Genomic DNA, 115,343 nt, shown 5'->3' on the forward strand with positions numbered 1-115,343 from the left:
CGGCTGGGAGAGCCCCGCGAGCAGGTCGAGCAGTGTGGTCTTGCCTGAGCCGCTCGGCCCGACCAGGGCGAGGAAGTCTCCCGCAGAGACGTCCACGCTGATGGCCTCGAGCGCGGTTATGCTGGTGTTGCGGGGCGCGTCCGGAGTGCCGCGTACCGAGAACCGTTTGGTGACCTGCTGCAGGCTGATCTTCGCCGGCTCGCGGATGCCGGCCATGTCGTGGGTCGTCTCGTCGAGGCCGGCCATGTCATTCCCCTTTCGTAGCGGTCGCGGCGGTCGACGGATGGTCGGTCGTCGCGTACGGGTTGTAGGCATCCGTGTACAGGGACGGGGCGTCCACGGCCCCAGAGACGATGCCCGTCGAGTGCAGCCAACTGGTCCAGCGGGTGAAGTCGGTGCTCGCGATGACCCCGTATCCCGGGAGGCCCGAGCTCTTCCAGTACTGAAGGGTCGCGGTGCTCTCATTGCGTCCGCGGCTCTGGATGATCTTGGCGAACTCAGCGATCACCCGTTCGCGGGGCGTCGTATTCTCCCAATGGATCGCCTTGGCGATGCCGGTAACGAAGGTGCGCACCGTGCCGGGGTTCGCGCTGATGAAGTCATTGCGGAAGACGTACTGGCCGCCGGCGAACGCGCCGAACAGCGTGTAGTCGTCGAAGAGCGGCCGCAACCCACCACCGGCCACGGCGTTGTCCTGGAGCACGCCGCTGAGGGCGCCGACATCGACCTGCCCCTTCCGGACCGCCTCCTCGATGTTGTTCGGCGGCGTCACGACGAGCTGAACCTGCTTGATCTGGGCGGGAGTAAGGCCGCCCTTTGTCAGGTAGGTATCGATCTCCGCCTCGGCCTGGGCGCCAAGGGTATTCACCGCGACCTTCTTGCCGATGAGGTCGCGAGCATTCTTGATCGGGCTGTCGGAAGGCACGTAGTAGCCGGTGAACGTCTTGGAGTCCTCCCCGTACGCGCTGACCACCGCCGTGATCGGAGCACCCGCCGTCTCGAGTTTGGTGACGGCACCGGCGAATGCCTCGCCGACATCCGTCTGGTTCGTCGCGACGGACTGGATGTCTTGCGGGCCACTGATCGTGTTGCCGACCCAGTCGAGCTTGACCTTGCCCAGGTAGCCGAGGGCTTCCGCCAGCTCGGGGAGCACCACCTGGTTGGCACTACCCTGGTAGCGCAGCACGGTGACCTCGCCGGATTTCGAACCCGCGGCGCCTGAACCTGCGTCGACCGTCGCACCGGCGGCTGCCGAGCAGCCGGTGAGTCCGACCATGACTGCAGCCATCCCCGCGGCCAGGACGAAGGCGTGGGATGGACGGCGGGCGCGCCCGGCCGGCGCGGGGATGCTCGGTTCGGTTCGTGTCGTCATGTCGCCACCGTAGGTATTCCTGAGCAAATCGATCAAGAATGTGACGTCGTGCAACGTACTGTTGCGTCCCGTGCCCTCCCGGAGCCGAGTACAGCCGGGCTCGCGCACCTGGGCCCGAGTGGGCTCCTATTAAGGGTCTCGACCGATCACGCTGTCGTCGCTACTCGGTCGCCGCCGTCACGAGAGGTGACCAGAGACGGTTGACCGGCCGTTCGGGCGCGTCTTCCATGCGGAATCGTCCGCGATCAACGCCCGTACCCCCTCCGGCAATGATCGCCGCTGCACGTCGGCGAGCGTGACGTGTTCGAGCACCGAGCGCATCGACGCTCGCAACGCGACCCAGACGTCGCGGACCGATCCAGCCGCTCCGCCGTATTCCACGTCTTCAACGTATCGGCCGGCAACGTTGGCCAACGGGCCGTCGACCACGCGGATGACGGCGGCGATCGGGATGTCCGTGGGTGGCGCCGCGAGGCGATAGCCGCCCTCCGCACCCCGCCGGCTCTCCACGAGTCCCGCCTGCTTGAGTTGGTTCAGGATGCCGAGCACGAAGGCGATTGGGACGCCTTGCGCCAGCGACACCTCGTCGGCCTTTACCCACCGGACGGTTCCCCCGGCATCCGTCTCGTACCGGGCGGCCAGTTCGACGCACGCACGAACCGCGTAGTCCACCTTGGCAGTGATGCGCACCACCCGATTATCTCGCCTGGTCGGCCGACGCGGCCGAGCTCATCGCTGTCACCGGCCGCGCTTAAGGTGCGTGGTGTGGCGGAACCGGTGGATCAGTGGTGGGCGAGGCGGCAGTTCTCGCGCGGCACGGACGTGCCGTATCCCGTCGGGACATATCGGGAGGCGTGGGCATCCTTTCCTGCGTTGATCCGCCAGTACCACCCGGATCTGAACGGCGGATTCACCTTGTCGCAGATCCCTCCCGCGGCGGAGGTGCTGCTGCAATGGCAGTGCGAGGCCGGCCACATCTTCGTGGCGACACCCAGCGAGCAGCGCGACCGGCCCGGGCAGCGGCGGCGGCGTTCCGCGTGGTGCCCCGAGTGCACGCGGCTGGCGGTCTCGCGTGCGAATCCACGGCTGAGTGTCGTTCGGGATGCGCCGATCGGGAGTCCGACCCCGTCGCCACGGTCTGCGCGAACGCGTCGGCCAGCCCGTCGAATCTGTGACAAGACGCCGGCGCTCCCTGCAGGAACACCGTTTGCCAGCGACTGTGCCCCGAAACCGGCGTCGGCGGTCGAAACCGAGTTGCGTGCGGGTCTCGAGGCGCGACTTGCGTTGACGACCGGCCTGAACGCCATCCGCATCGCCCGACCGTTCTTCGACCATGTGGAGGTGTGGCCCGACATCCTGTTACCCGAACTGCGCGTGGCGCTCGAGTACGACAGCACCGGCCGGCACGGGCTCGAGCACGTCGGCAAGCGGCAGCAGGTCGACGAACGCAAGGATCGCGCTGTGCGCTCGTCGGGATGGGAGGTGGTGCGCGTCCGGACCGGTCGCCTTCCCGCGCTCGGAGCGCACGACATCCTCGCATCGGGTCTGACTAAGAACACCTACGTGCGGATCATCGATGAACTCCGCGCGATCCGCGGTTCGCTGTTCGTCGACGCCTACCTGCGTTGACGTGACCGAACCCCGCCGCCGGACGCAGTGAGGTCGCCCCGCCGAAGGCGAGGTCCCGGGTCGTGGGGGCTACTCGTGTTCGGGCAGCAGCGGAGCGGACAGGCCAGGATCGCGCCCGAGGTGCGCGGCCCTGGACACCGAGGTTGCTCCGAAGCGGTCCCGCACCGCGTCGACCACCGTGTCGAGACGGGATCCGTCGCCCCAGTCGATCGGCAGCTCCGGTTGGATGCTGTCGGCGTAGCCGAGGTGCGACAACGAGATGCCGATGAGGGTGATGCCGCGTTGCTCGACCACCGGCCGGGCCGCGGCGAGCAGGCCTTGCGCGACCGTGAGCAGCACCGCGGTGCGATCCGTGGGCGAGCGGAGCGTACGCGACCTGGTGGCTTTCGCGTAGTCGCCGTAAGGCAAACGCAGCACGACGGTACGGCACATCCGGTCTTTGTCGCGCAGCCGGCGAGCGAGCCGATCGACGATCTGCGTGAGGATGAGCCCGAGTTCCTCGGCGGTGCGAGGACGCGTGCCGAGCGCCCGTTGCGATCCGATGGACCCACGGTGCCGCGTCGTGTCGACCGGACGCGGATCCCTCAACCGGGCCAGCGCGTGCACGTGCGCGCCGACCACCTTGCCCAGCGCCCTTCGAGCGGTGTCCTCTTCCAGCTCGGCCAGCTGACCGACGGTGCGAACGCCGAGCCGGTGCAACTTCTCTGCCGTGACGGCGCCGACTCCCCACAACCGCTCGACCGGCAACGGAAGCAGGAATTCCTCCTCACGATCGGGTTGGACAACGAGGAGCCCGTCGGGCTTGCTCACCGCGCTGGCGACCTTCGCAAGGAACTTCGTACGCGCCACCCCGACCGAGATCGCGAGCCCCACCTCGGAGCGAACCCGTTCCCGCAGACGCACCGCGATCTGCTCCGGTGTGCCGGCTAAGCGTCGAAGACCGCCCACCTCCAGGAACGCCTCATCGATGGAGAGACCCTCGACAAGGGGCGTCGTGTCACGGAAGATCGCGAACACGTCCTTGCTCGCTGCGGAATAAGCATCCATACGCGGCGGCACGACGACGGCATCCGGGCACAGGTCGCGCGCCTGACGCCCGCCCATCGCGGTGCGCACGCCGCGCGCCTTCGCCTCGTAGCTGGCCGCCAGCACGACTCCGCCACCGACGATGACCGGCCGTCCGCGCAGCTGCGGGGCATCGCGCTGCTCGACGGAGGCGTAGAACGCGTCCAGGTCGGCGTGCAGCACGGTCGCTTCGCCACGCATGCCAGCCTCCTCGCGCTCGTACCTTTATTCGAATCATCGCACGCGCGGCTGACATCTCCCAGGGCTAGCTCATCGTGGAGCGGATCGCTCCCCTTCGGCATACGGGGCCAGTACGCCGGCGAGCGCTGCTGTGTACGGCGTCTCCACACCTGATTCAGCTCCCATTCGGATGACCGAGCCGGCAAGCCAGGGAAGCTCGAGCCGATGGCCATGCTGCAGATCGTGGAGCATCGACGAACTCATCTGCGGCGGCAAGGTGTCGCAGAACTCGAGCTGCTGCTCGGCGAAGTCGCCTGGAAGCTTCGCTCCGGCGGCGCCTCCCACCGCCGTCGCCTCCGCAAGCACCTCGTACAGCACCTGACGAGCATCCGGGTTCTCGCGAAGCACGCCGATCGGCTGACGTGCGGCGCTTGTCACCGTGGAGAGACCGGCGAGGAAGACGAACTTGCGCCACAGCACGCTTGTGATGTCGTGGCTCAGCTCGGTCTCGATTCCGGCACCGCGGAAGGCGTCGAGGATCTGTTCGGATCGAGGACTCTGCCGCCCGTCGTATTCGCCGAACACGATCCGCGCGAGCGCTCCGGTGTGACGGATCACGCCGGGCGCCTCGATCGACGCCGAGATGTAACAGGCGCCGCCGAGGATGCTCTCTCCCGGCAGATACCGGCCGAGCGTCTCATCCTTCTGCACGCCGTTCTGGAGAGAGATCACGGCGGCACCGCTCGCCGCAAGAGGCACGAGGCGCTGAGCGATGTCGTCGGTGTCCCAGAGCTTGACCGCGATGAGCACCAGGTCGGCATCGTGCACCTGGCCGAGATCGTCGGTCGCGCGAACGTCGGTGAGAACTCTCGGGGCGAGCTCGCTTTCGACTCGGAGCCCATGGGCGCGCATGGCCGCCAGGTGGCCGCCCCGGGCGATGAACACGACATCCTGCCCGCCGGCCGCGAGCTGAGCCCCGAAATAGCCGCCCACTCCCCCGGCTCCCACGACGACGATCTTCACGTGATTGCTCCTCTCGCCTCAGCGCGGTTGGTCGTCGGCAGAAGCAGGTCGAGCTGGAACCCGGCATCGGTGCGCTGAGCCTGGACCGTGCCGCCGTGCGCCTCGACGATTCCGCGCACGATGGCCAGCCCGAGGCCCGCTCCGGCCGGTGTGCGACCTTCCGAGTCGTGGGTGCGCGCCGCATCCGCCCGCCAACCGACATCGAACATACGACCGAGGTTCTCCGCCGCAACCCCGGGGCCCTGGTCGATGACGCTCAAGATGAGCTGGTCGTCATCGAGTGCGTCGGCACGGATGAGCACGGTGCTGTCGTCCGGACTGTGCCGCAGGCTGTTGGCCAGGAGGTTCCCGATCGCGCGCGTCAGTTCCCTCGGGTCGGCCCAGAGAACTCGCCCGCCGACGCCGTCCTGCGCGACAGTGATGCCACGCGCCACGGCGATCGGCTGCACGTCGGCGACGGCATCGCTGACGAGGTCGAGGAGGACGACGGGCTCAGGGTGCAGCTCCAAGGTGCCGGTCTGAAGCCTGGAGAGCTCGAAGAGATCCCCGACCATCTGGTTGAGAGTGTCGACCTTGGCACGGATCACCTTCACGTACGCCGCAGTGTCTGGTGCCGTTCCCTCCTCGAGCGCTTCTGCCATCGCTCCCATACCGGCGAGGGGCGTGCGCAGGTCATGGGAGATCCAGGCGAAGAACTGCCTGCGCGCGGCATCCAGTTCGGCGATCTGAGCACGCGCCTCGGCGAGCCGGGTCGAGGTCTCGGCGAGTTCGGCCGAGACGTCGTCGAGCTCACGCCATCCCGTGGCCACCGGCTCCACCACGTCGCCGGCGCCGATGCGTCGCGTATCGTCGATCAGCGCCGCGGCCGAGATCCGTGCGCTTCGGCCCGTGATGACCCAGGTCGCGGCCATGCTGAGCGCGGCCGAGATCGCGATCACCCAGCTCAAGACGACGACATCGTGACCGGCGAGATACATCTCGGCGGCCACGGCAAGCGTGGAGACGATCACCGACAGCAGCGCTCCGGCGAGAATCACCGCGGAACGGAGACCGACGCTCCGACGTCGGCTGAGCCGGAGCGCGAGCAGCGTCGCACCGGTCACGAACGCGGTAGCAGCCAGCGTGGTGCCGGCGATGAGCGCGAGTTGCGGCATGCCTAGCACGGCGCCCCCTCCTCCACGGTGAAGCGGTAACCGGCGCCCCACTCGGTGTGCAGGAAGCTCGGGATGCGGGCATCCGGTTCGATCTTCTCCCGCAGCCGTCGCACGTGCACGGTGACGTTCGACGCGTCACCGAAATCCCATTGCCAGACTTCGCGCAAGATCTCCTCACGGCTGATCACGCGACCCGGGTTGCGAACCATATAGAGGAACAGCTCGTACTCGCGGGTCGTCAGAGCGATCTCCTGCTCGCCGGCCCAGACACGCCGGTGCGCGGCGTCGACCCGGAAACGGCCGGCCGTGAACGTCAACGGTGCCGCGGTGCTGCTTCGCCGCAGCTGTGCGTTCACCCGCAGTTGCAGCTCCCGCAACGAGAAAGGCTTGCCGAGGTAGTCGTCGGCGCCGCGCTCGAGACCATCGATCCGTTGCTCCACGCCGTCGAGCGCGGTGAGCATGATGATCGGAACGTCGGAGATCCGGCGGATGCGCCTGCACAGCTCATCGCCGTCGAGACCCGGCAGCATCCGGTCCAGGATCAGCAGGTCGGGCATCCGCTTCTCGATCTGGTGCCAGGCCTCCCGGCCGTCGGCGAACGGCTGAACCTCGCAGCCGGCGGCGCGCAGATGATCGGCGACCACGGTGCGCACCGCTGGGTCGTCTTCCACGACCGTCACGCGTGCGCCTGTCTGCATGACTTCGAGCGTAAGCGGGGCGACGGTGCTCTGCGCCCGCCAATTCTTACAGCTCCGAAATGTTCGCTTACAGATCCGAAATCTTTGCCGGATGCGGGCGCCGCCGTTGGTTCACTTGCCCCGAACGCCATCCATCTCTCAGGAGCAAACACATGAAAGCCCTCTCTCGACTCGGTCTCGCCACCATCGCCACGGCCGCCTTCGTCGGCATCGGTGTCACGGCAGCGAACGCCACCCCCGCACAGCATCCAGCGCCTCCCGGCGGCACCGTCTTCGTGCAGACCGATGGACTCTCCGGCAACCAGATCGTCAGCTACGATCGCCTGGCCGACGGGACCCTGCGGCAGGCCGGGATCTACGACACCGGCGGCAACGGCGTGGCGCTGAACGGGTCGGTCGTCGATCACCTCGCCTCGCAGAGCTCCCTGGTACGAAGCGGACAGAGCCTGTTCGCGGTCAACGGCGGCAGCAACTCCATCACCTCCTTCACCGTCGCCGGCGACAAGCTGATCCGCCGTCAGGTGGTCGACTCCGGCGGCCAGGCACCCGTCTCGATCGCGGCATACGGCCATCTGGTCTATGTGCTGAACGCGCGCGGCGGCGGCTCCATCCAGGGCTACCTCAACCTCGGTGGCAACCTCATCGCCGTGCCTGGATGGCACCGCGATCTCGGCCTGGACCCGGACGCCACACCCGAGTTCACCAGCACGCCTGCCCAGATCGCCTTCACTCCGGATGGATCGAAGCTCGTGATCTCCACGAAGGGCGGCACCAGCGCCTTCGACGTCTTCTCGCTCGGCCTCCTCGGCCCCTCGCTCCAACCCGTCGTCAGCACCTTCGCAGGCGACGTTCCGTTCGGCTTCCAGTTCGACGCGAACGGTCGCCTGATCGCCAGCGAGGCCGGCCCGAGCGCCGTCGCGAGCTTCACCGTCAACCCCGATGGCACCGTGACGAAGGATGCCGAGCTCGCCACCGGGCAGAAGGCCACCTGCTGGATCGTCGTCGACGGAGATCACGTCTACGCGTCCAACGCGGGCAGCGGCACTCTGAGCGGCTACCAGATCGGCCAAGACGGGTCGCTCAGCTCGATCGGCGTTACCGGTACGGATGCGGGGACCGTCGACGCCGCCGTCAGCGCTGATGGCCACTATCTGTATGTCCAGACGGGTGCTGCCGGAATCGTCGACGAATTCGAGGTCGGAAGCACCGGCATCCTGCAGGAGATCGGATCGGTGACCGTGCCGAACGGCATCGGCGGTGAAGGAATCGTCGCCGGCTGAGTTCTGCAACGACGGCCGGGGCTGACGCGTCTGTCAGCCCCGGCCGTTCTCTTGTCGGCGATCGGATTGTTCCGGCGCCGAGCCTGCCGACTGCATCGGGTTTCGCGTGAGAATGTCAGCCATGGCATTGAGGCGATGGGCTCAGACCTTCGCGGGCGGACGGTTCGCGTCGGGCATGGCGCGACTGAATGCACGGCATCCGTGGAGTCACAACGACCACTTCCACGCCTGGATCCTGGCGAATCTCCCGCCCCGGCGGCGTGCAGCGCTCGATGTCGGCTGCGGTCGCGGCGAGCTTCTGGCGGCCTTGTCTCCCTACTTCGTGACTGTGCAGGGGAACGACATCGACCCCGGGATGCGAGAGCAGGCGACGGCCCGCTGCACCGGGCTGTCCAACGTGACGGTCCGCGACGGGGAATGGACCGACGTTCCGGGGCCGGTCGACGCGGTGACCATGATCGCGGTCCTTCATCACCTCGACACCGCCGCAGCACTGCACCACGTTCGTCGCATTCTGGCTCCCGGTGGGCGATTCCTCGCCGTCGGTCTTGCCCGGCCGGTGAGCGCTGTAGACCATCTGTGGGGCCTCGCGTCCATGGTGACCAATCCCATGATCGGCTATGTCAAGCACCCGTGGCCGGCCGTCGGGAGCCCGAAGCCCGCGCCTTTTCCCGTTCGAGACCCGACGATGTCATTCGACGAGCTGAAGAAGACGGTCGTGAAGATCATGCCGGGAGCCGTGATGCGCCATCACCTCGCGTTCCGGCACACGATCCTCTGGACGAAGCCCGCGTAACCACGGCGGCGGGCTCCGGCTGTCCGCTGGGCGCACCAGCTCGCATCCGTGCGGGACGACGCGAGCCGGTCAGGGCCCGGTCGCCACAGGGCACGAGTTGGTGCCGAGATAGGGCAGCGCCTTCGAGCCGACGACGATGCCGAAAGGCACGCTCGTGCAACTGGAGCCGTCCACCTTTCCGGTTGCGGTGTCGGTGAAGATCATGGCTCCACGGGTCGCGCCGGAAATCGTCGCACCCTCGATATCCGGGGTCGCCGAGCCCGCGACCTGGATCGCGAACTCGCCCCCTGTGAACACGTCACTCGTGACGGCCGGCGCTGCCGTATCGAGCGCGGCGACGCCGACCGTGTTGTCGCTGAAGTGACTGTCACGAACGGCGCCGGTGCTGCTGCCCGAGAAGCAGACCCCGCATCCTCCGTTCGAGGTGATGGTGAGGCGGCGCAAGCTCGCCGCCTGTCCGACCGAGAGGATGATGCCTCCCCCCTCGTTGCCGTCCACTGTCGAGTCCGTCATCTCGAGGGTCGTGCCATGAGTTCCGGCGCCCTTGCTCGAGGACATCAAAACACCGATGCCGTCGGAGCTGCCGGCGGGCGGTGCGGGGGCCGGCGATCCGGCGCTCGCGGCGGCGCCGCCCTTTGCAGCGGCCCCGCTCACCCGCACCTGGGTGAGCTCGAGCGACGATGTCGGACCGCCGATGATCACGTCCCCTGAGGATGCTCCGCTGTGCACGACGGCGAGGCTTCGGAACTCGACACGGCCGTCGGTGAGGTCGACGACACCGGCGCCGCCGGCGGTGGTGTCGATCGTGGTCGCCCCGATGCCCGCACCGACGATGCTGACCGCGTCGAGCAGGACGAGCGTGTCACTGAGTCGGTATCTTCCCGCGGCCAGCTGCATCGTCGAGCCGGGGGCGAGCCCGGCGACCACCGTGCGCAAGTCCGCTCCGGCGGGCACGTCGACCGTCTGGGCCTGGGTGCGAGCGGTTCCGTCGAGCGAGGCCGTGAGTTTGAGGAGCACCGCCTGCGCGATGGGCCCGTTCGCGGTGACTCCGCGGAGCCCCTTGTCGAGCCGGGCCCGGAAGTCCGCAAGGCTGCACTTGCCCGCCGTGACGCTTATCTGCGCTGCAGCGACGGCCGCCTGCAGGCGGGCGCCGTTCGTCGACGATGCGGCACCCGGCCCGCTGGCGGGAGGCGACGAGGGTGACGAGGACGACGGGTTCGGCGAGGCGAGCGCGGAGCCGTAGGCGGTGACGTATTGCTGAACGGATGCCACGAGCTCGGTGCTCGCTGCAGTGCAGCCGAGAGCGGCCGGCGCGGACCCGCTCGGGGCGTCCGTTCTCGACGGTGCACCGGCACTGCACCCGGACAGCACGATCGCGGCGCACAACGCCGCGATCAGCCGTACGGGGTGCCAGTGCGTCATGTGTTCAATCTAAGGCGTGCCTGCCTGCGCCGACGCCTCGAGAAACGGGCCGTGGATGCGGCGACGAGGAGCAGCAGCGGGAGAAGTAGTAGCAGCAGCAGCGACGAGGCATCCTGCCGCTGCGCGCTTGTGGCGTAGCCCCGTACGCTCGCCAGCAGAGTGGAGATGGTGACCGCACCCGACTTCTTCCCGTTGCCGTTGCGACTGCTGCCGGCCTCGGCGATCGCGTTGGCCGTGGCGCTGGTGGTCGACGTGGCGCCGGCACCGCCACCCTTTCCCTTGCCGTTGTTCCCGGTCATCCCGCTACCCGACGTCGTGGCGACCGTGCCCGCGGTGGGCGTGACGGGGGTCGTGCTGCCCGAGACGGTCTCGGTCGGCGCGCTCGGGTCGTAGGTGGCGGGCAGCGGAGCCTGGTCGATCGGCCCGCCTTCGATGTGCCCGACGGGCTGTGGGTCGGTCGGGCCGCCGGTCTGGTCGGAGGTGACGAGCCCGAGCTCACCCGCCGAAACGGTCAGCAGCGGATCGGCGCCCTCGACGACGCCGAGCAGCGTCAGGAGCGACTGCAGTGAGGGCGAATGGTTGCGGCTGATCGTCGGCTGCCCGTTCGGCGAGAACGGGACGAGGAAGGTGTTCAGCTCGCCGCTCCAGTCGATCAGGCTGTCGCCGCTCGTGTTGGCGATCAGCACGTCGTATCCGGCGCCGCCGAAGGCGATGTCCTCGTAGGTCGAATCGGTGTCCGGCTTGTCGTTGGCGAAGCCGTCGGTGGCGAGGTTGTCGTCGGCGTTGAGCAGGTCGTCGCCCGTACCGCCGAACAGCATGTCGTTGCCCGTGCCGCCGACGATCCAGTCGTTGCCGAGGTCGCCGAAGATCACGTCGTTGCCGTCGCTGGCGGTCTCGGAGGTCTGCGTGCAGTTGCCCTTCTTGTCCGCTGCGGTGCACGAGGGAACGAGCGGACCTTGGCTCGCATCGTTGTCGAGGAAGAAGAGGTAGGTCTCATCGCCCGTGCGGTTCAGGGTGCCGTCGGCGTTCAGGGTGATCCTCGTCCGCGGGTCGTTCGGGTCGTAGAGCGTGAACTCATCCGTCGTGGAGTTGAAGCCCAGCAGGGTTCCGTCGTTGAACGGGTGGTTCCAATCCACCTCGACGAGCGTGCCGTCGAGCCCGGGCGCCCACGAGGTGGGCAGGGCCTCGGCGCCGCTGATCGCGTCGCTGCCGGCGCCGCCGTGCAGGAAGTCATTGCCGTCGCCGCCGAAGATCACGTCGTTCTCGACCTTCGGGGCGGGCATCGTCACGGTCGGGTCGGTGGGATCCGCGGTGGTCAGGTTCAGTTCGTCGGCCGGCTCCAGAAGGGTCTTGAACAGCTGCCCGGTCGTCAGGACAGTGGTCTCGATCTTGTCGCCCGAATCGCTGATGTTGCCCTCTGTGTTCGCGGAGGTGACGCCCATGAGCGGCTCGGTCATGCCGTTGCGGCTGGTGAGGATGGTGCCGTCGTCGCCGAGGATGCCGTCCGTGCCGGTGCCGCCGTCGAGGAAGTCGTCGCCCCAGCCACCGATGATGTCGTCATCGCCCGCGTCGCCGTACACCACGTCGTTGCCACCGCCGGCGTAGATGGTGTCGTCTCCCGCCCCGCCGTGGATCTCGTCTGCGCCCCAGACGTCGACCGTCCCGGTGCCGGCTGTCGCGGCATCCGCCGGGGTGAAGCCCGGGAAGTCCGCCGGCACGAGGTCGGGGCCGCCCGGCGTGTAGTCGAGCAGCACGACGGCGCGTGGCACGAGCCCGCTGTCGTAGGTGAAGTGCAGCAGGGCGTCATTCGCATCCACCAGGCGCACGATGTCGCCGTTATCGCCGACGATGACGTCGGAGTCGCTGGCGGTGCCCGGCGTGTTGTCGCTGTAACCCGTGTCGGCGCCCGTGCTGCCGAAGATCAGGTCGTTGCCGTCGGGGCGCTCTTCCATGGTGGTGCGGCCGAAGAAGTCGCTCGAGCCACCGATGATGTCGTCGTCGCCGCCGTCGCCGAAGATCGTGTCGTTGCCCCCGCCGCCCTCGATGTAGTCGTTGCCGTCGTCGGCGGTGACGACCGAGGGGATGACGCACAGGCCGGCCGCGGAACGGGAGGCGATGACATCCGTGCTCGCCTTCTGCGCCGCCGTGCAGGGCCCGACCGCGTCGGTCCCGTCGGCTGTGTCGATGCTTCCGTCGCCCTGGATCGTGTCATCGCCGAGCTCGCCGAAGATCATGTCGTCGCCGCCGCCGCCGGCGATGTAGTCGCTGCCGTACGCGGCCTGGTCGGTCTGCTGTGCGAGGAGGTCGTCGTCTTGGAAGGCGATGACGAAGTCGGCCCACCACGCGCTGCCGCCCGGCTGGTTCTCCGGGGTCGCTCCTGCCGTCGGTGGAAGGTCGACGGCGCCGGTCGTCGGGTCGTAGATGGTGGTGCCGTCGAGCGTCTGGAAACGCAGGCTTGCGAAGTCGCCGAAGTTCGTCGTGCGATCGATGGTGACGTTGTCGCCGAAGACGAGGTCGCTGCCGTCGCCTCCGTCGAGCCGGTCGTCACCGGTGCCGCCGATGACGATGTCGTCGCCCGCGCCGGCGTGCACGGTGTCGGCTCCGCCGATGGTGTCGTCGATGACGGCGACCTTGAGCAGCGCGAGTGCGCCTGATTCGGCGCCGAAGGTGAGGCTCGCGTGGTCGCCGACGACGACGTCGTCGCCCGCGCCGCTCGCGATGGTGTCATCGCCGGCACCGCCGAGGATCACGTCGGTGCCGGAGCCCGACGTGATGGTGTCGTTCCCGCCGTCTGCAGGGTCGGTCGTGGTGAGGATGCCGGCCGAGATGGGCAGGGTGCCCCAGGTGGCCGTCGAGCTGTTGTTCGCGGAGTATCGGCCGTTGTCGCCGAGCACGATGTTCTGTCCGTCGCCGGCATTCACGGTGTCGGCGCCGTCGCCGCCGAACACCAGGTCGTCGCCGGCTCCCGTGGAGACGGTGTCGTTCCCGCCGACCGTGGGTGCTGTCGTGACGGCGACGCCGACCAGGTGGTCCTGAGCATCCGTGAAGTCGCCAGTGCCGCCGTTTCCGCTGACCGCGACCGCGGCCGCTTCGAGTGCGATGAGCTGGGCAGGGGTCAGGGCCGTGTCGCCGAGCGGGAGCTGCGGTACGGCGCCCTGCTCGAACCAGAGCACCAGGCCCCGGTCGCCGAACACCAGGTCGTCGCCCTGGCCCGCCGTTATGCGGTCGTCGCCCTGGCCGCCGAAGATCACGAGCGGCAAGGTCGAGGCACTCGCGTCGACGGTGTCGTCATCGCTCAGCGCCGGGTCGGCGATGGGGCCGGATGCCGGGACCGTGAACTCGGGCACCGCGGTCGTGCGGGTGACATCGACGACGACGTAGGAGGGGCCGTCGTCGGCCGTGAGGTCTGCAGGCTCGCCGGTTGCGGGGTCGGCGCGTCCCAGGTCGTGAGCCGACCCCGGGTCGAAGCTCAGGACTCCGCCCACGACCGAGCAGGCCTGCGTCTCTGGCCCGCACAGTTCGACGCCGTTCACGAACACGCGCGCCGAGTCGCCCGGCTGAAGGCTCACCTGCTGCATGCCGGACTCGAAGCCCTGCGTCACGAGCTCCGTCGTGAGGGTGACGTCGACGGTGTCGCCCGGCAGCAGCGAGTCGAACAGGCCGACGGTGTCGAGCTCGCCGTGCACGACGAAGCGGCTGAGGTCGAGTGGCTTCCCGTCGACGGTGACCGAGACGGTGGATGCCGGGATCAGCGCCCCGTCGCCCGTCGCGAGCGAAGTGGGCAGCGGCAGTTCGTTGTTGTCCGGCCCCTGGGTGTCGAGAACGAAGAATCCGTCCTGTCCGTCTGTCAGCCCGGTCGTCACGTTGTCGTCACCGAGGCCGGTGTTCAGCCACGTGGTCTGACGGGTGCCCGCGCGGTAGAAGGTGCCGTCGACGGCGAAGGAGTCCGCACCGGATCCGGACCAGATGCGGATGCCCGGGTCGAGCCGCCCGTCGGCCGCCGCGCGCCACGTGATCGAGCCCGTCGCGAGGCCGACGAGGGAGATCTCCGGCGCTCCGCCGAGGAAGCCCTCGCCCGCGGTCACCGCGGCGTCACGCGCGGACGCTTCTGCGACGGAATCCGTCATCAGCACATTCTCGTCGCCCGCGACGCTCGCCTCATCGCTGATCAGCAGGCTGTTCGCGTCGCCTGTGCCGAAGTCGAGGTTGACGGTGCCGAGGATGCCGTCGAGCTCGCCGGCCAGGAACTGGGGGTGCGCACCGAGGGGCTCGTTCGCGAGCGAGGAGACGAACACGCTGTCGTCGCCTGCGCCGAGCGAGACGTTGGTCTGCGCAGACGTGCCCTGTACGTTCAGCACGTCGTCGCCGCTGCCGAGCGAGACATCCATGGTCTCCAGGCCTGCGAATTCGACACCGTGCTGCCGCGCTGTCGAGAGCGCGGCCGTGGTTCCGGTGAGGGTGGCGGTGCTGCCGATCGCGGAGAGGCCGATGGTGACGGGGTTCGCGGGGTCCGCGTTCACCTCGCCGCGGAATCCGATCAGGAACTCGCCGCCGAGCTGCCACACGTACACGCTCGGTGCACACGCGGTCGTGGGCGGCGTGCCGCTGCCGCACAGCTCGGACACGCCGGGGTCGTCTCCGGCGGTCTGCGGGAAGAGCAGGAGCTGCAGGGCGAGCTGCAGGGCAGCCGCCGACTCGCCCGCGACGACGGTGACCGCGCCGATGCCGGTGGTGATGCCGCCGATGGTGGCGTTGAGCATGAGCGTGTACGCCGAGCCGTCGGCGGGCGGCGTGACCGAGTAGATCCGGTCGAGCGGGCGGCCGAGCTCATCCGGCGATGTGCGAGCAGTCACGTCGGAGGTGGTGAGCGAGGTCTGCGTCAGCGTGGCATCCACTGCGCTCGTCTCTGCGCTGTCGTCGAGCACCGCGGTGTCGTTCCCGGAACCGCCGTCGAGTGCGAGCAGCGCGGAGAGCATCGTGAGGAGGTGGCTCGCCGTGTCGACGTCGAACGTGTCGTCGCCTGCGCCGCCGTCGATGAGGGTGTGGCCGGAGAGCGAGACGACGTTGAAGCTGTCGTCGCCTGCGCCGCCGTCGATCTCGGTGGTGCCGTCGTGCGTCGTATCGATGGTGAATCTGTCGGCGCCGGAGCCGAGGTCGATCCGCAGGTCTTCGAGGCCGGTGTAGTCGATGCCGCCGAAGAAGCGCATGCCGTCGATCGTGACGCCGGCGTCCATGCCGAGGCCGGAGAGGTTGTCGAGACCGGTGAGCGGGTCGATGCCCAGCACGTCGGCCGGGTCGTTCGCCGGGCTGTCGGCGTCGTCGACCGTGAGCGTGTCGACCTGAGCGGACTCGATCTCGTCAGTGCTCGGGGCCGTGGCCGGCAGCGGGTGGCCGGAGGACTCGCCGGGCAGCAGCACGGGAAGGTAGGAGTCCAGGTCGGGCACATCGAACGGATCGGGGTCGTCGCCGCCGTTCACGCTGAGCGGTCCCTGCACGCCCATCGCCCGCTCCGGCAGGTGCGGGAACTCCTGCAGATCGCCGCCGTTGACGACGCCGTCGTCGAGTGCACGCACCGTGATGTTCTGCACCACGTTCCAGTTCGCGGCGGTGAACGTGAGCGAGATCGAGAACCCGTCCGCGCTGACCGTCTCGAAGGCCGCGTTGGCGGGGTCGGCGATGAACTGCAGCTGGATGCCGTCGCAGATGCTCTGGCCGAGACCGCACTGGGTCGAGCCCGGCGTGAGGTCGAGGCTCCGTGTCGCCGTCGCGGTCAGCGTCACGGTCACCGTGCCACCGTCGGCCGGGGCCTGTGTCAGACGCACCCCGATCGAGTCGGTCGCGCCGCATTCGTCGCCTGTGGCGCCTTCGACCAGGCGGGTCGAGCCGTTCGTCTGGGTCACGACCACGTCGGGTGTGTCGGTGTCGTACACGAGGACCGGGACGGAGGCGACCGTGACGCCAGGGACGTCGGTGACGACGACCTGGGTCGAGCCGAGCGTGAACAGCGCGGCACCCCACGCGTCGGTGAGAGTGATCTCGTTCGCGGTGTTCGAGGCGATCGTGCGCACGAACGTCGAGCCGGTCCTGCCGACGATGCGCAGGGTGGCGCCGACCAGCGCGCCGGGCGTGAGCGTCGCGCCGGTCACCGTGAGGGTGTCGATCTCACCGAAGCCGTCACCCGGGTCGGACTGCGTCACTGCGGTGACGGTGAGGGCGCCGGCCGGCGCGGTGGCCGGTGCCTGGTAGCCGAAGATCTGGAAGGCGTCACCTGCGACCGGCAGGGTGTCGAACGGGGTGTCGACCGTGATCACGTTGATGGTCGCGCCGTCGACGGTCTCGACCGCGACGGCGAGCACGGAGCGCACCTGTCCAGCACCGGCGCCGGAGGTCATGACGACCGTGTACCCGACGAGCCCGCCGTCGACCGGAGTGCCCGCGAAGGTGAACTCGTCATCGCGGCCCGTCGTGCCGGCCACCGTGCCGGCGATGGCGTCGGCGCCGTCCGCGGAGACCACCACCGTCGCCGTGATGTCGAGGATGTGCTGGCCCTCGACGACGCCGTCGGCGGGCGCCAGCACCTCGAGCTCGATCGGCGCGGTCGCGTCTGAACCGGTGAAGGTGAGCGTGACGGTGGATGCCCAGGCGCCGGAGTTCCCCACCCGGAGCTGCAGCCCTTCAGGTGCCGTCACGACGACGGTCACCGCGCCGCTGATCACGGCACCACGAGGCAGCTGCACCGTGAAGGTCGAGATCTCGTCGTTCGCGGTCGTGGCCGCGCCGGGGTCGGTCGTCTCGACGACCGTGTTGCCGTTGGGGTCCGGTGTGACGACGACCGCTGGCTCCTGGGCGTCGATCACTCTGACCGCAACGTCGTTGACTTCGATGCCGTTGTAGGAGCCCGGGGTGCCGTCGGCCCTCGTCGAGTTCACCGCGACCTGCAGTGCCGCCGTCTGCGTGCCCTCGGGGAGCAGGTCGAACGCGGCTCGGACGAACAGCGTCTGCCCGGCCGTCGAGCCCGCCGCGAAGAAGAGCGTCGCACTCGTGCCCCAGTGGATGCCGTCGGCCGACAGCTCGACCGTGGTCGAGACGCTGGGATCGTCGCTTTCGATCGGGGCGGAGATGGTCACAGAGACCTCGGCGTCCGGCGCTAGCGTCGGCCGTACGGTGAGCTGCTCCGTCACCCCCGGCGTGGCCTCGTTCACGGTGAGTTCCGGAGATCCGTCGGAGGGTGCGATCACGATCGCGGGCGAGTCGGCGTCGACGATCTCGGCGGCGACCCCGTCGACCGAGACGTTCTTCCAGGCATCCGTCAGCCCGGATGTCGTCTCGACGGCCGACGAGTCGATCAGCCCGGTGTGGCCGAGGCCGTCGTTGGATTCGACCGGCTGGGCGTCGCCGTCGACCTGGACGGTGTCGCTGCCGTCTCCGCCGAAGATCTGGGTGTCGACGCCGGGGTTCGTGGAGAGCACGTAGAAGGTGTCGTTGCCCTGCAGGCCCTCGATCTTCAGGTCCTCGACGTTCGTGTAGGTGATGTACCGCCCGGCGCCGTACACCGCGTTGTTCGTGATGACGTACTGGTCGCCGAACTCGGTGCCGATCACGATCACGGTGTCGAATCCGTCGCCGCCGTCGACAGCGACGGGTGCGTTCATCGCGTAGGCGATCAGATCGCTGCCGGCGCCCGCGTTGACCTCGCTCGTCTGCGACTGAAGGGCGAAGCTCTCGATGATGAAGGTGTCGTCGCCGTCGTCGCCGTTGAGGGCGAGCACGGCGAGGTTGTGGAAGACGTTGAAGGTGTCGTCACCGGCGTCGCCGTTGATCGTGGCGGCGAAGGAGATGCCGTTGCTGAGGTCGCCGCGCGTCGTCGCCGCGAAGTCGGCCGGCGGGATGCCGAACATGGCGGTCGGAACGTAGTTCGTGTACAGCTGGCCGACGTCGAACGTGTCATCGCCGGCGCCGCCGTTGATCGTCACCGCCGCGGAGGTGTCGTCGAGAGCGAAGAAGTCGTTGCCGCTGCCGCCGTTGACGACGACGCTGCCGCCGAGTGCGCCGGGGTACTCGACCTCTTCGGCCGCGGTGAAGGCGCCGGTGCCGGCCTGCGGGGCGGAGAGCAACGCGACGAGGTTCCGGCGCAGCAGGAACGTGTCGCCGAGGTCGGAGCCGTTCACGATGAGGTTGTTCACGCCGCCGTCGCTGTTGCTGTCGACCACGTCGATCAACGAGTCGCCGTTGCCGAACAGGTTGACGAGGAAGTTGTCGGAGCCGCTGTCGCCGTTCAGGGTCAGCGTGTTGCCGGCGAAGGGGTTGGGTGTGCCGTCGGGGTCGGCGATGCCGTTTGTGACCAGCCAGTCGTCGCCGGTCCCGCCGCTCACGCTCGTGGTGCCTCCGATGGCCTCCACATCGACGCGGTCATCGCCGGCGCCGGTGTCGATCGTGGTGGTGCCGGCAATGGTGTCCTCGACGTCGAGGGCGTCGTCTCCCGAGCCGAGGGAGAGTGCGAAGCTCTCGAACGCCGTGTAGTCGATGAGCCCGTCGCTCCCGTCGGCGAAGCCGGTAGCGAGCGGCTGTGCGCCGGGCGCGGGCGACGCGGTGAGCGGGTGCAGCGCCGAGGACTGAACGCCGACGATCGGATCCGCCCATCCGGAGTCACCTGCGAGCGCCCCGGCGTAGGTGATCACCCAGACGCCGCCCTCACCGGTGACGAGGACGTTGCCGGCGCCGAGCACGGCGCCGAGCGCGTTCTGCACCGTGAGTGCCGACGCGTTGTAGTCGATCTCGGCCGTGGTCGCCTCTGTGGTCGCGCCGTTCGCGCCGGCGACGTCGACGGTGATGGTGAACCGGCCGCCGAAGGCACCCGCGACGGTGACGGTCTGCACCAGGCTGGGCCGCGCGTGCGAGCCGTTCAGGTTGGTGCCGAGGCCGGAGATCGAGTCGTCCGTGACCGTGCCGATACGGTCGGTGGTCGCGCCGGTGTCGACGACGTCGAGCGTGTCACTGCCTGTGCCCGCGTCGATCGTGAGGAACGAGCCGATGCCGTTCAGCGTCGCGTCGGTGCCCGAGACAGTCGCCGTGTCGTCGCCGGCGCCGAGCTCGACGGAGGTGGGTCCGCTGACGGTCTCGATGTCGACCGTGTCGTTGCCGGGTCCGGCGTTGAGATCGGTGGTGCGGGATGCGCCGTTGTGCGTGCTCTCGATGGTGAAGGTGTCGTCTCCCGAGCCTTCGGTGATGCCCAGCGACTCGAAGTCGAGGTAGTCGGCGCCGGCGGCGGACATCCCCAAGCCCCTCAACTGCGTCGAGGTCAGCGTGCCGGTACGACCGACGGTGTCGCCGGAGTCATCGAAGCTGAGCGCGTCGATTCCGATGCCGCCGTCGATGGACAGCAGGGCCTGGATGCCGGTGAGCACGCCGCCCGTGTTGGCGATCAGCGTCGGGGCGCCTGTGGCGTCGTCGGCGGGCGCCGCGAGGCTGCCGACGGCGATCTCGTCGTTGCCGTCACCCGCGTTGATGGTGTGGACGACGTCGATCGAGTTCACGAACACGCGGTCTGCTCCGGCACCCGTGTTGATGGTGACCGACTGGATACCGGTGTGGTCGATCGTGGTCGATGCCGGGTTGCGGTCCGGGTCCCACTCGGTGGAGACGATCTGGTCGGTGCCGCTCGCGTCGGTTCCGATGGCGACGTCCTCACGCAGGCTGGTTCCGTCGACCTCGAGGCTGTTCGTTCCGGCGCCGCCGTCGATCGAGTCGCTGGAGCCGGCGGAGTCGAGGGTCGAGATGACGAACTGATCGTCGCCGCCGAGACCGTCGAGCGTCGCGGCACCCGTCCAGCCGACCACCTGGAATCTCCGGCCGTTCGCGACGAGCGCGCCCGTTGCGTTGCCCACGAAGAAGATGTTGTCTCCGGTCCCGCCGGTGAGCACCGCGTTCTCGAAGATGCCGCCGAGGTTCTCGACGGTGGCTGACGAGAACGCCGCGGTCGTCGGATTGCCGGCGGAGCTCGTTGTGGTCGCGGTGCCGATCACGAGAAGGTTGTCGGTCAGCTCGAAGTCGCTGTCGAAGGTCTCGATCAGGGTGTCGTCCCCACCGGCATCCGTGAAGGTGTCGGTGCCGGCGCCACCCGTGACGGTGTCGTTTCCGAGACCGCTGTCGATCACGTCGTTGAAGGGCGAGCCGATGACCCGGTCGTTCCCGTCACCGGATTCGAGCGTCAGTGCGAGCTGGTCGGCCGTCTCACCCGATGCGTCGATGATGTCGTCGCCGCCGAAGGTCTCGACGGTGAGCGCGTCGCCTTCTGCCCGAACGCCGTGGGCGATGAGGACCGAGTATCCCGTCCCGCCTGCGACGGGCTGGAGCGATACGTCCGTGGCGGTGACCGGGATCGGTGCGCTCGGGTTCGGCACTGTGGTGAACGCGGGCACGGTCGACACGGTCGCCCGCGTGGCGACGGTCTGGCTGCCCTCGACGGTGACCTTGTCGGCCGACCCGTCGGATGCCGGCGACACGGCGCCGAGGTCGAGGTTCAGCGTCGACAGCCCTGAGCCGGTGAGGTCGCCCACCGTGATCGTGTCGGCCCCTGCACCCGCACCGATCGTGACGGTCTCGACGTTCGTGAGCGTCTGCGAGCTCGAGCCGGCTCCGATGTCGAGGGTGTTCGCGCTGGGCGTGGACACGTCGATCGTGTCGTTCGTCGCGCCGAAGACGGCCTGCAGAGTGTCGCTGCCGTCGCCCCCGTCCACGGTCACCGAGTGCGGCGCCGTCTCGTCGATGGCGAACAGGTCGTCGCCCGCGTCGCCCTCGTACGACCCTGCGAGCCCTTCGAAGCTGTCGTCCCCGGCGCCGCCGATCAGCGTGTCGGTGTCGCTGCTGCCGATCAGGATGTCGTTCCCGGCGTCGCCGTCGAGCTTTGCGGTCCCGCTGCCGACGTGCTGCAGAACATCGTCGCCGGCCCCGCCGGTCACGGTCGCGTCGCCCACCACCGTGATGAGGTCGATTCCGGGGCCTCCGTCGATGGTCGTGGTGCCGCTGGCCGCGACGCCGGCATCGTCGACGATGTTGCTGTCGTTATTCGCCGCGTCGGAGCCTGCGGCCTCCGTGCCGCCGAGGGTGATGGTGAGCGGCACCGTGACGGACGGGTTGACGTAGAGCTGGTCGTTACCGTCGCCGAAGTCGCCCTTGATGCCGCTGACGTGCTTGTAGACCTGGGTGCGGCCGTACGCGGTGATCTGGATCGTGGCGTCGCCTGGACCGCCGCCGATCTGCGTGATGTTGTAGGTCTCATCCGGAGAGCCGGTGCCGATGTTGCGCGCCGCAGCGAGGCTGCCGACGTTCAGGATGAGCTCGCGGGGGGTCGAATCGGTGCTGTCCCACGTGCGGTTGCCGGAGGTGCCGTCCGACGCCAGGTACACGGGCGGCGGGAGCTGCAGCACACCGAGCTGGATCCTCACGGTGCCGCCGATGCTGAAGAAGAGGAAGTGCACCTCGACGTGCACGCTCAGCACGATCGGCACCTCGCCGTTGTCGTTGGCGTCACCCGTGTCGAGCGAGAACGATGCGTCGACACTGATTCCGGCGAGGCTGATGCCGAAGGCCCGCACCGAGGCATCCCCGCCGATGCTGAGGAAGAAGCGGTACTCGTCGCTTCCGTTGAGCGTGTAGTGCTGTGAGGTCACCTGCACGTGGAAGTCGCCGACGATCCCGTAGTCGGAGCTGCCGAGCACGAGCCGGCCCGAGAGCTCGAGGTCGAAGTTGCCCAGGGAATCGAGGCTGATGCTGCCGGAGAGCGACGCGATGCCGAAGAAGTCGAGCGACGCGTTCGCCGACAGGCTCCAGTACTCCTGGCCGTCGTTGTTCGTGACCGTGATGCTGAAGCCGGCGTCGAGGTTGAAGATCTTGAGGATCGACAGGGTGCCGGTCAGCGACAGCATGAAGCCGCTCTGCACCGTGATCGGGCTCGTGCCGCCATTGTTGAACGTGACGGCGGCGCCGGTCGTGTTGATCGCCAGCGTGCCGGATGCGCTGATCGAGAAGATGGCGGCGTCTGCAGTCGCCGTCACTGCCAGGCTCAGCACGATGCCGTTGCTGAAGATTCCGACAGCGCCGTCGGCCGAGAATGACAGACCGCCGATGCTGAAGGCGATCTGCAGGGTCATCTCGAACCCGCCGGGGCCGGCCTCGATGAAGACCATGCCGCTGCCCTCGATGACTCCGAAGATGTCGACGGTCGCGGTGACGCTGAGCTCGAAGCCGACCGGTACCGACGTCGGGGTGCCGTTCACGTCGAACTGGACGGTCGACCCGGTCGTGTTCAGGGCGAATGTCGCGCTTCCGGCGATCGTGAAGTCACTGCCGACGCCCAAGCTCACGGTCACGTTGGCGAAGGCGACGACGCCCGCGCTGCTCGCCATGAAGTGACCCGTGATCGCGACGTCGCCGAGCGGGTTCAGCGCCGCCTTCCCGGTCACTGCCAGGTCGAAGCCGAAGTTGCCAGGAGCTGCGCTGAGGTTCAGTGTGGCGCTGCCTGTGATGGTGAGCGTGGTGCCGATGATCACGGAGCCGGCCAGGTGCACCATGAGGCTGTCTGCGGCGATGGTCTCGTCTTGCACCACCGGGTTGCCCTGAGCGTCGAGCACGAAGCCGCCGAAGACCCCGTTCGTCTCCTGCACGGCGAAGGTCTGCACCGTCTTGTCTGTGGAGAGCGTGTTGATCTCGACGAGCAGCTGGCCGGTGAACGAGAGATCGGGGATCGCGCTGCCGAGCGTGAGCTGCACGCGGCCCACGACGCCGGAGTCGAGAGGGTTCTGCGTGTCGATGTACAGCGCGAGCGAGATCTCACCAGTGACCGAGCCGAACACGGGCAGAGTCGCTCCGACGTTCCCGTCGAGCTGCAGTACGGCGTTGCCCGAGCCGTCTACGCTCGCGGTGATTCCGATGGTGCCGATGAGCGTCAGCGCCCCGTTGCCGATGTTCAGCGTCGCGTTGACGATCGCCTTGACGTACACCGCCCCGCCCGCTGGGGCGTTCGGATCGCGCTTGCCGTCGAGCCCAGGCGCCGCGCCGAAGATCGTGATCGTGCCGGGGTCGTTCGCGCCGAGTGTCGCGGCGAACGAGTCGGGGACGGTGAACACCACGTCATGCATGGTCGTGTTGAACCACACGGTGACGGATCCGCTCGCGCTGAGCCCGGTGATCCCGTCGAGCCCGATGTCGCCGCCCGCACCGACCGATACCCGCCCGGCGACGCCGTCGCTTTCGACCACGAGCAGCGCCGAGACGCTGCCGTAGTGCACCTGCGCGGCGCCGATGCCGAACGACAGGTCGCCCTGCGCGAAGATGTCGAGCTCGAAGCTTCCCTGGGTCTGCAGGTGGATGTCGATGGCTCCGTCGAGGTCGAGGAGCTGCGTCGTCGTCCCCGGCGCGGTGACCGCCAGCACGCCCGAGAGCTGCAGATCGAAGCTGCCGCCTTGCAGGTTGTACGTCTTCGTGACATCCGTGCCGTTCTGGCCGATGCCCTTCAGCGTGATCGTCTCGTCCTTCTCGACTCCGGTCGTGTTGATCGCGAGTACACCTGTCACGTCGAGGTCGATGCCGTACTTCTGCAGGCCGGAGAAGTTCGTCTGCAGCGCCGCGACACCCCACAGGCCGGGAGTGGAGGTCGTGGTGTCGCCGAGGTCGAGCACGAACTCGCCGCTCGTCGCCCCGACGGTACCGAGGCCGATGACGCTGAGCTCGCCGTCGAAGGTGAGCGTGAACACGTCGCGGGTGGTGTCGACCTCGAGGGTGACGTTTGCCGTGAGGTCGACGATCGGGTCGCTGACACCGGGCAGCTGCAGCAGCAGCTCACCGGAGATGTCGATGAAGAACGACTGCGCCGGCTGGAGCAGCGTGAAGGTCGAGCTGCCCGCCGTGCCGAGGTTGCCGTCGCTGTCCTTCCATGTTCCGGCGACGACGCCGACCGTCACCGGTCCTGCCGCGAGGTTTCCCGTGAACATGTACCGGAACTCGTCCGGTCCGACCTGGACGACCGGGACGGTGTCGGGTGTGAGCCCGGCGATCGGCGCGAGCTCGTCGCCGTTGACGGATGCCGCGTCGACGCTGCCGGTCGCCGGCGTGTAGTTCATGTCGAACCATGCGCGGGCGTAAAGAGTCGTCCAGTCGCCCGAGCTCACGGCATCCGTGAACGGCGTCTCGACCGTCGCCTTGTTCGTCGCGTGGCCGTTCGCGGTGATGTCGGCCGCCGCGTTCGGGTCGCCGTCGGTGTCGCCGCTCATGTCGGCCCAGCTGTTGGGCAGGAGCGTGAGGGTGAGCTTCTCGGGGTTGCCCTTGTTGTCCAGCAGCCAGCCGGTGAAGAAATAACGGTAGGTGTCGGTCGTGCCGGGGACCAGCACGGGGGCGCCCACGAGCTGGATGGCACTGTTCGGCTTGTCCGGCATCGCGAGCGTGAACTCGGCTGGGCTGTCGAGGATGGTCGTCGGATCGGCGTTCGGGAAGGTGACGTCGACCCAGCTGCGGCCGTTGAAGTCGAGGGAAGACAGCTGCTGCCCGTTCGACGGGTCGGCGATGGCGCTGATGGTCTGTGCGACCGTGAAGGTCTCGCTCTGCGCCAGGTCGGCGATTCCGGACAGGTCGCGGAAGCCGCCTGCTGCGAAAGACAGCGTGTAGAGGCCGGGGGTGAGATCGGATTCGAGCGCGTAGCGCCAGATGTCGGTGCCCGGCTCGCGCACCGGGGTGCCGAGCGCGACGACGGCGCCGGATGGGCCGGTGAGGGTGAACTCGTTGCCGTCGATGGTGGCGGGGTCGATGTCGAAACCGTCGGTCGGGTGGTAGTCGATCTCGAGGTAGCCCCGGCCGTTGATGAAGCCGATGCCGACAGAGCCGTTGTTGAGGGAGGCGGTGGTCGGGTTGCCGTTCGCGTCCGTCGCGGACGTGTTCACGATGTCGCCTGAGGTGCCGGTGACGGTGAAGCCGAGGGTGCTGGTGAAGCCCGCAGGCGGAGCGCGTGCGCCGCTCGTGATCACGGTGCTCAGGTCGATGGTGAGCGTGACCGGGCCGGGGGCGAATGCACCCGCCAGTACGAGCATGTACTGGTCGCCGCCGAGTCCGACGACCTGGCTGATCGAGACGCCGGCCGCGCCAGCACCCCCGAGCGTCGCCCATGACGGGGCGCCGCTTCCGGTGATGTCGAGACCGCCGGGCAGGTTGTCGACGTCGACGATCAGGAAGTTGTTCTTGTCGGTCGTTCCGTTCTCTGCGAACGTCTCCGGCGCCGGCGCGTCTGCACCGTTGGCGTCGGAAGCGCCGGCATCCACCCCGGCGGCGTACTGGGGCTGCACCGTGAGGCTCCCGGCCTTGGTCGGATCGCTCGACGGGCCGAAGGTGGGAGCTGCGGTGCCTGCCGTCTGTGCACCGATGTACGTGACGATCACCGGAATCGAGTAGGTGCCGCTCGCGTCGGGCAGCAACGGCTGGCCGGACGGGTCGATGGTGACCCGCCAGTCGCTCGCCGCCAGGGCTTTGCCGTTCGAGTCGAATCCGGTGGCCCCGGTGGCCGGAATCGCGAGCTGGATGCCGGCCGTGTTCGGGTCGGCGTCCTGGAACAGCGCACCGAGTTGCGGCAGCGTCGAGGCGTCGAGCACGAATCCGGCGGGGAGGTTCGACGCCGACAGGGTGAGCGTGATGGTGGAGGAGCCGCTAGCCGTGACGGTGAGCGTCGGCGCCGGTGTCGGCGCGAAGTCGAAGGACCACGAGCCGGGGAGGAAGGTCAGGGTCACGTCACCGCTCCCCCATTGGCCGGTGAGGAAGTAGCGGTAGATGAGCGAGCCATCCGAGTTCGTGCCGATCAGCACCGGCGCCCGGGAGGAGTCGGGAACCATGGTGCCGGCTCCCGGTCCGCTCAGCGTGAACTCCGGTGCGGCATCCGTGATCGACGCGGCATCGACCTGCACGACACCGCCCGAGGCGTCCTTGCCCTGTGCGTAGGTGACGTCGACGTAGTCGCGGTTGTTCAGCGCATTCACGTCGATGCTGGCACCGTCGCCCGGGTCGGCGAGCGTCACGGTCGCGCCCGTGACCGTGAACGACAGCGTGACGTCGGCGTTCGCCGCGCCGGTGATGCTTCCTGATGTGAGGTTCGCGAAGTAGTTCGACGGCAGGTCGAGGCTTGCGACGCCGACGGGAATTCCGTCGGGGAGCGTGCTCGGGAGGTCGAAGGTGTAGCGCAGGGTCGTCACACCGGACATCGCCATCGCGTCGGCCAGCAGGGTGTCGTCGTCGAGCCCGGCGGCGTCGGCCGCCGTGACCGTGCTGTTCACGAGCATCAGCGAGTCGAAGACGACCACGGTGTTGCCGTTCGCGTCGAGGTAGGTCACCTGCCGGTCGGGGCACATGCCGGATGCCGCCGGGTCGCCGGCGGAATTGCACGCGACCATGACGGTACCGCCGACATGCAGCGCGAAGTACCGCACACCGGAATCCGTCGTCACCGAGATCACCGGAACACCGCCGGCGAGCGTGATCTTCGTGCCGGAGCCGCCCTTCGCGCCGCCGACCATCAGGGTGAGCGGGACGGCGTTCGACCCGGACTGCTTGCCGAGCAGCGCCGCCCAGTCGATTTCGGCTCCCGCCGGAGCGTGGAAGCTCACGTCTATGTAGTGCGAGCCGCCGGCATCCGTCGTGTTGTTCAGCTGACCCTGGTCGATGCTGCCGTTCGTGCCGACCGGGTCCGTGATGTCAGCGGTCGGCGGCGTCGCGGCGCCCGGCGTGGCAGAGCCGCCGCCCGGCACGTCGAACGTCACCTCCTGCCCACTCGAGTCGCGGAATCCCATGTCGAGCTTGCCGTCGATGGTGAGGATGCGCACCTGGTCGGGGATGTCGGCGAGGAACAGGATGACGACCTTGCCGTCTTGTACATCGGACAGGTCGGCGTACAGCCGGCCGGAGAGCGACAGCGCGTTGTCTGCGAAGTTCAGCTTGCCCTGGATGAGGAACTTGCCGTCGGTCGAGATGGCGATGTTCACCTGCCCGTTGAAGACGGCCTGGGACGTGAACAGCGAGTAGATCGTCGCGGAGCCGGTGATGGTCATCGGCGCGGTGAAGGCGGCGAGGAATCCGCCCATCGACGGGTTCTTCGCGATCTGCTTGGCCTGGGCCGCGACCTGCTGCTGCAGGGTCGCGAGCCAGGTGTCGGCGCTCTGGTTCGTGGGCGCGCCGATCTGCACGTTGCGCAGCGCGGTCGGGTCGTCCTCGCTCGGCAGGGTCGAGAAGAACTGGACGCCCGCCGAGAAGTCGTTCATCACGAGGCCGATCTGCGGAACGAGCAGCACCCCGCCGGGCACTTCGATGTCGAGGTACACCTGAAGCGGGCCGAGCTGCGAGAGGCCGATGCGAATGGTGAACCCGCTCATGCCTGCGATCGAGAAGCCGCCCTGCAGGCCGAGGTAGAACACCCTCTGCGCGACCGTGGTGGTCTCGTCGGTCGGCTGGATGATGTTGCCGTTCGCGTCGAGCCGCTCGATGCCACCGACCAGGCCGGCATTGATCTCACCGCCGAAGAGGTTCCCCGACACGGTCACGCCGAGCGAGTCGATCTGCGTGATCGGGTTCTGCCCTTGGAGCAGCAGCTCGGGGTCGATGTGGATGCCCTGGATCGAACCCGAGAAGTCGAGGCCGGACAAGCCGTTGAGGCCCGTCACGCTCGCTGACAGGATCAGCTCGAAGTCGCCGGGGTCGCTGATGCCGTCGGGGAAGCTGACGCCGATCGAGTCGATGTGGATCGGCAGCCAGCTCGGCCACTGGAACGAGCCGCCCGTCGCCGATCCGACCGAGATCGTGATGCCGAAGCCCTTCAGGGTCTTGAAGGTGCCGTCGCCCAGGAACTCGAAGTTCGTCGCCGTGCCGGTGAGCGCGAGCGGTCCGACCGTGACCTTCGCGCCGATCGACTGGAACGACACGAGTGGCTGGTCGGCCGCGGCTCCCGTGTTCAGCACGAATCCCGTCGCCGACAGGGTCAGGAAGCTGCCGAGCTTGATCGTCATCGTGTCGACGTCGAGCTGGAACGCCTTCACCGTGCCGTCGGCGCCGAAGTCGATCTGAGCACGCAGTGCGTCGGTGTTCGGCGTGCCGTCGGGGTTCACGTCGGTCGCGGAGTTGCTGTCGCTCAATGTCGCCGTGACCGCGTCGCCCGGGAACAGCGTCGCCCCGCTCGTCGCGAAGAAGATCGAGCCGGTGAAGACGGGTGCCTGGCCGAAGGTGACGGACAGGTTGTCGACCCCGACGGTGAGGCTCTTCAAGCTCAGGATGCCGAACAGGTTGATCGCGCCGTCGGATGACGCCGATCCGGGCGTGGCGGCGAGGTTGTTCTGCGTGCCAGCGCCGGTCTGCGACAGTCCTGGCGCGTAGGTGAGCGATGCCTCACCGATCTGGAATCCGTCGTCGAAGACGACGAGTCCTGGGATCATCGTCGCGTCGGATGCCGCGGCCGGCTGCAGCGGGTTCGGTGTGCTCGCCGGATCGGGCGCGGGCATGGTCGACGGGTCGACGTTGGCGCCCGTCTTCGTGTCGAACGGCGAGAGCTTGCCTGTCACGTTGAGCTTCGGCAGCGTGATCGTGGCCGTGTTGATCTGAACCAGCTTCTGATGGCCGGTCTTCGGGTCGAAGTTCGGGTCGTACTGAATCTGGATGCCCTGCGCCGACAGTGTCACGACGTCGGGGATCGTCGCGGTGAGCCCGGCCGCCGTGATCGACCACTTGCCGGTCGGCGCGACGCTCAGATGCCCGGACAGAGCCCCGAGCACGTCGACCGAGAGACCGAAGCTTCCGGACAGCCCGGTCAGCGCGACCGTCACGCCCGAGCCGGACTGCGCCGGCTTCATGCTCGTGGCACCCGCGGTGGTTCCGCTGGTCGAGCTCGTCTGCGGGGCCTGACCGAAGTTCAAGGTTGCCGCGTTGACGTTCAGCACGACCGTGACAACGAGTTTGCCGTCGCTGAACCCGACGTCGCCGAGGCCGATGCTCGGCCCGTTGAGTGTGAGCGGGCCGAGGTTGAAGTTGCCGGAACCGGTGGTCGAGCCGGGTGCAGCGGGGTCGAGCGTGATGGTCGAGCTCTGGCCGGGGATGTCGTCGCCGACCGGGATGCCCGTCGCGGGAGCGCCGAGCGTGGTCCAGGCGGGGGTCGCGACCCCGTTCGTGATCGAGCCGAGGAAGTTCACGGTCAGCGTGCCCTGCTGGAACAGCGGCGTCGCGCCGGTCGAGTCGGTGTCGACGAGGAAGTAGCGGTAGGTGAGGCTCGTGGAGGTGCCCGCCTTGCCGCTGATGAGCACCGGCGCGCCACCGAGCAGGACTGGGGCGCCCGCGACACCGTCGGCGCCCAGCTCGACGCCGTCGAGAGCGGTGCCGCCGAGGGTGAACTCGGGGCCGGCATCCGTGATGGAGGCGGGATCGATCGGGGTGCCGTCGAGGCTCGTGAAGGTGACGTCGAGGTAGCCGCGCGCGTTGAGGTCGGCGGGCCGCATCGTCGTGCCGCCGCCGATGAGCTGTGCGATCGGGCCGGGCAACTGGCCCGCCTGGGCGACGACGTAGAAGCGGTCGACGCCTGCGAGGTTGCTCGCGCCGTGCGTGTCGTGGAAGGCGCCGCCGGTGAAGTGCACCTCCCACACGCCGACGAGGGCTCCGCTGCCGGCGGGCAACCCGCTCACCGAGTACACCCACGTGTTGACCTTGCCTGCGACCTTCGTGCCCTTGCCGACGATGAAGCCCGGAGTGCCGGACAGCTGCTTGCCGTTGAGGAACACGGTGAACGGCGCTGTCGCAAGCTGGCTGTCGTCGAAGCCGAACCCGTTGAGGTCGTTGTAGGCGACCTCGATGCACGGGGCGCCGTTCGTGCAGTCGCTGCCCGACGGCGGACTGCGCAGGTCGCCCTCCGTGACGACGGCGCCGTTCATCGGGCTGGCGAGGTCGGCCGTCGGGAACAGCAGCGGCGGGGTCGTGGTGGTTGCCGCGTCAAGGGCTGCGAGCTGGGCGGGAGCGGATGCCTGCACATCGGGCGAGGCGGCCCCGGGACCGAAGGTCAGGCTGCTGAACTGCGGGAAGAGCGAGAAGCCCGTCACCTGGAAGCTGCTGAGCCGGAATCCGCTCTGCGGGCTGATCGAGAACGCGGCCGAGCCGGAGAGTTGCGCGATGCCGGTGTTGTCGAGGGCGAGCGACACGGTAGCGCCGATGACCGCGAGATCCAGGGTGCCGTCTGGTTCCCGCGCGACGGCGAGGGAGCCGCTGATGTCGAGCATGCCCGGCACCCAGATGTCGAGGCCGGTCGCGACGAAGCTGAACGTGTCGGGCTGCACCAGGCCGGCGGTGCCGTCGGTGGCGGCCGGGCAGCTCCCCGAGGTGCCGGGAGCGGTCACGCACACCGCGGTCGCGCCCGTGTTCACCTGGAAGGTGACCGCGCCGGCGATCCCGAGCCCGTCGAGACCGACGAGAGCGAGGTCGCCCGTCACGAGGATCGCGAAGCTCGAGCTCGCACCGCTCGTCTCGTGGAACAGGACGGACGCGTTCGTGATGAGCAGGCCGACGGCGTCGGGGTTCGTGGTGTTGTCGGCGTTCAGTGCCGGCCCCTCGCCGACGAAGACCTTGAGCTTCGTGCCGGCGAAGTTTCCGCTGCCGTCGATGGCGAAGTTGCCCTCGATCTCGAGGAGGTTCTCGAAGTTGAAGGAGACGTCGTCGGCGACGATCGAGATGTCCGAGGCCGGAGTGCCGCCCGGGCCCGCCACGATGCTCACCTGCACGCCTCCGACCGACACGGTCTCGTCGACGGCCGCGTTCGTCGTGTTGACGGTGACACCGACGGTGCCTGCCGAGAGTTGGATGCCGCCGAAGCTGAACCCTGCGCCGGCGGTGCCCTGCAGTGTTGCCGCGAACCCCGACGTGCTCGTCTTCGTCGCCGGAAGGAAGACGAGGGCGCCGACGAGGTCACTGACGATCGGGGTCGCGTCACAGGTCGACGCGGTCGTTCCTGTGCAGTTGTCGTACAGCGAGATGCCCGACATGGCGACGGTGACGAGCGTCGCGCCCGCGGCATCCGTGGACTTCTGGAACAGGAAGTTCCCGTTCAGGTCGACGCCGGCGAAGGCGAGGTCGAGGTTGTCGGCCTCGAGCTGGAGGTACGGCCCGGCGGGCAGGTCGATCGTCTCCGGGGTGCCGGCGACCAGTACGGTCTGGTTCACCGCCGCGGAGTTCGTGTTGACGTTCAGCGCGAGAGTTCCGGAGATGCTGACGGGCAGCCCGTTCGTCGCAAGGGTGACCGTGGCCGTGCCGGAGACTCCGCCGGGCTGCACGACGAAGGCCCCAGAGCCGTTCGTCACGGTGAGGCCGGTGCCACCGGCACCGAGCGTGATGCTCAGCTGGTCGAATCCGACGGTGACGACCTTGACGCCTGCCGTTGTCTTCTGCTGCTGGAAGGTGAACACGCCGCTCACGGTCTGACCCGCGATCGTGATCGTGTCGGGGTTCGCCGAGGACCCTGCGGTCACGGTGATGGACCCCGGGTTCAGCGTGTCCGTCTTCGTCGGGTCGGTGGGGCTCGGCAGCGTGACCGCGGCCGCCTCGGTGTTGATGCCCACGTCGACGCTGAGGCCGTTCTGGCCGAAGGACAGCGTGCTGCCGAGGGATGCCTGCAGCGCGGCACCGATCGTGACGGTGCCCTCGATGTCGGCGGCGATACCGGCGCCGGTGAGCTGGGCGGTGCCGTTCAGCGTGACGGTGAGCAGTGTGTCCGTGCCGTTGCCGAGCTCGAGCGCCATGTTCTCGAGGTCGATGGTGGTGGTCGTGCCGCTCTTCGTCACCGTGAACCCGCCGGTCAGGGTCTGCCCAGCGATGCCGAGCGTGACGTCGGTGCCGGCGACCTCGATGCCGACCGGCAGGTCCACCGTGGTGGTCGGGTCGCTGAGGCTCTGGATCGTCTGCGACTGCGATGTCGTGTTGACGCTGAGCTCGAAGGTGCCGGATGCCGTGATGTCGGGCACATCGAACGCGAGCTGCACGGTGAGCTCGCCGAACACGCCGCCGGTGGCATCGATGGTGAAGTCGCCTGCACCGTTCGTCAGCGAGATGACGGGCGCTCCTGCGGGGCCGAAGCCTGCTGCGACGTTCGCGAACGCGAGCGTGAGGCCGGCGCTGGTCTTCGTGATGCTGACATCGCCGGAGAGGCTCTGCCCGGCGATGCTGATGGCGATCCCCGTGGCGGCGACCTTCACGTACGGTCCCGCCGGCAGCGAGAGCAGCATGGTCCCGTCGCCGACGGGGATGTCCTCCGACACGGCCTGTGCGCCCTGGTTGAGATCGAGGCTGAGGGTCTGGACGCTCGCGGCGATCCGCCCGCCGATCGCGAGCGAAGCACCCGCCGAGACGTGCCCGGCGAAGCTGCCGTCACCGAGCAGCAGGAGCGCGGTGCCGTTCGTGAGTGAGAACCCGGTGCCACCGTCCGCCGGGAGGGCGGAGTCGCTGCCGAGTTGCCCGACGAACGCTGTGACGTCGACAGCGCTGATCTCGAGGGTCGTGCCGTCGTCGCTCGTGCCGAGCTTGCCATCCGCACCCGGCGTCGCTGACTGCTCGAAGGTGAACTCGCCCGAGAGGCTGACCACGTCGCCGATGGACAGCGTCGCCGGGGTGCCTGCGCCGACCACGACCTTGACGAATGGACCGGCCGGCAATGCGGTCCCGCCGACTGTGGTCGCCGTCTTCGTGGTGTTGAGCTGCAGTTCGCCGGACGCCGAGAACGTGATGCCGGCAACGCCGATCAGAGCAACGGAGACCTGGGCGTCGGCCGCGACGCCCGCCGAGGTGATCACGATCGTGCTCGTCGTGTCGCCGGTGGTCGAGAGCTCGACACCTGCGGCACCGCTCGCCGCGTCGGCGGCCGTGCAGTCCACTGCCGTGCTGCCGGGTGCGCCGAGGAACGCGCAGAGGTTGGTCACGGTGATGGTCGTGGTGGCGGATGCGCCGGCGCCGGTCTGGGTGAAGCTGAAGTCGCCGCTGAGCTGCTGTCCGCCGATGGTCAGCGAGATGCCGGTGCCGCTGACGGCGACGCCGGCGGCGACCGTCGTGGCCGCCGCGGTCTGACCGTCGATGGTGATCGCGGGGACCGTCTGCGCTGCGCCCGTCGTGTTGATCGCCAGTTGCAGCGTGCCGCTGAGCGTGACACCCGGAACGTGGAACGCCACGGTGCCACCGACCGTTCCGGCCACACCCGCGGCGCCATTCGGGGCGATCACGAGTGCTCCGTGCCCGTCGCTCAGGGTGAGCACGCCGCCGCCGAGGCTCAGCCCCACGTTCGACAGGGCGATCACGGTCTGCGTCTGTGCGGCATCCGATCCGGTCTGCGTCGTCGCTTGCTCGATCGCGACGTTCCCCGTCAGCTTCTGGCCGTCGATCGATACGACCACGTCGTCGGCCTCGACGCGCAGGAACGGTCCGGCCTGGAGGTCGAGGGCGACGGTCTGGCCGCCGACGGTGACGGACTGGCTCACCGCGTGCGCCGCCCGGTTGATGGACAGGGCGAAGCTGCCGGACACCTGGAAGTCGGAGGGCAGGAGGCTCGACAGGTTCACGGTGCCGGAGAGCTGCGCAGCGAGCCCGCCCGCGGCTCCCGGGCTGCCGGAAGTGCCGGCGGCGGCCGGAACGAGCACGAGGAGGCCCGCGACGCCGCTCATGAGCTGGTCGCCACCGAGAGTCAGCGACCCGCCGGTGACCGCGAGGACCGTCTCGGCCTGCCCGCCCGAGCCGGTGCGCTGGATGAGGACCGACGCGGTGAGCGTCGCTCCTCCGATGGTGACGGTCGCGGGCGAGACGCCGTCTGTTCCGGTGACGGTGACCTGGAAGAAGGGACCGGCAGGCAGGCGTACGGCCGTGCTGTCGTCGCCCGGCGTGGTGTCGAACGTCGCGGCCGTCGCGCCCGTGTTGAGCTCGATCTCGACCTGGCCGCTGAGCTTCGCGTCACCGAGTTGCACGGTGCCGTCGGGCGACCCGCCGCCGAGGTCGACGATGAGCCCGCCAACGAGTCCGGCCGGGGTGGCGTCGAGGTTGCCGGAGAAGTCGAGCTCGGCGATTCCAGGGAGGTCGAGCTTGCCGCCGGTGAGGGCGACGCTGACGTCGCCGCCCGACTTCGTCACCGTCAGAGTTCCGATCGTGAGCGCCTGGCCGGCAACGGTGAGGGTCAGGCCCGTGCCGGTGAAGTTGACGAGGAGCGCGCTGGCGTTCGCCGGGTCGGGCGCGATGGAGAGCGCGACGGTGCCGCTGAGCACCACCGACGGCACATTCAGCACAACCGTGCCGGAGATCTTCGCGGTGGGCAGCGAACCGGTGGCGATGGTGAAGGTGCCCGACCCGTCCGTGAGGCTGACGATAGGTGTGACGCCGCCGAAGCTCGCGCTGACGTTGCTGAGGGTGACCGTGGTCGTGGTGACCGGCGGCGTGCCGTTCGTCGTCTGCGTGACCGCGACATCCGCCGTGATCGACTGGCCGGCGATGCCGAGCGTGATGCCGGTGCCGTCGAACTCGACCGAGACGTCGGCCGGGACGTTGAGCGGGACCGGGGTCAGCGCGCCGGTGTCGATCTGAGCGTCCACCGCTGCACCGGTCGTGTTGATCGTGAAACCGACCGCGCCGCCGAGCGTGATCCCGACGCTCGGGTCGATCGCGACCGTGCCGGAGAAGCGGGCGGCGATGCCGGCGGACGTGACGACCAGGGCGCCCGTGCCGCCGGTCAGGCTCACCGGCCCGAGCGTGACGGAGAGGTCGGTCACGGCGACGTCGAGTTCGGTCGAGGGTGTCGCGCCCGGTGCCGCACCGGATGGCGGCGGGACCGACACCCGCTCGAGCGCGAACGCGCCGGAGACCGTCACGCCGCCGACCGTCAGCTGGGCGAGGTTCGTCGCATCCGCAGGGTTCGCCGGGTTCGCGACGCCGAGCACGACGCGTACGCTGTGCGCCGCGATGATGTCGTTGTTCGATCCGGTCGCCGCGGCGCCCGTCGTGTTGAGCTGCACGCTCGCGTCGCCGGCCGGCACGGTCAGTGCGACGCCCGATGGACCACCCGCGCCCAGGGTGACACCGGCAGCGACATCCACGACGACGCCGGCTTTCGAGACGGTGATCGATCCGTGCGAGATGTCCACGTCGAGCGCGAACGTTCCCGCCGCGACACTGAACTTCACGTCGTCGGCCGTGACCGCGACCTCATCCGACCCGGACGGCGGGCTGATCGGCGTGATGTCCGAGCCGAGCTTCACCGCGAAGGTGCTCGTCGCGGAATCGAACGTGAACCCGAATGCACCGGTGAGGGCGAGGCCGGACACCCCGAAGTCGAGGTCGCCGACGACGTTCAGCACGCCGCCCGTGACGTCGACATCCAGCGTGCCGCTCAGCGTGACGCCGGAGATGCCCACGAGGGCGACGTTGCCGCTCGCCTGGATCGCGGAGTGGTCCGAGCTGAAGGTGCCGTTGACATCCGTGAGCAGCAGTCCGACGGCGCTCGGGTTGGGCACGGAGTTGCCCGCGTCGAGGAAGGCCGGTCCTGAGCCGATGAACACCGTCGAATTCGAGAGCGTCACCATTCCGCCGCTGGACGCCCCGACGGTGCCGATGATCTGAATGACGTTGTCGATGACAACGCTGGCGGTGACGGTCGCCGACACGAACGGGGTGACCGTGCCGTTCGCCACGGTCGCCACCTGGTCGGGTGAGGTGAAGTGCAGAGCGATCACCGTGCCCGCAACGGTGATCGACGTGTCGATCGGCTGCTGCGAGCTGTTGAACATGACGGATGCGCTCGCCGAGGCGGTGAATCCGCTCGAGCTGGCGTCCACCGACCCCGAGAAGCTGCCGGCGACGCCTCCGTCGGTGCCGCCCGCCGTCGTCGGCGAGACGATCTCGAACGCGCCGGTGACGTCGTTCAGCTTCAGGGCGGCTCCGGAGGTCGTGGACCCGGCCGCGCCGAGCGAGACGGTGACGCCCGACATCCCGATCAGGGTCTGGGTGGATGCCACCTGCTGCAGAACCTGCGGCCCGCTGGTCCCTGACAGCACGAGGTCCGCATCGGTGTCGGTGTCCACGTTGGCGACGACCGCGCCGTTTCCGCCGACGGTCGACAGGCGGGTACCGGTGTCGAACGGCGTGCCGGAGCCGGCGCTACCCAGGTTGCGGAAGACGAACGTGCCTGTGGTGTCGGCGCCGGCGCCGGTCTCGGTGAGGACGAGATCGGGGTGGCCGTCGCCGTCGGTGTCCCCGAGGGCGAGCCCGTAGTGCGACGCGAGCGCGAACGCCGGGGCGAGCGTGACCGGCTCGCCGAGGTGCGCCGGAACCGCCGCGACGGGAGGAGTGGCGGAGCTGTTGGCGGCCACCGCGGCCACGCCCAGGTAGACGACAGGGGCCGTGCCGAGCTGCGCCCCGATCACGTCGGGCAGCCCGTCTCCGTTGACGTCGCCGACGACGACGGATGCGCTGTGCCCCGGAGTGGCGAAGGCTGCGGCGGCCTTCAGCCCCTTCCATGTGCTGGTGGTGACCCCGTTCGTCGTCGTGAGCGTGTCGCCGAGGTTCATCGCCACGCTGTCGCCGGTGGATGCCGCGTCGGAGTTGCCGATGAACACGTCGAGGTGCGAGTCGCGGTCGATGTCCACGAGGGCGATGGCGGTCGCATCGGGTGCCGAGTAGCCCGACGTGCTGGCCGCTGTCGGGCCGAAGCCGGACCACGCGGTCTTCGCGCCGACACCCGCGAATACCTCGACGGCCAGCGTCGGACCGCCGACGACGACGTCGACGATGCCGTCTCCGGTGATGTCGCCGACGGCGGCCGTCGTCGCGCCCGGCGTGGCGAGCGTGGTCGATCCGGTTCCGGTGGTGTCGGGCGTGTCGGCGAAACCGTTCCAGGTTGCCTTCGACCCGGGAACGGCCGGGTTGGCGGGTGTCGTGCCGAGGTTGCGCAGCACGGCGGTCTTGTCTCCGACGAGCAGCAGGTCGGGCAGGCCGTCGCCGTCGACGTCGGCGATGACGATGGATGCCACGTTCTCGGTGGCCACGGCGCTCGGCAGCGTCACCGTCGTCTGCGTGTAGCTGAGGGCATCCAGGCCTCCGCTCGCGCTCGGCGTGGCCGTGCCGAGCAGGACCTGGATGCCTGCAGCGGTCGCCGTCACGATGTCGGGCGTGCCGTCGCCGTTGACGTCACCGACGGCGACGGCGTTGCTCGGAGTCGTCGAGAATCCGGCGACCGCGCTGAACGATGAGCCTCCGCCGCGCTGCACGGCGAACGAGCCCTTGAACGTGAACGCGCTGTCGACGGAGAGCGACGCGTTCGTGAGCGAGAGACTGAACAGCGGCCCGGCGGCCTCCTTCAGCGTGACGGGAGTGGTGACATCGACGGCCGCGACGCCGGTGTTGATGTCGAGGGCGATGCTGCCGCCGAGCGTGATGCCGCTGGGCAGGGCGAAGATGCTCTGGTTCGCGGCATTGGTCAGATCTCCCGTCAGGTGCGCGGCGACGCCGGCGCTCGTGACGAGAACTGTGCCTCCCCAGCCGAAGGTCGAGTCGATGTGCACGAACGAGCCGATGGTCAGCGTCATGTTCGTCACGCCGATCAGCACCGAGGTCGAGCCGCTCGCGGTGGACACCTTCACCGTGAAGTCGCCGCCGATCGTCTGGCCCGCGATGTCGAGTTGCACGCCTGTGCCGCTGAGTTGCACGGTGCCGGGGTCGAGGTCGACCGTGGTCGGCGGGGTGGTGCTGGAATCGGTCACGACGGACTGCGATGTGCCCGTCGTGTTCAGCTCGACCATGAGCGATCCGAGGAACGAGACGCCGGGCACGTCGACGGCGACCTTCCCGGAGATCTCGCCGAACACACCGCCGGCCACGTCATCTGCGGTCGTGGCCGTGTCGGCGCCCTGTGAGGGGACGAGCGTGAACGAGCCGTTCAGGTCGTCCGCGCTCACGAGCGGGGTGCCACCGGCCGTGAAGTCGAGCTCTCCACCCGAGATCGAGACCGCGACGCCCGCGGCGCCCGAACTGAACGAGATCGACGCCGCCGAAAGCGTCTGCCCGGCAACGCCCAGCGTCACGTTCGTGCCGGTCACCGTCACCGTCGGGTCCGGCGACACGGCGGTCGTGTCGAACATCACCGAGAAGGTGCCCCCGAGGGTGACGCTCGGCACGTTCACGAGCGCGACGGTTCCGGTGACGCTGCCGACCAGCGCGTCGCTCACGGTGCTGGTCGCCTGGTCGGAGTTCGTCACGGTGACTGTGCCGATGGTGACGTCGGCCGAGCCGTTCGTGAGCCGCAGCAGCTCAGTCGAGGTGGTGCCGAGCAGCACGGTCACGTTCTTCGCCGTGATGTGAACGGTGCCGGCCTGCTGGGTGACGGTGAAGTCGCCGCTGACCTTCTGGCCGGCGAGCCGCGCGATGATGCCGGTGCCGCTGAGCTCGACGTACGGCCCCGCTGGGAGATTCAGTGAGACATCCTGACCCGCGAGCTGCACGTCGGCGGTCTGCGCCGTCGCGAAGGTGTTCACCGCGAGTGACACCGCGCCCTCGAGGTCGAACGGCGAGCCCGCACCGAAGGAGAGCTGCGCGCTCATGGTTCCGGCGATGCCGCCCTTCGCGATCACGAGCAGACCGCTTCCGCCCGTGACGGATGCCATGTCGCCGAAGCTCAGAGACACGTCGCTGACCGCGACGGTGGTGACGGGCCCCGCGGCCGAGTTGTTCCGGGTGACCACGATGTTGCCCGTCAGTGTCTGACCGAGCACCGTGAGGGCGACGCCCGTGCCGCTGACCTGGAGTGTGCCCGATGCGGTGTCGACGTCGAGGGCGATCGTGCCCGTGAGCGTCACGCCGGGGACCGCGATCGCCGCCGTGACGGCGATGCTGCCTGTGACGCCCGCGGCCGTGATCGTGAACTGGCCGTCGCCGGATTGCGTGAACGTCGCCGCCGAGCCGAGCGACAGCACGAGGTTCTGGGCGGCGACGGTCACCGTCGGCACGTCGTCGGCGGTTCCAGCGGTTCCGTCTGGTCCTGGCGCCGTCGACTCGGTGATCGTGAGGTCTCCGGACAGCGTCTGGCCGAGGATCGAGAGCTGGAGTCCCTTCCCGGTCAGCTGCAGGAACGGACCCTTGGCGAGCGTGAGCGTCGTCGGCACCCCAGCGACCGTGAAGGTCTCGTTCACCGCAGCATCCGTGGTGTTGACCTGCGCGCCGATCGTGCCGGAGACCGACACGTCGGGAATCGTGAGCGCGACCGTGCCCGAGACGCTGCCGGCGACGCCGTCGGGCGTGAGCACCAGCAGCAGGGTTCCGCCGGTGAGGCTGGCGATGCCGCCGAGGTCGAGTGACACGTCGGATGCCGCGATGCGCACGTCCTCGCCGCTCGTCGTCGTGCCGTCGACGGTCGACGTGACGGGAACGTCGTCGAAGGCGAAGTCACCGCTGAGCGTCTGGCCGAGCACGGTCAGTGCGAAGTCGTCGGCCTCGAAGCGCACGTACGGGCCGCCGGGAACATCGACCGTGACATCCTGCCCGCCCACGCTGACCGTTTCGCTGACGGCGGCGGTGCCGGTGTTGATCGCGAGGGTGAGCGCGCTGCTGGCCGTGACACCGGAGGGAAGCGCGACCGTCACGGTGCCGGAGAGGGTTCCGGCCACGCCCGAAGACCCGATCACGAGGACGCCGTGCCCGCCGGAGAGGCCGACGCCGATCGCGCCCGATGTCGGATCGGTGACGTCGCCGCTGCCGACGCTGACCTTCGCGTTCGACAGGCCGATCGTCGTGACGGCGTTGCCCGCGGCATCCGTCGCCCGTTGAATCGCGACGTCGGCCGTGATCGACTGGCCAAGAACGGTGACGCTCAGCCCGACGGCGTCGATGCGCACGAACGGTCCGGCGGGTACGACGGTGCCACTCGGCAGCGTCACGGTGGCCGCTGTGGTGTTGACCTCGACGGCGAGCTTGCTGGCGTCGAACTGGATGCTCGGGGAGATGCTCACGGCGAAGGTGCCGGTGAGGTGGGCGGCAACGCCTGCCGAGGTGATCGAGATCTCGCCGGATCCGTCGCTCAGCGACGCGACGCCACCGAGTGCGACGCTCGCGTTCTTCACCGAGACGGTCAGCCCGTCGCTCGACGACGTGATGGTGAGGTCGCCGGAGAGCGTCTGGCCCAGCACCGCGATGGTGGCACCGGTTATGGAGACCTGGGTGAGCATCGATCCGTCGGCGAAGGCCACCTGAACCGGATCGGCGGTGCTGCCAGGGATCGTGATGGCCTGGTCGATCGGCAGACCCGTCGTGTTGACGCTCGCCGTCGCCGTGCCCGTGATCGTGACGCCGCTCACGCCGATCAGCGAGATCGTGCCGGTCGCCGAGACCGCGAAGACCTTGGTGCCCTGTGCGTTCTGCCCCTCGACGATGCCGATGGTGGCACCGGTGACGAGCACGCCGACCGCGTTCGGGCTGATCGACCCGTCGTCGAGGAACGCGGGGCCTCGGCCGACGAAGATCTGCAGGCCCTGGCCCGCGACGACCTCAGCGCTCGTGAGGCCGTCGATCGTGGCAGTGCCGAACTCGAAGCTGCCCTTGACGGTGACGTCGTCGCTGATCTGCAGCGTCAGGTTGGAGATCGCGAAGTCGAAGACGACCGCACCGGCGGGGTCCGGGAAGCTGATCGGAACGGTGGTGCCGCCGACGACGATGGAGGTGTCGACGGCCTGGAGCGTGGTGTTGACGCGCACGTCGACGGTGCCGCCCGCCGAGACACCGGGTTCCGCGGCCGTCAGTGTGCCGGTGAAGTCGCCGGCGATGCCGCCGCTCGTCGGCGTCGCGCCCGTCGTGGCGGGGATCACGGCGAGCGCGCCGGTGCCGCCCGTGATGATCGTCGTGCCACCCGAGAGCACGTTGAGCCCGCTGAACCCGACCACCACGGTGCCGGTGCTGCTCCGGGTGATCGCGAAGTCCGACTGCAGCTCGAATGATCCGACGGTGAGTTGGCCGCCTGTGACCGAGAGCGAGAACTGACCGTCTGAGAAACCGATCGCGAAGGTGCCGGTGCTGAAGTCGAGCGGTCCCGCGGTGAACTTCACACCGGTGAGCACGAGCGAGCCCGAGTCGCCTGCCGCACCGAGGGTGAGGGTGCCGGTGGCGCCCGCGATCGTGACGATGCCGGCGATGTCGAGCAGCGGGGGCGCCATGCCGCCTGCGGGGGCCGAGGGGTCGGAGACGGTGACGGTCAGCGATCCCGAGGCGTCGGTGATGGAGACATCCGCGGTCAGCTGGAGGCCACCCGCCGTCAGCGTCGCATCGGTCACCGAGACGGTGAGGGCAGTGCTGCCGCTCGTGCCCGTCAGGCCGACGGATGCCGCGCCGGAGAGCGTCACCCCTGGCACGTCGAGCGCGACCTGACCGGAGGCCGTGACGCTCTCGACCAATCCGGCGGAGAGCACGACCGTCGCCGACCCGTTGACGACAGTCAGCGCGCCGCCCCCGAGTACGAGGTCGAGCTTCGAGACGGCGATGGTGGTGGTCGCCGCTCCGCCGGCTCCGGCCGTGCCCTGCGTGATCGAGACGTCGCCGCTGAGCGTTTCGCCGAGAATGTCGAGCTGGATGCCGGTCCCGGTGATCGCGAGTTTCGTCGTCGCCGCCGAGGTCGTGTTCACGCTGAGGCTGAGCGTGCCGGAGACCGACACCTGCGGAACACTGACGAGAAGCGCGCCCGACAGGGAGCCCGTGATGCCGTCGGATGCCACGACGAGAGTTCCCGCGATGCCCGTGAGCGTGACGGCGGCGGTCGCGAACCCGGCGTTCGCCACTGTGATGGTGAGCTGGCCGTTGCCGGCAGCGTCGAGGCTGTGCTCGACCGAGACGTCGGCCGCGATCGTCTGGCCGGCGATGGTGAGCATCGCTCCGGTGGCGGTGACGGCCAGCTGCTGCTTCGCGGTGTCGACGGTGACGCCGACGGCCCCGGTGAGCCCGAACGATCCGGATGCCGCGGTCGCGCTGATCGTCGCAGCGAAGCTGCCTGAGACCCCGTCCGGTGCAATCGTGAGCCGGCCCGTGCCGCCCGTGAGGCTGAGTCCGCCATCGCTGTCAGCACCGCCGAGGGAGACCTTCGCGCCGCTGATGCCGAGTTCGGTGACGGTGCCGCTCGCCTCGGTTGTGCGCGTGACCGCGAGAGTGCCGCTCACCGTCGCCCCGTCGACGGTCAGCACCGCATCCGTCGCCGTGAACGCGAACGACGGGCTCGTGCCGGTGTCGAAGGCGAGCGAGAAGCCGCCCTGCGCGGTGAGTGTCGCGCCGGGCAGAGTGGCGGTGACGCTGCCGGTCAGCGGTGCCGTCGTCGCCGCCCCGGCCGCGGTGAAGGTGACCGACCCGGTGAGCCCGCTCGCCGCGAGCAACGGCGTGCCGCCGACGGCTATCGATCCGGCGAGATTGCTGACGGCGACGGTGAGGGTGCCAGGAGCGCTTGTGACGGTGATGTCGCCGGTGAACGTTGTGCCGAGCAGCGAGAACGTGACCCCGGTGGCGGTCACCGTCGCGTCTGCCGCCCCGGTGAAGTCGAGTGCCTGCGTGCCCGAGCCGAGCGGGAGCTGAAGATGGAGAGCCGAGGAGAACGTGTTGTACCGCACTTCGGCGGTGCCCGACAGCGCTACATCCGGAATGCCGAGCAGGCTGACGGTGCCGCTCGCGTCGATCGCGACCTCGGTGCCGGTCGTGTCGGTCGCGAAGGCGATCGTCGCATTCGTGAGCAGGATGCCGTTCGCCGCGGGGTTGCGGTCGCCGCTGGGCAGGTCGAGCGGTCCGTCGCCGACGAACACGGTGAGACCAGTGCCGGCGAAGACATCCTTGCCGTTCTGCACGGTGGTGCTGATCGTGCCCTCGATCGACACCGGGCCGAAGTCGAGCTTGCCCGTGACGACGAGCTGGAACACCGGCGCCGCGAACTCGACCTCGATCGTCTGCCCGCCCACCTGGATGGCTTGGTCGATCCCCGCCGCGATGGTGCTGAACTGCGCGGTCACAGAGGTCGCCGTGCCCGAGACCGTGACCGTACCGGTGAACGTGCCGGCGACGCCGCCTGCGGCGACGACGAGTGCGCCGGAGCCGTTCGTGATGCCGTCACCGCCCACGGTGGCGGTGACCTTGGCGAGGCCGAGCACGACGGTGGAGCCCTGCACGTCGACGGCGATGTCGGCGGTGATGCTGTCAGCCGCGGACGTGATGGTCACACCCTCGGCCGTGAAGCCGCTCGCACCGTCGGGCAGGCTGAGCACCACCGGTGTTCCCGTGCCGTCGGTCGTGGTCGGCACCGTGATCGGGGTCGTTTCGAGACCGGTCAGCTCGTTGCGTGTGAAGGTCGCTGTGGCGGGGCCGAACATCACGTCCTGCACCCCGTTGGCCTTGAGGCTCCCGGTGACCTGTACGGCAACGAGCGGGGCGGAAGCGGCATCCGCCTGCCTCACGACGAGCGCCAGCGTGCCACCGGTGATCTCGACGTTCACCCCGGCCGGATCGCCTGCCGTCAGCGTCACGCCCTGTGCGGACACCGTGACCTGGCTGCTGCCGTTGGCGCCGTGCGAGGCGGTGATGGCGACGGCGCCGGTCGTGATGCTCGCCGCGCCGGTGAGTTGCAGCGCGAGGCCGGTCGCCCCGATGGTGAAGGTGCCGGCCGTCGCTGCCTGACCCGTCAGGGTGTACGAGAGGGTGGGGCCGGTGATCGTCTCGTTGCTGTCGCCGCCGAACGTGACGCTGTGCGCCGAGATCGTGATGCTGCCGGTGAAGAGCGGCACGCCGGTGGCCATGCTGACGCTCAGGCCGCTGGCCGCGAGGGTCGCATCCGTGAGCTCGATGAGGCCCCCGACGCCGAGTTCGGGGTAGCTTTCGGAGAAGTTCGGGACGCTGCCGAAGTTCGCAAGGGCACCCGCGATCGCGGTGAACAGGTCGGTGGCCTTGAGCCCAGCGATGAACTCGCTGAAGTGCGGCAGGGCCGCGGAGACCGTGCCCGGCGAGGTGGTCGACGCGATGCTGACGGGACCGGCGGTCGGGTCGAGGTACCAGATCGTGGCATCCTGCGCGCTTCCACCGGATCCCGGGTCACCGACCCCGATGCTGAGCTGCGGCGCGATGCGGAACTGGGTGATTGGTGCGCCGGTCGCCGCGTCGAACGCCTGGAACTGGTAGATGTCGCTGAGCGCGAGAACCCCGGCAGAGGTCGCGGGGCGGATCGTGATCAAGATCCACGCGTCCGCGGGCAGTGAGCCGGGTGCGAAGGTGAGGGTGGCGGAGCCGGCCGTCACGGTGCCGCCGGTGGCGGCGGAGATGAGCACCGATCCCGCAGGAGGCTGGAACGCCTGCGACTGGGGAGCGGGGCTGGCCGTGGTCGACGAGGTGACGAGGTTGAGTGCGGTGCTGTCGGGGTTGCTGGATGCCGTGGCTGAGGTCGCGTCAGCACCTGGAGGGCCGCGTCCGGCGTTCACGATGAGCCGGGTGCCGCTCGCGACGCCCGAGCCCGCGTAGGCCTGTGTGCCGACGTGCACGATGTTGACGGCGTCGCCCGCATCGCCGGCGGTGTGGCCACCGGCGCTGGACGATCCGGCGGCCGCCGAGGCCGTGAGCGTCGTGGTCGCCGGAACCCCGATCGGCCCGCCGGCGTAGACGAGGATGCCGTCGGGCAACGTGCTGCTCGTCGTGACCGCCGCGACGTCGAGCGCCACCGAACGCACGGGCACTGTGCTGAGTTCGGGCAGCGCGGTGTCGCTACCGCCGCGCGCGGAGGATGCCGCGGCGAGCGAGTCTCCCAGGGCGCGCAGGGCCGCGAGCTCGACCGTTGCCGACACCTCGGGGCTCGTCGCCCATGGCGTCGTCACCGCGCTGGTGTTCGAGCCACCGGTCGCCGCGACCGTCGCCTGCCCGGCAACGTCGAGACTGCGGTCCGCCGTTGCGGTGGTGGTGTGCGTCGCATCGGTCACCGCGACACGGGAGGCTGTCGTCGCGGCATCCGCCTGCTGAGTCGCCGTCACGTCGAGACTCGCTGCTCCCGTGGTCGGACCGGTGCCGAGGCGCGCGTTCGTCGAGACCGTCGAGAGGGTGATGGCGCCGCCGGATGCCGAGTCCGTGGCATCCGTGCCCGAGGTCTCGTCCGTCGTCGACGCCACGCCGAGTCCGCCGACCCCCGCGAGCCGGGTGCCGTCGCCGACAGTGCTGCTCGTGGAGTCGTCGACGACGAGGGCGGCGACGGCGGGAGCGGCGCTGCCGGTGGCCGCGGTCACCCCGTTGGTACCGCTCGCCGTAGAAACGACATCCACACGGCCGGACTCGGCGCCGGTCGCTGGGACGAGCACGACGACTCCGTCGAGTTCGCTGCTCGTGGTCGAACGGGTGACCCCTGTCGCGCGTGCTCCGGATTGCTGCCCCGTTGCGCTGTCGGCAGCGGGTGTCGTTGCCGTCGCCTCTGCCGACAGGCCGCCGGTGACGGCGGTGGAGACATCGACTCCTCCTGCCGTGACGGAAGCTCCGCCCAGCGTCGCGAGAGTCTGGCGGTCCAGGCCCGCGCTGGCGTTCACTCCCCCGTCGGCGGAACCCGCGGCATCGGCGCGAGCGGCGGCGTCGTTCGTCGCCTGCACCGTCACTGTGCCGGAGGCATCGACGGTGCTGTTGCCGATGAGCTGGGCGATCGCCGTGCTCACCAGGTCGGCTTCGGCGTTGGCCGGGCCTGCGGACGATGCGGAGTCCGCCTCGGCGTTGGCCGTCGACGCCGAGAGCAGGCTGATGGCTCCGAGCGCGCGCAGCGCGGAGTCGATGACGTCGACGAGGGCGTGCGCCGAGCCCTGGGCTTGCGCTTGTGCCGCGTCCGCGACGATGAGACTCAGCCACGAGTCGGCGGAGAGCACGATGTTGTGCCCGCGCAGGGTCGCTCCCGTCACGCCGACCGACGCGTCCACGTCTGTGGCGCCCGGAGCTCCATGATCGGATGCCGCGAGTTCGAGGTCGCCGTCGCCGAGGTCGATCGTGCTGCCGTCCGCGACGGAGATCGTGCGGCCGCGCAGAGTGAGCCGGGTCGAGCCCGACCAGCTCACATCGCCGGAGACCGATACCGAACCCGAGCCGGCGTCGATGACCGCTTCACCCGACGGCGCCGCAATGGTCACGGTGCCGTCGCCGTCGAGGCCGTGCACCGTCACCTCGTCGGTACCCGTGGAGTCGAGCGAGACATCCGTACCGCCCGTCGTCACCTCGACCGTTCCCGAGCCGGAATCCGTGACGTTCTCGACGCCCGTCGCCGTGAGGCTGAGCCCGTCGCGGACGATGTCGAGCGTGTCGTCGAGCTGTGAGAAATCGGTCGTCGCGGCGGGGCCCGCAAGGCTGAGCGTGTCGGCGCCGGCGCCACCGTCGAAGCTGAGCGGAACAGCGGTGGGAGCGCCCGAGATGCTGACGGTCACGTTGTCGTCGCCGTTTCCGCCGCGGATCGCCAGTGCGGTCACACCATCGAGCGACAGGGTCGCGACCTGACCGGATTCCGTTGTGAACGTCACGCTGTTCGACCCGCTCACGTAGCCGAGCGTTCCGACGAGCGGCGAGCCGTCGGAGTTCGCGAGGGTCGCTGTTCCCTCGGCCACGCTCCACTGCGGGGTCGCGACGGCCGACGCCATCGCGTCGGCAGCGAACCCGCTGAGGTTCGCCTTCGGCGAGGATGCCTCCGCCGGCGCGTTCGTCTGGGTCGGTGTGCTTCCGCCCTGATCGCCCGTCGACGCCGTGTCTGCCGGCGCCGAAGCGGCGCCGGAATCCGTCGGAGTCGGGGCGGGCGTCGTTGATGCCGGCGATGGCGCAGGCGGCGTGGATGCCGCTGGCGTCGGCGGCGTGGATCCGGCGGGCGCGGGGGCCGGTGGCGCTGGGGCGGGCTGCGCGGGGGCTGGTGTTGCTGGGGCAGGCGGGGCGGGAAGCTCGGGAGCGCTGTCGACGCCCTTGACCTCGCCCGCTGCGAGAGTCTCGGCCATCAGCCCGGTCGCCGTGTGATCCAGTCCGAGCGCATGCCCGAGCTCATGGCGGACGACGGTGACGAGGCTCATGTGCTGCGAGGCGGGATCGGCCGGGTAGTCGACGTCCCAGCCCCAGTCGGCAGCGGTCGGGTCGATGACGATGCTCGTGCCCGTCGTCTGCCCGAGGGTGAGCCCGCCGAGGTCCCCGATCGAGGCGGTGACGCCGCTGGGGTCAGCGCCGACCGACCGCCAGTCGGCCTCGGCTTCTGCGAGCGCTGCGTTGAGCTGGCTCTGCGTGAGTGGCGCGCCCGTGACCGGGGTTGCGGGAGCTGCGGCCGCATCGAGGTTCTGCGGAGTGCCCGTGTCCGATGCGGTGGTGTCCGACCCCGTCCCTGTTCCCGTACCGTCGCTGCTCGTGGTCGTCCCATTGGACGTTCCCGCTGTTCCGGACGAGTCCGGCGTGCCGGAGCCGCCGCTCGTGCCAGCGCCGGAGCCGCCCGTGGTCGAAGCTCCGGTGCCGGTGCCACCCGTGGTCGAGGTCCCGCTACCGGCGCCGGCGCCCGTGGTCGAATTTCCACTGCCGGTGCCGGTTCCCGTGTTCTGGCCACCGGTCGATGTGGTCGTAGGCGTGGTGTCCACCGGGCAGGAGATCGACGCCTGCTGGCCGGCCGTGCCGGCGACGGTGGTGCAGTCGCCGGTGCCGTGTGACAGCGCCTGAGCGAGCTGCTGGAGTGCACTGCTGAGTTCTTGCTGCGCCTGCTGCTGGGCCGCCGCGGCCTGCTGCTGCGCGTCCTGCTGGGCCTGCAGCAGTGCGAGCTGCTGGGGAGTCAGCGTGACGACGGCCTGTTGGGCGGCGAGTGCGGCGCGCTGCTGTTGCAGTTGCTGCGTCTCAGCGGCGAGGAGTTCCTGCAGTCGCGCACTCGCTTCTGCAGGGCTGACGGCGATGACGACGGCGGGCTCGCTCCGCAGTGGCACCTGGGCCGGTAGCTGCTGCTGCGACTGCACCGCGGGGACGGATTGGGGCATCGCCGTTGGTGTGGGTTCCGATGCGGCAGCCGCCATGGTCGGGTAGAGCATCCCGGCCGCGGTCACCCAGGCTGCGAGAGTCGCGACGAGGCCGAGCACAACCGACCTGGTCGGCTGCGCTACGCCACTCGACGCGCTCCACAGACGCAATCCGGACTCCTTGCAGTGATGGCCTCATGCACGTGGCACACGGCCATGAAGGTTCGTCAACGGGGTGAGGGCAGAACCGTGTGGGAGCACGGTTCCGTCGAGCGACACGACGCGGTTAACAGCCGAAATTCTGTCGCTCGGCAGAACGCCGCGTCAAGGAAAAATCGAGGCTTGGTCAGCTCCCCTTCGGGGGGTGCACTGCACGCGGCAAGAACATGCCTGTCGGGGCATATATCGCCGGATGGCAACTCATCGGGCTCGCAGAGCCAGGACGGCGAACGTCCCCACGTCCGCTCCCATGGCCACCTCCGCCGTGGGGCCCGCCGGACTCAAGCCAGCCGTGGTGCCCGGCGGTGTTCAGCGCGATGGTCGCGGCGGCGGTACGTCGGAGTCGCCGGCCGTCGTGCCGGAGGCATCGTCGTCAACATGGCGCGGCGCGGCGCCGTTCTCATCCGCCGAGCGCGGGCCTCGGACATCCGGATCGATCTCGTTCGCGCGGCCGAGCTTCTCATCGACCGCGGCGCGTGCGTTGCCGGCATCAGCGGCATGCGCCTCGGCGTCCCTGCGACGGCGTTCGGCTTCCACCTCCGCCTGTTTCGCGTCCGCGTCCGCCCGGGATGCCTTCGCTTCCCGCTCGCGTGCGGCGAGGTCGTCGTCCCTTGCCGCGGCACGGAGTTCGTCGGCGCGATGCCTGTCATGTTCCTGCTTGCGTCGGCGTCCAACGGTCAAAGCGATCGCCACGATGATCACCACGACGATCACGATGATGATGATCAGGACGACCCATCCGGTTGTGTTCATGCTCGGACACCGTACGCCCGCCCCGCGCTGCGGGCAGGGGTTGACGGATGCCGACTCGGCGGTGCGCGAGGCCGCGGCTGTGCGGCCGGCTGAAGCTTGCCGCGGTGGCAGCAAACCCAGGGCGACCGGTCTAAGACAGCGCTAGGACGAACGCTTCGGGTTAGACGCCGGTGCGGCCACCATCGATGAGCACGTTGGTGCCCGTGATCATGGCCGCATCCTCACTGGCGAGGTATCCGATCAGCGAGGCGATCTCTCCCGGCTGGGCGAATCTCCCTACGGGAATCTCCGCCTTCGCTCGTTCGCCCTTCTCCCCCGCCCATGCGGCTTTGCCCAGCGGCGTCTCGACGACGGTTGGGGAGATCGCGTTGACGGTGACCCCCGAGGGCGCCCACTCCTTCGACAAGACGCGCGTGAGCCCGATGATCGCCGCCTTGCTGGCGGCATAGGCCGCGTGCTCGTCGAGTCCGATCACCCCCGCCTGAGACGCGAGATTGATGATCCGGCCGTAACCGGCCTCGAGCATGACTCTTCCCGCGGCCTGCGCCATGTAGAAGCTCGCGCTCAGATTGACGTCGAGCGTCGCCTGCCACCGGTTCGGCGGCACGTCGACGGCCTTGTCGAGGAGCGCGATTCCGGCGGAGTTCACCAGAATCGTCGGCGTCCCGGCGAACTCGATCGCTTCGATGATGACCGCTTGGGCTGCCGCCGGTTCGGTGAGGTCGCGCACGATGCCGAGGTGCCCGTCGCCGGGAAGAGCAGACATGAGATCGACGACGGCATCGCTCAGATCGACGCCGATCACCCGAGATCCTCGTGCGGCGAAGTACGAGGCCACCTCATATCCGATGCCGCTGGCCGCACCGGTAATGATGGCGATGTCCCGCCTGGGTGTCTGATTCATCGTCATGTCTCGTCAATCCTCATGATCTGCAGGGGCGGCGCCTACGGCTCTCGGCGGTTGTCGACGTCGAGCCGTGTGGGAACGAGCATCGCAGTTCAGCCGCATTCACGAGGCGATCACCTCATCCAACACCGATCCGACTGCCGCGGGGTCGTGCGCGAACCGACCGAGGAACAGTCCGTCGACGCTGCCGTTCAAACGGGCGAGCAAGCCGGGGCCGGCGCTTCCGCCGTAGATGACCTGCGACGTCGCACCTCGGCTCGCGCGCACGTGGTCGCGCAAGGGGCCGCAGACGGCGCGGATGTGATGGATCGGCGCGGCAGTGGCGGCGCCGATGGCCCAATACGGCTCGTACGCGACCACGATGCGCCCGGGCAGGCCCAGCGCTCGGCTGTCCTGCAACGCGTCGTCGAACTGGCGAATGCACTCCTGCGCGGCCGCTTCGGGATCGCCTTGCAGCTTCTCTCCAACGCACAGCACGGGTGTGAGTCCATGACGCAGCGCGGCAGCGGTCTTCGCGCGCACGACGGCATCGGTCTCACCGAACAATGTGCGCCTTTCCGCGTGGCCCACTTCGACGGCCACCGCGCCCAGTTCTGCCAGCTCCGCACCACTCACCTCGCCGGTGAAAGCGCCCGAATCGTGCTCACTGAGGTTCTGAGCGCCGACACCGACAAGACCGTCGAAGATCTGCACTGCTGCCGGGATGGAGAGGAACGTCGGCAGCACGAGAAGCTCAGCCCGGCCGCCGGCAACCGCGGGATGCCTGGCCGCTAGTGCCGCCACCTCCAGACTCCACTGCACTGTTCGGGCGTGGCCGAAGTACATCTTCAGGCTCACCGCCACCAGCTGTGGGCGAGCGCTGCCGGTCGGCACGTCAGTCGCCTTCGTAGCGGCAGATCTCCTGCACCTTCTCGTTGGATGCGCTGGTCGCGTCGAACTCGTACGTGAGCCACTCGCGCACATTACGTCGGGCGAGTTCCAAACCGACCACGCGCTGCCCCATGCAGAGCACCTGCGCGTCGTTGGAGAGCACCGAGCGCTCGACGGAGTAGCTGTCGTGGGCGGTCACCGCCCTGATGCCCTTCACCTTGTTCGCCGCGATCGCCACCCCCAGTCCCGTACCGCAGATGAGCACGGCCCGGTCCGCCTCACCCCGGGCCACCATCTCCGCAGCAGTCGTCGCGATGGTGGGATAGTTCGTGTGGCCGTCCGCGTCCACACCGACGTCCGTCACGGATTCGACGAGCGGATTGCTCCGCAGGTCCTTCTTGATCGCTTCCTTGTAGTCGAAACCAGCGTCGTCCGATCCGACGATTACGCGCCACGCACGCATGCGATTCTCCTTCTCCATGTCGACGAGGCGAAGCCCCGTCCTTGTTCTCGATCCTGCGATCCGCGCAGTTTTCGGCCGGGCGGGCGCGGCGGTTTCAACTGTCAGATCGCCACGACGTCAAAACCTCGCTCACCCTGTTGGCGATCAACGCCATCGAGACTGCACCCGGATCTCGGACCCCCAGTGCCTTCTCACCATGCGACCGCGCCCGACCGATGAGGGGCAGCAGGTCGGCCGTAGCGTCTGCCGCTCGTGTCGCCTCCGACGCTGCCGCGCTCCAGGCGTCGACGAATCCTTCGCCGGCCTCGACGTGCGAGGCGAGCGTGTCAGCGAACGGTACGAGCGCGTCGACGATCGTCTTGTCTCCTACCTCGGCTTTACCGAATTCCATGACGGCCTGCTTGGCGGCGCTCACTCCCGCTGACACGGACCGCGCATTCGGCGCATCCTCGTCTCCGACGCTGCCGCCTACGGCCGTGAGGATGATTCCCCACAGGGCTCCCGAGGTGCCCCCCGCTCGATCCGACCAGGCGTTCGCGGCCACGGTGAGCACCTTGCCACTACCCGCCCCCGCGTCGGCCACCCGCGTCGCCGCGTCGACGGCCGCTCGGGCACCGCGTTGCATGCCGATGCCGTGGTCTCCGTCACCGGCGACTGCGTCGATGCGCCCGAGTTCGTCGGCGTTCTCATCGATCACATCCCGCACGGCCGCGAGGAGAGCTATCACCCGAGCCGCGGCCTCCTTGGACTCAGTTCCGGCTTCCGGGATCTCTTCGACGACTTCGTCGTCAACGTCATCGTCATCGCCGGTGGGGACGATCGTCATGCCTGCGGTGTCGACGGCTCCGGTGCGGAACGCCGGCGTATCCGCCGGCGCGCTCCACAGGCGTTCGAGTTCCTCGTCGAGCCAGAAGAGCGTCAGCGAGGCGCCTGCCATGTCGAAGCTCGTGCAGAACTCCCCGACCTGTGGGTCGACGATCGTGGCTCCCGCATCCTCCAGAAGCACGGCGAGCCGGTCGAACACGACATACAGCTCTTCGTTCTTCACGGATCCCAATCCGTTGAGGATCGGGACGACGCGAGCACCCTCGACCTGGACTCCCTCCGGAACCTCGGCGGGATCGAGGAGGCGACTCGCGAACAACTCGGCGAGCCCGTCTGCGCTGGGGATGCCGGTCTCATCGATCCCGGGCTCGCCATGGATGCCCAGCCCGATCGCCATGCGACCTTCCGGGACGGTGAACAACGGCTCTTCGGCTCCTGGCAGTGTGCAGCCGGTGAACGCAACGCCCATCGAACGCGTGCGCGCGTTGGCGAGACGCGCCACGCGTTCAACGTCGTCGAGATCGTATCCGGATGCCGCTGCGCCGCCGGCCGTCTTGAAAACGGTGAGGTCGCCTGCGATGCCGCGACGCTTGTTCTTCTCGTCTGGCGGAGCGCTGAAGATGTCATCGGTCACGGTGACCGTGCGGCAGTCGATCCCCGTGGACTTCACCGCCTCCTGAGCAGCCGTGAAGTGCAGCACGTCGCCGGCGTAGTTGCCGTAGCTGAGCAGCACGCCGCGGCCTTGTTCGCTGGCGCGGATGACGCCCTCCACCTGGCGAGCCGAGGGCGACGCGAACAGGTTGCCCATGGCAGCGCCGTGCGCCAGCCCTGGCCCGACCAGACCGCCGAACGCCGGGTAGTGTCCGGATCCGCCACCGATAACCACGGCGACCTCCGCGTCGGCCGATCTGGTCGATCGCGAGACGCCGCCGGTGACCTTGCGAACCCAGCGCCCGTTCGCCCGCACGAAGCCGTCGAGCATCTCGTCGGCAAAGTCGGCCGGGTCGTTCCACAGTCTCGTCATCTGATAGTTCCATTCCGAATTGCAGAGGCGCGGGTCCGACCCAGGTCTACTGGAATGACACCGCTTTCGCGATACCACCGCTCATTACATAGTGCGGCCCTCGGTGCCGCCGCGGTCCGTGCCGGCAGTGAGCTCAGTGCATATAGAGGCCTCCGTCGACGTTGAGCGTGTGACCGGTCACGAAGCCCGCGTCTTCGCTGATGAGATAGGACACCGCCGCCGCCACGTCGAGCGGCTCACCGATCCTGTTCAGCACTCCGTCCGTAGCCATCCTCGCTTTGCGTTCCTCGGTCAGCGGCCCGCCCATGATGTCGGTGTTGATCGGACCGGGCGCGATCGCGTTGACCGTGACGCCGTACTGGCCCAGCTCGCGTGCCGCCGCACGGGTGAGGCCGATGACACCGGCCTTCGCCGCCGAGTACGCCGCCTTGCTGTACGTGCCGCCGCCCCGCTGTGCCGACACCGAGGAAAGGCTCACAATCCGTCCGAGCTCGTTCTTGACCATCGTCTGCGCTGCGCGGCGAGTCACGTGATGCACTCCCGTGAGGTTGATACGGATGACCCGATCCCACTCCTCGGAACTGACCTCGAGGTAGGCGTCCGGTGAGGAGATGCCCGCCAGGTTGACGAGTGCGACGAGCTGTGGAAGCTCGGCCTCGAGCGTGTCGAACGCCACGTCGACCGCGGCCTCATCGGCGACGTCGGCACCGACGCCGACGGCCTTGACCCCGTATCGCTCGGCGATGCTCTGGGCAACCGCCTTGGACTCCGAGTCATCGAGATCGACCACCCCGATGTTCCATCCGCGCTCGGCGAGGTAGTTCGCTGTCGCCTGGCCGATACCTCTGGGTGAAGCCGCCCCCGTGAGTATTGCGGTGCGCGCCTGCGGAAACCGAGGAGTCATGAACGGGTGTTCCTTTCCAAATACTGATGTGTGGTGCTTGAACTCGCGGTGCGTGCCGCAGATCGAAAGCGACGGGAGAGATCAGGGCATAGACCGGTCGAACAAGGACCGGAGCCGACACCGATCGCCTTCCCCTGGGCGGGCTATCGGATCTGGCTGATCTCGAAGGTGTCCGGGTCTCCCCCGATGCGCTCTCCGGTGTCGAGAGCATCGATGCGGCGCATGTCCTCGTCGCTCAACTCAAACCCGACGATGTCGAGATTGGCGATCATCCGGGCACGCGACGACGTCTTCGGAATGGCGATGTATCCGTGCTGCAAATGCCAGCGCAGGATGACCTGCGCCGGCGACCGGTCGACCGTCGCCCCGATCTCAGCGATCACGGGGTCGGCGAGGTCCCTGCCCTGCCCGAGGGGGCTGTAGGCCTCCACTGCCACCCCGCGATCGTTGAGAACGCGGGTCAATTCGGGCTGGCTGAAATGCGGATGCAACTCGATCTGATCGACAACCGGAGTCACCCCGGTCTCGGCGATGATGCGATCCAGATGATGCGGCAGGAAGTTGGACACGCCGATCGCCGTCACGAGTCCGGCATCCTTGGCGTCGATCAAGGCACGCCAGCTGTCGACGTAGGCATCTCTCGCCGGTGACGGCCAATGGATGAGGTAGAGATCCACGTGGTCGAGACCGAGGCGGTCCAGGCTGCTTCGCAGCGCGTCGCCTGCGGATGCCCGCCCCTGTTCGCCATTCCGCAGCTTGGTGGTGATGAAGACATCGTCCCTGGACAGGCCGGACGCGGCGAGCGCGCGGCCGACACCCTGCTCGTTGTTGTACGCGGCCGCCGTGTCGATGTGGCGATATCCCGCCTCCAACGCCTCTTCGACGCGGGCCTGGACCTCATCTGGAGAGATCTGGAACACGCCGAACCCGAGTTGCGGAATCGCGATACCGTCGCTGAGTTGCACCGACGGCGACGTACGGCCGGAGATGGCGCTCACGAGGCTGCCGACCGCTTGAGCACGAGCAGCGAGACGGAGTGCAGCGGAAGGCTCAGAGCGATCTCGCTCGTTCCCCCGGTCGCCTCGATCTTGTGCGTCGGCTCGTACTCTTCAAGACCCATCTTGCTGTGCATGATCTCGATCTCCTCCGTTGTCGGCAGCTGCGGGCTACCCAGCTGCCGCCACACGGTGTGCGCGTTGCTGTGCTGCTCGTCGATGCGGTAGTGCTCCAGCGTGTATGAACCAGACCTTAAGCCGTTCAGCTTCACCGCGACCTCGGCCGCTGTGTCGTCAACGCTGTATTGGTCGTCCGTGCGGCGGTAGACGAGGATCGCGAGGTCCCCGTCATCCGTCCGGGTGGCGAGGGCGTCGACTTCCTCCGGCGGCAACGCTGGAGCGATGGCGTCGAGCTCCGAGACCTTCCAGGTGCTGTCCGAGACGGCCGGGATGCGAGTGGTACCGAGCTTCCCGAACATGCGGTAGGCGTTGAGCAGCGGCTTCTCCACTCCGTTCGCCGTCGCGAAGGAACGGGTGCCTTCGAACATCCGCTCCCCCTCGAAGTAGAAACTCCAGGTCGTGGCCTCACGCACCTGAGCTTCCTCGAGCGCGTTCACGTCGAGGATCTTCTTCATCAGGTTCGCCTGGAACACGGGGTAGTACTCGGTGTTCTGGAAGCGGAAGTTCGAGTTGTCGTAGACACCCCAATGAGCCGGCACACCGGCGTCGCACTCGTCGACGATCGCCGGCAGCTTCGCGAACTGCGGGAACTCCGCCATCACGCGCAGAAGCCTGCGGATCTCGTAGAGCATCTTGGTGGTCTGCGGCGACTGCTTCTCGGGAGCCTCACCACCGGTTGGCCCATAAGTGCGCCAAGGCACGAACCGAGAACCCTTGGTGTGGAACGAGACGAAGTCAAGCGGCAGGTTCTCGTCGGCGGCGAACTGCAGGAACTGCCTGAGGAAGCTGGCGCCGTTCGGACCGCCCGTGACGGTGGGACCGCCGACCGAGGCGCTCGGCAGCACGCTGCGCACCGCACGAGCCGTCGTCGCGTAGAGCTCGTTGAACTCTTGACGGGTCCCGCGCCAGTAGTAGATGTCCGGCTCGTTCCACAGCTCCCAAAGCCACTCCGAGACCTCCTCCTCGCCGTAGCGTTCAACGCAGTGCTGCGCGAGCGCGGCGACAAGGCCGCCCCACTTCGCATAGTCCTTCGGAGGAAAGCTCCAGTGCCCGGCCTCGTACGCGCTGTACACGGTCGGGCTGGCGATAAGCGGGTACTCCTCGTATGCGCGGTCCGGAACGAGGTCACGGGGAGTGAAGCCGAGCTCGACAAGCACGTGGTGTCCGGCGTTCACGATGGCGTCGTACGCCTGATCCACGATCGTGAAGTCATAGAACGGCACGCCGTCACGCTCGTGGTAGACGTTCCCGCTCCCCTGGTGCGGAAGGCCGAATCCGGTGCCGCTCACGAACACGTAGTGCGGGCGAACATGGAACGGCGTCGCTGAGGTCTTTCCGATGGTCTCCAGCAGTTCGCGACCGGTGGCGGTGTATGTCCAGTTGATCTCGTCGTATCCGAGGCTCGCCCAGATGGGATCGATGCGCTCGCCGGGGGCGGCGGCATCCACCTCGATCGTCGCGGCGCGCACGTGCGTCGCGTTCGGGTCGTGGGGAGCCGCGTCCGGGAAGAGCGCGGTCGATTCCACACCGGGATTCTTGTCGCGGGGTGCGGTGGCGGTCTCGGTGATCACGCCGATCCTTTCGTTGATGGATGGTTGGTTGTCGTCGACGACGAAGCTGGCGCGACTGATGTCATTTGAGCGACCCGACGGCGAGCCCACCGCGCCAGTAGCGCTGAAGGCTGAGGAACGCCACGATCAGGGGCACGATCGACACGAGGGAGCCCAGGACGATCAGGCTCCACAACGACGTGGTCCCTGTGCCGCTGGCCGAGTTCGCCAAGCCGTCCCATAGGCCGAGTCCGACCGTGACAGGGAACAGATTGTCGGAGGAGAGAACGGCCAGCGGAAGGAAGTAGTTGTTCCAGGTACCGACCACCGACAACAGCAGCACGGTGACCGCCGCAGGACGCAGCAGGGGCAACGCCACAGTGAGAAAGGTGCGGATCTCCCCCGCACCATCCACCCTGGCGGCGTCGAGTAGCTCGTCCGGGATCGCGTCGGTCGCGTACACCATCATCAGGTAGACGCCGAAAGGGTTGAGCAAAGACGGCAGGATGACGGCCCAGATCGTGTTCGTCATGCCGGCTTGGGAGAGCATGGCGAACGTCGGGATCACGAGCGCGGTCAGCGGAACCATCACTGACCCGAGTAGAAGCGCGAGGCTCAGGCGTCTGCCGGGAAAGGCGAACTTCGCGAATCCGTAGCCGGCGAGGATCGCCAAAGCGGTAGCGCCCACGCCGCCGCTCAGCGCATAGAGCAGCGAGTTGCCGAGCCAGCGCAAATAGATGCCGCCGTTGTACGTGAACAACAGGCCGAGGTTATCGAACAGCGCGAAGGTCTTGTCGAACCAGAGCGCGCCGCCGGTGCCGGAGAAGAGGCCGTGGGCATCCTTCGTGCTGGCCACGATGAGCCACCAGAGCGGGAGCAAGAAGTAGATGACCAGCACGACGAGGAAGGCATGCGCCCCGATTCGCGGTTTGGCGCGACCCCGTCCTGACTGCGCAGCTCGCTGCGCCGTCTTGATTCCGATGACCGTCATCAGACGATCCGTCCCTTCTTCCGGGTGGCGAAAAGGAAGATGTAGACCCCGACGAACACGACGAGTCCGAGCGCGAACGAGATCGCCGACGCATAGTTGATCTGCGAGTTCGAGAACGCCAGGTTGTAGGCGTACATATTGGGCGTGAACGACGGCGTGATCGCACCGTTCGACGATGGCGCGAGCACCTGCGGCTCGGTGAAGAACTGCAATGTGCCGATCAGGGCGAATACGAGGATGAGCACGAGCGCGGATGCCACGAGCGGAACCTTGATCCGTAACGCGATCTGCCACTGGTTGGCGCCATCGATGCGTGCCGCCTCGTAAAGCGAGCTGTCGATGCCCTGGAGTGCGGCGTAGATGATGATCATGTAATAGCCGCTCCACTGCCACGTCACGACGTTCAACAGCGCGCCGAATACCTCATGGGCGCCCAGGAGGTTGGGGGCGGATGCGTGGAACAGCGCGAAAAGCTGGGCGAGCGGGCCGAAGCCCGGGCTGTAGAGAAAGCCCCACATGAGCGCGCCGATGACAGCGGGTATCGCGTAAGGCACGAAGATCATCAACCTGGAGAACCGGGCGAGCCTTGTCGTCACCGTGTCGAGCACCAGCGCCGCCGCGAGGGAGACGAGCATCTGCAGCGGGATCAGTACCACGGAGAACGCGACGACGAAGAGCAGGCCGCCGAGGAACTCCGGATCGCTGAACGCCTTGACGTAGTTCCCGATCCCGCTGAACGTCGTGCCTGTGGCGAGGCCTTTGGAGAAGAGGCTCAACCAGAACGCGTATACGAGCGGTGCGACGAGGAAGACGAGGAAGACCAGGCCGAACGGCGCGACGAAGAGCCAGCCGATGACTTTGGGTCGAGCGGATTTGCCGCGCACGGCCGTCGTCATTCTGCGGGACGACGGCCGGGCGAAGGCGTACGAGCCGGTTCCGCTCATCACTTGGTCTTCACCGTGAAGCCTTGCGCCTTGGCGTAGGACGCAATGGTTGACTGCAGCTTGGAGAGCCCGGAGGCGGCACTCTCTGAGCCACTCGTGGTCTTGGTCAGCATCGCCGTTATCTGCTGGTAGTAGTAGTCCTGGAACGGGCTATAGCTCTGCCCCTTGTACGCGCCCGCGGTCGGGATCCAGATCTCCTTGTTGGCCTTCTGGCCGCCGAAGAAGGGATCGGCTGCATTCACGAACCACGAGGCCTTCTGGGCTTTGAGGTGCTGCGGGAAGTGGGCGCCGAGGGTTTGCTGGTTCTCGTTTCCGAAGAGGTTCAGCGCCACCTCCGCGGCGGCATGTGGAACCTTCGACTGCGTGGTCACCGCATAGGTCGACCCGCCCCAGTTCACTTGCACCGGGGACTTCGCGTCCCACTGCGGCAGCATCGCCACACGCCACGGGCTATCGGCTCCACGAGGGAAACCGGCGCCGGTGAGGTGACCCGGCTCCCAGGATGCGGCGATGAAAGTGGCGATCTTGCCCGAGGCGAGCTGGCTGACGAAGTCCGTCGAGGATTGACCTGTCGTGACCACCTCGCCCTTCTGCACGAGAGTGTCCCAGAAGTCGAGTACTTTTCTACTCGCCGCGTTGTCAATGTCGACGCCGAGACTCGTCTTCTTGTCGATGCTGTAGTCGAACGTGTCAGCGCCGGCCTGAGCGAACAGCGCCTGAGCGAAAGCCGGAGTGTCATTCGGCCAGTCAGCAATCGCCGGGCCGCCTGCCGCCTTGAGCTTTGCAGCATCGGCCGCATACTCGGCCCAGGTTTTCGGTGGGGTGAGTCCGTACTTGTCGAAGATGTCCTTCCGGTACATCATCGCGACCGGACCGCCGTCATCCGGTATGGCGTAAATGCCGCCGTTGCTCGAGATGTCTTTCAGCGTGCCCGCGGAGAAGTCGTTCTTCCACTTGTCTGCGCCGTAATCACTGAGGTTCACGAGCGCATCCTTGATCAGGAAGCTATTGAGGTGGTCCGTCTCCAACATGACGACATCGGGCGCGCCTTTGCCTGCGGCGATGGCTGTGGAGAACTTCTGGTATTCGGCGCTACCTGCGCCGGCGTTCGTCCAGCAGATCTGCACATCCTTATGCGCCTTGTCGAACGCATCGACCGCGACCGGCAGGGTAGGTGACCAGCCCCAGAGCGAGACGCGGGTCGCGGCCGAGTACAGGATCTTGTTGTCGCAATTCGACGGTTTGTCGGCCTGAGACTGGGGTTTGTCCGTCGGGGCTGCCGTCGGCCCGGCAGAAGCACCGGTCGACGAACAGGCGGCCAACAGAGACACGACAGCCACGCCCATCAGGGCGGCGAGTGCCTTCTTCTTCACGCGAAACTCCTTTGTTCGAGACCGAGCCGCACTGCAAACGAACACGGCCGGTGACGCGTCTAGCGGGCGATCGATCGCCCGCGAAGTGTTGTGTGGATATCCTGCCGGTCCCTTTGAAGACTGTCAACGGTAAATTGTTTACAATCATCAGGACGCTTTTATGGGAAGGTTTTCGGCATGACAGTATCCGGCCTCGAGGTCACCCCAGTCGTGCAGCCTGCCCTCTCGCACAACGTGCTTGACGCGTTGCGTGTGATGATCAGCACGGGCCGCCTTCAACAGGGCGAGCATCTCAAGGAAGCCGAGATCGCTCAGGCTCTCGGGGTGAGCAGAGGCCCGGTCCGGGAGGCGTTGAACCAGCTCGCGAACGAAGGGTTCGTCGAACTGAGACGACATCGTGGCGCGTTCGTGGTCGAGCTGACGCGAGCCGACATCATCGAGGTCTATACCCTGCGCCTGGCTCTTGAGCGGCTCGCCGTCGAGCGCACCGCCGAGCGCATGACACCGGAACTGCTAGCCCAGATGGATGCAGTGCTTGAGCGAATGCAACGCGTGAACGATGGGTACGAGGCTCAAGCCGTGACTCGACTCGATCTCGAGTTCCACGATCTGCTCTACAAGGCCGCCGACCACCGGCGACTCGAAAACTCGTGGGAGCACATTCGCAGCCAGGTGGAGTTCTTCCTCAACGCCCGCAACGACTCGTTCCGAGACTTCCTCCAAGTCGGGTATGCCGAACACGCCGAACTCCGGGACGTCCTGGCCCAACGCGACCCGCAACTGGCAGCCAAGGCCATCCAAACGCACCTCGAAGGCGCCTACCACCGGCTCCTCACGACTCATCCGCAGGACTAGCGCGAACACCCGCGCAGCCGCTCCACGACCACAACAGGGAATCGAACGACATGCCCACCACTTTCACCGCCGAAACCTGGCCGATCGCTGTCTGCCTGCACGGCTTCCCACCCATGGACCAGAACAGCGTCGCGATGCACGATGCCCCCGCCGAGGTGTGGGATGACATGCTCGATGAGATCGAGAACGTGGGCTTCTCTCTGATTGAGCTCGCCGACAGCCACATACGGCCAGCGGATCTCGAGCCGTCGCGCCGGGACGAGTTCCTGGCGATCGCGCGGTCGCACGGCATCGGTGTTCCCTCCGTACACCTCCAGCGTCAAAGCGTGATCATGCCGGGCCATGAGGAGCGCAATCTCGAGTACGCACACCGCACCATCGACGCGGCGGCGGAGTGGGGCATGCAGGTCTTCTCGACGGGTCTGCATCAACCGTTCACGCCCGCACAACGCGAGGCCCTCTGGTTCTGGACCGCGCAGGGCCCGCGGGATCCGGATGACCCCGAGGTGTGGGAACGGGCCGTGTCTCGGATCCGCGAACTCGGCAAGCACGCAGCGGACGTGGGGCTTCGGATGGCTTTGGAATTGTACGAGGACACCTACCTCGGCACCGCCGACAGCGCGGTGCGGTTCGTCGAGGAGGTGGGACTCGACAACGTGGGCCTCAACCCTGACGTGGCAAACCTCATCCGTCTCCACCGTCGGGTGGAGGACTGGCGTGAGCTCTACGCGAAGACCCTCCCCTACGCAAACTATTGGCACGTCAAGAACTACACGCGCGACGAAGCCGCCGACGGCAGCTGGGCGACCTCGGTGCCGTCCACCATGGAGACCGGGCTGATCAATTACCGCCAGATCTTCAAAGAGGCCGTCGCCGTCGGGTTCGACGGCATCATCCTGTGCGAGCAATACGGTGGCGACAGCCTCGGCGTCTGCGCCACGAACCAGAACTACATCCGCACGCTTCTCCCCCGCGGCTGAGGCGACCCACGGTAACCACCCAAGCCGAACAGAAGGACATCCATGACACACCGCATCGTCGCCATCGTCGGATCCGGATACATGGGGGGAGGCATCGCGCAGGTTCTCGCGCTCGCGGGCGATACCGTTCGCATCAGCGATGTCTCGGAAGACGTGGCGAAGGCGAATTACGAACGGCTGCTCGCCGAGGCGGAGGAGTTCGCCGCCGCCGGCCTCTTCCCGGCCGATGCCCCACAGCGCCTCGCGTCGCACCTGCAGCCGGCCGTCTCGATCGAGGCTGCGGTGGCCGATGCGGACTTCATCGAGGAAGCCGTACCCGAGAAGTCCGAGATCAAGCAGGAGACGCTTCGGCGCATCAGCGCGGCCGCTCCACCCGACGCGGTGATCGGCTCCAACACTTCGACCATTGCGATCGGCACCCTGGCGAGCGCGGTCGAGCGTCCGGAGCGCTTCCTCGGCGTCCACTTCTCCAACCCGGCACCCTTCATCCCCGGCGTGGAGCTCATCCCGCACCAGGGCACATCGGAGGCTGCGATCACCTTTGCTCAGGATGTTGTGGCTCGAGCCGGCAAGGAATCAGCACGCGTCAAGGACTCGACCGGCTTCGTCCTCAACCGCCTTCAGTACGCGCTGTTCCACGAGGCCACACAGATCGTGGAAGAAGGCATCGCCACCGCCGATGAAGTGGACACCCTCGTGCGAACGACGTTCGGGTTCCGCCTCCCGTTCTTCGGACCCTTCGCCATCGCCGACATGGCGGGCCTCGACGTCTATGCGTTCTGCTACAAGTCCCTGCAGACGAGGTGGCCCGAGCGATTCGCCACACCGGAGTCGCTTCAACGGCTGGTGGATGCCGGCAATCTGGGGACGAAGACCGGTTCCGGTTACCTGGACCTCCCTGCCGAGCGCACCGCGGAACTCATCGCATACCGGAACCGGGCCTATGTCGCGATGGCCAAGCTCCTGGAGGAACTCGGCCCCGCGCCGACCCAAGATCAGCCGCGCTGACCGAGTGTCGGCCCCGGGAGTTGGCAGCCTCGAGTTCGCCGTCCGAGCCCCGCGCTCCGGCGATCTCCCTCGATGTTGAGGCAAACAAACCCGGGCGACACAGCGCCGCCCTCCGTGGCGGCACCGACAGCGCTCCCGTAACCGCTAAAGGAGCCCGCGCCTGGTTGATTTTTCTGGCGTACGAGCACGCGCCTGGCGCCGTCGCTGTAGGGAGGACGCTCGATTTCGCGCTACTGGACGTAGGGCAGCACCGACGTCCGCGAGTCGAGGGTGGGTCATGTAGTGCGGTCCGTCGAGGCGGTAACTTGGGGGCGGCTGATGGACTTCGCCAGCTATCGGCCACACCCTGGAGAGCACAGAACCGCCATACTCTGTATCAGAGTGACGTCTCAGGACTTCTCTGACGTTTCTGCACCACGACATCTCTGAGAGGTGGCGCCAACGCTGGTGTACCAGACACGTCCTGATCCACGGAGCCCGTGCGGGCATCGGTCTCCGTAGTGTTCACCGCCTTTCGTCGTCGCACCTAAGCAGGAACGGACTGCGGCATTCCAACCGCAGTCACGATGGGCAGCCCAGCAGAGAGGTCCTGCACCAGCAACTCGTCGATGGTCACATCGACCGTAGTCGAGCCCGGCTGGCCCATGACGAAAAGGTGCGTGGTGACGGCCGCGGGGCCGAACAGTCCCACCGTTCCCGCAAGCACCCCGTTGACTGTGACCGTCGTCGTCTCGGCCTCGATGTCAACGCCCAATTCGATCGCGGAGAACTCGCCGAAGGGCAGCAGTGTGTTCCGTTCGAGGGGAACATAAGCCGGATCGAAGCGCATGATCATGCTGATGTTGTTGACGAAGGTGAACGCGTTGTCGGCCTTCGTCTGGTGGACCTTGATATATCGCGTGGTGACCGGAGGTCCGGATGCCTCGAACGCGCCACGCGATCCGGTCACCGTCCAATCGGTGAGTTCTCGCCAATCGCCCTTGTTTGTGTCGGACACCCAGATGGACAGGTCGGCGACCGTGAGCCTGCTGGTGCCCGAGGCATCCGTCATCGACACGTAGTCCAGAGAAGCCTGCGTGCCGAAGTCAGCGCCGATGCTGCGGAGCTGGTAGTCGAAGGCGATGTTGCCCGAATATCCGAAGTTGGCGAGATCTCCGGTCGCCGGATCTGCGTCGTTGTTCAGATATCCCATGACCGCGTCGCTTCGCGGTGCAACAGCTGTCATGATCTGACCGGTCGGCATCACGCGAAGGTTGACAAGTGTTCCTTTGGCCTGAGGCGTGCTGCCGAAACCCTCCTGCACGCTGATGTCGAGCGCGGCTCCGACGCTGGTCGGATTGACCAGCATGCGGATTCGGCCTTTGCGGATGGCCGGATACAGTCGCGACGCTCCCACGGGCGAACCGGACGGTCCTTGCATGCGCAGAGCGGATGTCTTGCCGCCGGCGCCGGCTGCCGCTGACAGGGATCCGGCCTCCGAGTCCCGAAGCCATCGACCGAACGCCATCTCGGATCCTTCGCCGACGAGGGTGCTGACCGTGGAGGTGTAGCGCAGGAGGTCGAGGGCGCCGTGGCTGTTGCGCAGGTACCTGACCTCGTCCTCGAGATACATCATGTACGGACCCGCGTCGGGCAGTGTCTGGTTCCAGTTGCTCCAGCCGAAGAGCCGATCCTTGTCCCCCACCCGGATCGAGTCCGCCTCCATGACCCGCATGTAGTAGTAAGCGGGATCCGTACTGCCCGGGGCGTTGATGCCCGAGACGGATAGCGAGGTCGCGCCGATCAGGTCGTGGTATCCCTCCCAGGTGGTGCCGCCGTCTTCGCTGTAGGCCATCGTGAGGTTGTTGCGCCAGTAGCTCGATTGTCCTTTGGAGTTGTGGCCCGACCAGCTGAGTTGCAAGTCTCCCGGGCGTCCGGCGGACATCGCGGGCATGGTGTTGCTGGAGAGCACGTCACTCTGCGTCAGTGCTGACCAGGTCTGTCCGTCGTCACTCGAGTGGCTGGTGTTCAGGTAGTAGCGCCCCGCGGCCTGCGCGCGAGCAAGGAACAGGATGGACCCGTCGGTCGGGCTGATCGCCAGAGTCGACTCGCTGATGCCGATCTCGACCCCGCCGCCCGGGATGGTGAACTCCACCGGTACCTGCGTCCAGGTCGCGCCTCGGTCCGTGGATCGGAAGATGGTCGCCGCGAAGCTTCCGGAGGATGTGTACGCATACCAGACCGGGACGAGCCAGGTTCCCGCGTTGGTGATTGCGGGGTTCGCGTAGGTCAGCGTCCATGCCGCATCCCTGCCCGCTGCGGCCGAATGCGGTACCAGCTTCTGAGCTGAGGTGAAGTTCGGTGAACCGTCGGCGGCGAATGTGGACGCGGTGGCCACCCAGCAGGTCAGGTCCTTGTCGGCCGGATTGAGCCAGTCGCTGCCGCCGGTCGTGCCTTCGCGGTAGAAGAAGTAGTGGAGGGTGCCGCTGGCCGGATCGACGATGTAGCTCCCATTGCTGAACGTGTAGTCCGAAAGGGAGCCGGCCAGCCCGTCCGGGATGAATTCGACCACGTCGCCGAAGGTTCGGCCGCCATCGTGGGAATAGCGGGCACCGATCCCGCCATGGCCGCTCGAGTCGTGCCATCCGGCGGTGGCGGCCACCACTCCGGATGAGAGTAGCAGGGGGCGTTGGTCACCGCCCCAGACCTTGCCGCCCGCGTTCTCGTCAAAGCGAACCAACGTTCGCTGGCCGTATTCGACTTGGAGCGCCGAGGCATCTCGATGTACCACGTCCTCCGCCGCCGGATTCCCTATGTAGGCAGTGACCGAAAGCGACTGATCGGGAGCGATACGACTGATTCGGATGAAGATGCCGGCGCCATCGGCATACGAGGGAAGGTAGCGCCCCTTCGAATCCGCGAAACGCAGATCGGCCAGATCAGAACGCACGCGGCCTGCGGCGACCAGCGCCGGGATGCCGAGATCGTCGAGAGTGATGTAGGCGCATCTGTCCGCCAACGTGGCGGAAGTCGGATTCTGCACGGTAAGGGCCAGTTGCGAATTCCACGCGCCGCCGCCATCCGCCAACAGGGCCGGAACCGCGAGCGAAAACGCCGTGAGGCCGCTCTGCAGGTCGGCCACCACGAACGACGACCAGGCGGAATCGGTGAATCCGCGATGGCAGTGCACCTTGAGATAGCGATGCGGCACGTCGTCGAACAGGAGCCACACTTCCTCGCCCAGGTCGACGACCTGCAGGTTGTGCACCTTCGTCCACGTCTGGTTGTTCGATCCCGAATACACCGAGAAGTCGCGCTGATTGAGTCCGTGTGGACCGTTCTGGTTGCTCAACCGGAGGGCGTTCACCTGGGACTTCGAGGTACCGACGTCCACGCCCAGGCTTCGGTACGAGTGGTCGACGGCACATGGCGTGTGCACACCCCAGTTGCCCAACGACGACTTCGCGGGGTTCAGATCGTTGTCGCAGAATCCCACCGGCGCCGGTAGCGCGCTGGCGCTGGTCACGGCGAGACTGTCCAGCACCGGGACCGTGCGCTCTGATGCTCCGGTGGTCGTCGCGGCGAAGGCCGAGGGCGCAGGTGCGGCGACGACCGTGAGTGCGCCGTAGCCGGCTGCGGTGAGAAAGGTCCTTCGAGACGTGCTCATTCTGGCTTCTCCTTATTCGGCTCACGGGCTCCCACGAAAGGCGGATTCACGCGGACATCGGTTGGGGCTGACCCACAGAAGTCACCGCCGGCACCCCGGCCGAAAGGTCCTGAATCAGCAGTTGATCGACGGTCACATCGGTGGTCGCAGATCCGGGCTGTCCGATGAGGAAAAGGTGAGTGGTGACGGCCGCGGGGGCGAACTGCGGGACGGTTCCCGCAAGTGTGCCGTCGACCGTGACCGTGACCGTCTGTGCGCCAGTGTCGACGCCGAGGTCAATCGTCGAGAACTCATCGAAAGGCAAGACGGTGTTTTGCTGAAGCGGCACGAATGCCCGCTCGAACGACATGATGGTGCTGATGTCGTTCACGAACGTGTACGCGGTGTCCGTCTCTGTCTGGTGGACCTTCAGATAGCGGGTCGTGACGGCGGGCCCCGAAGCGGTGAATGCCCCACCCGATCCCGTCACCGTCCAGTCCGTCAATTGCCGCCAGTCGGAGCCGTTGGTGTTCGAGACCCAGACCGAGAGGTCTGAGGCCGTCAACCTAGTTGTGCCGGAGGTATCCGTCAGGGATACGCTGTCCAGGGTCGCCGGTGAGCTGAACTCCGATCCGATGCTCCTCGACTGGTAGTCGAAGGCGATGTTGCCCACATATCCGAAGTTGGCCAGATTCCCCGTTGCGGGCGAAGTGTCGTTGTTCAGGTAGCCCACGGTCACTTCACCTCGAGGGGACGCAGCGGTCAACAGCTGGCCGGTGGGCAGGATCCGGAGACAGAGAAGGGTGCCCGTCGCCTGGTTGACGCTGCCGAATCCCTCTTGCACGCTGATGTCGAGCGCGGCTCCGACGCTGGTCGGATTGACCAGCATGCGGATTCGGCCTTTGCGGATGGCCGGATACAGTCGCGACGCTCCCACGGGCGAACCGGACGGTCCTTGCATGCGCAGAGCGGATGTCTTGCCGCCGGCGCCGGCTGCCGCTGACAGGGATCCGGCCTCCGAGTCCCGAAGCCATCGACCGAACGCCATCTCGGATCCTTCGCCGACGAGGGTGCTGACCGTGGAGGTGTAGCGCAGGAGGTCGAGGGCGCCGTGGCTGTTGCGCAGGTACCTGACCTCGTCCTCGAGATACATCATGTACGGACCCGCGTCGGGCAGTGTCTGGTTCCAGTTGCTCCAGCCGAAGAGCCGATCCTTGTCCCCCACCCGGATCGAGTCCGCCTCCATGACCCGCATGTAGTAGTAAGCGGGATCCGTACTGCCCGGGGCGTTGATGCCCGAGACGGATAGCGAGGTCGCGCCGATCAGGTCGTGGTATCCCTCCCAGGTGGTGCCGCCGTCTTCGCTGTAGGCCATCGTGAGGTTGTTGCGCCAGTAGCTCGATTGTCCTTTGGAGTTGTGGCCCGACCAGCTGAGTTGCAAGTCTCCCGGGCGTCCGGCGGACATCGCGGGCATGGTGTTGCTGGAGAGCACGTCACTCTGCGTCAGTGCTGACCAGGTCTGTCCGTCGTCACTCGAGTGGCTGGTGTTCAGGTAGTAGCGCCCCGCGGCCTGCGCGCGAGCAAGGAACAGGATTGACCCGTCGACCGGGCTGATCGCCAGAGCCGATTCGCTGACGCCCGTCTCGAGGCCGCTGCCGGGGATGGTGAACTCCACCGACACTTGGTTCCACGTCGTCCCCCTGTCAGTGGATCGGAAGATGGTCGCCGCGAAGCTTCCGGAGGATGTGTACGCGTACCAGACCGGGACGAGCCAGGTTCCCGCGTTGGTGATCACGGGGTTCGCGTAGGTCAGCGACCATGCCGCATCCTTGCCCGCCGATGCCGAGTACGGCACCAGCTGTTGGACCGAGGTGAAGTTGGGAGAGCCGTCCGATCCGAACGTCGAGGCCGTGGCCACCCAACAGGTGCAGTCGTGGTCGGCCGGATTCAGCCAATCGCTACCGGAGTTGACGCCGACCCGGAAGAAGAAATAGTGCAACGTCCCATTGCTCGGGTCGACGATGTAGCTGCCGTTGCTGTAGCCGTATTGAGTGTTCGATCCCGATGACGTACCCGGGACGAAGTTCACAAGGCTGCCGAATGTTCGGCCGCCATCGTGCGAATAGCGGGCGCCGATCCCGCCCTGGCCCGTCGAGTTGTGCCATCCGGCAGTGACGACGACCACGCCGGATGCGAGTAGCATCGGGCGTTGATCGCCGCCCCAGGTTAGGCCGTCGTTGGTTCCGTCCGATTGATCAAAACGAACCAGACTGCGTTGTCCGTATTCCACCTGGAGTGCCGAGGCGTCACTGTGGACGACATCGTGCGCCGATGTGTTGCCGGTATAGGCAGTGAGAGTCTGTGTCGCGCCGGGGGCGATCTGCGCGATTCGGAGGAAGACTCCCGACGTGTCTGCGTAGGCAGGGACATAGTTGCCCGATACGTCCGCGAACCGGAGGTCGGCGAGATCCGACCGTAGCTGTCCGCCAGACACCAGGGTCGGTACACCAAGGTCTGCGAAGGTTACGTAGGCGCATTGATCCGTGAGCGTCGCAGACGTCGAGTTCTGGACCGTGAGCGAGAACTGCGTGCTCCAGCTCCCGCCACCGTCTCCGAGCAGAGCCGGCAGCGGCAGTGAATACGCGGCCAATCCCGTCTGAAGGTCGCTCAGGATGAATGACGACCAGCTGACATCCGTGAATTCGCGGTGACAATGCACCTTCAGGTATCGGCCAGTCGTGAGCGCGAAGAGGAGCCAGACCTGGTCGCCGAGATCGACGACCTGCACATCCGTGATCTTGGACCAGTTCTGATTGTCGGAACCCGTGTACACCGAGAAGTCGCGCTGGTTCAGTCCGTGCGGCCCTTCGAGATTCTGGAGCAGAAGCGCATTGGCGCCGGCCGTCGAAGTTCCGAGGTCGACTCCCAGGCTCCGGAATTCGTAGTCCACCGCGTAGCCGGTGTGCACACCCCACTGGCTGAGTGTCGAGTTCATGGGGTTGAGGTCGTTGTCGCAGTACCCGACAGGGGCGGATATCGCCGTCACCGAGCTGCGCACAGCCAGGGCGTGCACACCCGCACCGGAAGCCTGTCGTGGCTGCGCGGCGAAGGCGGATGCTGCCGGGTGCACCACAACCGTGAGCGCTCCGAGCCCGGCGGCGGTGAGGAAGGTTCTCCGAGACGTGCCCATTTCGATTCTCCCGTCGACGACGCTGTCGACCAATCACGGATTTCATTAGGTGAAACAATAAGTTTCAGAAGTGCGCGCTCAATATAGGTCGTCGAGGCAAGGGAGGTCAAGAAGGTCGGGCTGATTCGACGAGTGCGGTCTCTTTCTTCAGGCTGATCTTGCGGAGTCCTCAGGAAGTTCGACCCATCGGCCGGTCGCAGCGGAGGCAATGGCGGCGTCCGCGACGGCGATCGCGGCGATACCGTCCACCAGTCCGACCAAGGGCTCTGCTCGTCCATCCGCGACGTCGAGGAGATGGTGCATCTGCGCCGCCAATGCAGCCGCGGAGGCCAGCGGATGGTGCTCGATCGTGTCCGTGTCACGGGACAAGAGCGCGACCGTCCCGGCTGCCGAGAGGTCGGCAACGATTCGGCCCGCGGCTCCGATCACTGACAGGGTGCGGCTGCTCGGATCCTCGAGGTAGTCGATGTGGAATGCGCCGACGACCCCGTCGGTCCGAAGCAGTCCGTCAACGACATTGGGCTCCTGCACTCGCTCGACGATGCGCTCGGTTCTCGAGTACGCGAAGACCGACCGGATCGGGCCGAAGACCCAACGGAGATAGTCCCACTCGTGTGAATAGTCGCGGTAGAGGCGATCCGGTGCAGCTGTGTCGAAACGGTTGGTCGCCCGCGTCAGCGTCTCATAGGCGCCGAGCATCACCTGGAATCCGGTCGGGGTGCCGATGACGCCATCGCCGAGGAGTTCGCGAACGCGCTGCAGCACCGGGCGGTAGCGGAGGACGTAGCCGACGAGGATCGGCGTTGCGCTCGCCGTCAGCCGAGGCAGCGCGGCATCCGCGGCGGCGACGCTCGTAGAGAGCGGCTTCTCCACGAGTGTTGGGATGCCAGCCTCGACTGTCTGCAGCAGCTGATTGAGGTGATGTTCGTCGGGCGTGGCGACGACCGCGGCGTGGGGTGCGGCCGCGACTAGGTCGTCGAACCGATCGACGGCGACCACTCGATCGGGCGCGGAGTCGACGGCGTGGCGGCGCAGCTCGGGTACCGGATCGTACGCGACGACGTGAAGGTCCGGTATGTGGAGTGCCGCTTCGAGATGTTGTCGTCCAATGAAGCCGAGCCCACTCAATCCAAGGGTTCTCACGGCGACCTCCCGGTCATGTTTTGTCTGGTGGATGTGTCAGTTTCACAGTATGGCTATCATTGTCGTGGCGCGGGCCGCGCGGGGTCAATCCGGAGAACAACGTCGTGCCATCGAACCGAGGAGGAGCGGGTGACGGAGATGCTCGATCGATTCGCACTCACCGGAAAGGTGGCGATCGTGACCGGAGGCACCGGACTGTACGGGCGCCCATTCGCGCAGGGCCTCACGGATGCCGGTGCACACGTCGTCGTAACATCGCGGTCCATCGAGATTGCTCAGAAGGCTGCAGCTCAGATCGTGGACCGGGGAGGAAGCGCGATCGCGCTCCGACTGGATCAGAGCGATCCCGATTCGATCGCCGAGTTCTCCGACGAGGTGGTGCGGGAGTGCGGCGGCGTGGATGTGTTGGTCAACAACGCAGTCCACCGTCAGGGTGCAGGACTTGCGACGACCGAACGGTCGGACTGGGATGCGACCTCCTCGACGAACTCGCGTGGCCTGTTCCTGCTCACGCAACAGATCTGCGCCACGATGATCGCGCAGGGCCGAGGCGGCGCGGTGGTCAATATCGGATCCATCTACGGGATCGTGGCACCCGACTTCCCGATCTACGAGGGGACCCCGGTGGTCCCGCCGCTTTTCTACAGCTATGACAAGGCGGGGATGATCGGATTCACGCGCTACCTCGCCGGTGCGCTGGGGCCGCACGGCATCCGTGTCAACTGTCTGTGCCCTGGTGGCCTCCGCACGGCCAACACTGACTCGGTCTTCGACGAGCGCTATGCGAGTCGGACTCCGTTGCGTCGGATGGCCGATGCAGACGACGTGACGCCGTCCCTCGTGTTCCTGGCCAGCGATGCGGCGCGCTACATCACGGGGGTGGCCCTTCCCGTCGACGGCGGATGGACCTCGCACTGAGGCGGCCCGCGATGTCAGACCCCTGCTCTGTCGAGCGCATCGAGGCCGCGACGGATCATGTCGACGCGTTGCTGGACAGTTCCGGGCACGCGCGGCGGCCAGCCGACTTTGAGTCCGCGCCAGTCGAGCCTTCCGGCGACCGAGAAGCAGGCGGCGACGCGCTCTTCCGTGAGAAGCGATACCGGATCGCCCGATGGGTGCCGCTGCGAGCGCAGGAACGGATGGTGCGCGTCGACCCACGCCGCACCGAACGCCCCGTCTCGGTCGGACGCGCCGGAGATCATCAGTCCGCGAAGAAGCCCGCTTTCAGCGACCCGCCGAACCTCACCCGCGACACCGTCGGCGTCTCGGAGTTCGATCGCGGTCCGGCCCCAGTTGAGCGACAGTCCGACGTCAACCTGAGCGAGTCGAACGCTCGCCAGCTCGTCGTCCAGGCTCAGGAAGCCCTTCTCCGGTGCATGCTCGGGAACCAGCGCGTCGCAGTGCTCCACCACGAGCTGCGCTCCGTCCCAGTCGCATGCGCTCAACTGCTCGAGGGATCGTGCTAAGGCATCTACGCTTCGCCTGCCGGTGCGCGGCGCCGAGTGCAGCTCGACCGCGCAGACCGCGCGAGCGCCGACGGCATCCGATAGTCGTCGTGCGGCGTCCCGCAGCCGAAGTGCGGCACGGATTGCACGCGCGCGACCCTGATCGTCTGCGGAGGCGAGGCCCGACGCCGGGTCCGCGGTGAGCCGTTGAGCCGTCCACGGGATGTCCGTCAGCACGGCATGGAGTTCCTTCGGCCAGTGCGAGAGCAGCCATGACTCGTCATGAGGGTGCAATGTGCCGGTCCACGGCAGCTCGAGCGCACCGATTCGAGTATCATCGGCCAAGGCTGTCATGTAATCGTCTTCACGGTGCGGGTCCCACTCGACGAGGGCTGGCGATGCCACGTAAGCGCCGACCACGTAGCCGGGGATGACCCGAGACACCGCGCCGACTCCGTACTGTGTCAACGCATGACCCATCCGCCGTCTACCGTGATGATCTGTCCGGTGATGAACCCACTGAGGTCGCCGGCGAGGAACCCGAAGGTACCGGCGAGGTCGGAGGCGACGCCACGTCTTTTCAAGGCCTGCAAGGGCAATATCTCGGTGCTCAGCCGCTCCTGGTCGGGGAACCTCAGAAGCTCGTCCTCCGTCTGGATCGCGCCGGGCATCACGCCGTTGACGCGGATTCCGTCGGGCCCCACTTCCCGGGCCAACGCCCGGACCAGGCCGATGATGGCGGCTTTGGAGGCCGTGTAGTGAAGGGCGCCCGGCTGCCCGGTGTCGGCCATCACCGAGGTGACCGCGATGAAGGACGCTGCAGGGGAACGCAGCAGCCACGGATGAGCAGCGCGCGCGAGCAGATACGTGCTCCGGACATTCACGTTCTGCACAAGATCCCATGATTCGAGCGAGATGGCGTTCCATTCCGCCTCGCCGGTCACTGCGGCGTTTGCGATGACGATGTCCAGTCTGCCCCATTCCTCCACGACCGCCGCGACGAGCTGCTCCGGCCCGGCCGGATCAGCCAGGTCCGCAGCGGCCACTCGCGCGTTCCCGCCGGCTGCGATGATCGACACCGCAACGCTTTCGGCTTCCTCGACGCTGCCGGGTCGCGGTGACGACCCGACCAGCACCGAGGCGCCGATTCGAGCGAGATGCATCGCGGCGACGGCGCCCATACCGCGCGAGGCGCCCGTGACCAGAGCGACGCGACCGTCGAGCCGGCCGGTCAGTTCATCCATGTGCTCCTCCTGATGAGTGCGGACTTGAGAGCGGGGTAGGGGGACCGCGCTCGGAAGACGCGGCCGGCGGCCGGGTCCTGGCGACTGTCCACAGCCGAAAAGCCTTCGCGCGCAGTCGTGATCAGAATGTCGCATCCGTCCGCTCCGCCGAGTGCGACGCTGGTGACCTGCTGGGTCGATACCTCGACGATGACGTCCACTGCGCCATGCATGATGCGCCGAACCTGACCGGCCCCATAGACCGCAACCCAGATTCCGCCATGGGCGTCCACTGCGACGCCGTCCGGCAGCCCGTCGTCGAATCGCCACATCACCTCTGTGGCCAGGATGGACGAGCGGCGGGCGTCCACGTGGTGGGCGAGCAATTGCGCCCGGCCCGTGTCGACGTGAAAGAGGGTCTCGCCGTCGGCGCTCCAGGCCATGCCGTTGCTCACGGCGATGTCATCGTGCACCACGACGGGCTCGCGGCCCTCCATCCGCAGCAGGACCCCGCTCAGGTGCTCCCCATCCGGTGGTACTGCGCCAACCCAGAGCCGGCCGAGGCTGTCGGAACACCCGTCGTTGAGCAACCAGCCTGGCCCGAGGCCCAGCGGCCGGGCGTCATCCAGCTCCCAACCGGTCCCGGTGCGGCGGAGTGATCGGATGGTGTCTCCGTCGGCGACGACCGCGAGGTCTGGCCCGGCGGGCTGGACCAGGGAGATGCGCCGGCGGGCGGCGACGAGCAGATCGGGGGGTGTGCCGAGGTCGGCGCTCGACCAGACCCTGCCGTCATCCGCGTCGAGCCACCACCAGCGTCCAGCGGCCCACCGCGGGCTCTCGCCGAGCGTGGTCCGCGGGGCTACGTGCTCGTCGAGGGGCTCCGCAGACACCACAGACTCTGCCCTCGTCACGGCCGGGCATCCGCCTGAGTCGCGAGAAGCCGACGGACGTGGGCTATCAACGCATCATCGGCCTGGCGGAACGGATCGGCCACCGTGTTGTGCGCGATGACGCCGAGCTGAACCAGCGCCTCTTTGAGCCCACTCATCGCCTGGGCCATGAAGCTGCCACCGGCAACCGGCTGGAAGTAGACGGGCAGCCACTCGGTGATTCGGCCCTGGATGCCGGATGCCTCGGCCCACTCACCAGCAGCGGCGTGCCGGGTGAGTGCGACGTGCAACCGCGGCACGATGTTCGACAGCCCTGGAACGCATCCGCCTCCTCCCCCAAGGAGGAACCCGTCGATGCACTCCTCCGACCCGGTGAAGTGGGCGATCGTCAGCCGCTCTCGACGCAGCCGCTCGCCTCGCATGCGGGCCGTGCCGAGGTCGCCGCTGGAGTCTTTGACCCCGGCGATCACTCCCTCCTTGGCCAGCTCGACCAGCAGGTCGACGCCGAGGGACACATGGACCCGCCCTGGCACCTCGTACGCCTCGATCGGAATGTCGATCGCGGCCGCGACTGCACGGAAGTGATCTCCGAGTTCGCTCTGCGACAGCGGGAAACCCGCGGGCGCGGGGAGAAGGATCGAATCGGCGCCGAGGGCGGCGTAATCCGCTGCATCGCGTGCGGCGTCGGACGTTCCGAGCGCCGGAACGCCCGCCATGACGTGTACACCGCCCGGCGCGGCGGCGACCACCGTGGCCAGGAGGCGTCTGCGCTCGTCGCGACTCAGCGCGGCGTTCTCGCCGGTGGAGCCGAGCACGAGCAGTCCGGTAACGCCGGCTGAACTGAGGAATTCGCAGAGCCTTGTCGTGGACTCCTCGTCGACCCCGCCGTCCGGCCTCATCGGCGTGACCATGGGCACGATGACACCACTGGTCGGAACGGGCACACGCTTCCTCGTCATCGTTCGGGCTCCTTTTCGTTGTGTCGTCCCGCGACTGCGGCGGACGGCGGTTGGGGGACTTCGGCATCGAGGAGGCCGATCGAGCGCTGAGCGGTGACCTGCGCGAGCGCGTCGTCCGGTCGTACACGCGCCTGCCGCCGCAGGTAGGTGACCACACCGTCGGCCGCGGCATCCACCCGGGCGAGTTCTCGGCCGCGTTCATCGAGCACGCGGCCGACGATCTGGCCTGCTTCGACGGACTGCAGCAATTCCACGTCCGAAACGAAATAGCCATCGCAGCGGCACAGGTTGAACGTGTCGGTGTCACCGTTGCCGTGAAGCCATCGCGTGAGAGGCGGCGCCGGGGATGCCTGCGCATCCGGCACCATTCCGAGCGACGCGCATACGCGAAGCACGCCATCCGAATAGACCGCGAGCATCGCTTCGGACAACACTCCGCCGTGAGGCGACTCCACATATATGGCGGGGATGCCGCGCTCGGCGGCGACGGTCAGGGTGCGGCCCGGTCCCAGCTCCGGATGCGTCCACAACGTGCCCGTGCCGAAAGCGACGGCCATCCGCACTCCCGCGTCGCCCGCCGCCGACCCGTCGTGCAACGACCCAGCGAACAGGGGCAGATCGGCATCCGGGCTCGACGTGTGCAGGTCGATCATGGCGTCCGCTCCGTCGATGACGCGTTCGGCGACGAGAGCTGCGAGTCGCGCGGTGGGAGGTCCCTGCGGATCACCGGGGAACAGCCGCGCCAGATTGCCGCCGTCGGCAGGGCTCTCGCGCAGAAAGGCCTCGTTCGCGGCCTCGTGAGTCACGGGCACCACATCCAGCATGCCCGCCGCGAGCGGCAGTGGCGTGCGTGTGAGCCGGCCCGCGGCGAGGATGCCCCCGATCTCGTTCCCGTGCACGCCGGCGAGCACGACCAGTCGTGGTCCCGGGACCGCGGCCGAGAGGCGGTACAGCGTCACGCCGATGCCCGGCCGCTCGTCACCGATGCGAGATCTGGTCCAGGTCGAAGTCGTCATAAGCAGTCCTCCACGACCGAGCCCAGGGTCTCGGCCACGCCGGCGGCGGCGATCTCGGGCACCGTCACATGACCGGCGAGATCCGCCAGCGCCCGGCCATCCTTGTAACCGGCCCCGGTCGCGATGACGACCACGGGTTCGTCCGAATCGACTGCTCCCACCCCGACGTCCGCGATCACCCCGGCGAGCGCGGTCGCGCCTGCCGGCTCGACGAGGATGCCGGCCTCGGTCGCGAGCAGACGTTGCGCCGCGTAGACTTCGTCGTCCTCGACCGCTCGCGCCGCGCCCCGCGAACCGCGGACGGCCCTGACCGCGCCGTCCGTGTCGTAGAGAACAGCCATCTGAAGCCCGGACACCGACGTTGTGACTTCCCCGGAGATTCCTTCCGGATGTCCGCGGAGCGCGCAAGTCAGAGCGGCGCTCCCGGTCGGATGCACGCCGATCAACCGGGGAACACTTCCGAGGTCGGTGAATCCACGATGGAGACCTGTGAGAAGGCCGCCTCCACCCACCGGGGCGTATACCCGGCCGATGTTCCCCAGCCGCTCGGAGAGCTCGTAGGCGATCGTCTGCACGCCCCTCATGGCCTCCGGAGCGTAGTGGAATCCCGTCAGCATCGGATAGAAGCCCAAGGTCGCTGCCTGGTGGGCTATCTCGTCGGCGACTGCACGAGTGGTGGATGCGTCATGGCCGACGCCGGAGACGCGTCGCGCGATCCCACCCACCGCGATGATCTCGCGCATCTTCTCGGGCACGGTGTCGGACAGCGTGAACAGCACGGCGCGCGATCCTGCGGCCGCCGCATAGGCGGCGGCCGCTGCTCCACCGTTCCCCGACGACGTTCCGACGGCCCCGTGCAGGTTGCGCTCTCTCACCAGCGAATAAGCGACCGACGCGATGCGCGCCTTGAACGATCCCGTGGGGTTGCGATCCTCCGCCTTCAACCAGAGCCGTCCCAGTCCGAGCCGTCGCCCGATCGTGGGCGAAAGGTCCACGAGCGGTGTGCCGCCTTCGCCCAGACTCACGATGTGTGCCCTGGATCGCAGGGGGAGGCGGTCGAAGTAGCGCCACATGCCCTCACTGTCGCCGTCTGTCATCGTGCTTCCACGACCTCGGCCTGATCCGGCACGTCCAGGCGGATGCAGGCGGCTTCCGAGGTCTCCGTGGCGACCAACGGAGGAACCACGCTCCCGCATTCGTCCACCGCTTTCCAACACCGGGAGCGGAAGGAGCACCCCGGAGGAGGGGCGATCGGATCCGGTGGGTCCCCGTCCAACCGGAACGCCCGACGTCGTCCACGATCGGCCGGGTCCTCAGCAGGAACGGCAGCCAGGAGTGAGCGAGTATACGGGTGACGAGGGTTCTCGAAGACCTTGTCGGATTCGCCGATTTCGACGATCCTGCCGAGGTACATCACGGCGACACGATGCGCGATGTGCCGGACGACGGCGAGGTCGTGAGCGATGAAGAGATAAGCGAGCCCGAGTTCGGCCTGCAGGCGAACGAGCAGATTGATGACCTGTGCCTGCACCGACACGTCCAGAGCGGAGATCGGCTCGTCGAGCACCAGCAAGCGTGGACGCAACGCCAGCGCTCGCGCGATGCTCACTCGTTGTCGTTGGCCGCCAGAGAGCTCGTACGTGTAGCGATCTCCGAGGTCGGGTCGCAGGCCGACGAGCGAGAGCAGTTCCGCGACGTCACCGGCGCGTGATCGTGTGGTGCCGACCCCGTGGATGACCATCGGTTCGGCGATGATGTCGTTGATCGAGAGCCGCGACGGGAGCGACGCATACGGATCTTGGAACACGAACTGCATGTCACGGCGGACCCGGCGCAGCCTCCGGCCCCGCAGCTTCGTGATGTCTTGCTCGCCGAAGATCACCTCACCGGATGTCGCCAGCTGAAAGCCCATGACGGTCTTGCCGAGCGTCGACTTGCCCGAGCCAGATTCGCCGACGACGGCGAGGGTTTCGCCTCGATCGATGGTGAAAGAAACTCCGTTGAGGGCCTGGACGATCTGCGGAAAGAACGGATTCGGTCCACGGACCCGATAGTGCTTTACGAGGTCGTCGACGACGAGAACGCGGTCGCTCTCCGTCACGGAATGCTCCCTTCCGTCGAGGCCGCCAGTGGAGCCGAGAGTTCCTTGTGGAAGTGGCAGGCGGTGTGATGCCCTCGCCCGAGCTCGGCGAGCTCGGGTTGTGTCCGGCATACTTCCCGCCCGCCGGCGAGGAAGCATCGCGGCCGGAAGGCGCATCCGCCTGGAAGCGATGCCGGGTTCGGCGGATGCCCGGGGATGGCAGGCAGGGTCGTTGCACGGTCGATGGACAGCGTCGGCCGCGATGCGATCAGCCCGACCGTATAGGGATGGCGGGGCTTGGTGAGGAGTTCCGTGACCGAACCGCTCTCGACGATGCGTCCCGCGTACATGACCTCGGCGCGGTCAGCTGCCTCCATGATCACTCCCAGATCGTGCGTGATGAGCACGACCGCCATCCCCGTCTCCACCTGGAGGTCACGGATCAGATCGAGCACCTGCGCCTGCACCGTCACGTCGAGCGCGGTCGTCGGCTCGTCCGCGAGCAGGACCTCGGGTTCATTCGCCATCGCCATGGCGATCATCACCCGTTGACGCATGCCTCCGGAGAATTCGTGCGGGTACTGGTCGGCGCGTTCCGCAGCTCGCGGGATCCGCACCTGGCCGAGAAGCTCGATGGCCCGCTTCCGCCTCGCCTTGCGATCGTATTGGGGTGAGTGCACGCGCAGACTCTCCTCGATCTGCCGGCTCACCGTCATCAGCGGATTCAATGATGTCATCGGGTCTTGGAAGATCATCCCCACCCTCTTGCCGAGCACCCGACGCATCTCCTTCGCCGGCATCCTCAGCAGGTCTCGACCGTCCAATTCGGCGGTTCCCGCGGTGACGCGGGCGTTGTTCGGCAACAGTCCGAGCAACGAGAGCATGGCCACACTCTTGCCGGACCCGGATTCACCGACGATGCCCAGAGTCTCCCCGTGACCCAGATCGAAGTCGACGCCGTTGACCGCTCGAACGATGCCGCCGGCAGTGGTGATCTCGGTGGTCAGCGAGCGGACTCGGAGGAGAGGAGCCGTGGAGTGCTGTGTCGTGACCATCATCGTGCCTGTCTCGGGTCGACGACGTTGCGGAGGCCGTCACCGACGAAGTTGACGGCCAGTACGGTGACGAGGATGGCGACGCCCGGCGGCAACCACAACCACGGCATCCGAGCCAGGATCGAGAGCGACTCCGCAGCGCTGAGCATCGACCCCCAACTCGCTGTGGGCGGCGGCACACCCAGGCCCAAGAACGACAGACCGGCCTCAAGCATGATGATGTTGCCGGTTCCCAGCGTGAACATCACGATGAACGGTCCGAGCATCGCAGGCAGGACGTGACGCAGCACGATGCGTGTGTTGCTCGCGCCAAGACCGGTCACCGCTTGTATCGACTCCTGGTCGCGAAGCGTCATGGTGATGCTGCGGACCACGCGGAACGCCGCAGCCCAGTCGAGCAGCGAGACCAGCACGATCAGGAGCGTGATGCTCGGACCCGTCAGGGCGGCGACGCTGATGATCACGATGAGAATGGGGAACGCCTGCAGCACCTCCGCGAAACGGGTCAGGAAGCCGTTGACCGCGCCGCCGAGGTATCCGGCGACCGCCCCCAGAAGCAGGCCGATGAGGTTCGCTCCCAGGGCGGCGGTGAATCCGATGAAGAGCGAGGTCCGACCGCCGTACATGAGTCGGGCGAGCACGTCGCGACCCGCGTTGTCCGTTCCCAGCGGGTGCGCTGCTGAGGGTCCTTGCTGAAAGAGGGAGGGGTCGACGGTATTCGGGTTCACCGGGTACAGCACGGGCCCGAGCAGGCAGAAGGCGATGACGAGCGCGAGGACGATGGCGGCGGGAAGCGCCAGGCGCAGCCGGGTGAACCGCCGCCACGCCGCACGAGCGCGACTGATGCGCGCCACTGTCAGCTCGGCGTCGTCGAACTCCAGCGCAGACGGGGATGAGAGGCCGACCACGAGTCGTTCAGATGTCATAGAAGACTCCCCGATCTTCGATCTGTGCTGGGATCATCGGAACCGCACCCGCGGATCGATCGCGGCCGTCACCACATCGGCCAGCAGGTTCGAGATGACGACGAGGATCGCGATCATCATGTCGAAACCCATCAGGACCGGATAGTCGCGATTGGTGATCGCGTTGATCGCCATCTGCCCTGTGCCGGGCCACGCGAACAGAGTCTCGATGATGACCGCGCCGCCGAACATGAGCGGGATGTTCATGGCGACGATGTTCACGAGCGGAACCAGCGAGTTGTAGAACGCGTGCCGCAACACGATCCGGGAGGGTCGAAGCCCCTTGGACCGCGCCGTCAGGAGGAAGTCCTTCCCGAGCACGTCCAGCATGTTCGTGCGCACCCAGGGCACGAAGGTCGCGGCCGAGGCGACAGCGAGACAGCCGGCGGGCATGATCAGGTGCTGGAAGAGCCCGCCCCACCCGCCGCCCGGCGTATTCATGCCCGCCGTGGGCAGCCATCTCAGCGTGATCCCGAACACGTACATCCCGATCATGCCGAGGAAGAACACTGGTACGGAAAGCCCCAGAAGCGAGCTGCCCTGAATGAGCTGATCGGTCACGGTATTGCGCCTCAGCGCCGCGATGATACCGAAGACGATTCCGATGGCGAGGCCCACGATCAGTCCGGTCCCGGTCAGCCACAGCGTGGCTCCCAGCCGTTCGCCGATGACCTGAGTCACCGGCTGGCCCGTCTGATACGACGTGCCGAGGTGGCCCTGGAGCACCTGGGCCAGCCATTTCACGTACTGCACCGGGAGAGGCTGGTCAAGCCCGAGCTCCTTCGCCATAGCGGCCTGGGCGGCCTCGACGTTCCCCTGGTATGTGAGCGGGTTGATGTAGAGATCGGTCGCGTTGCCCGGCACCAGATGTAGCAGTCCGAATAGCGCGATGCTGATGCCGAAGAGTGTGACAATCCCCATCCCAATTCGCTTGACGACGTAGACGATCACCGTCGCTCACCTCCCTTCACGTGTCCGGGTGGGCTGCAGAGTCCCGCAGCCCACCCGTCATCCCGGTGAATGCCGTCATGCTGTCACTTCGACGACACTGTCCAGTTCTCGGCCGTCTGGAGCGCCGTGATCGGATCGAATCCGTGCACCCGGGATGTCGTGCCCCAGATGGACTGTTCGACGTACAGGGGAATGGATGGCACATCTCCATTGAGGATCGAATTGATCTGCTTGTAGATGCTCTGCCGCTTGCTCTGGTTTGAGGTCGACATTCCTTCGGCCGACAGCTGATCGACCCGAGCATTCGAGTACTTGGAGATGTTAAGTGTGCCCGTGGTCGTGTATCGCTGACTGATGGTCGCACCCGGATCGGCGGGGTTCACCGCGAGCACGGTGATCAGGAGGTCAAAATCCTTACGGTCGGTGGAAACGAGGGCACTGACCTGGGCAGGCTGAAGCTGAGTGACTTTCGCGTTGATTCCGACCGCCTGGAGTTCGCCGGCGATGATCGTCATCGTAGCGTCGCGGTCGGCCTGCCCGGGGACGATGTCCAGGTTGACCGGCGTGCTCGGGTTCCAGTTGGCCGCCTTGAGCAGCTCTTTCGCCTTCGTGGGGTTGTAGCTGTAGTCCACGAGGTTCTTTGGCAGCGCCCAGCTGGGCTTGAAGATCATCGTCTGCGGGACTGTGGCGTGGCCAGCCAGAACGTTCTTCACGATCGACTGGCGATCGATCGCATAGAGGATCGCCTGACGGACTTTCGCGTTAGACAGGAGGCCGTTGTCCAGGGCGGTCCACAGCGACATGACACTGTTGCCGGTCGATTCGACGATGTTGACGCCTGAGCTTCCCTTCAACTGAGCAACGTCCGCGGCGGCTACTTGAGCGATGTCAATCTCACCCGTCTGAAGCTGCGCCTCGGCGGTGCTGCCCGTCTCGTATTGCGCATAGATATGTGCGAGCGGATGCCGTTCTGCACTCATCTTGTTCGGCACGAACTCGATCTCTCCGGCATTCACCCACTTGGAGAAGGTGTACGGTCCGATTCCAACGCTCGGCTCATGGAACATCTGGCTTCCGGAGAACGTGGCCGGATCGATGGACTCGAAGATGTGCTTCGGGACGATGTTGAGGTTGGTTAGACCGCCCACGAAAGAAGCGTTCGGAGCAGCGAGCGTGATCTTGACGGTGTGGTCGTTCGGTGCGGTGATCCCGCTGATGTCTTTGGCCTTCCCCGAAGTGAAGTCCGCTGCGCCCACCACGCCGGCGAAGGTGCCGGCATACGTCGACTTCGTCGCAGGGTTCGTGTACGTGTCGAAGCTATAGACGACATCGGCCGCCGTGAACGGGGTGCCGTCGCTCCACTTCGTGGAGGCCAGGTGGAACGTCCAGACGGTGGCGTTGCTATTGGAGGACCACGAGCTGGCGAGCACCGGGATGTAGTCCGAGGCGCCCTGGAGCAGCAGCGGGCGATACTGGAGCCCGGCAATCTGCTGGTCGGCGCCGTTCAAGGCGGTGAACGGATTGAAGCTGTCTGGCTGCTGGTAGAGCTGGAAGTGGATGTCGCCGGATACTGACGATGTCGTCGACCCTGATGCAGAGGATGACGAGGGAACGCTTCCCGGTGCTGTGCAGGCCGCCAAAGTGAGAGCCGCTGTCCCGGCAACAACAACGGCAAGCACCCGGGTTCGGGTCAATGGTGACATGGGACGCCTCTCAGTTCATGTCGACGGAGGCACCATTGCCCCCGTAGCTTTTACCGATATTCCACTACGTGAAACACGCGATTCCGGTATCGTTGATATTAGCTCCGACTCAGTCACCCTTGTCAACAGGAAACAGCGGCTTCTTGTCGTTCGGGTGACATCCGGAGGTCGAAACGGCGCGGCGGATACCATGCCGCTAGGGCGACGCCACTCGCGTCGCCGAGGAGGGATGCACTATGGCAACTCGACAGCTGGACGCGAAGTCCGTGGACAACTCCTACTCGAGTCGCTCGGTTCAGCGCGTCTGCGACATCCTGGACGCGCTGGCCGCCGCCCCCCTCGGAGCGACGCTCTCCGAGGTCGCGGCAATGACTGACATGCCGCGCAGCACTGCCTTCCGCTACCTCGGCACCCTAGAAGAACGACGCTTCGTCGAGCGAGACTCGGAGGGGAACCTTTTCCGCCTCGGACAAGCCTTCGGGAATCAACCGGACAGCAGTCGGATACGCCTAGCCGCTGTGGCGCAACCCACGCTCGAAAAGCTGCGCGATCAGCTTGGCGAGACGACCAACCTCGGCATCCTGGAGGGCACGAGCGTCGTCCATGAACTCGTCCTCGAGAGTCCTCAGATCATGCGCGTGGCAGCTCGTCCCGGCGAACGCGGAATGGTGCACGCGACGGCACTAGGCAAAGCGATGTGTGCCGAACTCCCACCGGAACGCATCCTGGCAATTCTCGATGCCGCCGGGCTGCCGGCGATCACCCCGAGAACGATCACCGACATCAACCAGTTCGATCGAGAGCTGCAGCGAGTGCGGAAACAGGGCTATGGCCTGGATGATGCTGAAAATCAGGCGGACGCCTTGTGTATAGCGGTGGCGATCCCACGGGTTCCCCTGCCCGCGGCGATCAGCATCAGCGCCCCTGCCAGCCGGCTGGGAAGAGACGATGTTCCGTCCGTGGCGCGAAAGCTGGCCGTGGCAGCGGCCACCATCTCGCGCCACTTCAACAGCTGATCGACATGGTTCCCGCCTAGGCCCAGGACGAATTGACAACGCGTTCGCGAGATGTCAACATCGTATCCACACAGCGGAACACGCCGTTTTATTGAGTGCAACGCACCGGAGCGCTGTGGAGCGCGATGATGCGGCTCCGGCGCGACGCGGAAGTCGGGGTCCTAACGTGCGGAAGGCGTCGGATCGCAGTCGTTTGCGCGTCGGCTTGCTCGGCTTGTGGCACGAAGCAAACACCTTCACAACACCGCTGCTCGATCGCAGTGATCTAGCACGCTTCGGCATCCTCGTCGGTGAAGAGATCGTGCATCGTTTCCGGGACGGCACGGCTACGATGAGCGGCTTCCTAGATGTCGCGGAGAATGACGTCGAACTGATTCCGCTGCGCACGGTGATGTGCATCCCGGGTCCACCCATCGCGGCCGAAGCGTTCAAAGCCGAGGTGGATGCGATGTGTGAGTGCCTCGCCTCGGCGGGACGGTTGGACGTGGTCCTAGCGATGCAGCACGGAGCATGTGTTGCAGAAGGTTGTCTCGACGCCGACGGCTACATGCTGGCGAGGTACCGGGACATCGTCGGTTCCGGCACGGTGCTTGCCACCGGACTCGACCTTCATGCCAATGTCTCCGACCTCATGCTCGACTCAGTCGACCTGCTGAACGCCTACCAGACCAATCCGCACGTGGATCCTCGCCAGCAAGGGCGCCGGATCGCGGAGCTCGCTATCGCCACCGCTCGCCACGAGGTTCGCCCTACGATCGGCTGCACGACGATCCCGGCAGTGCCCAACATCCTCCAGCAGAACACAGGCATGGAGCCGATGAGATCGATCGTCGCCGCGGCCGAACGCGTGCAGAAACGCGAAGGCGTGCTCTCTGCGGTAGTGACAGAGGGCTATCCCTATGCCGACGTTCCCGAAATGGGCATGAGGGCCATCGTCATTACAAACGGCGATCAGGACGCCGCGCAACGGTATGCCGACGAACTCGCCGAATTTGTATGGGCCCAGCGTGAACTCCTGTCAGCGACCGCGCCCGACACCGACGCAGCGATGACGTCACTGCCTCCGAGAACGGATGAGGGCCCCACCCTCGTTCTGGACGTCGGGGACAACATCGGCGCTGGATCCGCCGGAGACTCGGTGGTACTACTCCATGCCGCCCGACGGCTCGACATCCGCCGGCTAGCCGCGATAGTCGTAGACCCGATGGCGGTAACGCGCTGCAACGCTGTCGAGCCGGGCACCTCCTTTGAGCTCACGTTCGGAGGCTGGTCGGATCCTTCCGTGGGGCCACCGCTGACCGCACAGGTGGCGGTGCTCGCACGACACGACGGCCGCTTCACCGCGACAGGACCCGTACATGCAGGGCTCGAACATCACGAAGCGGGCCCGTCTGTGCTCATCCGGCTCGACACCGAGCAGCTGGTCTTGCTCACATCCGACGCCGTGATGCCGGTGACGCCCGTCCAGCTTCAGATCGCCGGTGTCGACCTGGAAGCGCTCGACGTCGTTATCGCGAAGGGCGTCCACTCCCCGCTAGCCGGGTACGGTCCGGTCACCGGTGAATGCGTCGCCGTGGACACTCCTGGTGCAAGCGCCGCCAGCCTGGACCGCCTGACATATCGGCATCGTCGGGTGCCGATGCTTCCATTCGAGCCCGAGACTGCGGCACCTGCGTACCATCACCGCCTACCGTGAGGAGCGACTCTCAATGCAGCTCATCGAATCCTGGCCGACATCAGACGCACTATTAGACCGAGCGAGACGAACCGTCGGCGCCGGCGGCGTATCGACCGGCCTTCGCGCGCAGATGAAGCCCCACCCACTGTACTTCGAGCGCGGTGAGGGGCAATATCTGTTCGATGTCGATAGTCACCGGTACGTCGACTATGTACTGGGCTGGGGGCCGGTCATCCTCGGCCACGCCCACCCCGATGTCACTCGAGCAGTAATCGAGCAGGCGACGAAGGGAGCTACCTACGGCGCGAATCACCGCGCCGAGTTCGAAGTGGCCGAGATGGTGACGGCCGCTGTCCCAGGCGCCGAACGCGTGCTCTGGTCGAACACCGGCTCCGAGGCCGATCAGATCGCACTCAGGCTTGCTAGGGCTGCAACGGGGCGGCAGCGCTTCGTCAAAATGGTCGGCCACTATCACGGTTGGTCCGACACATTTCTCCTCGGCTACCGACCCGACGCCGACCACCGCTTCGACCGGGCCGGGACGCGCGGTCAGAGTCAGCATTCCCTGGACGACGCGACACTACTGCCGTTCGGTGATCTAGACGCCGCACGTGCGGCCCTGACAGATCGCTCGCTGGATCTCGCTGCCGTGTTCCTCGAACCCGTGCTCTGCAACTCCGGAGTCGTCGAGCCACCCGAGGGATATCTGTCGGGCCTGCGCCAGCTCTGCGACGAAACCGGCACCGTGCTGGTCTTCGACGAAGTGATCACCGGTTTCCGGATCGCGTACGGTGGCGCGGCAGAACGCTATGGCGTGACACCGGATCTCCTCGTCTTCGCCAAGGCCATCGCCGACGGATATCCCGTGGCTGCAGTCGCAGGGCGTGGCGACCTCATCGACCTCACCCTGAACGGCGTTACGCACGCGGGTACTTACAACGGAGGACCGCTCGTGCTCGCCGCCGCCCGTGCAACGCTCGAGACGCTCGGCCGGCCGGGAACATACGACCTGCTCGAAGAAGGCGGACGCGCGCTCGCGGACGGTCTTCGCCATGAGCTCGACATCGCACACGTGCGTGGTCTGGTCACCCACGTCGGCCCCGTAGTGCAGTGTTCACTCGAGATCGCGGATGGCGACGGCCTGAGCTACTTCCGATCCGACCAGCGACGATATGACATGGTCCTTGTCGAGATGCTGCGCCGCGGAGTCTTCGCCCTCCCGGGTGGTCGCTGGTATCTGTCGACGGTGCACACGCGAGCAGACATCGATTCGACGGTGTCTGTCTTCGGGGACGCCCTTGCGGCAGTGAGCGAGTTGGTTTCATGACGAACGTTCCAGCGGTCATCCGCGATCCCCTGCGTCCAGAGCTGCGCCAACCCTTCTCCCCCGGTCGCGTCGCCTGCGGTCTAGTCTTCGTCTCCGGCCAGGCACGTGTCGACCGGAACGCCCGCTATCTACCGGGCACCCTCGAAGAGGAGATGATGGACTCCTTGGCAGGCGTGGTTAGGCTGCTCGGTGAGACCGGATGCACGCTGGCCGATGTGGTGCAGACCCGTTGCTACCTCGGCGATCCGGCTGATCTGACCGAGTTCAACGAAATATACCTTCGCCACTTCATGGAACCGCTGCCAGCACGCACAACGCTCCTGGGCTGCCTCGGCCCGATGCGCTTCGAGATCGACGTCGTCGCGGCGATACCCCGCGCTTGAGACACTGACACCGATGCGACCCTAGGCCCGTTCTGCGGTACGCATCGCCCGTCGCTCGCCTGAATCCTACCAATCGACGAACAGCGACGAAGGCGTACTTCACGATGGCAGTGCCGACGACGTTTGGTCGGGGACGGCGCATATCCAGTTCAACTGACACCGCGGCCGGCCGGGTTACGCCTCAGCTACGCTCGCCAGCTCGATTTCGAATGACGACTCAGCAAGGGCCAGGAGGTCGGCAGCGGGCGCGTCCTGTAGTAGCACTTGGAGCTGCGCGGCAGTCAGCTCCGGGATTCGTTCAACCAGTGCGTTCGTAAGTGCACGTTTTCTCAGTGCCTCATCTTCTAGGATGCTGGCGCGAGCCGCTGCAGCCCGGCGTCCGCTCCCCCAATCTCGGATGATTTCGAGTATCCGGGAGAGGAAGTCGAAGTTGAGGTCGAGCTTGATGTCGAGTGGGTTCGAGTACTTGGCTCGCAACCGACGCGCCCGCGGAATTTCGCGCCCAAGCTCGTCGAGAGCTTCGCGGTACTCGTGTTCCGAGAAGTGCGGAATCACGAACTCAAGGGCCTCTGCGACGTGAAAGCCTACGGCAAATCCGAACGGTTCTGAAGTATTTGCGCGGCTGCGTCCTGGCGATCGACTGTCGTCTGTAGATCGGTAGCGAAAAGCACGGCGGCGTTTAGGTGCGCAAAGATCGCGGCGACGTTGCTGAAATCGGTGCGCGGTCCCAGATCCCAAGACAGGGAAAGCATCCGGTGGTCGGCCATGCCGGAACTCTAGTGCCGCGCTGTCGGCGGACCTAGTTGTACTGAGCCGTCACAGCGGCACGAGGGTCGAAGGCGTACGACGTGAGGCCGACGGCTGGGAGGGGGACGTCATCGTCGAGCGGCCCGGCACCGATGAATGGACAGCCGAGTACGACGACAGGACGCAGCCCTGGCGAGACCACAATGAGCCGACGAACGACGGTCGCAGTTGACGGCCGCCGATCTCCGGGTTAGAGGAGATCGAGCAACGTGCGTGAAAGACCGGTCGCGAATCATCGTTAGCTGCAGATTCTCGAAGTGTCTGAGGGCGGTGTATCGCTTCAGCAATGTCATGCAATAGCCGCGACTATGTCCCGGGTCACTTCGAACGACTCCCGAGGAGCCGGGAACTGGGCCTTTTCCGGTTCCCCTCAATCACGCCGCCGGCGTCGAGTCTCGTTCGGACGTGGCCAAGATACGGGCAGGTGCCGGACGAGCCCCGGCAGCAAGCACGCGGCTGCGAGCACTACAACCGCGCCATTCATGACGATGCCAACGTCCCAGCTGGCGTTGGCGGCCGTCGACAAGGGTCAACGCAACTGGTCGCCACGTCCTCAATCGCGAGGTTCGCGCATTGTGACCCAAGTCACGGCAACGCTCTCCTGCAAGCAGACATTAGCTACGTACCTCGGCTCCGCTCGCTCCCTGCGGATTGATCGTGTCAACGTTGGGTGCCTTACTGGTTGGCAACTTGAATCAGCACGATATCGAACGTATGTTCGATTCATGATCGATCCGCCGCCGATCCGTTATGACCAGGACACGTGGCTGGAGATGCGGAACAACAAGGTGCTGCCAAAGGCCGTCATTCAGCTCGCCAGTCCACTCGTAGTAGCCGCGCATCGGCACCAACGCCCTAGCCGAGGCGAAGGCGCCCTTCAAGAGCCCATTGGACGCGACCGTTTCGATACGGGCGTTGAAGTTCGGTCGTTTCGAGTCCCGCATGAATGCCGGACGGAAGTCCCACACCGCCTCATCAACGGTCCGGCGCAGTTCACCGGTTCCCGGATCCGCCCGCTCGCGCACGATCAACACGGGATCCATCGCGAAAGGCCCGCACATGCCCGCCAGCGTAACCGGCAGGGCGAACAAGAACCGAAGACGCCGACCACCCATTGAAGAGGAAGTGTGTCCCGGCGGAAACGTAGGTCCCGCGTTACCCACATCAGAAGTACGCGTTGAACGAAGGCCGTTCGGCGCAGCCTGCATACCGCGGCGAGCTTGGCGATCAGTGCCGGAGCGAACGTAAAGGCTGTGCAACGAATGCTCGGACACGCGTCCGCTGCGATGAACCTCGACGTATACGCCGACCTGTTCGATGAAGGTTTGACGCTGTCGCAGTGGCCTTGAATCAGGCTCGAGCCGGCTCGATCGACGTCAAATCTGTCGTGAAACGGTAGTGGACGGCAAAGCAAAAGCCCCGACATCCCAGTGCTTTCTGGGAGTTCGGGGCTTTCGCAGATGGCGGTACCGGTGGGATTTGAACCCACGGATGGCTTGCACCATCACATGTTTTCGAGACATGCTCCTTCGGCCGCTCGGACACGGTACCGCCGTCTACTGTACGCGACGGCGGCGCGGGCATCCAATTGACGTGAGCGAAGTAGGAGCCTCCCAGGAAAGGGGCCGGACTACGATCTGGGCGGCGACACTATGGCCGTTCACCGTAGCGTCGGCGCCACATCCGTAGCGTCGGCGCCGGGTCCGTAGCGTCGCCGCCGCATCCGTAGTCTCGGCCCAGCGGCAGCGGCATACGCTGGATCGATGCGCAGGAAACGACGGATGCCCGCACCCGTCAAGGTCGCGCTGGTCGCGTCATCCTGCATGGCAGCACTCGTCGTCGGGGGAACGGCGCTCGTGCGGTCGCTGTCCAAACGCCGCAAGCTCGCGGCCGCGGCACTGAACGAGACGCTTCCCGTCAACTCCGCGTGGTGGCGCGCTCGCGCGAAAGCCGAGGGCGAACTGCTGTACGTCGCGCTTGGTGACAGCGCCGCACAAGGGATCGGGGCGAGCGAACCGGGTCGCGGCTACGTGGGCATCCTTGCCGAACGCATCGCGCATCGCAGCGGTCTCAGCGTGCGCACGAGCAACCTCAGCGTCTCCGGCGCGACGGTCGCCCAGGCGGTCGACTACCAGCTGCCTCGGCTGGCCAAGCAGCGGCTGGACATCGTGACAGTGTCGATCGGCGCCAACGACATCGCCTCATGGGATGCCGTCAATTTCGAAGCCACACTGACCACCGTGCTCGACGCGCTGCCGCCGCACGCCATCGTCGCTGAGCTCCCCTACTCCTATCTGCCGGGCAACGAACGCAGGGTGGCCGCGGCGAACGAGATCGTCCACCGTCTCTGCCGCGAGCGCGACCTCACCGTCGCGCCGCTGCACGCGACGACGAAGCGGGCGGGCATCCTCGGCGCGCTGACGCTGTTCGCCGGCGACCGCTTCCACCCGAACGATCGCGGATACGAGTTGTGGGCATCCGCATTCGCGCCTTTCGTCGATGAGCGCGTCGATCGAGTGCTCAGCGCGCGAGCGGATGCCGCCCGTCGGTGAGGAAGTCGAGCACGCGCTTCCAGGCGGGCACGATCGCGAGGTGTCCGACCCCGTCGACGTCGTCGCGCGTCACGTTCGCCAACTGCGACGCGTACCAGTCGCCGTGCTCTGGGCCGATGGCATCCTCACTGCCGTACACGAGCAGCGTCTGCGCCTTCACGTCGGCCAGATCGAAGCCCCACGGATGCGCCGTATACGCGAGCAGGTCCGTCACCTGGCCGATCGAACCCTGTCGTACGGCATCCTGAAGCATCATCTCCAGCCGGTCGCGCACGCCCGGTCGATCGAGCACCGCGTCATCGACGTCACGCACGCCCAGCACCGAGAGCGGCGGCGGGTCGGAGGGCTGGAAGCCACGCGCCGCTGCCTCGTGTGCGAAGGCATCCGTCAGCGTCTCGAACGCCTCCTCCGCCGGCAGATGCGACAGCGCCTCGCTCTGTTCGGCCAACGGCTTGGGGATCCACTCCACCGCGTCGTTCGGAGCGGGCGTGCCGACCACTGCAACGCGGGAGATGAGCTGCGGATGCCTCGCCGCCAGCGCGAGCGCCACCCTGCCTCCCGCAGACCATCCGACGACCGAGATGCCCTTGTCCGCTCCTTCGCCGAGCGACATGCCGATCTCGGACCTCGCACGGAGGAACTGGGCGATGTCGTCCGCAGCACGGGCGACGGACGGCCAGACACCGGAGGGCAACGGGTCGGACGAGCCGTAACCCGGCCGGTCGAGCGCCACGATGTGTGCGTCGGACTGCTGCGAAACCGTCGGGTCGGGATCGAACACACCGCTCCCCGGCGCCGGGTGGCAGAACACCACGATTCTGTCGGCGACGGGATTGCCGTGCGTATTGACGCCGAGGCGGCGCCCGTCTTCGAGCGTGAAGAACTGATCAGTCATGCCCACATGATGCAGAGGACCACCGACATACGTCAGGCCTTGCGGTTCTCCACAGCGGTTGGCCTTGCACAACTCCGCCCTTCGGGACAGGCGACGTCGGTGGTGCCGCCTAGCCTGAATCCGGGTCGAACAGGCATCCCACAGCACGGTCGGAGGGTTCATGGCGAAAACGCAGGGCGGGTACCGCTGCACCGTGTGCGGTTGGACGACGGCCAAGTGGGTGGGCCGATGTGGCGATTGTCAGGCGTGGGACACCATGTCGGAGGCGGTGCAGGCATCCACTCGCGTGACGCCCACGCACATTACGGATGACCGGGCTGCCGTCCCGATCACCGACATCGGAACGGATGCCGTCTTCCACTGGACGAGCGGAGTCGGCGAGTTCGATCGCGTGCTCGGGGGCGGCATCGTGCCGGGCGCGGCGATCCTGCTGTCGGGCGAGCCGGGCGTCGGCAAGTCCACCCTGCTGCTCGAGGTCGCCTCCCGCACGGCGGCGGCGAAGTCGCGCGTGCTGTACGTCTCGGCAGAGGAGTCAGCAGGTCAGGTGCGGCTGCGCGCGGAGCGCACCGGAGCGCTGCAGCCCAGCCTCTACCTCGCGGCCGAGACCGATCTCGCCGCCGTGATCGGGCAGATCGACGCGATCGATCCGCAGCTGGTCATCGTCGACTCGGTGCAGACCGTCGCGAGCCCGTCGCTCGACGGCATCGCGGGCGGGCCGAGCCAGGTGCGCGAGGTGGCGAGCACGCTCATCCGCGTGGCGAAGGAGCGCAACCTGCCGATTCTGCTCGTCGGCCACGTCACCAAAGACGGTCAGGTCGCTGGGCCGCGCGTGCTCGAGCACCTCGTCGACGTGGTGTGTCAGTTCGAGGGCGACCGGCAGACGGCGCTGCGGTTCGTGCGTGCGCTCAAGAACCGGTTCGGGCCGACGGACGAGGTCGGATGCTTCGAGATGTCCGGCGACGGCATCGTCGAGGTTCCCGACCCGAGCGGTCTGTTCCTCAGCCGTACGACCACACCGATATCCGGCACCTGCGTGACGGTGGCGATGGAGGGCAAGCGCGCCATCCCCGTGGAGGTGCAGGCCCTCGTGATCGACACCTCCGCGCCGAACCCGCGCCGGGTCACGAGCGGAGTGGATGCCGCACGCCTGGCAATGCTGCTCGCGGTGCTCGAGAAGCGGGCCGGCGTCCGCGTCTCCGACAAGGATGTCTACGTGTCGACGGTGGGCGGAGTCCGGCTCACGGAGCCGGCGGCCGACCTCGCGATCGCCATCGCGGTGGCATCTGCGGTGCGGAACAAGGCGATCGCGCACTCGACGGTCGCGTTCGGCGAGATCAGCCTCGCAGGCGAGGTGCGTGCGGTCTCCGGCTCACGCCAGCGAGTGGGCGAGGCCAATCGCATGGGCTTCAAGGAGCGCATCGACGGCGACGTGGGCAGCATTGGCGCGGCGCTTCGCATCGCGTTCGCGACCGGCCTCAGCGACTTCGACCGGGAGCTCGACGCCGCGTTCTAACGGCCACAGCGCTTGGCCCACCTCAGCTCGGTTGGACGCCCGCAGTTCAGCTCAGCAGGAACTGCTTCGTCGTCTTCGAGGTGACGCCGTCCACCTGCACCTTCAGGTGATACGACGCACCAGCAGCCGGCACCGCCTGTCGCTGCTTCTCGCTGCACGTCGACGGATCGGAACGCGTGCGATCCCACGCAACTGGGTTCGAGGTGAGAGTCTTCCCGGGCTCCAGCAGGATGACTGTGTCAACCGGGTTCGTCTGGCAGTCGGTCGACTTCCAATACACCTCGTTGCCGCTCGTGATCGTGAACACCTGCTTCGCCGTTCCGGCGTCGAACGTGCACGCCTTCGTGCCGGTGTTCGTGATCGAGAACGAGAGCTGCGGCTGAACCCCCGGCCCGTAGCTGTTGGCATCAGTGATCGCTTCGACGTCGATCGCGGATGCCGCACACGCTTTGCCGCTCGCCGTCGCCTTCGTCGTCGGGACGGTCGCCGGATTCGTGGTGGCCTTCGGATTCGTAGTGGCCTTCGGCGTCGAGGTGGCCTTCGACGTCGAGGTCGTCGCCGTGTGGGTCGCCACGGGAGCCGTGGCATCCGACTTGCCACGAGGCGCGAACACGATCAACAGGATCACCACCACGATCGCCAGCAACGCCAGCCCCACCACCAGCCGGCGTCGCCAGTACACCCTGCTCGACTGCGGGCCGACCGGATGCTTCAGGCTCGACATGCCATCAGGCTAAGCGGCACCCATGCGGCACCTGAGGCAACTCGCCGGGTGAAACGGGCAATTCGCAGACGCCAGCGTGGTATCGGACGCCACTTTCGTTGAGGGCCAGGTGGCTCAGCGCACCACGCCCAGCTAGAGATGTTTGATCATGCGGGTGTTGCCGAGCGTGTTCGGCTTCACTCGCGCCAGATCCAGGAACTCGGCGACGCCCTCGTCCCGGCTGCGCAGGAGCTCGTTGTAGACATCCGGATCGACGGTCTCGTGACCCATGTCTTCGAACCCGTGACGCGAGAAGAACCGCACCTCGAACGTCAGGCAGAACAGTCGGCTCAGACCCAGCCCGGTCGCGTCGTACTCGAGACGCTCCAGCATGGCGTGTCCGACGCCCCGACCGCGCCATTCGTCGGCGACCGCGAGGGTGCGCACTTCGCCCAGGTCTTCCCACAGCACGTGCAGGGCACCGCACCCGATCAGCTCACCGTCGAGATCTTCGGCGACCCGGAACTCCTGCAGAGCCTCATACAGCGCGACACGCTCCTTGCCGAGCAGGATGCGTCGCTCGACCAGCGGCTGCACGAGCTGCTGCATGCGTGGCACATCCCCCGTGCGGGCGCGGCGCACGCGGAACCCGCGCAACTCGGTCGTCGAGATCGGCTCGGTGAGGAGGTCTGCCACGCTTTTCAGAATAGGCGGTGTTGCCGAGCGCAACCTGGCGCAGTCATCCGCCGCCGCATCGGGGAGGAGCGCAAGGGGGATGACAGCGACGGCCGGCAGCAGGATGCTGAGAGAACGCGCGTGCCTCAAGCGCGCGAGAACTCGAAGGGACAGCGATGAAGATCATCATCTTCGCCACCGGCGTGGTCGTCGGCTACATCCTCGGCGCGCGAGCGGGCCGCAAAGGATACGAACGGCTGCGCGAGAACGCGCGGAGGATCGCCAACTCCCCTGCCGTGCAGAACGTCGCGAACAGCGTCGGCGATGTGGTCGGCTCGGCGGCGAACCTCGCCGGCGACAAGATCTCGGATGCCCTCGGCTCGGTCGAGAAGAAGCTCGACGACGCTGCCGGCTGATAGCACTGCGGGAAGGAAGCGCCGCGCTCTAAGGCGGAGGAACCCGCACCCGCGGACGGAAGAACACGCGCTCTCGCGGAGAAGAACCCGGACCCTTGAGCGGAAGAACCCGCACCCTCGGGGAAGGCGGAGCGCGCCTCGCACGCAACGAGACGCGGGACCGACCTGCTGGTCGATCCCGCGTCTCGTTGTGCGTTTACAGTCCTGCCGCCAGGTCGGGGGTGGCCGCACCGGTGCCGACCGGGCCGGCCGCGATCGCGCCCACCGGGTCCTTGCGGGCGGCGGTCGTGAACACGAACTCGCCGTTCTGGAAGTCCACCGTGACGTGATCGCCGGCGTTCAGCTCGCCGTGCAGGATCTTCTCACTGAGCCGGTCCTCCACCTCGTGCTGCACGGCGCGACGCAGCGGGCGGGCGCCTAGTGCCGGATCGAATCCGACCTCGATGAGTCGCTCCTTGGCGGGCTGCGTGAGCTCGATCGTCATGTCGCGGTCGAGCATCCGCTCGCCGAGGCGCTTCGTGAACAGGTCGACGATCTGCAGCAGCTCGCTCTTGTCGAGCTGCGGGAACACGATGATCTCGTCGACGCGGTTCAAGAACTCGGGCTTGAAGTTCTTCTTCAGCTCCTCGTTCACCTTCCCGCGCATGCGGTCGTAGCCGGACTGGCTGCCCGCGTCGCCCTCGGCCTGGAAACCGACGGGTCCGCCGGAGATCGCTGCCGTTCCGAGGTTGGTCGTCATGATGATGACCGTGTTCTTGAAGTCGACGACGCGACCCTGGCCATCCGTCAGACGCCCCTCCTCGAGAATCTGCAGGAGCGAGTTGAAGATGTCGGGGTGCGCCTTCTCGATCTCGTCGAACAGGACGACGCTGAACGGCTTGCGGCGCACCTTCTCGGTGAGCTGACCGCCCTCTTCGAAGCCGACGAAGCCGGGAGGGGCGCCGAACAGGCGGGAGACCGTGTGCTTCTCGCCGTACTCGGACATGTCGAGCGAGATCATCGCCGACTCGTCGTCGAACAGGAACTCGGCGAGCGCCTTGGCCAGCTCGGTCTTTCCGACACCGGTCGGGCCGGCGAAGATGAACGAGCCGGACGGGCGGTGCGGGTCCTTCAGACCGGCACGCTGACGGCGGATCGTGCGGGAGAGCGCCGAGATGGCCTCCTCCTGGCCGATGACTCGCTGGTGCAGCGCCTTCTCCATGAAGACGAGGCGGCTGGACTCCTCCTCGGTGAGCTTGAACACCGGGATGCCCGTGGCCTGCGCCAGCACTTCGGCGATGAGCCCCTCGTCGACCTCGGCGGTCGTCTTCACGTCGCCCGAGCGCCACTGCTTCTCGAGCCGCAACCGCTCGCCGAGCAGGTTCTTCTCCTCGTCGCGCAGCGCGGCGGCCTTCTCGAAGTCCTGCTCCTCGATCGCCGACTCCTTGCGCTCGCGCACCTTCGCGATCTTGTCGTCGAACTCGCGGAGCTCCGGCGGGGCGGACAGGATCGACAGGCGCAGCCGCGCGCCGGCCTCGTCGATCAGGTCGATGGCCTTGTCGGGCAGGAAGCGGTCGCTGATGTAGCGGTCGGAGAGGTTCGCCGCGGCGACGATCGCGCCATCCGTGATCGACACCTTGTGGTGCGCCTCGTAGCGGTCGCGCAGCCCCTTCAGGATGTTGATCGCGTGCGGCAGCGACGGCTCCGCGACCTGGATGGGCTGGAAGCGGCGCTCGAGCGCGGCATCCTTCTCGAAGTGCTTGCGGTACTCGTCGAGCGTGGTCGCACCGATGGTCTGCAGCTCGCCGCGCGCCAGCAGCGGCTTCAGGATGCTCGCGGCATCGATCGCGCCCTCCGCGGCACCCGCACCCACCAGGGTGTGGATCTCGTCGATGAACGTGATGATGTCACCGCGGGTGCGGATCTCCTTGGTCACCTTCTTGAGGCGTTCCTCGAAGTCACCGCGGTAGCGCGAGCCGGCGATCAGCGAGCCGAGGTCGAGCGTGTACAGCTGCTTGTCTTTCAGCGTCTCGGGCACGTCGCCGCGCACGATCGCCTGGGCAAGCCCCTCCACCACGGCGGTCTTGCCCACGCCGGGCTCCCCGATGAGCACCGGGTTGTTCTTGGACCGGCGCGACAGGATCTGCATGACGCGCTCGATCTCCTTCTCACGGCCGATCACCGGATCGAGTTTGTTCTCGCGCGCAGCCTGCGTGAGGTTGCGGCCGAACTGGTCGAGGATCTGGCTTCCACCCTGAGCGCTCTGCTGCTCGTTCGCCCCCACCTGTACCTGCTCCTTGCCCTGATAGCCGGAGAGCAACTGGATGACCTGCTGGCGCACCCGGTTGAGGTCCGCGCCGAGCTTGACGAGCACCTGTGCGGCCACGCCTTCGCCCTCGCGGATGAGTCCGAGCAGGATGTGCTCGGTTCCGATGTAGTTGTGTCCGAGCTGCAGCGCTTCGCGGAGCGACAGCTCGAGCACCTTCTTCGCACGCGGAGTGAACGGGATGTGCCCGGTGGGCTGCTGCTGGCCCTGGCCGATGATGTCTTGCACCTGCTCGCGCACGGCATCCAGCGAGATCCCCAGCGACTCCAGGGCCTTCGCCGCGACACCCTCACCCTCGTGGATCAGACCGAGCAGGATGTGCTCGGTTCCGATGTAGTTGTGGTTGAGCATCTTGGCCTCTTCTTGGGCCAAGACGACGACGCGGCGAGCTCGGTCGGTGAATCTCTCAAACATGTGGTCACTCCTCGCAGGGCCGCTGGCGGAGCGCTGGCGGGATGCGCGCGGTGTTGCTCACGAGCATCCGGATGCCTGCACGTCGGCCCCGTTATGAATCAGGGTAATAAGCGGCTCGGCTCGTGTGGCGGCTGTTCGCCGTCGGCGTTAAGGCGTCGCGAGGCGTGGGCGCGAGCGCATACTGTGCAGCGCGCGCTGGTTCGCTCGCCTACTTCGACGACATGCCCTGCAGGGTCCAGGTGAGGCCCTGACCCGTGACCGAGACGTCGCTGTGACGGTCGATCGTGTTCGGGGTGGCGAACACGGTGGTGTGCGGCACGTAGTCCATCGTGCAGACCTTGTTCTTCGCGAGCTTGGGGATCGTGAGCTCCACCTTGTTGTGCCCCGTGAGGTTGAAGCGCGACGGTACCGGCGGGCAGGTCGAGCTCCCGTACAGCGTGACGGTGAACTGGTCGCCGCCCTTGAGCCACACGGAGAACGGTGCGCCCCCGGCGCTGCTGGGGGGAGCCTCGACTCCCTTCGGCTCACCCTTGTAGTCGGTGATGGGCTTCGTGGAGTTCTGCGAGCATCCGGCGAGCGCGAGCACGGTGAGACCGGCGACGACGGAGGCGATGGCGACGCGCGAGGACCAGCGCGAGCGGGCGAGGGGGCGCGGCATGCCTCCATGGTAGGTGCGGGACGGTCTGGCCTGACGGCCCGCGGCTGTCTTGACGGTGTTCGCTGGAATTCCCGCCCGAGATTGTCGCAATCTACGTGGCGAAACGACAAGCGTAGACAGGAAAGCCGGGCCGAGCACGGGACAGGGATGTCTGCCCCTCTCGATAGTGTGTGAGGAACGGAAAGGCTCGCCGAACATGCTCCCTGACGATGTGCGTCTCATCGACCCCGACGCGGCGGATGGGGTGCGAATCAGAACCGACATGCTTCCCAGCACGACATGGGGGTCGAATGTGCGCGGCTTGGTCTCTCACAAGGACTGGGACCGCCTGCGTTTGCCGGTCTGCGCCGCCGCCGAGAACCGTTGCGAAGTGTGCGGTCGGCATGGGAGACGGGTGAACGGGAGAACTTTGCGCCCTGATTGTCATGAGATCTGGGTGTTCGAGACCCGCAACGGGCGCAACGTCCAACGGCTCGAGCGACTGATCGCTCTTTGCAAGGCATGTCACTCGGTGCAGCACATGGGGCGCGCAGCTGCGCGCGGGACGACGGAACACACGATACGCACCCTCCAGCGTGTGAACGGCTGGTCCCGGGACGAGGCACTCGCGGACATTCGCCGCGCGATCGCACGGTTCGAAACCCTGGACCATGTACAGTTCGATCTCGATCTGAGCGTCCTCGCCGGCAAGCTTTCGCTACCCGGATACCCCGACCTGTACATCCCTGCCGCTGAGCGCTCCGAGCTGGGTAACAGTTACTACGGGGACAACGGATCTCCGCAACCGGACATCCCGCGCGCTGCTGGCCGGGGTGACGACCGCAGCCGATTGCCTCCGGACCCGCGGCAAGCCGATGACCGTTCGGCTCCGGCGGACCAGCAGCTCGGCGCTGACGAGGATGCATCGCCACCCCCAACAGCTCATGCCAAACCGACGCGGCGGCCAGCGAGGACCCCTTTCATCCGTCTCATTGCGAGTCCTCAGCGCCGCGAGACACTTGCGAAGAGCGTGGGATGGGTGTGCATAGGGCTAGGTTGGCTCGGCTTCTTCGCGTGCTTCATGGCCGTTGGCTCACCGTGGATCGACCTCGCAAGCAGAACAGGCAGATTCTGGCTTCTCGTCCCGCTCGGCCTCGTAGCCGTCCTCGCGACAGTGTTCGCGGGAGTACCGGTCCTGCATCCCGTTGGCCGAGCAGTGTGGTTCGTTGTCGCGGCGATGCCGCCGCTCGCGTTGCTGTGGATACTCGTCCAGAACTCGAGCTTTCTCGGGAATCTCACCAAGCCCATTACTTTTGCGACGCTAGTGCTTTTTCCGACGGGATCGTGGCTCTGCGCTGCAGCCGGCTGGGTTCAGGGTCGCCGAAAGGCTGCAGAATTCTGGGGCTGGATGGTGCAACGCGCGATCGTTGGGCCCGAGCGCTTGATCTACCTGGCACACTCGGCGGGCAGCCCAACCGAGTCGCGCGTGCTGTCGCAGGATCTGTTCACCGGCATCCGCAGGAACGAGAAGCTATGGGGCTATCAGCCTGCTGGACGCTGGGTACTCGTCACACCGGAACGCGAGGTGACGGCAGTAGCGCTTGATGCATGGCGCCAGGTCTTCGACCGACGAAACATGCGCCGCACGTAGGATGCCGCACATGAGCAACCTGGAGCGCCGTCCGGCGGAACTCGTGGCGGAGTGCGAGGCTGCCGATGGCGCCGGAATCGTGCTGCTGGAACCGCGGGATGTGCCATTGGGTGGGCCGCGCGCGATGCCGGTGCACCGCACTCTGCCGCAGCGGACGAAGTCGACGATCGGGGGCTGGTGCTTCCTCGATCACTATGGCCCTGACGACGTCTCCGTGACGGGCGGGATGCGCGTGCCCCCGCATCCGCACACCGGCCTGCAGACCGTGAGCTGGCTGTTCCAGGGCGAGATAGAGCATCGCGACAGCGTCGGCTCGCACGCCATGGTGCGACCGGGCGAGCTGAACCTCATGACGGCAGGGCACGGCATCAGCCACTCGGAGGACTCGACTCCCGAGACGACCGTGCTGCACGGCGCGCAGTTGTGGCTCGCGCTTCCGGACGCCTGGCGCGAGCAGGCGCCGTTCTTCGAGCGAACAGTTCCCTCCCCCGCCACGATCGGCGACGGCGTGGTGGCGCGTGTGTTCATCGGGGAGCTCGCAGGCGCAACCGCTCGGGCGACGGTGTTCAGCCCGCTCGTCGGCGCTCAGCTCGACCTGGATGCCGGTGCGTCCGTCGATCTTGCCGTAGCGCCGGACTTCGAGCACGGCATCCTGCTCGATCTCGGCGACATCGCCGTCGAGAGCGTCGACGTGCCGCACCGGCACCTCGCATACGTGCCGCCCGGACGCTCGCGACTGCGGCTTTCGTCGGTCGGCGGCGCGCGCATCCTGCTGCTGGGCGGCGAGCCGCTCGGGGAACAGATCGTGATGTGGTGGAACTTCATCGGCCGCAGCCACGACGAGGTCGTCGCGTCGCGGGAGCAGTGGCAGCGCGAGGTGATCGACGGAGCGGATGCCGCCGGCCGGTTCGGCACGGTCGCGGACTACCCGGGGCATCCGCTCGCGGCACCCGCCATGCCGACCGTGCGGCTGAAGCCGCGGCAGTAGACGCGACGACGGCCGCCGCTCCAGAGCGCGGCGGCCGTCATGCCGTTGGGCATGGTGAACCGTTGGGCACGGTTCAGCGGTAGAGCGGGCTCCCGTCGGGCGCGGCCGGGACAGGAGTGCCGTCCGTGAACGTCGGCCAGGCCAGGGGCGCACCCGCGACGGCAGCGAAGTCCGGTGCGCCGGAGGCTCCCGCCGGAACCGGGGCACCGTTCGCCAGGCGGGGCCACGCGAGTGGCGGGTGCGCGGCCGTGGCAGGCCGCGGCCCGCCGGCCTGCGGCTGCGCGGCGGTCGGCGCAACCGGCGCCTGCGGCACAGGCGGGACGGGAGGCACCGGGCCTGAGCCCTGCCGGAACCCGGGCGCCTGGGGCACGGGCGGCACGCCAGGGCGGAAGGCACCGCTGCCGTAGCCGCCGGGGCCGTAGGCACCGCTCACGAAGGCGAACGACGACCCCGTGCGCTGCACTCGATGGCTGCGGCCCGTGAGCAGTCCCCAGAGCGGGATCAGCACGAGTGCGACGCCGGCGATCACCGCGATGGAGGCGACGACACGACCATAGAAGTCCAGGTCCCACAGGTGGTTGAACGGCGTGGGTGCAGGAATCGTCACCATGATGCCGATGACGCCGAACGCGCACCCCGAGATGTACGCGAGCGCGCGGGTCACGGTCGTGACCCACCTCGAATACAGGAACCGCACGAGGTCGACGAGCGCGAGCATCCCGCGCACGAAGATGAGACACAGGATGCTTCGCCAGATGTCGATCCAGAGCGCGAACGGGCCGGAGCCGTTCTCCGTCCAGATCGTGACGATCCAGAGCAATAGCAGGTAGGCATCCGTCGCCAGCGACGCGAACTCGAACCACTCGGGACGGTACGCACCGATGACCGTGTCGAGCCACACCAGGAGCGCGAAGACGATCAGCGCGATGTCTGTGGTGACGACGCGTCCGAGGGTGTCGCTGCCCGCGCCGAACAGGATGAACAGCACTGAGACGAGCGCGCACGCCGCCACGACGATGAGCACGATGCGAGCGCCCCAGGCGCCGAGCACGCTGGCACGCTTGCCGATCGGCGCGAACGGCCCAGCCAGAGGCGCCGCAGGAGCGGCGGCTGCGGGTGCCGGAGGCGGCGTCTGGCCCGGAGGCGGAGGAGGCATCTCGCCTGCGGGCGGCGACGGGATCTCGCCCGCAGCTGACTGCGGGAACGCGGCGGACGGCGGGGCCGCGCCCTGCGACGCACCGGTCTGCTGGTTCGGGCTCTCTTGGCTCATGAAGGCCTCCTCGTGATCGCGCCGCCAGCGTATCGAAGGCCGGCGTTCCGGGCGACCGCTTTCCACAGCCTGGCCCCCAATCCATTCCACTCGTTCAGATGGTCCTTAGGGCTGCGTCATAAGGGCAATCGGCGCGACTCGAACACGGAAGACCCGACACCGGCCGCCGGCCGGCGGCTCACTGCAGGGCGGAGGTCAGCCTCGCGAGGTTGTCGAGCATGGTGGACGGCAGCGGCTGCTTCAGCCATTCGTCCAGGGTGAGCTGCTTGCTGGCATCCCGGTACCCCTGCTCCACCTCGCGCATCTCGGCGACGAATGACTTGCCGCGCACCATCAGCGAGATCTCCGCGTTCAGCATGAACGAGCGCATGTCCATGTTGCTGGAGCCGATGACAGCGACCTCATCGTCGATCGTGAAGTGCTTGGCGTGCAGGATGTACGGCGCCTTGTACATCCAGATCGTCACGCCAGCGCGCAGCAGTTGTTCGTAGTAGGAGCGCTGCGCGTGGTAGACGAGCGCCTGGTCGCCGATCTCGGAGACGAAGAGCTCGACATGGATGCCCCGCTGCACCGCCGTGGTCAGCGCGGTCAGCATCGCCTCGTCTGGCACGAAGTACGGCGACGTGATGATGATCCGTTCCGTGGCGTAGTAGAGCAGCGCGAGGAACAGCTTGAGGTTGTTCTCGTTGTCGAAACCGGGCCCGCTCGGCACGAGCTGACAGTCCAGTTCCTCCTCGACGTTCACCGTGACGATCGGGTCGCGCTCGCGCGCGAGCAGGTCGCCGGTCTCCGAGTACCAGTCGGTGATGAAGATCGCGTTGAGCCCGGCCACGATGGGGCCCTCGAGCCGGGTGACGAGTTCCTTCCATTTCAGCCCGCGCTTGATGTTGCTGCGCTTGTTGTAGGTGCGGTCGATCACGTTCTGCGATCCCATGAACCCGACCCTGCCGTCGGCGACCAGCAGCTTGCGGTGATTGCGCAGATCCGGCCGCTGATACTTGCCCTTCAGCGGCTGCACCGGCAGCATGAGCCGCCACTGCGCGCCCATGGCGGTGAGACGTTTGATGGTGCGCTTGTAGTCCCTGGTGCGGAGCGACGCGATGTGGTCCAGAAGCACGCGTACCGTGACGCCGCGCTTCACTGCGGCCTCGAGTGCGTCGAAGAACGGCGCCGTCGTGTCGTCCCAGCTGAGGATGTAGAACTCGACGTGCACGTAACGAGTGGCGGCGTCGACGGCCTGAGTCATGGCATCCAGCGACGCCTCGTAGGCACCGATCAGCGACGCCGCGTTGCCGCCGACGAGTGGCATGGCCCCGAGACTGCGGTTCATGCGCACGACCGGCTCTAGCCACGGGGGCCACGGATGATCGCGGCGCACCCTCTCGATGCCCTCGGTGGATTCGAGGATGAACTGGTTGATCTGCTGTTGCCGCAGACGTCGCTGTTTGGGCAACTTGTAGCTGCCGATGAGCAGGAAGAACAGCCATCCGATGTACGGGATGAAGTAGACGGCCAGCAGCCAGGCCGTCGCCGAGGTGGGCCGACGGTTGCGGGGGATGACGATGATCGCGACGATACGCAGCCCGAAGTCGACGACGAGCCCGATCACGATGATGATCCAGGTCAGGGTGCCGCTGTCCATGTCATCCCCTCGTGCAGCCGGCTGGGGCTGACGCTAGCACCGGACGACGACAGTCTGCGCCACCGACAAGGGGCGAAGTGGGGGAACGACTAGTTGTTGCCGGCACCGACGTTGTCGACGCTCGCTGTCGTCTTAGCCGCAATGTCTATCGGGCTCGCTTAGGAAGAGCAACCTTGCAAGATTAATCTTGCAAGAGTAACCTTCTGAATATGGCGGATGAGATCGACGTGGAGGCGACTGCCGGTGAGCTGCGTCGTGCGGTGAGCCAGGTCAAGCGGCGGATGCGCAGCACCCGTTCCTCCGAGCTCAGCGCGCCGGAGTCCTCGGTGCTGTCCCGTTTGGATCGCAACGGCTCGGACAACATCGCCGGGCTCGCCCGGTGGGATCAGGTGACGCCGCAGACGATGGGTTCGACGGTCGCCGCGCTCGAGGCGCGTGGGTTCATCCAGCGACAGCCGGACCCTGACGATGGGCGCCGCTTCGTCCTGTCGCTGACCGCGGCCGGCGCACGCCAGCTGCACGACATCCGCGACGCTGCGACCCACAGCATCGCTGTCGCCCTCCGCGAGCATCTCAGCCCGGAGGAGATCCGGCTGATCCATGATGCGGCGCCGCTGATCGAGCGCGTCGCCCAGTTCCTCTAACTCGGTTCCCTTTCTTTCAACAGCGGGCGGCGCGCACCGGCCCGCCGCCGACTGCGCCCGCTGGCGCCCTGGAGCATCTCGATGTCTGATTCAGCTACGACGTCCGCCTCGTCGCCGAGCAGCCCGTTCAACTGGCGGTTCACCACGCCGCTGTACATCGGCTCGGCCCTCAACCCGATCAACAGCTCGCTGATCGCGACGGCCCTGGTGCCGATCGCGGCCGGCGTGCACGTCTCGATCGGGCAGACCGCGGTGCTCGTCTCTGCCCTCTACCTCGCCAGCGCGATCGCGCAACCCACCGCGGGCAAGGCGGCGGAGGTGTTCGGGCCGCGGCGCGTGTTCCTCACCGGCATCCTGCTGGTTCTCGCCGGCGGGATCGTCGGCGGGCTTGCGCCGGGGCTTCTGGCGTTGATCATCAGCCGGGTGCTGATCGGCCTGGGCACCTCCTGCGCCTATCCGACGGCGATGGTCCTGATCCGCAGGCGCGCCCGCACGGCGGGGCTCGAGAAACCGCCCGGAGCCGTCCTTGGCGGCCTCATGATCGCCGGCGTCGCGACCGCATCGCTCGGCCTGCCTATCGGCGGCGTGCTCGTGCAGTTCCTCGGCTGGCGCTCGGTGTTCCTCATCAACGTCCCGGTTGCGCTGACCGGGCTGATCGCAACGTTGATGTGGGTGCCCCGTGACGAGCTCACCGTTCGGCGCACGGCGCGCCGGATCGCATCGGACCTGGATCTGACGGGAATTCTCGGCTTCGCGCTGGCGATGACGAGCCTGCTGCTCTTCCTCTCGAGTTTCCCGAACCCGAACTGGGCGCTGCTGGCGGCGACGGTCGTGCTCTGGGTCCTCGAGGTCTGGTGGGAGTTGCGCGCGAAGTCACCGTTCTTCGACGTCCGGCTCCTCGGCCGCAACGCCGCCCTTACCCGCACTCTGATCCGGTTCGGGCTCGTCATGCTGTGCGGGTACGTCGTCCTCTACGGCATCACCCAGTGGCTGGAGGCATCCCAGGGCATGTCGGAGCTCGGCTCTGGCCTCCTGCTCATCCCGATGACTCTCGTCTCCGGCCTTGTGATCGTGCCGTTCTCGCGCCGCAACCTGGTGCGCGGCCCGATCATCGGCGCCGCCGTCGCGTGCATCGCCGCAGCGGTCTGCGCCCTCTTCCTGCCCACCCCGGCGTGGCTTGTCGTCACCCTCGCGGTCACGACCCTGCTCGGCTTCGCGCAGGGCGCGGCGAGTAGCAACCAGCTCGCTCTTTACAGCCAGGCGACGGCCGAGCAGCTCGGCACCGCGTCCGGCCTGATGCGCTCCTTCGGCTACCTCGGCTCCATCGCCTCTTCCGCGATCACCGGCATCGTCTACCGCACCAACGTCACCGACACGGGCGTGACCACGATCGCCTGGATCATGGTCGGCGCAAGCCTCGTCCTCCTCGGCATCTCCGTCTTCGACCGAACCCTGCGTCACACCGCCGGCGCGGCCGCCTGAAGTCCCGGCCTCCTACGGCTAGTGCTGGAGGCCGCGGCGGGCGCGCTCCTGCGCCTCGATCTTCGCGTACGCCTTGCGCTCACTGCGATCGGCATGCACGAGCGAACGCATCACCACCCAGAAGACGAGCCCGACGAGAACCGTCGGCGCGAGCGCCCAGATGATGCCTGCCCATACGCCGTCCATGATGTGGTCAAGGATACGCGCTGGAGCTTGGGGACACCGCCGCATCCACTCGGGGAGCGGCCGTCGAACCGCGCTGAATGAACACAGAGAGCGGCGCCGTGACGTCTTGCGGTTCTCCGCCGTCGATCACGGCCAGCAGCGTGGTCGCCGCGAGGCCGCCGAGATCCCTCACGTCGTGGCTCATCGCCGACAGTGGTGGCGTGGCGAGCCGGCAGAGCGTGGAGTCGTCCCAGGCCACGATCGAAAGGTCGCCGGGCACGGACATGCCGCGCGCCTTCACCGCCTCGAGTCCGGCAACAGCCATCACATCGTTGTCGAAGATCACCGCGGTCGGCGGTTGCGGCGACTCCAGCAGCTGCAGGATGGCGGCCGCTCCGCTCGGGCCGGAGTAGTCGCCGATCGCGGTGCTGGACGCCGCACCGGCGGCAGCCATGGCATCCGCGAAGGCCACGGTTCGAGCCTGGGTGTGCACGAGGCGTTCGGGGCCGGAGACACGACCGATCGCGTGGTGCCCGAGCCGCACGAGCTGCTCGACGGCGTGCACGGTGGTCGTGTAGTTGTCGACGCGCACGACGGCGCCGCCGGCGGCATCCACGGGCTCACCGAGCGTGACGTGCGGCAGCCCGAGCTCGGCGAGCACGGCACCCCGTGGATCGTCGACGGTGAGGTCACTGACCACCACGCCGGCGACGGTTCCGGATGCCGCCCACCTGCGGTACGCGGTGAGCTCGTCGGCGACCGTGGGCACGGTCTGCATCAGCACGCGCATGCCGCGCGGGTGCAGCACGTCTTCCATTCCCGCTATGACCTCGCTGTAGAACGGGTCGACGCCGACCGGCGAGCGCAGGAACGCCATGCCGATCGCCGCAGGCTCGTTCCGTTTCGCACTCATGCGTACAGTATCGCCGCGTTCACGGACGCGATCGTTCGCCGGCGAGCAGGTCGTTGGCGCTGCGGAGCACGAGCGGATCGGTGAACGCTGCCGGATCGACGTCGGCGCTGCTGGCGACATGGAACGTGGTTGTCTCGCCGGGGAGCAGGGTCACGAGCCCCTGGTCGACGGTGGCGACGGCATCCACGCGGTCGACGGCGAGGAACGCGTCGCGCAGGTAAGAGCGAGCGGTCACGGCCACGCGGTATCCGTTCTCGGTGCGCACGGCGGATGCCTGCGCCGCTTCCGGGTCGAGGAGCTGCTGAACCACCTCGGCCGCGTTCCACACGGCCCGCGGGAACCCGTCGACGACGGCGACCACGATCTCCGCTTTCGGGTCGCCGACCGCGGCCACCTCGGACGGCAGTCGGTATGTCGCTGTGCCGCGCGATCCCACCCGTACCGGCAACGGCTGTTCGGCGAGCACCGTGCCGTCGAAGGCGAGACGGACGACGCGGGCCGTGGTGTCGACGGCTTCCGCCGTGTCGTTGACCAGCACGAGCGCGAGGTACTCCTCCGGGTCGCCCAGTGCGGTCGGGTCGGTCTCGCGAGGGTCGATCGATCGCGGCTGGATGGTCGCAAGCCTCGGCGCGTAGGCGTCGCGCATCGCGTACCAGAGCGGCTTGCGGTGCTCGTCGAAGTCGACGGCGGCCCACGAGACCACCGGCCAGTCGTCGTTCAGCTGCCACAGGATCGTGCCGGTGTTGTACGGCGTCAGCGAGCGGAAGTGCTCGACTCCGAACCGGATCGCGTGCGCCTGGTTGAGCTGCGTGGCCCAGTGCCAGTCCTCGATCGTGGCCGGCTGCGGCAGGTGCGCCGCCATGCCGCGCTCGAGCTTGAGGTTGCCGTACTCCGCCTTCTGGTGCACGAGCAACTCGTGCCCGTACGGCTCCAGCGGCTCGTCGTGCACGACGCGGGCGAGGGTGCTCCACGCCGGCGGGCCCTGGAACCCGAATTCGCTGACGAAACGGGGGCGGTGCTCGCGGTAGGCGGCGTAGTCGCGCTGGTTCCAGACATCCCAGATGTGCATCGTGCCGTTACGGGGATCGTTCGGATGCGCATAGTCCACGAACGAGAACGGGCTCGCCGGCGAGTACGGCCGGGTCGGGTCGAGCTCGGCCAGGAGCCGGGGGAACAGCTCGCGGTAGTAGCCGTCGCCCCAGGCGCGTCCTGCCAGCTCCTTCCGCCAGCCCCACTCCACGTAGCCCCAGATGTTCTCGTTGTTGCCGTTCCAGATGGCGAGCGACGGATGCTGCGACAAGCGCACGATCTGCTCGCGCGCCTCGGCCTCCACCTCCTTCGCCAGCCACTCCTCCTCCGAGTACGCGGCGCAGGCGAACAGGAAGTCCTGCCACACCAGCAGGCCGAGTTCGTCGGCCAGTTCGTAGAAGTCGTCGGACTCGTAGATGCCGCCGCCCCAGATGCGGATCAGGTTGACATTGGCCTCGGCCGCGTCGGCGAGGCGGCGAGCGTAGCGGTCGCGCGTCATCTCCGTGAGGAATGCGTGGTCCGGGATCCAGTTGACGCCGCGCACGAGCACGTCCTCGCCGTTCACGCGCACGACGAACCGGTTGCCGTGCTCGTCGGGCGAGGTGTCGACCTCGACCGTGCGGAAGCCGACGCGGCCCTGCCAGGTCGCTGCGGGCATCCCCCGCACCGACACCGTCACGTCGTACAGCGGCTGTGCGCCGTGCCCGGTCGGCCACCACAGTTCTGCGTCGGGAACGCGGACGATGACGGATGCCGGCGCCTCCCCCGCCGCGACGCTCGCCTCCGCCCGCACCGAACCGACCCGCACATCGAGGTCGATCGGCGCATCCTGCGTCACCCCGTCGCGTTCCACCTCGACGTGCACCGTGGCGACGCCGTCCGTGCCATCGACGTCCACAAGGGGACGCACGGATGCGACGCGCGCCCCGCTCCAGGAGTCGATGCCGATGGGCTGCCAGATGCCGCTCGTCGCGACGTCGATACCCCAGTCCCACCCGAAGTTCGAGGCGGACTTGCGCAGCTGATTGAACGAGTGGTGCATGACCTTCGGCCAGGCGCCGTGCTCGGCGTCCCGTCGCTCGACCTCCGTGACGGGGGCGGCGAACGTGATCACGAGCTCGTTGGTACCGTCGCGCAGCAGCTCGCGCACGTCGAAGCGGTAGCTGCGGTGCTGGTTCTCGGTACGGCCGACCAGCCGGCCGTTCAACTCGATCGTGGCCACCGTGTCGAGACCGAACGCGACGAGGTCATGACGTGCCGAGCCGTCATCCGTGTAGTCGAAGCTCGTCGCGTACCGCCAGACGGTGCTGCCGATCCACTGCTGTGCGGCTTCGTTGTCTCCGTCGAACGGGTCGGCGATGAGCCCGGCCCGAACCAGGTCGGTGTGCACGACGCCCGGCACGGTCGCGGGCACATTTCGCAGGTCGACATCGTCGGGAGTCGGCCCCTCCACCGCGGTGACAGTCCAGCCGTCGTGGATCGGGGTGAAGGTGCTGGGCGTGAAGGGCATGAGGTTCTTTCTGTGTTCGTGGTTCGTGCGCGCCGGAGTCGCGGCCGCTCCAGCGCGAGCCGTCCGACACCAGCGGACGGCCCGCCCGAGGGGTCTGACGGTGCGGATGAAGCGGGCGAATCCGTTAGGGCGTGGCGCCGGCGAGCTCCTTGAGACGGAGCTCCGGGTTCGGTGCCGCCGCGGCCAGCAGCTTCGTGTACTCGTGCTGCGGATTCAGGATGACGTCGTCCGCCGGCCCCCTCTCGACGATCTTGCCTCGGTACATCACGAGGATTTCGTCGGAGAAGTGCCGTGCCGTCGCCAGGTCGTGCGTGATGTAGAGCACGCCGAGGTTCTCTTCGCGCTGCAGCCCGGCGAGCAGGTTGAGCACGCCGAGCCTGATCGAGACGTCGAGCATCGAGACCGGCTCGTCGGCGATGAGCATGCTGGGCTCCGGTGCGAGGGCCCGAGCGATCGCGACCCTCTGCCGTTGGCCGCCGGAGAGCTCGTGCGGATGCTTCGCCGCGAACTCGTCCGTCGGCGTCAGCCGCACCCGCTCCAGCAACCGCGCCACGCCGGCATCCACCTCGGCCCGCGTTCTCGCACGGCCGTGCAGCCGCAACGGACGCGCCAGATGATGGGCGACCGAGTGGTACGGGTTGAGCGACGCGAACGGGTCCTGGAACACCATCTGCACCTGGTTCCGGTAGGCGCGCAGCCCGCGGCCGCGGTGTCTGATCGGCTTGCCGTCGAGCAGGATCTCGCCCGAGCTCGGATGCTCCAGCTGCAGAAGCAGCTTCGCGATCGTCGACTTGCCGCTTCCCGATTGCCCGACGAGCGCGACCGTCTTGCCCGACTCGAGCGTGAAGCTGACATCGTTCACGGCGATGAGCTCCTTCGAGCGCCATCCGCCGCGCACCTTGTACCGCTTGAACACCTTGCGGAACTCGAGAGTGCTCATCGATCGGCTCCTTCGGTCTCGGCCGCAGCATCCTCCACGGCACCGCCATCCGCTTCCAGCCGCTCGTCGCGCACACCCGTGCGGATGAAGTCGCCTCGCTCGCCGGTGAGGCTCGGAAAGGATGCCAGCAGCTGCCTCGTGTACGTGTGCTGCGGTTTCGTGTAGAGGTCGTAGGCGTCGTTCAGCTCGACGATCTCGCCGGCCTTCATGACGGCGATGCGGTCGCTGATCTCCAACAGGAGCGGCAGGTCGTGCGTGATGAAGATGACAGCGAACCCGAGCTCGGACCGCAGCCGGGTGATCTCGTTCAGGATCTCCCGCTGCACCACCACGTCGAGCGCTGTGGTGGGCTCGTCCATGATCATCACCTGCGGGTCGAGCGCCATCGCCATGGCGATCATCACGCGCTGCCGCATGCCGCCGGAGAGCTCGTGCGCATACGACCGCAGCCGATCGCGGCCGACGCCGACCCGTTCGAGCAGGTCACCGCAGAGCTGCACCCGCTCCCTCTTCTTCATTTCCGGCCGGTGCGCAGTGAAGATGTCCTCGAGCTGGTCCTGGATGCTGATGACCGGGTTGAGCGAGTTCATCGCCCCCTGGAACACCATCGAGATCTTGTCCCACCGGAACGCCCTCAGATCCGCGCCGCCCAGCGAGGCGAGATCGACCGAGTACCCCTCGCGGGAGTGGAACGTCGCGGATCCCGAGGTGATGAGCGCCGGAGGCTTCAGCAGGCGCGTCACTCCGTAGGCGAGCGTTGACTTGCCGCATCCGGACTCGCCGGCCAGGCCGAGCACCTCGCCTCGACCGAGCGTGAGCGACACGTTCTTGACGGCGTGCGTGGTGCGCGCGCCCAGGTAGTCGACGCTGAAGTCGTCGATCGTCAGCACCGGGTCGGCCACGTTGCGTGGCGGACGGATGCTCGTGGCCGCGCTCACTTGATGTCCTCCTGCTCGAGACGCTTGATCTGCGCCGCGTCGAGGCCCCACGCCTTGCGGGCGGCTCGTGTCTGGTTGCGCAGCTTGGGGTTGATGATCTCGTCGATCGAGAAGTTGATCAGCGAGAGCGCGCATCCGAAGAGGGCGATCACGAGGCCGGGCGGAACGAACCACCACCAGGCGCCCTGGGTGAGAGCCAGGTCGTTGTATGCCCGGTAGAGGATGGTCCCGAGCGTGAACGTGTTGTTCGCTCCCAGGCCCAGGAACGACAGTCCGGCCTCGCCGAGGATGGCGAAGATGATGGCGAACACGAACTGCGACGCCATGACCGGGATGAGGTTGGGCAGGATCTCCACGACCAGGACGCGCCACGTCTTCTCCCCCGAGACCCGCGATGCGGCGACGTAGTCCCGGTTGCGGAGCGAGAGCGTGACGGCCCTGAGTACGCGGGCAGACCCTGCCCAGCTTGTGATCGCCAGAACGATGGCGATGAGGAAGAGACCGCGCTGGTTCTGCGGAACGTAATTGCCGATCACAATGACCAGCGGGAGGCCGGGGATGACGAGGATCACGTTGGTGAACAGCGCGAAGCCCTCGTCGACCGCGCCGCCGATGTAGGCGCCGAGGATGCCGAAGAACGCAGACAGAACGGTTGCGAGCACGCCGACGGTAAAGCCGATCACGAGCGAGCCGCGGGTGCCGTACGCGATCTGCGTCCAGACATCCTGACCGGTCTGTGTCGTGCCGAGCCAGTGCTGCAGTCCGGGCGGGGCGAACGCGTTGGTACTGATCGCATTGGGATCGCCGACGAAGAGCGGCCCGAAGATGCCCCAGAGAATGAGGACACCGGCGATGATCAGCCCGACGACGAGCTTCGGTGAGCGAGAGGGCAGCAGCTGCGCGATGCTGCGCTTGACGCCGAGGGCTGCCGGCGCGACGTCGGTCGCCGCGAGGGTGGATGCCATGAGTCGCCTCCTAGGACCGCGCGCGGGTGCGCGGGTCGATGAGTCCGTACAGCACGTCGACCACGAGGTTCGCGGCGAGTACCGAGAGTGAGATCACGAGGAACACGCCCTGCATGAGCGCGTAATCGTCGTTCGCCACGGCCGTGAAGAGCAGTTGGCCGATGCCGGGGTAACTGAAGACCTGCTCGGTCACGATCGACCCGGAGACGACGAATCCGAGCGAGATGGCGAAGCCGGAGAGCGAAGGCAGCACGGCGTTGCGTGCCGCGTACGTCATGCGCACCCGCCGGGGGTTGAGGCCCTTCGCCTCGGCCGTGACGATGTAGTCCTCGGAGAGCGTGGAGACCATCATGTTGCGCATGCCGAGCATCCAGCCGCCGATCGACGAGACGACGATGGTGAGCGCCGGGAGGAATCCGTAGTAGATGGCGCTGCCGATGAAGTCGAGGCTGAGCCCGGGCGTTGTGGTGGCCACGTTGTATCCGCCCGCATACGGGAACAGCGGCACGACCCTGGTGAGCACGAGCACCAGGATGAGAGCGAGCCAGAAGTACGGCACGGCCTGGAACATCGTGGTCACCGGGATGAGGTTGTCGAGCCATGATCCGCGTTTCCAGCCGGCGAGCATGCCGAGGCCGATGCCGAGGATGAAGGAGATGACCGTGGCCAGGCCGACGAGCGCGATCGTCCAGGGCAGCGCCTGACCGATGACCGTCGTGACCTTTTCGGGGTAGTTGGTGAGCGATACTCCGAGGTCGCCGTGCAGCAGGTTGACGATGTAGTCGCCGTATTGCTGCAGCAGGCCACCGCTCCCACCGCCGAGCTCGACCTCGAGAGCGTGCCGTGTGCCGGCCGTGACCGGCTGACCGGCCGCGCCCATCTTGGAGATCATGATGTCGACCGGGTTGCCGGGCATCATGCGAGGAATGAGGAAGTTGAGCGTCACCGCCGCCCAGAGGGCGACGACGTAGAACGCGATCTTCTGCAGGTAGAACCGCATCTCTTTCTGCTTTCTGCGTGACCGAGGGGTGGGCGGATGCTCGCAGACATCCGCCCGCCCCTCGCCCCGTTATCGCGTCGTGACTACTTCACCGGGCGGATCGTCTTGAGCACGATGCCGACGCCCCAGTTGCCGCCCCACGGAAGCGGGAACGCGTACTGGTCGTTCTGCGTCGGCCAGCCCGTGGCGCGCGAGTTGTTGTACTCGGCGAGCGCGGAGTTCACGTACACCGGCACGTACGGCATGTCCTTCACGATCTGGTCCTGGATCGTCTTGTAGGCGGCCTGCTTCACGGACTCCTGGTTGGTCGTCGCCAGCTGCTTGATCGCGGCGTCGACGGCTGGGTTGGAGTAGCGCGAGGTGTTCGTGGAAGGTGCCGGGTCTCCGACCTTCGCCGTCGCCGATGTCGCGAGGTAGGCGCTGTACTGGTAGTACGGGTCGGACGAGACACCCATGTTGACCGAGTTCATCGACATCTGGAACTTGCCGGTCGACTCAGCCTGAGTCCACGCGTTCTGCGCCATCTGGTTGACGGAGAGCTTGATGCCGGCGGCTTTGAACTGACCCTGCAGCAACTGGCAGATGGTGTCGTAGTCGGTCCAGCCGGAGACCACGTTGATCGACAGGTCGAGCTCCTGGCCGTCCTTGGCGTAGTAGCCGTTCGACCCGAGCTTCCAGCCCGCCGCCTCGAGGATGCTCTTCGCCTTCGAGACGTTCGCGGTCTGCGGCACCTCCATGTAGTCGGGGTTCGTGATCTGCGACTTGTTCACGGTGTTCAGCAGCAGCGAGGGGGATGCCGGTGCGCTGAAGCCCGCGGCCGCCTGCTTGTCGAGCTGCGTACGGTCCATCGCGTAGTACATCGCCTGACGCACCGCAACATCGGTCTGCGGTCCGGTGCAGCCGAGCGACGCATTCTCACAGGTGAAGAGCGCGGTGGTCGCCTGCGGCGAGTTCGAGTAGCTCAGATCCTTGTGCTTCGACATGATGCTCTTCAGCGTCGGAAGGAAGGCGCCCATGTAGTCGGTCTGGCCGGCTTCGAGGGCGGAGGTGGCGGCATCCGCGTTGGCCAGCGAGATGTAGCGCACCTGGTCGACCTTCGGCGCCTCGGCGCCCTTGCCCCAGTAGTTCGGGTTCTTCTCGAGCACGAAGCTCTGCGGGGTGAAGCTCTTGAGCATGTACGGGC

The 115,343-nt window shown here is 67.2% G+C and carries 70 protein-coding genes, 1 tRNA gene and 1 pseudogene (2 of these 72 cut by a window edge); 19 read left to right on the forward strand and 53 right to left on the reverse strand.

Annotated elements, in window-relative coordinates; translation table 11 throughout:
• The 3 genes from ACYVII_RS07050 to ACYVII_RS07060 form a co-directional block, all read right to left on the reverse strand.
• On the reverse strand, nt 1-246 hold the 5' portion of the coding sequence (locus ACYVII_RS07050; RefSeq protein ID WP_460533147.1) for an ABC transporter ATP-binding protein. It extends 642 nt beyond the left edge of the window; the window shows 246 of its 888 coding nt (coding positions 1-246); it begins with the start codon at nt 244-246; the stop codon falls past the left edge of the window.
• Nucleotide 247: 1 nt separating this feature from the next.
• A complete protein-coding gene (locus tag ACYVII_RS07055; RefSeq protein WP_460533150.1) occupies nt 248-1,372 on the reverse strand; it encodes an ABC transporter substrate-binding protein in 1,125 nt (374 codons plus the stop codon).
• A gap of 177 nt (nt 1,373-1,549) precedes the next feature.
• Nucleotides 1,550-2,062 carry an RrF2 family transcriptional regulator gene (locus tag ACYVII_RS07060; RefSeq protein WP_460533153.1) on the reverse strand — a complete coding sequence of 171 codons (513 nt, stop codon included), beginning with the start codon at nt 2,060-2,062 and terminating at the stop codon, nt 1,550-1,552.
• Between the two features lie 75 nt (nt 2,063-2,137).
• Between ACYVII_RS07060 and ACYVII_RS07065 the strand changes: the two genes are divergently transcribed.
• Nucleotides 2,138-3,001 carry a zinc-ribbon domain-containing protein gene (locus ACYVII_RS07065; RefSeq protein WP_460533156.1) on the forward strand — a complete coding sequence of 288 codons (864 nt, stop codon included), beginning with the start codon at nt 2,138-2,140 and terminating at the stop codon, nt 2,999-3,001.
• Between the two features lie 69 nt (nt 3,002-3,070).
• Here ACYVII_RS07065 and dinB read toward each other — a convergent pair whose 3' ends face one another.
• From dinB to ACYVII_RS07085, 4 genes are all read right to left on the reverse strand, one after another.
• Nucleotides 3,071-4,267: a DNA polymerase IV gene (gene dinB, locus ACYVII_RS07070; RefSeq protein ID WP_460533159.1), complete on the reverse strand. Its 1,197-nt coding sequence runs from the start codon at nt 4,265-4,267 to the stop codon at nt 3,071-3,073.
• 69 nt (nt 4,268-4,336) lie between these two features.
• A complete protein-coding gene (locus tag ACYVII_RS07075) occupies nt 4,337-5,269 on the reverse strand; it encodes a ketopantoate reductase family protein (protein WP_460533162.1) in 933 nt (310 codons plus the stop codon).
• A complete protein-coding gene (locus ACYVII_RS07080) occupies nt 5,266-6,423 on the reverse strand; it encodes a sensor histidine kinase (protein WP_460533510.1) in 1,158 nt (385 codons plus the stop codon). Before ACYVII_RS07080 ends, ACYVII_RS07075 begins: the two co-directional genes overlap by 4 nt.
• 2 nt (nt 6,424-6,425) lie before the next feature.
• A complete protein-coding gene (locus ACYVII_RS07085) occupies nt 6,426-7,121 on the reverse strand; it encodes a response regulator transcription factor (protein WP_460533165.1) in 696 nt (231 codons plus the stop codon).
• Nucleotides 7,122-7,273: 152 nt separating this feature from the next.
• Between ACYVII_RS07085 and ACYVII_RS07090 the strand changes: the two genes are divergently transcribed.
• Entirely contained in the window at nt 7,274-8,401 is a 1,128-nt protein-coding gene (locus ACYVII_RS07090) for a lactonase family protein (RefSeq protein ID WP_460533168.1), read from the forward strand.
• Between the two features lie 121 nt (nt 8,402-8,522).
• Complete coding sequence (locus ACYVII_RS07095) at nt 8,523-9,197, forward strand: class I SAM-dependent methyltransferase (protein WP_460533171.1); 675 nt, start codon at nt 8,523-8,525, stop codon at nt 9,195-9,197.
• Nucleotides 9,198-9,266: 69 nt separating this feature from the next.
• On the opposite strand, the gene ACYVII_RS07100 is transcribed toward ACYVII_RS07095, so the two are convergent.
• The 13 genes from ACYVII_RS07100 to ACYVII_RS07160 form a co-directional block, all read right to left on the reverse strand.
• On the reverse strand, nt 9,267-10,619 hold the full coding sequence (locus ACYVII_RS07100) for a right-handed parallel beta-helix repeat-containing protein (RefSeq protein ID WP_460533174.1): 1,353 nt from the start codon (nt 10,617-10,619) through the stop codon (nt 9,267-9,269).
• Nucleotides 10,616-48,787, reverse strand: a complete 38,172-nt coding sequence (locus ACYVII_RS07105; protein WP_460533177.1) for a beta strand repeat-containing protein — start codon at nt 48,785-48,787, stop codon at nt 10,616-10,618. The genes ACYVII_RS07100 and ACYVII_RS07105 overlap by 4 nt, the downstream gene beginning before the upstream one ends.
• A 357-nt stretch (nt 48,788-49,144) precedes the next feature.
• Entirely contained in the window at nt 49,145-49,588 is a 444-nt protein-coding gene (locus ACYVII_RS07110; protein WP_460533180.1) for a hypothetical protein, read from the reverse strand.
• A 160-nt stretch (nt 49,589-49,748) separates the two neighbouring features.
• Nucleotides 49,749-50,498: a GolD/DthD family dehydrogenase gene (locus tag ACYVII_RS07115; RefSeq protein ID WP_460533183.1), complete on the reverse strand. Its 750-nt coding sequence runs from the start codon at nt 50,496-50,498 to the stop codon at nt 49,749-49,751.
• 99 nt (nt 50,499-50,597) lie between these two features.
• Nucleotides 50,598-51,368: a triose-phosphate isomerase family protein gene (locus ACYVII_RS07120; protein WP_460533186.1), complete on the reverse strand. Its 771-nt coding sequence runs from the start codon at nt 51,366-51,368 to the stop codon at nt 50,598-50,600.
• Between the two features lies 1 nt (nt 51,369).
• Nucleotides 51,370-51,828, reverse strand: a complete 459-nt coding sequence (locus tag ACYVII_RS07125) for an RpiB/LacA/LacB family sugar-phosphate isomerase (RefSeq protein WP_460533189.1) — start codon at nt 51,826-51,828, stop codon at nt 51,370-51,372.
• A 94-nt stretch (nt 51,829-51,922) separates the two neighbouring features.
• Entirely contained in the window at nt 51,923-53,677 is a 1,755-nt protein-coding gene (locus tag ACYVII_RS07130) for a dihydroxyacetone kinase family protein (protein ID WP_460533192.1), read from the reverse strand.
• 133 nt (nt 53,678-53,810) lie between these two features.
• Nucleotides 53,811-54,581: an SDR family NAD(P)-dependent oxidoreductase gene (locus ACYVII_RS07135; protein ID WP_460533195.1), complete on the reverse strand. Its 771-nt coding sequence runs from the start codon at nt 54,579-54,581 to the stop codon at nt 53,811-53,813.
• Nucleotides 54,582-54,724: 143 nt separating this feature from the next.
• Complete coding sequence (locus ACYVII_RS07140; RefSeq protein WP_460533198.1) at nt 54,725-55,579, reverse strand: aldo/keto reductase; 855 nt, start codon at nt 55,577-55,579, stop codon at nt 54,725-54,727.
• Entirely contained in the window at nt 55,576-57,327 is a 1,752-nt protein-coding gene (locus ACYVII_RS07145; protein ID WP_460533201.1) for a GH39 family glycosyl hydrolase, read from the reverse strand. The genes ACYVII_RS07140 and ACYVII_RS07145 overlap by 4 nt, the downstream gene beginning before the upstream one ends.
• 61 nt (nt 57,328-57,388) lie before the next feature.
• Nucleotides 57,389-58,297 carry a carbohydrate ABC transporter permease gene (locus ACYVII_RS07150; RefSeq protein WP_460533204.1) on the reverse strand — a complete coding sequence of 303 codons (909 nt, stop codon included), beginning with the start codon at nt 58,295-58,297 and terminating at the stop codon, nt 57,389-57,391.
• Entirely contained in the window at nt 58,297-59,241 is a 945-nt protein-coding gene (locus ACYVII_RS07155) for a carbohydrate ABC transporter permease (RefSeq protein ID WP_460533207.1), read from the reverse strand. Before ACYVII_RS07155 ends, ACYVII_RS07150 begins: the two co-directional genes overlap by 1 nt.
• Entirely contained in the window at nt 59,241-60,614 is a 1,374-nt protein-coding gene (locus tag ACYVII_RS07160; protein ID WP_460533210.1) for an ABC transporter substrate-binding protein, read from the reverse strand. The genes ACYVII_RS07155 and ACYVII_RS07160 overlap by 1 nt, the downstream gene beginning before the upstream one ends.
• A 177-nt stretch (nt 60,615-60,791) precedes the next feature.
• Between ACYVII_RS07160 and ACYVII_RS07165 the strand changes: the two genes are divergently transcribed.
• Genes ACYVII_RS07165 through ACYVII_RS07175 form a run of 3 tightly spaced genes read left to right on the forward strand, consistent with a single transcriptional unit; the run spans nt 60,792 to nt 63,457 of the window.
• Nucleotides 60,792-61,469 carry a GntR family transcriptional regulator gene (locus tag ACYVII_RS07165; RefSeq protein WP_460533213.1) on the forward strand — a complete coding sequence of 226 codons (678 nt, stop codon included), beginning with the start codon at nt 60,792-60,794 and terminating at the stop codon, nt 61,467-61,469.
• 50 nt (nt 61,470-61,519) lie between these two features.
• A complete protein-coding gene (locus tag ACYVII_RS07170; RefSeq protein WP_460533216.1) occupies nt 61,520-62,449 on the forward strand; it encodes a sugar phosphate isomerase/epimerase family protein in 930 nt (309 codons plus the stop codon).
• Between the two features lie 42 nt (nt 62,450-62,491).
• A complete protein-coding gene (locus ACYVII_RS07175; RefSeq protein WP_460533219.1) occupies nt 62,492-63,457 on the forward strand; it encodes a 3-hydroxyacyl-CoA dehydrogenase family protein in 966 nt (321 codons plus the stop codon).
• A gap of 526 nt (nt 63,458-63,983) precedes the next feature.
• On the opposite strand, the gene ACYVII_RS07180 is transcribed toward ACYVII_RS07175, so the two are convergent.
• The 3 genes from ACYVII_RS07180 to ACYVII_RS07190 form a co-directional block, all read right to left on the reverse strand.
• Nucleotides 63,984-67,103, reverse strand: a complete 3,120-nt coding sequence (locus tag ACYVII_RS07180; RefSeq protein WP_460533222.1) for a sialidase family protein — start codon at nt 67,101-67,103, stop codon at nt 63,984-63,986.
• 46 nt (nt 67,104-67,149) lie between these two features.
• Complete coding sequence (locus ACYVII_RS07185; RefSeq protein ID WP_460533225.1) at nt 67,150-70,272, reverse strand: sialidase family protein; 3,123 nt, start codon at nt 70,270-70,272, stop codon at nt 67,150-67,152.
• Between the two features lie 147 nt (nt 70,273-70,419).
• Nucleotides 70,420-71,415, reverse strand: a complete 996-nt coding sequence (locus ACYVII_RS07190; RefSeq protein WP_460533228.1) for a Gfo/Idh/MocA family protein — start codon at nt 71,413-71,415, stop codon at nt 70,420-70,422.
• A gap of 138 nt (nt 71,416-71,553) precedes the next feature.
• Here ACYVII_RS07190 and ACYVII_RS07195 point away from each other — a divergent pair, with 138 nt between their 5' ends.
• Nucleotides 71,554-72,333 carry an SDR family NAD(P)-dependent oxidoreductase gene (locus tag ACYVII_RS07195; protein ID WP_460533514.1) on the forward strand — a complete coding sequence of 260 codons (780 nt, stop codon included), beginning with the start codon at nt 71,554-71,556 and terminating at the stop codon, nt 72,331-72,333.
• A 14-nt stretch (nt 72,334-72,347) separates the two neighbouring features.
• On the opposite strand, the gene ACYVII_RS07200 is transcribed toward ACYVII_RS07195, so the two are convergent.
• From ACYVII_RS07200 to ACYVII_RS07250, 11 genes are all read right to left on the reverse strand, one after another.
• The gene (locus ACYVII_RS07200) at nt 72,348-73,304 is read right to left on the reverse strand and encodes a DUF4862 family protein (protein WP_460533231.1); all 957 of its coding nucleotides are present in this window, start codon (nt 73,302-73,304) and stop codon (nt 72,348-72,350) included.
• Between the two features lie 20 nt (nt 73,305-73,324).
• On the reverse strand, nt 73,325-74,104 hold the full coding sequence (locus ACYVII_RS07205) for an SDR family NAD(P)-dependent oxidoreductase (RefSeq protein WP_460533234.1): 780 nt from the start codon (nt 74,102-74,104) through the stop codon (nt 73,325-73,327).
• Complete coding sequence (locus ACYVII_RS07210; protein ID WP_460533237.1) at nt 74,092-74,994, reverse strand: SMP-30/gluconolactonase/LRE family protein; 903 nt, start codon at nt 74,992-74,994, stop codon at nt 74,092-74,094. The genes ACYVII_RS07205 and ACYVII_RS07210 overlap by 13 nt, the downstream gene beginning before the upstream one ends.
• Nucleotides 74,991-75,932, reverse strand: coding sequence for a dihydrodipicolinate synthase family protein (locus ACYVII_RS07215; protein WP_460533239.1), 942 nt, complete (start codon nt 75,930-75,932; stop codon nt 74,991-74,993). The genes ACYVII_RS07210 and ACYVII_RS07215 overlap by 4 nt, the downstream gene beginning before the upstream one ends.
• Nucleotides 75,929-76,948 (reverse strand): succinylglutamate desuccinylase/aspartoacylase family protein, encoded by a 1,020-nt coding sequence (locus tag ACYVII_RS07220; protein ID WP_460533242.1) that lies wholly within the window; start codon nt 76,946-76,948, stop codon nt 75,929-75,931. The genes ACYVII_RS07215 and ACYVII_RS07220 overlap by 4 nt, the downstream gene beginning before the upstream one ends.
• Nucleotides 76,945-78,045, reverse strand: coding sequence for a threonine synthase (locus ACYVII_RS07225; RefSeq protein WP_460533245.1), 1,101 nt, complete (start codon nt 78,043-78,045; stop codon nt 76,945-76,947). The genes ACYVII_RS07220 and ACYVII_RS07225 overlap by 4 nt, the downstream gene beginning before the upstream one ends.
• A complete protein-coding gene (locus ACYVII_RS07230; protein WP_460533247.1) occupies nt 78,042-79,049 on the reverse strand; it encodes an ABC transporter ATP-binding protein in 1,008 nt (335 codons plus the stop codon). The genes ACYVII_RS07225 and ACYVII_RS07230 overlap by 4 nt, the downstream gene beginning before the upstream one ends.
• Nucleotides 79,046-80,086, reverse strand: coding sequence for an ABC transporter ATP-binding protein (locus ACYVII_RS07235; RefSeq protein ID WP_460533250.1), 1,041 nt, complete (start codon nt 80,084-80,086; stop codon nt 79,046-79,048). The genes ACYVII_RS07230 and ACYVII_RS07235 overlap by 4 nt, the downstream gene beginning before the upstream one ends.
• A complete protein-coding gene (locus ACYVII_RS07240) occupies nt 80,083-81,009 on the reverse strand; it encodes an ABC transporter permease (protein ID WP_460533253.1) in 927 nt (308 codons plus the stop codon). Before ACYVII_RS07240 ends, ACYVII_RS07235 begins: the two co-directional genes overlap by 4 nt.
• A 33-nt stretch (nt 81,010-81,042) precedes the next feature.
• The gene (locus ACYVII_RS07245) at nt 81,043-81,999 is read right to left on the reverse strand and encodes an ABC transporter permease (RefSeq protein ID WP_460533256.1); all 957 of its coding nucleotides are present in this window, start codon (nt 81,997-81,999) and stop codon (nt 81,043-81,045) included.
• Between the two features lie 83 nt (nt 82,000-82,082).
• Nucleotides 82,083-83,702: an ABC transporter substrate-binding protein gene (locus ACYVII_RS07250; protein ID WP_460533259.1), complete on the reverse strand. Its 1,620-nt coding sequence runs from the start codon at nt 83,700-83,702 to the stop codon at nt 82,083-82,085.
• Between the two features lie 236 nt (nt 83,703-83,938).
• Here ACYVII_RS07250 and ACYVII_RS07255 point away from each other — a divergent pair, with 236 nt between their 5' ends.
• The 4 genes from ACYVII_RS07255 to ACYVII_RS07270 all read left to right on the forward strand — a co-directional run bounded on the left by ACYVII_RS07255 (nt 83,939) and on the right by ACYVII_RS07270 (nt 88,106).
• Nucleotides 83,939-84,718: an IclR family transcriptional regulator gene (locus ACYVII_RS07255; RefSeq protein WP_460533262.1), complete on the forward strand. Its 780-nt coding sequence runs from the start codon at nt 83,939-83,941 to the stop codon at nt 84,716-84,718.
• 166 nt (nt 84,719-84,884) lie between these two features.
• A complete protein-coding gene (locus tag ACYVII_RS07260; RefSeq protein ID WP_460533265.1) occupies nt 84,885-86,414 on the forward strand; it encodes a M81 family metallopeptidase in 1,530 nt (509 codons plus the stop codon).
• Nucleotides 86,415-86,526: 112 nt separating this feature from the next.
• Nucleotides 86,527-87,723, forward strand: a complete 1,197-nt coding sequence (locus tag ACYVII_RS07265; protein ID WP_460533268.1) for an aspartate aminotransferase family protein — start codon at nt 86,527-86,529, stop codon at nt 87,721-87,723.
• Nucleotides 87,720-88,106: a RidA family protein gene (locus tag ACYVII_RS07270; protein ID WP_460533271.1), complete on the forward strand. Its 387-nt coding sequence runs from the start codon at nt 87,720-87,722 to the stop codon at nt 88,104-88,106. Before ACYVII_RS07265 ends, ACYVII_RS07270 begins: the two co-directional genes overlap by 4 nt.
• A 174-nt stretch (nt 88,107-88,280) precedes the next feature.
• Here the strand turns inward: ACYVII_RS07270 and ACYVII_RS07275 are convergent, their stop codons facing one another.
• From ACYVII_RS07275 to ACYVII_RS07285, 3 genes are all read right to left on the reverse strand, one after another.
• On the reverse strand, nt 88,281-88,661 hold the full coding sequence (locus ACYVII_RS07275) for a hypothetical protein (protein ID WP_460533274.1): 381 nt from the start codon (nt 88,659-88,661) through the stop codon (nt 88,281-88,283).
• Between the two features lie 29 nt (nt 88,662-88,690).
• Nucleotides 88,691-88,873: a hypothetical protein gene (locus ACYVII_RS07280; protein WP_460533277.1), complete on the reverse strand. Its 183-nt coding sequence runs from the start codon at nt 88,871-88,873 to the stop codon at nt 88,691-88,693.
• Nucleotides 88,874-89,608: 735 nt separating this feature from the next.
• On the reverse strand, nt 89,609-90,004 hold the full coding sequence (locus ACYVII_RS07285; RefSeq protein WP_460533281.1) for an SOS response-associated peptidase family protein: 396 nt from the start codon (nt 90,002-90,004) through the stop codon (nt 89,609-89,611).
• 114 nt (nt 90,005-90,118) lie between these two features.
• Here ACYVII_RS07285 and ACYVII_RS07290 point away from each other — a divergent pair.
• Nucleotides 90,119-90,312 (forward strand): annotated as a pseudogene (locus ACYVII_RS07290) (hypothetical protein); the annotation flags it as partial.
• Between the two features lie 62 nt (nt 90,313-90,374).
• Here the strand turns inward: ACYVII_RS07290 and ACYVII_RS07295 are convergent.
• Nucleotides 90,375-90,464, reverse strand: a tRNA-Ser gene (locus ACYVII_RS07295).
• Between the two features lie 212 nt (nt 90,465-90,676).
• Here ACYVII_RS07295 and ACYVII_RS07300 point away from each other — a divergent pair.
• On the forward strand, nt 90,677-91,465 hold the full coding sequence (locus tag ACYVII_RS07300) for an SGNH/GDSL hydrolase family protein (protein ID WP_460533284.1): 789 nt from the start codon (nt 90,677-90,679) through the stop codon (nt 91,463-91,465).
• On the opposite strand, the gene ACYVII_RS07305 is transcribed toward ACYVII_RS07300, so the two are convergent.
• Nucleotides 91,434-92,360: an alpha/beta fold hydrolase gene (locus tag ACYVII_RS07305; protein WP_460533287.1), complete on the reverse strand. Its 927-nt coding sequence runs from the start codon at nt 92,358-92,360 to the stop codon at nt 91,434-91,436. The genes ACYVII_RS07300 and ACYVII_RS07305 overlap by 32 nt on opposite strands.
• A 160-nt stretch (nt 92,361-92,520) precedes the next feature.
• Here ACYVII_RS07305 and radA point away from each other — a divergent pair, with 160 nt between their 5' ends.
• Entirely contained in the window at nt 92,521-93,873 is a 1,353-nt protein-coding gene (gene radA, locus ACYVII_RS07310; protein ID WP_460533290.1) for a DNA repair protein RadA, read from the forward strand.
• A gap of 46 nt (nt 93,874-93,919) precedes the next feature.
• Here radA and ACYVII_RS07315 read toward each other — a convergent pair whose 3' ends face one another.
• Both ACYVII_RS07315 and ACYVII_RS07320 read right to left on the reverse strand, forming a co-directional pair.
• The gene (locus ACYVII_RS07315; RefSeq protein WP_460533293.1) at nt 93,920-94,597 is read right to left on the reverse strand and encodes a hypothetical protein; all 678 of its coding nucleotides are present in this window, start codon (nt 94,595-94,597) and stop codon (nt 93,920-93,922) included.
• A 132-nt stretch (nt 94,598-94,729) separates the two neighbouring features.
• Nucleotides 94,730-95,272, reverse strand: coding sequence for an amino-acid N-acetyltransferase (locus tag ACYVII_RS07320; RefSeq protein ID WP_460533297.1), 543 nt, complete (start codon nt 95,270-95,272; stop codon nt 94,730-94,732).
• A 155-nt stretch (nt 95,273-95,427) separates the two neighbouring features.
• Between ACYVII_RS07320 and ACYVII_RS07325 the strand changes: the two genes are divergently transcribed.
• Nucleotides 95,428-95,667, forward strand: coding sequence for a hypothetical protein (locus ACYVII_RS07325; RefSeq protein ID WP_460533300.1), 240 nt, complete (start codon nt 95,428-95,430; stop codon nt 95,665-95,667).
• A gap of 196 nt (nt 95,668-95,863) precedes the next feature.
• Here the strand turns inward: ACYVII_RS07325 and ACYVII_RS07330 are convergent, their stop codons facing one another.
• Complete coding sequence (locus ACYVII_RS07330; protein WP_460533303.1) at nt 95,864-98,386, reverse strand: ATP-dependent Clp protease ATP-binding subunit; 2,523 nt, start codon at nt 98,384-98,386, stop codon at nt 95,864-95,866.
• A 208-nt stretch (nt 98,387-98,594) separates the two neighbouring features.
• Entirely contained in the window at nt 98,595-99,044 is a 450-nt protein-coding gene (locus ACYVII_RS07335; protein WP_460533306.1) for a hypothetical protein, read from the reverse strand.
• Between the two features lie 196 nt (nt 99,045-99,240).
• Here ACYVII_RS07335 and ACYVII_RS07340 point away from each other — a divergent pair, with 196 nt between their 5' ends.
• Both ACYVII_RS07340 and ACYVII_RS07345 read left to right on the forward strand, forming a co-directional pair.
• Entirely contained in the window at nt 99,241-100,674 is a 1,434-nt protein-coding gene (locus tag ACYVII_RS07340) for an HNH endonuclease (protein ID WP_460533309.1), read from the forward strand.
• A 10-nt stretch (nt 100,675-100,684) separates the two neighbouring features.
• Nucleotides 100,685-101,662 (forward strand): pirin family protein, encoded by a 978-nt coding sequence (locus ACYVII_RS07345; RefSeq protein ID WP_460533312.1) that lies wholly within the window; start codon nt 100,685-100,687, stop codon nt 101,660-101,662.
• A 73-nt stretch (nt 101,663-101,735) separates the two neighbouring features.
• On the opposite strand, the gene ACYVII_RS07350 is transcribed toward ACYVII_RS07345, so the two are convergent.
• A complete protein-coding gene (locus ACYVII_RS07350; RefSeq protein WP_460533315.1) occupies nt 101,736-102,932 on the reverse strand; it encodes a hypothetical protein in 1,197 nt (398 codons plus the stop codon).
• Nucleotides 102,933-103,110: 178 nt separating this feature from the next.
• Nucleotides 103,111-104,574 (reverse strand): cardiolipin synthase, encoded by a 1,464-nt coding sequence (gene cls, locus ACYVII_RS07355; RefSeq protein ID WP_460533318.1) that lies wholly within the window; start codon nt 104,572-104,574, stop codon nt 103,111-103,113.
• Between the two features lie 209 nt (nt 104,575-104,783).
• Between cls and ACYVII_RS07360 the strand changes: the two genes are divergently transcribed.
• The gene (locus ACYVII_RS07360) at nt 104,784-105,218 is read left to right on the forward strand and encodes a MarR family winged helix-turn-helix transcriptional regulator (RefSeq protein WP_460533321.1); all 435 of its coding nucleotides are present in this window, start codon (nt 104,784-104,786) and stop codon (nt 105,216-105,218) included.
• An 81-nt stretch (nt 105,219-105,299) separates the two neighbouring features.
• Nucleotides 105,300-106,700, forward strand: a complete 1,401-nt coding sequence (locus tag ACYVII_RS07365; protein WP_460533324.1) for an MFS transporter — start codon at nt 105,300-105,302, stop codon at nt 106,698-106,700.
• 18 nt (nt 106,701-106,718) lie between these two features.
• On the opposite strand, the gene ACYVII_RS07370 is transcribed toward ACYVII_RS07365, so the two are convergent.
• The 8 genes from ACYVII_RS07370 to ACYVII_RS07405 all read right to left on the reverse strand — a co-directional run.
• Nucleotides 106,719-106,886, reverse strand: a complete 168-nt coding sequence (locus ACYVII_RS07370) for a hypothetical protein (protein WP_460533326.1) — start codon at nt 106,884-106,886, stop codon at nt 106,719-106,721.
• A gap of 7 nt (nt 106,887-106,893) precedes the next feature.
• On the reverse strand, nt 106,894-107,778 hold the full coding sequence (locus ACYVII_RS07375; protein ID WP_460533329.1) for a LacI family DNA-binding transcriptional regulator: 885 nt from the start codon (nt 107,776-107,778) through the stop codon (nt 106,894-106,896).
• A 19-nt stretch (nt 107,779-107,797) separates the two neighbouring features.
• Nucleotides 107,798-110,317 (reverse strand): glycoside hydrolase family 2 protein, encoded by a 2,520-nt coding sequence (locus ACYVII_RS07380; RefSeq protein ID WP_460533332.1) that lies wholly within the window; start codon nt 110,315-110,317, stop codon nt 107,798-107,800.
• 124 nt (nt 110,318-110,441) lie between these two features.
• Nucleotides 110,442-111,257 carry an ABC transporter ATP-binding protein gene (locus tag ACYVII_RS07385; protein ID WP_460533335.1) on the reverse strand — a complete coding sequence of 272 codons (816 nt, stop codon included), beginning with the start codon at nt 111,255-111,257 and terminating at the stop codon, nt 110,442-110,444.
• Entirely contained in the window at nt 111,254-112,159 is a 906-nt protein-coding gene (locus ACYVII_RS07390; RefSeq protein ID WP_460533518.1) for an ABC transporter ATP-binding protein, read from the reverse strand. The genes ACYVII_RS07385 and ACYVII_RS07390 overlap by 4 nt, the downstream gene beginning before the upstream one ends.
• A 32-nt stretch (nt 112,160-112,191) precedes the next feature.
• A complete protein-coding gene (locus ACYVII_RS07395; RefSeq protein ID WP_460533338.1) occupies nt 112,192-113,160 on the reverse strand; it encodes an ABC transporter permease in 969 nt (322 codons plus the stop codon).
• A 10-nt stretch (nt 113,161-113,170) separates the two neighbouring features.
• On the reverse strand, nt 113,171-114,160 hold the full coding sequence (locus ACYVII_RS07400; protein WP_460533341.1) for an ABC transporter permease: 990 nt from the start codon (nt 114,158-114,160) through the stop codon (nt 113,171-113,173).
• Between the two features lie 83 nt (nt 114,161-114,243).
• Nucleotides 114,244-115,343 carry the 3' portion of an ABC transporter substrate-binding protein gene (locus tag ACYVII_RS07405; protein WP_460533344.1) on the reverse strand. 604 nt of this gene lie beyond the right edge of the window, so the window shows 1,100 of its 1,704 coding nt (coding positions 605-1,704); its start codon lies off the right edge, out of view — the gene reads right to left on this strand; it ends in the stop codon at nt 114,244-114,246.

The organism is Humibacter ginsengiterrae (assembly GCF_054780115.1).

Bases quoted from the DNA above. Each gene is read 5' to 3' on its own strand.
- ACYVII_RS07340 (WP_460533309.1), top strand. From the start codon at position 99,241: ATGCTCCCTGACGATGTGCGTCTCATCGACCCCGACGCGGCGGATGGG.
- ACYVII_RS07385 (WP_460533335.1), bottom strand. From the start codon at position 111,257: ATGAGCACTCTCGAGTTCCGCAAGGTGTTCAAGCGGTACAAGGTGCGC.
- ACYVII_RS07100 (WP_460533174.1), bottom strand. From the start codon at position 10,619: ATGACGCACTGGCACCCCGTACGGCTGATCGCGGCGTTGTGCGCCGCG.
- ACYVII_RS07125 (WP_460533189.1), bottom strand. From the start codon at position 51,828: ATGCGTGCGTGGCGCGTAATCGTCGGATCGGACGACGCTGGTTTCGAC.
- ACYVII_RS07180 (WP_460533222.1), bottom strand. From the start codon at position 67,103: ATGAGCACGTCTCGAAGGACCTTTCTCACCGCAGCCGGCTACGGCGCA.
- ACYVII_RS07110 (WP_460533180.1), bottom strand. From the start codon at position 49,588: ATGAACACAACCGGATGGGTCGTCCTGATCATCATCATCGTGATCGTC.
- ACYVII_RS07270 (WP_460533271.1), top strand. From the start codon at position 87,720: ATGACGAACGTTCCAGCGGTCATCCGCGATCCCCTGCGTCCAGAGCTG.
- ACYVII_RS07150 (WP_460533204.1), bottom strand. From the start codon at position 58,297: ATGACGGTCATCGGAATCAAGACGGCGCAGCGAGCTGCGCAGTCAGGA.
- ACYVII_RS07055 (WP_460533150.1), bottom strand. From the start codon at position 1,372: ATGACGACACGAACCGAACCGAGCATCCCCGCGCCGGCCGGGCGCGCC.
- ACYVII_RS07235 (WP_460533250.1), bottom strand. From the start codon at position 80,086: ATGATGGTCACGACACAGCACTCCACGGCTCCTCTCCTCCGAGTCCGC.
- ACYVII_RS07195 (WP_460533514.1), top strand. From the start codon at position 71,554: ATGCTCGATCGATTCGCACTCACCGGAAAGGTGGCGATCGTGACCGGA.
- ACYVII_RS07265 (WP_460533268.1), top strand. From the start codon at position 86,527: ATGAAGCCCCACCCACTGTACTTCGAGCGCGGTGAGGGGCAATATCTG.
- ACYVII_RS07395 (WP_460533338.1), bottom strand. From the start codon at position 113,160: ATGGCATCCACCCTCGCGGCGACCGACGTCGCGCCGGCAGCCCTCGGC.
- ACYVII_RS07335 (WP_460533306.1), bottom strand. From the start codon at position 99,044: ATGCCGCGCCCCCTCGCCCGCTCGCGCTGGTCCTCGCGCGTCGCCATC.
- ACYVII_RS07205 (WP_460533234.1), bottom strand. From the start codon at position 74,104: ATGGATGAACTGACCGGCCGGCTCGACGGTCGCGTCGCTCTGGTCACG.
- ACYVII_RS07155 (WP_460533207.1), bottom strand. From the start codon at position 59,241: ATGAGCGGAACCGGCTCGTACGCCTTCGCCCGGCCGTCGTCCCGCAGA.
- ACYVII_RS07175 (WP_460533219.1), top strand. From the start codon at position 62,492: ATGACACACCGCATCGTCGCCATCGTCGGATCCGGATACATGGGGGGA.
- ACYVII_RS07115 (WP_460533183.1), bottom strand. From the start codon at position 50,498: ATGACGATGAATCAGACACCCAGGCGGGACATCGCCATCATTACCGGT.
- ACYVII_RS07325 (WP_460533300.1), top strand. From the start codon at position 95,428: ATGAAGATCATCATCTTCGCCACCGGCGTGGTCGTCGGCTACATCCTC.
- ACYVII_RS07280 (WP_460533277.1), bottom strand. From the start codon at position 88,873: ATGGCCGACCACCGGATGCTTTCCCTGTCTTGGGATCTGGGACCGCGC.
- ACYVII_RS07345 (WP_460533312.1), top strand. From the start codon at position 100,685: ATGAGCAACCTGGAGCGCCGTCCGGCGGAACTCGTGGCGGAGTGCGAG.
- ACYVII_RS07220 (WP_460533242.1), bottom strand. From the start codon at position 76,948: ATGACGACTTCGACCTGGACCAGATCTCGCATCGGTGACGAGCGGCCG.
- ACYVII_RS07250 (WP_460533259.1), bottom strand. From the start codon at position 83,702: ATGTCACCATTGACCCGAACCCGGGTGCTTGCCGTTGTTGTTGCCGGG.
- ACYVII_RS07080 (WP_460533510.1), bottom strand. From the start codon at position 6,423: ATGCCGCAACTCGCGCTCATCGCCGGCACCACGCTGGCTGCTACCGCG.
- ACYVII_RS07090 (WP_460533168.1), top strand. From the start codon at position 7,274: ATGAAAGCCCTCTCTCGACTCGGTCTCGCCACCATCGCCACGGCCGCC.
- ACYVII_RS07380 (WP_460533332.1), bottom strand. From the start codon at position 110,317: ATGCCCTTCACGCCCAGCACCTTCACCCCGATCCACGACGGCTGGACT.
- ACYVII_RS07330 (WP_460533303.1), bottom strand. From the start codon at position 98,386: ATGTTTGAGAGATTCACCGACCGAGCTCGCCGCGTCGTCGTCTTGGCC.
- ACYVII_RS07135 (WP_460533195.1), bottom strand. From the start codon at position 54,581: ATGACTCCTCGGTTTCCGCAGGCGCGCACCGCAATACTCACGGGGGCG.
- ACYVII_RS07375 (WP_460533329.1), bottom strand. From the start codon at position 107,778: ATGAGTGCGAAACGGAACGAGCCTGCGGCGATCGGCATGGCGTTCCTG.
- ACYVII_RS07130 (WP_460533192.1), bottom strand. From the start codon at position 53,677: ATGACGAGACTGTGGAACGACCCGGCCGACTTTGCCGACGAGATGCTC.
- ACYVII_RS07240 (WP_460533253.1), bottom strand. From the start codon at position 81,009: ATGACATCTGAACGACTCGTGGTCGGCCTCTCATCCCCGTCTGCGCTG.
- ACYVII_RS07225 (WP_460533245.1), bottom strand. From the start codon at position 78,045: ATGACAGACGGCGACAGTGAGGGCATGTGGCGCTACTTCGACCGCCTC.
- ACYVII_RS07085 (WP_460533165.1), bottom strand. From the start codon at position 7,121: ATGCAGACAGGCGCACGCGTGACGGTCGTGGAAGACGACCCAGCGGTG.
- ACYVII_RS07300 (WP_460533284.1), top strand. From the start codon at position 90,677: ATGCGCAGGAAACGACGGATGCCCGCACCCGTCAAGGTCGCGCTGGTC.
- radA (WP_460533290.1), top strand. From the start codon at position 92,521: ATGGCGAAAACGCAGGGCGGGTACCGCTGCACCGTGTGCGGTTGGACG.
- dinB (WP_460533159.1), bottom strand. From the start codon at position 4,267: ATGCGTGGCGAAGCGACCGTGCTGCACGCCGACCTGGACGCGTTCTAC.
- ACYVII_RS07185 (WP_460533225.1), bottom strand. From the start codon at position 70,272: ATGGGCACGTCTCGGAGAACCTTCCTCACCGCCGCCGGGCTCGGAGCG.
- ACYVII_RS07370 (WP_460533326.1), bottom strand. From the start codon at position 106,886: ATGGACGGCGTATGGGCAGGCATCATCTGGGCGCTCGCGCCGACGGTT.
- ACYVII_RS07095 (WP_460533171.1), top strand. From the start codon at position 8,523: ATGGCATTGAGGCGATGGGCTCAGACCTTCGCGGGCGGACGGTTCGCG.
- ACYVII_RS07165 (WP_460533213.1), top strand. From the start codon at position 60,792: ATGACAGTATCCGGCCTCGAGGTCACCCCAGTCGTGCAGCCTGCCCTC.
- ACYVII_RS07350 (WP_460533315.1), bottom strand. From the start codon at position 102,932: ATGAGCCAAGAGAGCCCGAACCAGCAGACCGGTGCGTCGCAGGGCGCG.
- ACYVII_RS07170 (WP_460533216.1), top strand. From the start codon at position 61,520: ATGCCCACCACTTTCACCGCCGAAACCTGGCCGATCGCTGTCTGCCTG.
- ACYVII_RS07360 (WP_460533321.1), top strand. From the start codon at position 104,784: ATGGCGGATGAGATCGACGTGGAGGCGACTGCCGGTGAGCTGCGTCGT.
- ACYVII_RS07215 (WP_460533239.1), bottom strand. From the start codon at position 75,932: ATGACGAGGAAGCGTGTGCCCGTTCCGACCAGTGGTGTCATCGTGCCC.
- ACYVII_RS07305 (WP_460533287.1), bottom strand. From the start codon at position 92,360: ATGACTGATCAGTTCTTCACGCTCGAAGACGGGCGCCGCCTCGGCGTC.
- cls (WP_460533318.1), bottom strand. From the start codon at position 104,574: ATGGACAGCGGCACCCTGACCTGGATCATCATCGTGATCGGGCTCGTC.
- ACYVII_RS07365 (WP_460533324.1), top strand. From the start codon at position 105,300: ATGTCTGATTCAGCTACGACGTCCGCCTCGTCGCCGAGCAGCCCGTTC.
- ACYVII_RS07400 (WP_460533341.1), bottom strand. From the start codon at position 114,160: ATGCGGTTCTACCTGCAGAAGATCGCGTTCTACGTCGTCGCCCTCTGG.
- ACYVII_RS07315 (WP_460533293.1), bottom strand. From the start codon at position 94,597: ATGTCGAGCCTGAAGCATCCGGTCGGCCCGCAGTCGAGCAGGGTGTAC.
- ACYVII_RS07255 (WP_460533262.1), top strand. From the start codon at position 83,939: ATGGCAACTCGACAGCTGGACGCGAAGTCCGTGGACAACTCCTACTCG.